This is a genomic window from Candidatus Falkowbacteria bacterium, assembly GCA_026396835.1.
Classification (GTDB): domain Bacteria; phylum Patescibacteriota; class Patescibacteriia; order Patescibacteriales; family Patescibacteriaceae; genus Patescibacterium.
On the sequence record JAPLWA010000004.1, the window covers coordinates 115,344 to 228,851 of the forward strand.

General features: G+C 35.9%; 134 protein-coding genes, 5 tRNA genes and 1 pseudogene (2 of these 140 running past the window's edge). 125 read left to right on the plus strand and 15 right to left on the minus strand.

Going from position 1 to position 113,508, the window contains the following annotated elements:
- From tyrS to NTY12_01595, 5 genes are all read left to right on the plus strand, one after another.
- On the plus strand, positions 1-263 hold the 3' end of the coding sequence (gene tyrS / locus NTY12_01575; GenBank protein ID MCX6792692.1) for a tyrosine--tRNA ligase. Its footprint begins 946 nt before the window's first position; 263 of the gene's 1,209 nt are visible here — the last part of the coding sequence; its start codon lies beyond the left edge, outside the window; its stop codon occupies positions 261-263.
- Between the two features lie 94 nt (positions 264-357).
- A complete protein-coding gene (gene argS / locus NTY12_01580; GenBank protein ID MCX6792693.1) occupies positions 358-2,073 on the plus strand; it encodes an arginine--tRNA ligase in 1,716 nt (571 codons plus the stop codon).
- Between the two features lies 1 nt (position 2,074).
- Positions 2,075-2,521 (plus strand): NUDIX domain-containing protein, encoded by a 447-nt coding sequence (locus tag NTY12_01585; GenBank protein ID MCX6792694.1) that lies wholly within the window; start codon positions 2,075-2,077, stop codon positions 2,519-2,521.
- Positions 2,518-2,961 (plus strand): NUDIX domain-containing protein, encoded by a 444-nt coding sequence (locus tag NTY12_01590; protein MCX6792695.1) that lies wholly within the window; start codon positions 2,518-2,520, stop codon positions 2,959-2,961. Before NTY12_01585 ends, NTY12_01590 begins: the two co-directional genes overlap by 4 nt.
- A gap of 130 nt (positions 2,962-3,091) precedes the next feature.
- Positions 3,092-3,382, plus strand: a complete 291-nt coding sequence (locus NTY12_01595; GenBank protein ID MCX6792696.1) for a hypothetical protein — start codon at positions 3,092-3,094, stop codon at positions 3,380-3,382.
- Between the two features lie 34 nt (positions 3,383-3,416).
- Here NTY12_01595 and NTY12_01600 read toward each other — a convergent pair whose 3' ends face one another.
- The gene (locus tag NTY12_01600) at positions 3,417-4,595 is read right to left on the minus strand and encodes a hypothetical protein (protein MCX6792697.1); all 1,179 of its coding nucleotides are present in this window, start codon (positions 4,593-4,595) and stop codon (positions 3,417-3,419) included.
- A 506-nt stretch (positions 4,596-5,101) separates the two neighbouring features.
- Here NTY12_01600 and NTY12_01605 point away from each other — a divergent pair.
- From NTY12_01605 to NTY12_01660, 12 genes are all read left to right on the plus strand, one after another.
- Positions 5,102-5,710 carry a hypothetical protein gene (locus NTY12_01605; GenBank protein MCX6792698.1) on the plus strand — a complete coding sequence of 203 codons (609 nt, stop codon included), beginning with the start codon at positions 5,102-5,104 and terminating at the stop codon, positions 5,708-5,710.
- A 225-nt stretch (positions 5,711-5,935) separates the two neighbouring features.
- A complete protein-coding gene (locus NTY12_01610) occupies positions 5,936-6,688 on the plus strand; it encodes a hypothetical protein (GenBank protein ID MCX6792699.1) in 753 nt (250 codons plus the stop codon).
- A gap of 248 nt (positions 6,689-6,936) precedes the next feature.
- On the plus strand, positions 6,937-7,596 hold the full coding sequence (locus NTY12_01615) for a hypothetical protein (GenBank protein ID MCX6792700.1): 660 nt from the start codon (positions 6,937-6,939) through the stop codon (positions 7,594-7,596).
- 213 nt (positions 7,597-7,809) lie between these two features.
- A complete protein-coding gene (locus NTY12_01620; GenBank protein ID MCX6792701.1) occupies positions 7,810-8,613 on the plus strand; it encodes a hypothetical protein in 804 nt (267 codons plus the stop codon).
- Between the two features lie 48 nt (positions 8,614-8,661).
- On the plus strand, positions 8,662-9,468 hold the full coding sequence (locus NTY12_01625) for a hypothetical protein (protein ID MCX6792702.1): 807 nt from the start codon (positions 8,662-8,664) through the stop codon (positions 9,466-9,468).
- Positions 9,469-9,483: 15 nt separating this feature from the next.
- Complete coding sequence (locus NTY12_01630; protein MCX6792703.1) at positions 9,484-9,792, plus strand: hypothetical protein; 309 nt, start codon at positions 9,484-9,486, stop codon at positions 9,790-9,792.
- Between the two features lie 64 nt (positions 9,793-9,856).
- Positions 9,857-11,131: an excinuclease ABC subunit UvrC gene (locus NTY12_01635; GenBank protein MCX6792704.1), complete on the plus strand. Its 1,275-nt coding sequence runs from the start codon at positions 9,857-9,859 to the stop codon at positions 11,129-11,131.
- Positions 11,132-11,236: 105 nt separating this feature from the next.
- Positions 11,237-11,599, plus strand: a complete 363-nt coding sequence (locus NTY12_01640) for a four helix bundle protein (protein MCX6792705.1) — start codon at positions 11,237-11,239, stop codon at positions 11,597-11,599.
- Positions 11,600-11,638: 39 nt separating this feature from the next.
- Positions 11,639-11,956, plus strand: coding sequence for a thioredoxin (trxA, locus tag NTY12_01645; protein MCX6792706.1), 318 nt, complete (start codon positions 11,639-11,641; stop codon positions 11,954-11,956).
- 15 nt (positions 11,957-11,971) lie between these two features.
- Positions 11,972-12,862, plus strand: a complete 891-nt coding sequence (locus NTY12_01650) for a ComEC/Rec2 family competence protein (protein MCX6792707.1) — start codon at positions 11,972-11,974, stop codon at positions 12,860-12,862.
- A gap of 29 nt (positions 12,863-12,891) precedes the next feature.
- Positions 12,892-13,500 (plus strand): nucleoside-diphosphate kinase, encoded by a 609-nt coding sequence (locus NTY12_01655; GenBank protein ID MCX6792708.1) that lies wholly within the window; start codon positions 12,892-12,894, stop codon positions 13,498-13,500.
- 426 nt (positions 13,501-13,926) lie between these two features.
- The gene (locus NTY12_01660; protein MCX6792709.1) at positions 13,927-14,343 is read left to right on the plus strand and encodes a septum formation initiator family protein; all 417 of its coding nucleotides are present in this window, start codon (positions 13,927-13,929) and stop codon (positions 14,341-14,343) included.
- Positions 14,344-14,385: 42 nt separating this feature from the next.
- Here the strand turns inward: NTY12_01660 and NTY12_01665 are convergent, their stop codons facing one another.
- The 3 genes from NTY12_01665 to NTY12_01675 all read right to left on the minus strand — a co-directional run bounded on the left by NTY12_01665 (position 14,386) and on the right by NTY12_01675 (position 14,997).
- Positions 14,386-14,811 carry a hypothetical protein gene (locus tag NTY12_01665; protein MCX6792710.1) on the minus strand — a complete coding sequence of 142 codons (426 nt, stop codon included), beginning with the start codon at positions 14,809-14,811 and terminating at the stop codon, positions 14,386-14,388.
- Between the two features lie 33 nt (positions 14,812-14,844).
- Positions 14,845-14,917 (minus strand) — tRNA-Thr (locus NTY12_01670).
- A 9-nt stretch (positions 14,918-14,926) separates the two neighbouring features.
- Positions 14,927-14,997: transfer RNA gene (locus NTY12_01675), tRNA-Gly, on the minus strand.
- A 116-nt stretch (positions 14,998-15,113) separates the two neighbouring features.
- Between NTY12_01675 and NTY12_01680 the strand changes: the two genes are divergently transcribed.
- The 6 genes from NTY12_01680 to NTY12_01705 all read left to right on the plus strand — a co-directional run bounded on the left by NTY12_01680 (position 15,114) and on the right by NTY12_01705 (position 20,443).
- Entirely contained in the window at positions 15,114-16,676 is a 1,563-nt protein-coding gene (locus tag NTY12_01680; protein ID MCX6792711.1) for a serine hydrolase, read from the plus strand.
- Position 16,677: 1 nt separating this feature from the next.
- Positions 16,678-17,358, plus strand: a complete 681-nt coding sequence (gene ftsE / locus NTY12_01685; GenBank protein MCX6792712.1) for a cell division ATP-binding protein FtsE — start codon at positions 16,678-16,680, stop codon at positions 17,356-17,358.
- 1 nt (position 17,359) lies between these two features.
- Complete coding sequence (locus tag NTY12_01690) at positions 17,360-18,271, plus strand: permease-like cell division protein FtsX (protein ID MCX6792713.1); 912 nt, start codon at positions 17,360-17,362, stop codon at positions 18,269-18,271.
- A gap of 3 nt (positions 18,272-18,274) precedes the next feature.
- Positions 18,275-18,961 carry an RNA methyltransferase gene (locus NTY12_01695; GenBank protein ID MCX6792714.1) on the plus strand — a complete coding sequence of 229 codons (687 nt, stop codon included), beginning with the start codon at positions 18,275-18,277 and terminating at the stop codon, positions 18,959-18,961.
- Positions 18,962-19,259: 298 nt separating this feature from the next.
- Positions 19,260-19,637: a hypothetical protein gene (locus NTY12_01700; GenBank protein MCX6792715.1), complete on the plus strand. Its 378-nt coding sequence runs from the start codon at positions 19,260-19,262 to the stop codon at positions 19,635-19,637.
- A 344-nt stretch (positions 19,638-19,981) separates the two neighbouring features.
- Positions 19,982-20,443, plus strand: a complete 462-nt coding sequence (locus NTY12_01705; GenBank protein ID MCX6792716.1) for a hypothetical protein — start codon at positions 19,982-19,984, stop codon at positions 20,441-20,443.
- Positions 20,444-20,559: 116 nt separating this feature from the next.
- Here the strand turns inward: NTY12_01705 and NTY12_01710 are convergent, their stop codons facing one another.
- Complete coding sequence (locus tag NTY12_01710; protein MCX6792717.1) at positions 20,560-20,847, minus strand: RNA-binding protein; 288 nt, start codon at positions 20,845-20,847, stop codon at positions 20,560-20,562.
- 148 nt (positions 20,848-20,995) lie between these two features.
- Positions 20,996-21,616 carry a superoxide dismutase gene (locus tag NTY12_01715; protein ID MCX6792718.1) on the minus strand — a complete coding sequence of 207 codons (621 nt, stop codon included), beginning with the start codon at positions 21,614-21,616 and terminating at the stop codon, positions 20,996-20,998.
- A gap of 189 nt (positions 21,617-21,805) precedes the next feature.
- On the opposite strand from NTY12_01715, the gene mnmA reads away from it, so the two are divergent.
- From mnmA to NTY12_01740, 5 genes are all read left to right on the plus strand, one after another.
- On the plus strand, positions 21,806-22,936 hold the full coding sequence (mnmA, locus tag NTY12_01720) for a tRNA 2-thiouridine(34) synthase MnmA (protein ID MCX6792719.1): 1,131 nt from the start codon (positions 21,806-21,808) through the stop codon (positions 22,934-22,936).
- Positions 22,933-23,481 carry a class IV adenylate cyclase gene (cyaB, locus tag NTY12_01725; protein MCX6792720.1) on the plus strand — a complete coding sequence of 183 codons (549 nt, stop codon included), beginning with the start codon at positions 22,933-22,935 and terminating at the stop codon, positions 23,479-23,481. Before mnmA ends, cyaB begins: the two co-directional genes overlap by 4 nt.
- A gap of 96 nt (positions 23,482-23,577) precedes the next feature.
- Positions 23,578-24,126, plus strand: a complete 549-nt coding sequence (locus tag NTY12_01730) for a hypothetical protein (protein MCX6792721.1) — start codon at positions 23,578-23,580, stop codon at positions 24,124-24,126.
- A gap of 152 nt (positions 24,127-24,278) precedes the next feature.
- Positions 24,279-26,720 carry a hypothetical protein gene (locus NTY12_01735; GenBank protein ID MCX6792722.1) on the plus strand — a complete coding sequence of 814 codons (2,442 nt, stop codon included), beginning with the start codon at positions 24,279-24,281 and terminating at the stop codon, positions 26,718-26,720.
- A gap of 188 nt (positions 26,721-26,908) precedes the next feature.
- Complete coding sequence (locus tag NTY12_01740; GenBank protein MCX6792723.1) at positions 26,909-27,535, plus strand: hypothetical protein; 627 nt, start codon at positions 26,909-26,911, stop codon at positions 27,533-27,535.
- Positions 27,536-27,688: 153 nt separating this feature from the next.
- Here NTY12_01740 and NTY12_01745 read toward each other — a convergent pair whose 3' ends face one another.
- The 3 genes from NTY12_01745 to NTY12_01755 all read right to left on the minus strand — a co-directional run bounded on the left by NTY12_01745 (position 27,689) and on the right by NTY12_01755 (position 29,650).
- On the minus strand, positions 27,689-28,102 hold the full coding sequence (locus NTY12_01745; protein ID MCX6792724.1) for a hypothetical protein: 414 nt from the start codon (positions 28,100-28,102) through the stop codon (positions 27,689-27,691).
- Positions 28,103-28,192: 90 nt separating this feature from the next.
- A complete protein-coding gene (locus tag NTY12_01750) occupies positions 28,193-28,597 on the minus strand; it encodes an HIT family protein (protein MCX6792725.1) in 405 nt (134 codons plus the stop codon).
- Between the two features lie 108 nt (positions 28,598-28,705).
- Positions 28,706-29,650: a tRNA-dihydrouridine synthase gene (locus NTY12_01755; GenBank protein ID MCX6792726.1), complete on the minus strand. Its 945-nt coding sequence runs from the start codon at positions 29,648-29,650 to the stop codon at positions 28,706-28,708.
- 684 nt (positions 29,651-30,334) lie between these two features.
- Between NTY12_01755 and NTY12_01760 the strand changes: the two genes are divergently transcribed.
- From NTY12_01760 to NTY12_01830, 15 genes are all read left to right on the plus strand, one after another.
- Positions 30,335-30,757, plus strand: coding sequence for a disulfide bond formation protein B (locus NTY12_01760; GenBank protein ID MCX6792727.1), 423 nt, complete (start codon positions 30,335-30,337; stop codon positions 30,755-30,757).
- On the plus strand, positions 30,754-31,401 hold the full coding sequence (locus tag NTY12_01765; protein ID MCX6792728.1) for a thioredoxin domain-containing protein: 648 nt from the start codon (positions 30,754-30,756) through the stop codon (positions 31,399-31,401). Before NTY12_01760 ends, NTY12_01765 begins: the two co-directional genes overlap by 4 nt.
- A 119-nt stretch (positions 31,402-31,520) precedes the next feature.
- Entirely contained in the window at positions 31,521-31,790 is a 270-nt protein-coding gene (locus NTY12_01770) for a hypothetical protein (GenBank protein ID MCX6792729.1), read from the plus strand.
- A 366-nt stretch (positions 31,791-32,156) separates the two neighbouring features.
- Positions 32,157-38,180, plus strand: coding sequence for an FG-GAP-like repeat-containing protein (locus tag NTY12_01775; protein ID MCX6792730.1), 6,024 nt, complete (start codon positions 32,157-32,159; stop codon positions 38,178-38,180).
- A gap of 4 nt (positions 38,181-38,184) precedes the next feature.
- Entirely contained in the window at positions 38,185-38,442 is a 258-nt protein-coding gene (locus NTY12_01780) for a hypothetical protein (GenBank protein ID MCX6792731.1), read from the plus strand.
- A 136-nt stretch (positions 38,443-38,578) separates the two neighbouring features.
- Positions 38,579-39,187, plus strand: a complete 609-nt coding sequence (locus NTY12_01785; GenBank protein ID MCX6792732.1) for a hypothetical protein — start codon at positions 38,579-38,581, stop codon at positions 39,185-39,187.
- A gap of 35 nt (positions 39,188-39,222) precedes the next feature.
- Positions 39,223-39,666, plus strand: coding sequence for a hypothetical protein (locus tag NTY12_01790; protein MCX6792733.1), 444 nt, complete (start codon positions 39,223-39,225; stop codon positions 39,664-39,666).
- Between the two features lie 12 nt (positions 39,667-39,678).
- Positions 39,679-40,047 (plus strand): hypothetical protein, encoded by a 369-nt coding sequence (locus NTY12_01795; protein MCX6792734.1) that lies wholly within the window; start codon positions 39,679-39,681, stop codon positions 40,045-40,047.
- Between the two features lie 42 nt (positions 40,048-40,089).
- Positions 40,090-40,329, plus strand: a complete 240-nt coding sequence (locus NTY12_01800) for a hypothetical protein (protein MCX6792735.1) — start codon at positions 40,090-40,092, stop codon at positions 40,327-40,329.
- Between the two features lie 53 nt (positions 40,330-40,382).
- The gene (locus NTY12_01805) at positions 40,383-40,679 is read left to right on the plus strand and encodes a hypothetical protein (GenBank protein ID MCX6792736.1); all 297 of its coding nucleotides are present in this window, start codon (positions 40,383-40,385) and stop codon (positions 40,677-40,679) included.
- A gap of 38 nt (positions 40,680-40,717) precedes the next feature.
- Positions 40,718-40,951 (plus strand): hypothetical protein, encoded by a 234-nt coding sequence (locus tag NTY12_01810; GenBank protein MCX6792737.1) that lies wholly within the window; start codon positions 40,718-40,720, stop codon positions 40,949-40,951.
- On the plus strand, positions 40,891-41,154 hold the full coding sequence (locus NTY12_01815; GenBank protein ID MCX6792738.1) for a hypothetical protein: 264 nt from the start codon (positions 40,891-40,893) through the stop codon (positions 41,152-41,154). The genes NTY12_01810 and NTY12_01815 overlap by 61 nt, the downstream gene beginning before the upstream one ends.
- Before the next feature lie 131 nt (positions 41,155-41,285).
- Positions 41,286-43,643, plus strand: a complete 2,358-nt coding sequence (locus NTY12_01820) for a DUF3160 domain-containing protein (protein MCX6792739.1) — start codon at positions 41,286-41,288, stop codon at positions 43,641-43,643.
- Positions 43,616-45,412, plus strand: a complete 1,797-nt coding sequence (gene amrB / locus NTY12_01825) for an AmmeMemoRadiSam system protein B (protein ID MCX6792740.1) — start codon at positions 43,616-43,618, stop codon at positions 45,410-45,412. Before NTY12_01820 ends, amrB begins: the two co-directional genes overlap by 28 nt.
- A gap of 258 nt (positions 45,413-45,670) precedes the next feature.
- On the plus strand, positions 45,671-46,216 hold the full coding sequence (locus tag NTY12_01830; protein ID MCX6792741.1) for a hypothetical protein: 546 nt from the start codon (positions 45,671-45,673) through the stop codon (positions 46,214-46,216).
- An 80-nt stretch (positions 46,217-46,296) separates the two neighbouring features.
- On the opposite strand, the gene NTY12_01835 is transcribed toward NTY12_01830, so the two are convergent.
- The gene (locus tag NTY12_01835) at positions 46,297-46,623 is read right to left on the minus strand and encodes a helix-turn-helix domain-containing protein (protein MCX6792742.1); all 327 of its coding nucleotides are present in this window, start codon (positions 46,621-46,623) and stop codon (positions 46,297-46,299) included.
- Positions 46,624-47,080: 457 nt separating this feature from the next.
- On the opposite strand from NTY12_01835, the gene NTY12_01840 reads away from it, so the two are divergent.
- From NTY12_01840 to NTY12_01905, 14 genes are all read left to right on the plus strand, one after another.
- Positions 47,081-47,680 (plus strand): RNA polymerase sigma factor, encoded by a 600-nt coding sequence (locus tag NTY12_01840; protein MCX6792743.1) that lies wholly within the window; start codon positions 47,081-47,083, stop codon positions 47,678-47,680.
- Complete coding sequence (locus tag NTY12_01845; GenBank protein MCX6792744.1) at positions 47,673-48,383, plus strand: DUF5667 domain-containing protein; 711 nt, start codon at positions 47,673-47,675, stop codon at positions 48,381-48,383. Before NTY12_01840 ends, NTY12_01845 begins: the two co-directional genes overlap by 8 nt.
- 76 nt (positions 48,384-48,459) lie before the next feature.
- A complete protein-coding gene (locus NTY12_01850) occupies positions 48,460-49,218 on the plus strand; it encodes a class I SAM-dependent methyltransferase (GenBank protein ID MCX6792745.1) in 759 nt (252 codons plus the stop codon).
- Positions 49,219-49,695: 477 nt separating this feature from the next.
- Positions 49,696-53,499: a hypothetical protein gene (locus tag NTY12_01855; protein ID MCX6792746.1), complete on the plus strand. Its 3,804-nt coding sequence runs from the start codon at positions 49,696-49,698 to the stop codon at positions 53,497-53,499.
- 213 nt (positions 53,500-53,712) lie between these two features.
- Positions 53,713-54,003 carry a GxxExxY protein gene (locus NTY12_01860; protein ID MCX6792747.1) on the plus strand — a complete coding sequence of 97 codons (291 nt, stop codon included), beginning with the start codon at positions 53,713-53,715 and terminating at the stop codon, positions 54,001-54,003.
- Positions 54,004-54,058: 55 nt separating this feature from the next.
- The gene (locus NTY12_01865; GenBank protein MCX6792748.1) at positions 54,059-54,511 is read left to right on the plus strand and encodes a hypothetical protein; all 453 of its coding nucleotides are present in this window, start codon (positions 54,059-54,061) and stop codon (positions 54,509-54,511) included.
- A gap of 178 nt (positions 54,512-54,689) precedes the next feature.
- Positions 54,690-55,274, plus strand: coding sequence for an RNA methyltransferase (locus NTY12_01870; GenBank protein ID MCX6792749.1), 585 nt, complete (start codon positions 54,690-54,692; stop codon positions 55,272-55,274).
- A 115-nt stretch (positions 55,275-55,389) separates the two neighbouring features.
- On the plus strand, positions 55,390-56,601 hold the full coding sequence (locus NTY12_01875) for a hypothetical protein (protein ID MCX6792750.1): 1,212 nt from the start codon (positions 55,390-55,392) through the stop codon (positions 56,599-56,601).
- 438 nt (positions 56,602-57,039) lie between these two features.
- Positions 57,040-58,710 carry a hypothetical protein gene (locus NTY12_01880; GenBank protein MCX6792751.1) on the plus strand — a complete coding sequence of 557 codons (1,671 nt, stop codon included), beginning with the start codon at positions 57,040-57,042 and terminating at the stop codon, positions 58,708-58,710.
- Positions 58,711-58,789: 79 nt separating this feature from the next.
- Positions 58,790-60,571, plus strand: coding sequence for a type IV secretion system DNA-binding domain-containing protein (locus NTY12_01885; GenBank protein MCX6792752.1), 1,782 nt, complete (start codon positions 58,790-58,792; stop codon positions 60,569-60,571).
- Between the two features lie 9 nt (positions 60,572-60,580).
- Positions 60,581-61,231 carry a DUF1361 domain-containing protein gene (locus NTY12_01890; GenBank protein MCX6792753.1) on the plus strand — a complete coding sequence of 217 codons (651 nt, stop codon included), beginning with the start codon at positions 60,581-60,583 and terminating at the stop codon, positions 61,229-61,231.
- A gap of 1 nt (position 61,232) precedes the next feature.
- A complete protein-coding gene (locus NTY12_01895; GenBank protein ID MCX6792754.1) occupies positions 61,233-62,801 on the plus strand; it encodes a glycosyltransferase family 2 protein in 1,569 nt (522 codons plus the stop codon).
- A gap of 50 nt (positions 62,802-62,851) precedes the next feature.
- A complete protein-coding gene (locus tag NTY12_01900; GenBank protein MCX6792755.1) occupies positions 62,852-63,562 on the plus strand; it encodes a hypothetical protein in 711 nt (236 codons plus the stop codon).
- Positions 63,563-63,587: 25 nt separating this feature from the next.
- Positions 63,588-64,274: a site-2 protease family protein gene (locus NTY12_01905; protein MCX6792756.1), complete on the plus strand. Its 687-nt coding sequence runs from the start codon at positions 63,588-63,590 to the stop codon at positions 64,272-64,274.
- 52 nt (positions 64,275-64,326) lie between these two features.
- Here NTY12_01905 and NTY12_01910 read toward each other — a convergent pair whose 3' ends face one another.
- Positions 64,327-64,917, minus strand: a complete 591-nt coding sequence (locus NTY12_01910; GenBank protein ID MCX6792757.1) for a hypothetical protein — start codon at positions 64,915-64,917, stop codon at positions 64,327-64,329.
- A gap of 622 nt (positions 64,918-65,539) precedes the next feature.
- Here NTY12_01910 and rpsL point away from each other — a divergent pair.
- The 48 genes and pseudogenes from rpsL to NTY12_02150 all read left to right on the plus strand — a co-directional run bounded on the left by rpsL (position 65,540) and on the right by NTY12_02150 (position 98,754).
- On the plus strand, positions 65,540-65,968 hold the full coding sequence (gene rpsL / locus NTY12_01915) for a 30S ribosomal protein S12 (protein MCX6792758.1): 429 nt from the start codon (positions 65,540-65,542) through the stop codon (positions 65,966-65,968).
- An 11-nt stretch (positions 65,969-65,979) separates the two neighbouring features.
- On the plus strand, positions 65,980-66,447 hold the full coding sequence (gene rpsG / locus NTY12_01920) for a 30S ribosomal protein S7 (GenBank protein MCX6792759.1): 468 nt from the start codon (positions 65,980-65,982) through the stop codon (positions 66,445-66,447).
- Between the two features lie 86 nt (positions 66,448-66,533).
- Positions 66,534-68,615, plus strand: coding sequence for an elongation factor G (gene fusA / locus NTY12_01925; GenBank protein MCX6792760.1), 2,082 nt, complete (start codon positions 66,534-66,536; stop codon positions 68,613-68,615).
- A 93-nt stretch (positions 68,616-68,708) separates the two neighbouring features.
- Positions 68,709-69,119 (plus strand): hypothetical protein, encoded by a 411-nt coding sequence (locus NTY12_01930; GenBank protein ID MCX6792761.1) that lies wholly within the window; start codon positions 68,709-68,711, stop codon positions 69,117-69,119.
- 65 nt (positions 69,120-69,184) lie between these two features.
- On the plus strand, positions 69,185-70,375 hold the full coding sequence (gene tuf, locus NTY12_01935) for an elongation factor Tu (GenBank protein ID MCX6792762.1): 1,191 nt from the start codon (positions 69,185-69,187) through the stop codon (positions 70,373-70,375).
- 84 nt (positions 70,376-70,459) lie between these two features.
- Positions 70,460-70,816 carry a 30S ribosomal protein S10 gene (gene rpsJ / locus NTY12_01940; GenBank protein ID MCX6792763.1) on the plus strand — a complete coding sequence of 119 codons (357 nt, stop codon included), beginning with the start codon at positions 70,460-70,462 and terminating at the stop codon, positions 70,814-70,816.
- A 214-nt stretch (positions 70,817-71,030) separates the two neighbouring features.
- Positions 71,031-71,942 (plus strand): 50S ribosomal protein L3, encoded by a 912-nt coding sequence (gene rplC, locus NTY12_01945; protein MCX6792764.1) that lies wholly within the window; start codon positions 71,031-71,033, stop codon positions 71,940-71,942.
- Positions 71,943-71,946: 4 nt separating this feature from the next.
- On the plus strand, positions 71,947-72,597 hold the full coding sequence (gene rplD / locus NTY12_01950) for a 50S ribosomal protein L4 (protein ID MCX6792765.1): 651 nt from the start codon (positions 71,947-71,949) through the stop codon (positions 72,595-72,597).
- Between the two features lie 5 nt (positions 72,598-72,602).
- The gene (rplW, locus tag NTY12_01955; protein ID MCX6792766.1) at positions 72,603-73,034 is read left to right on the plus strand and encodes a 50S ribosomal protein L23; all 432 of its coding nucleotides are present in this window, start codon (positions 72,603-72,605) and stop codon (positions 73,032-73,034) included.
- 11 nt (positions 73,035-73,045) lie between these two features.
- Positions 73,046-73,888, plus strand: a complete 843-nt coding sequence (rplB, locus tag NTY12_01960; protein MCX6792767.1) for a 50S ribosomal protein L2 — start codon at positions 73,046-73,048, stop codon at positions 73,886-73,888.
- 9 nt (positions 73,889-73,897) lie between these two features.
- Positions 73,898-74,185 (plus strand): 30S ribosomal protein S19, encoded by a 288-nt coding sequence (gene rpsS / locus NTY12_01965; GenBank protein ID MCX6792768.1) that lies wholly within the window; start codon positions 73,898-73,900, stop codon positions 74,183-74,185.
- 5 nt (positions 74,186-74,190) lie between these two features.
- Positions 74,191-74,526, plus strand: a pseudogene (gene rplV, locus NTY12_01970) (50S ribosomal protein L22).
- Positions 74,527-74,811: 285 nt separating this feature from the next.
- Positions 74,812-75,513 carry a 30S ribosomal protein S3 gene (gene rpsC, locus NTY12_01975; protein ID MCX6792769.1) on the plus strand — a complete coding sequence of 234 codons (702 nt, stop codon included), beginning with the start codon at positions 74,812-74,814 and terminating at the stop codon, positions 75,511-75,513.
- A 9-nt stretch (positions 75,514-75,522) separates the two neighbouring features.
- Positions 75,523-75,930, plus strand: a complete 408-nt coding sequence (rplP, locus tag NTY12_01980; GenBank protein MCX6792770.1) for a 50S ribosomal protein L16 — start codon at positions 75,523-75,525, stop codon at positions 75,928-75,930.
- Positions 75,931-75,939: 9 nt separating this feature from the next.
- Complete coding sequence (gene rpmC, locus NTY12_01985) at positions 75,940-76,131, plus strand: 50S ribosomal protein L29 (GenBank protein ID MCX6792771.1); 192 nt, start codon at positions 75,940-75,942, stop codon at positions 76,129-76,131.
- Between the two features lie 3 nt (positions 76,132-76,134).
- Positions 76,135-76,422: a 30S ribosomal protein S17 gene (gene rpsQ, locus NTY12_01990; protein ID MCX6792772.1), complete on the plus strand. Its 288-nt coding sequence runs from the start codon at positions 76,135-76,137 to the stop codon at positions 76,420-76,422.
- A 12-nt stretch (positions 76,423-76,434) separates the two neighbouring features.
- Complete coding sequence (gene rplN, locus NTY12_01995) at positions 76,435-76,806, plus strand: 50S ribosomal protein L14 (protein ID MCX6792773.1); 372 nt, start codon at positions 76,435-76,437, stop codon at positions 76,804-76,806.
- Between the two features lie 9 nt (positions 76,807-76,815).
- Positions 76,816-77,142 (plus strand): 50S ribosomal protein L24, encoded by a 327-nt coding sequence (rplX, locus tag NTY12_02000; protein MCX6792774.1) that lies wholly within the window; start codon positions 76,816-76,818, stop codon positions 77,140-77,142.
- 4 nt (positions 77,143-77,146) lie between these two features.
- Entirely contained in the window at positions 77,147-77,689 is a 543-nt protein-coding gene (rplE, locus tag NTY12_02005; protein ID MCX6792775.1) for a 50S ribosomal protein L5, read from the plus strand.
- Positions 77,690-77,698: 9 nt separating this feature from the next.
- A complete protein-coding gene (locus NTY12_02010) occupies positions 77,699-77,884 on the plus strand; it encodes a type Z 30S ribosomal protein S14 (protein MCX6792776.1) in 186 nt (61 codons plus the stop codon).
- An 18-nt stretch (positions 77,885-77,902) separates the two neighbouring features.
- On the plus strand, positions 77,903-78,316 hold the full coding sequence (gene rpsH, locus NTY12_02015) for a 30S ribosomal protein S8 (protein MCX6792777.1): 414 nt from the start codon (positions 77,903-77,905) through the stop codon (positions 78,314-78,316).
- Between the two features lies 1 nt (position 78,317).
- Positions 78,318-78,863, plus strand: a complete 546-nt coding sequence (rplF, locus tag NTY12_02020) for a 50S ribosomal protein L6 (protein ID MCX6792778.1) — start codon at positions 78,318-78,320, stop codon at positions 78,861-78,863.
- A 12-nt stretch (positions 78,864-78,875) separates the two neighbouring features.
- Positions 78,876-79,229, plus strand: a complete 354-nt coding sequence (gene rplR / locus NTY12_02025) for a 50S ribosomal protein L18 (GenBank protein ID MCX6792779.1) — start codon at positions 78,876-78,878, stop codon at positions 79,227-79,229.
- 6 nt (positions 79,230-79,235) lie between these two features.
- Positions 79,236-79,880 carry a 30S ribosomal protein S5 gene (locus NTY12_02030; GenBank protein ID MCX6792780.1) on the plus strand — a complete coding sequence of 215 codons (645 nt, stop codon included), beginning with the start codon at positions 79,236-79,238 and terminating at the stop codon, positions 79,878-79,880.
- A 9-nt stretch (positions 79,881-79,889) separates the two neighbouring features.
- Positions 79,890-80,330: a 50S ribosomal protein L15 gene (rplO, locus tag NTY12_02035; protein MCX6792781.1), complete on the plus strand. Its 441-nt coding sequence runs from the start codon at positions 79,890-79,892 to the stop codon at positions 80,328-80,330.
- A 12-nt stretch (positions 80,331-80,342) separates the two neighbouring features.
- A complete protein-coding gene (secY, locus tag NTY12_02040) occupies positions 80,343-81,611 on the plus strand; it encodes a preprotein translocase subunit SecY (protein MCX6792782.1) in 1,269 nt (422 codons plus the stop codon).
- A gap of 237 nt (positions 81,612-81,848) precedes the next feature.
- Positions 81,849-82,532, plus strand: a complete 684-nt coding sequence (locus NTY12_02045) for a nucleoside monophosphate kinase (protein MCX6792783.1) — start codon at positions 81,849-81,851, stop codon at positions 82,530-82,532.
- A 122-nt stretch (positions 82,533-82,654) separates the two neighbouring features.
- Entirely contained in the window at positions 82,655-83,446 is a 792-nt protein-coding gene (map, locus tag NTY12_02050; protein MCX6792784.1) for a type I methionyl aminopeptidase, read from the plus strand.
- Positions 83,447-83,513: 67 nt separating this feature from the next.
- A complete protein-coding gene (locus NTY12_02055; GenBank protein ID MCX6792785.1) occupies positions 83,514-83,912 on the plus strand; it encodes a type II toxin-antitoxin system PemK/MazF family toxin in 399 nt (132 codons plus the stop codon).
- Between the two features lie 149 nt (positions 83,913-84,061).
- The gene (ruvX, locus tag NTY12_02060; GenBank protein ID MCX6792786.1) at positions 84,062-84,430 is read left to right on the plus strand and encodes a Holliday junction resolvase RuvX; all 369 of its coding nucleotides are present in this window, start codon (positions 84,062-84,064) and stop codon (positions 84,428-84,430) included.
- A gap of 131 nt (positions 84,431-84,561) precedes the next feature.
- On the plus strand, positions 84,562-85,047 hold the full coding sequence (locus NTY12_02065) for a DUF333 domain-containing protein (protein ID MCX6792787.1): 486 nt from the start codon (positions 84,562-84,564) through the stop codon (positions 85,045-85,047).
- Positions 85,048-85,083: 36 nt separating this feature from the next.
- Complete coding sequence (locus NTY12_02070; protein ID MCX6792788.1) at positions 85,084-85,254, plus strand: YHYH domain-containing protein; 171 nt, start codon at positions 85,084-85,086, stop codon at positions 85,252-85,254.
- Positions 85,255-85,268: 14 nt separating this feature from the next.
- A complete protein-coding gene (locus NTY12_02075; protein ID MCX6792789.1) occupies positions 85,269-86,843 on the plus strand; it encodes a S8 family serine peptidase in 1,575 nt (524 codons plus the stop codon).
- Between the two features lie 151 nt (positions 86,844-86,994).
- Positions 86,995-87,807, plus strand: a complete 813-nt coding sequence (locus tag NTY12_02080) for a site-specific DNA-methyltransferase (protein MCX6792790.1) — start codon at positions 86,995-86,997, stop codon at positions 87,805-87,807.
- A 1-nt stretch (position 87,808) separates the two neighbouring features.
- Positions 87,809-88,330: a hypothetical protein gene (locus tag NTY12_02085; GenBank protein ID MCX6792791.1), complete on the plus strand. Its 522-nt coding sequence runs from the start codon at positions 87,809-87,811 to the stop codon at positions 88,328-88,330.
- Positions 88,331-88,544: 214 nt separating this feature from the next.
- Complete coding sequence (locus tag NTY12_02090) at positions 88,545-88,688, plus strand: hypothetical protein (protein MCX6792792.1); 144 nt, start codon at positions 88,545-88,547, stop codon at positions 88,686-88,688.
- A gap of 115 nt (positions 88,689-88,803) precedes the next feature.
- Entirely contained in the window at positions 88,804-89,433 is a 630-nt protein-coding gene (locus tag NTY12_02095; GenBank protein MCX6792793.1) for a DUF3800 domain-containing protein, read from the plus strand.
- Positions 89,434-89,623: 190 nt separating this feature from the next.
- Entirely contained in the window at positions 89,624-90,217 is a 594-nt protein-coding gene (gene recO, locus NTY12_02100) for a DNA repair protein RecO (GenBank protein MCX6792794.1), read from the plus strand.
- Entirely contained in the window at positions 90,214-92,001 is a 1,788-nt protein-coding gene (gene aspS / locus NTY12_02105; GenBank protein ID MCX6792795.1) for an aspartate--tRNA ligase, read from the plus strand. The genes recO and aspS overlap by 4 nt, the downstream gene beginning before the upstream one ends.
- Before the next feature lie 136 nt (positions 92,002-92,137).
- Positions 92,138-93,097, plus strand: coding sequence for a DUF5671 domain-containing protein (locus tag NTY12_02110; GenBank protein MCX6792796.1), 960 nt, complete (start codon positions 92,138-92,140; stop codon positions 93,095-93,097).
- A 4-nt stretch (positions 93,098-93,101) separates the two neighbouring features.
- Positions 93,102-93,728 carry a hypothetical protein gene (locus NTY12_02115; protein ID MCX6792797.1) on the plus strand — a complete coding sequence of 209 codons (627 nt, stop codon included), beginning with the start codon at positions 93,102-93,104 and terminating at the stop codon, positions 93,726-93,728.
- Between the two features lie 6 nt (positions 93,729-93,734).
- Positions 93,735-94,463, plus strand: a complete 729-nt coding sequence (locus tag NTY12_02120) for a segregation/condensation protein A (GenBank protein ID MCX6792798.1) — start codon at positions 93,735-93,737, stop codon at positions 94,461-94,463.
- A gap of 12 nt (positions 94,464-94,475) precedes the next feature.
- Entirely contained in the window at positions 94,476-95,021 is a 546-nt protein-coding gene (gene scpB, locus NTY12_02125) for an SMC-Scp complex subunit ScpB (GenBank protein ID MCX6792799.1), read from the plus strand.
- Positions 95,022-95,039: 18 nt separating this feature from the next.
- A complete protein-coding gene (locus NTY12_02130) occupies positions 95,040-96,038 on the plus strand; it encodes a serine hydrolase (GenBank protein MCX6792800.1) in 999 nt (332 codons plus the stop codon).
- Positions 96,039-96,054: 16 nt separating this feature from the next.
- Positions 96,055-96,801: a triose-phosphate isomerase gene (tpiA, locus tag NTY12_02135; GenBank protein ID MCX6792801.1), complete on the plus strand. Its 747-nt coding sequence runs from the start codon at positions 96,055-96,057 to the stop codon at positions 96,799-96,801.
- A 6-nt stretch (positions 96,802-96,807) separates the two neighbouring features.
- Positions 96,808-97,725 (plus strand): aldolase, encoded by a 918-nt coding sequence (locus tag NTY12_02140; protein MCX6792802.1) that lies wholly within the window; start codon positions 96,808-96,810, stop codon positions 97,723-97,725.
- Between the two features lie 5 nt (positions 97,726-97,730).
- The gene (locus NTY12_02145) at positions 97,731-98,552 is read left to right on the plus strand and encodes a tetratricopeptide repeat protein (protein MCX6792803.1); all 822 of its coding nucleotides are present in this window, start codon (positions 97,731-97,733) and stop codon (positions 98,550-98,552) included.
- A gap of 129 nt (positions 98,553-98,681) precedes the next feature.
- Positions 98,682-98,754: transfer RNA gene (locus tag NTY12_02150), tRNA-Thr, on the plus strand.
- Between the two features lie 68 nt (positions 98,755-98,822).
- Here the strand turns inward: NTY12_02150 and NTY12_02155 are convergent.
- Positions 98,823-98,978 carry a hypothetical protein gene (locus NTY12_02155; GenBank protein ID MCX6792804.1) on the minus strand — a complete coding sequence of 52 codons (156 nt, stop codon included), beginning with the start codon at positions 98,976-98,978 and terminating at the stop codon, positions 98,823-98,825.
- A 122-nt stretch (positions 98,979-99,100) separates the two neighbouring features.
- Here NTY12_02155 and galE point away from each other — a divergent pair, with 122 nt between their 5' ends.
- The 11 genes from galE (at position 99,101) to NTY12_02210 (ending at position 104,315) form a co-directional block, all read left to right on the plus strand.
- Positions 99,101-100,105: a UDP-glucose 4-epimerase GalE gene (galE, locus tag NTY12_02160; GenBank protein ID MCX6792805.1), complete on the plus strand. Its 1,005-nt coding sequence runs from the start codon at positions 99,101-99,103 to the stop codon at positions 100,103-100,105.
- A 72-nt stretch (positions 100,106-100,177) separates the two neighbouring features.
- Positions 100,178-100,260: transfer RNA gene (locus NTY12_02165), tRNA-Tyr, on the plus strand.
- A 137-nt stretch (positions 100,261-100,397) separates the two neighbouring features.
- Positions 100,398-100,535 (plus strand): 50S ribosomal protein L33, encoded by a 138-nt coding sequence (gene rpmG / locus NTY12_02170; GenBank protein ID MCX6792806.1) that lies wholly within the window; start codon positions 100,398-100,400, stop codon positions 100,533-100,535.
- A gap of 12 nt (positions 100,536-100,547) precedes the next feature.
- A tRNA-Trp gene (locus NTY12_02175) sits at positions 100,548-100,618 on the plus strand.
- A gap of 249 nt (positions 100,619-100,867) precedes the next feature.
- Complete coding sequence (locus NTY12_02180; GenBank protein MCX6792807.1) at positions 100,868-101,230, plus strand: hypothetical protein; 363 nt, start codon at positions 100,868-100,870, stop codon at positions 101,228-101,230.
- Between the two features lie 20 nt (positions 101,231-101,250).
- The gene (locus NTY12_02185; protein MCX6792808.1) at positions 101,251-102,234 is read left to right on the plus strand and encodes a D-alanine--D-alanine ligase; all 984 of its coding nucleotides are present in this window, start codon (positions 101,251-101,253) and stop codon (positions 102,232-102,234) included.
- Between the two features lie 4 nt (positions 102,235-102,238).
- A complete protein-coding gene (locus NTY12_02190; protein MCX6792809.1) occupies positions 102,239-102,529 on the plus strand; it encodes a GIY-YIG nuclease family protein in 291 nt (96 codons plus the stop codon).
- On the plus strand, positions 102,486-102,842 hold the full coding sequence (locus NTY12_02195) for a methionine-R-sulfoxide reductase (GenBank protein MCX6792810.1): 357 nt from the start codon (positions 102,486-102,488) through the stop codon (positions 102,840-102,842). Before NTY12_02190 ends, NTY12_02195 begins: the two co-directional genes overlap by 44 nt.
- A gap of 5 nt (positions 102,843-102,847) precedes the next feature.
- On the plus strand, positions 102,848-103,333 hold the full coding sequence (msrA, locus tag NTY12_02200) for a peptide-methionine (S)-S-oxide reductase MsrA (GenBank protein ID MCX6792811.1): 486 nt from the start codon (positions 102,848-102,850) through the stop codon (positions 103,331-103,333).
- Positions 103,334-103,442: 109 nt separating this feature from the next.
- Positions 103,443-103,736, plus strand: a complete 294-nt coding sequence (locus NTY12_02205) for a hypothetical protein (GenBank protein ID MCX6792812.1) — start codon at positions 103,443-103,445, stop codon at positions 103,734-103,736.
- Between the two features lie 15 nt (positions 103,737-103,751).
- Entirely contained in the window at positions 103,752-104,315 is a 564-nt protein-coding gene (locus NTY12_02210) for a redoxin domain-containing protein (GenBank protein ID MCX6792813.1), read from the plus strand.
- A 40-nt stretch (positions 104,316-104,355) separates the two neighbouring features.
- Here the strand turns inward: NTY12_02210 and NTY12_02215 are convergent, their stop codons facing one another.
- Genes NTY12_02215 through NTY12_02225 form a run of 3 tightly spaced genes read right to left on the minus strand, consistent with a single transcriptional unit; the run spans position 104,356 to position 106,519 of the window.
- The gene (locus NTY12_02215; GenBank protein ID MCX6792814.1) at positions 104,356-104,832 is read right to left on the minus strand and encodes a prepilin-type N-terminal cleavage/methylation domain-containing protein; all 477 of its coding nucleotides are present in this window, start codon (positions 104,830-104,832) and stop codon (positions 104,356-104,358) included.
- The gene (locus NTY12_02220; GenBank protein MCX6792815.1) at positions 104,825-106,090 is read right to left on the minus strand and encodes an NAD(P)/FAD-dependent oxidoreductase; all 1,266 of its coding nucleotides are present in this window, start codon (positions 106,088-106,090) and stop codon (positions 104,825-104,827) included. Before NTY12_02220 ends, NTY12_02215 begins: the two co-directional genes overlap by 8 nt.
- 3 nt (positions 106,091-106,093) lie before the next feature.
- Positions 106,094-106,519, minus strand: coding sequence for a MarR family winged helix-turn-helix transcriptional regulator (locus NTY12_02225; GenBank protein MCX6792816.1), 426 nt, complete (start codon positions 106,517-106,519; stop codon positions 106,094-106,096).
- Between the two features lie 128 nt (positions 106,520-106,647).
- On the opposite strand from NTY12_02225, the gene NTY12_02230 reads away from it, so the two are divergent.
- The 9 genes from NTY12_02230 to NTY12_02270 form a co-directional block, all read left to right on the plus strand.
- On the plus strand, positions 106,648-107,295 hold the full coding sequence (locus NTY12_02230) for a hypothetical protein (protein ID MCX6792817.1): 648 nt from the start codon (positions 106,648-106,650) through the stop codon (positions 107,293-107,295).
- 85 nt (positions 107,296-107,380) lie between these two features.
- A complete protein-coding gene (locus NTY12_02235) occupies positions 107,381-107,878 on the plus strand; it encodes a GreA/GreB family elongation factor (GenBank protein ID MCX6792818.1) in 498 nt (165 codons plus the stop codon).
- A 166-nt stretch (positions 107,879-108,044) separates the two neighbouring features.
- Complete coding sequence (locus NTY12_02240) at positions 108,045-109,298, plus strand: FAD-binding oxidoreductase (GenBank protein MCX6792819.1); 1,254 nt, start codon at positions 108,045-108,047, stop codon at positions 109,296-109,298.
- Between the two features lie 14 nt (positions 109,299-109,312).
- Complete coding sequence (locus NTY12_02245) at positions 109,313-110,245, plus strand: FAD:protein FMN transferase (protein MCX6792820.1); 933 nt, start codon at positions 109,313-109,315, stop codon at positions 110,243-110,245.
- 3 nt (positions 110,246-110,248) lie between these two features.
- Positions 110,249-110,887 carry a ferric reductase-like transmembrane domain-containing protein gene (locus NTY12_02250; GenBank protein ID MCX6792821.1) on the plus strand — a complete coding sequence of 213 codons (639 nt, stop codon included), beginning with the start codon at positions 110,249-110,251 and terminating at the stop codon, positions 110,885-110,887.
- A 78-nt stretch (positions 110,888-110,965) separates the two neighbouring features.
- Entirely contained in the window at positions 110,966-111,316 is a 351-nt protein-coding gene (locus tag NTY12_02255; protein MCX6792822.1) for a potassium channel family protein, read from the plus strand.
- Positions 111,317-111,383: 67 nt separating this feature from the next.
- A complete protein-coding gene (locus tag NTY12_02260; protein MCX6792823.1) occupies positions 111,384-112,088 on the plus strand; it encodes a glycerol-3-phosphate acyltransferase in 705 nt (234 codons plus the stop codon).
- Between the two features lie 112 nt (positions 112,089-112,200).
- A complete protein-coding gene (locus NTY12_02265; GenBank protein MCX6792824.1) occupies positions 112,201-113,178 on the plus strand; it encodes an AI-2E family transporter in 978 nt (325 codons plus the stop codon).
- A 23-nt stretch (positions 113,179-113,201) separates the two neighbouring features.
- Positions 113,202-113,508, plus strand: partial view of a GtrA family protein gene (locus NTY12_02270; GenBank protein ID MCX6792825.1) — the 5' portion only. It continues 83 nt past the right edge of the window; the window shows 307 of its 390 coding nt (coding positions 1-307); it begins with the start codon at positions 113,202-113,204; the stop codon falls past the right edge of the window.

The following is a 113,508-nucleotide window of genomic DNA, read 5'->3' on the forward strand; positions in this document are numbered from 1 at the left end:
AGAATTTTGTTAAAACTGTACAGAATAAAGAAGCTCCAGCTGAAATGGAAGTGATTAAAGCTAGTGACATGAATATTATTGATTTATTAATTCACGCTAAATTAACTGAATCTAAGAGTGAAGCTCGTCGTTTACTTGAGCAAGGCGGAATTAAAATTAATAATGAAGCGATTAAAGATGTAAATTATAAAGTAACTATTCCAGCTGAGGGTTTAACTATTCAAAAAGGCAAAAGAGAATATAGGAAGATTATAAAATTATAATTTTTTGTGTCAGCGTGCTAGGTATTTAAATAGGATTATTTATTGACTTCCGCTGGGTCCCCGCTTTCGCGGGGATGACATATAATAATGAAACATGTACGCGCTAGATAGAATAAAACATGAGCTAGCGTCCGAGCTCGGACACTTATTAAAAGCTAATATAAAAGCCGTTGATTTTGTGGCGCCACCACAAGAAGATTTAGGTGATTTAAGTTTGCCTTGTTTTGTTTTAGCTAAAGAGCTTAAGCAAAACCCGACGGAAGTTGCTAAAGACATAGCCAAAAATTTTAAACATAAATTTATTAAAGATTGTTCAGCGGCTGGCCCTTATTTGAATATTTCTTTGAGCGATGTTGCTTTTAATATTATTTTAGCTAACTTAGTTAAGTTTGATGCTAATTTTGGTTTTAACAAGAACGGCGCTGCCAAACGCGTCATGATTGAATATGCCAACCAAAACACTCATAAAGAATTGCATGTTGGTCACCTACGTAATTTAGCTTATGGTAATGCAATTAATCGAATTTTAACAGCCAATGGTTATAAAGTAATTCCCGTGTCTTATATAAATGATTTTGGAATTAACGTTGCTAAAACAATTTGGTGGCTTTATCACAAAGAAAATATTGAAGCCAGAAAGATATTAGCTATGGGGCCTGAGAATAAAGGTTATTTCTTGGGTCAGCAATATGCTCAATCAGTTGAACAGATTGAAAAAAATCCTGAGCAAAAAGGTGAAGTAGCGGAAGTTATGAAGCAACTTGAAAGTCGCCGGGGTGAGATTTATAAATTATGGAAGAAAACTAGACAGTGGAATATCAATCAGTTCGCTTTAGCCTATAAAGAGCTAGACATTAAATTCAAAACCATTTTTTATGAAAGTGATTTTATTAAAGAAGGTTTGAAAATGGTTAATGATCTAAAAAATAAGAAATTCTTAATTGATAGCGAAGGAGCTGTAATAGCTGATTTAGAACAGTACAAATTGGGTGTTTTAGTAGTTTTACGCTCTGATGGCACGGCTTTATACCCTGTAGCTGACCTAGCTTTGGCTGTAGAAAAGATAAAACGCTATAAGCTAGATGAATCGCTTTACATTGTTGATATGCGTCAGGAGCTATATTTTGACCAATTATTTAAGTTATTAGAACTATTAGGCTATGCTACTAAATTTGAACATTTGTCATATGACTATGTAAAATTGCCTTCTGGCATGATATCTTCGCGCAGTGGAAATATTATTCCTTATGAAGACTTGAAAGACATGGCTTTAGAAAAAGCTAAAGCTGAAATTGCGAAACGTCATGAAACTTGGACTAAAAAACAAATTAATGAAACTGCGCGCGTGATTGCTTTTGGTGCTTTGAAATTTGAGATGGTTAAAGTCGGATCATTAAAACAAATTACTTTTGATATTGATACAGCTTTACGCTTTGATGGTTTTACGGCCGCTTATTTACAATATACTTATGCTCGTATTCAAAGTATTAATCACAAAGCTGATAAAAAATTAAAACAGACTAAAGTTGATTGGAGTAAATTGATTGATAAGAAAGAAAAAGTTTTAATCATGCATTTAAGCAATTTCCCTGATACTATAGTTTTAGCTGGTGATAAAAAAGATCCAGCAGAAATTGCTAAATATTTATTTGATCTTGCACAGAAGACAAATGATTATTATCATGCCGTTTCGGTTTTGAAAGCTGATACCGTGACCGGCGCCGCACGTTTAGCTCTGTTAAATTCTGTTGCTTCAATTATTAAACAAGGACTTAAGTTGTTAGGCATTGAAACAATTAATGAAATGTAATATGCCAGAGAAAGATTTATATCAAGTTTCATTAAAGTTGATATTAAAAAATGATCAGGGCGAAATCCTTATTTTAAAATCTTTGGATGATAATGGTGTATTTTCAGGGTTTTACGATCTACCTGGCGGAAGGATTGACGACAATGAGTTTAATATTGATTTTACAGATATATTAAAAAGGGAAGTAGCCGAAGAAATTGGTGAAGTGAAAGTTTCGATTGTTAACAAACCAGTTGCTTTGGGTAGAGCACAATCGCACCGACTAAATAGTAGAGGAACCTATTCTCGTGTGTTGTATGTTTTTTTTGAAGCAGACTATCACGCTGGAGATATTACAATAAGTGAGGAGCATCTTGCCTATAAATGGATTAAGTTAGACGATGTAAAAATAGAAGATTATTTTGTTTCAGGAATTTTAGAAGGCATTAAAATGTACTTAGATTTATGATTAAGGAAAAAGATTTATATTTTTTAGCAGTTAAAGTTTTTCTTGAGAATAAGGGGAAGCTTTTTATTTCCAAAGATCGTTTTGGAGATTGGGACTTACCCGGCGGACGATTGTTGCCAGCTGAGTTTAATACATCTTTTGAAAAAGTTTTAGCTAGAAAAATTAAAGAAGAATTAGGAAAAAATGTAAAATATAAGTTAGGTCAGCCAATTGTTTTCATGCGCCATGAGCGTACTGAAATATTGCTTGACGGCAAAAAATCTAAACGTCGCATTTTTGCCATTGGTTATCAAGCAAAATATTTAGGCGGAGCAATTCAATTAGGTAAAAATCATGAACAAAGTAAGTGGTTGGAGATAAATAAATTAAAGCCCGAGATTTATTTTAAGGGCGGGTGGCTTAAAGGAATCAAGGACTATCTTAAAAAGACAAAAAAATAACCCTGTTAATAAAGTCGTTTTTTATTTTAGATTAGATATAATTCTAGTCGTTGTCGTAGTAAAATATTTTTGTTATACTGCTTCTAACCCCTCTTTTATATTATAAAAGAGTATGAAAGATGAAATATCTATGCCAGAACTCCTTCCGCTAATTCTCGAATCAGTGCAGGGTCTCCAGAATCAATTTAATGAATTCAGGAGTGATTTTTCTGATTTTAAAAATGAAGTAAATCAACGTTTTGATAAAATTGATCAAACTCTTAACTATCATGAAACTAGGTTAAGCAATATTGATAATCGTTTAGATGGCATGGTAGATAAAAACGATTTTAGAAGTTTAGTTAAAATTTTAGAAAGAAAAGAAATAATTTCTAAATACGAATCAGCTCATGTATTAAATACTATAAAAACAACCCCATAATCTGGGGTTGTTTTAAAATTTAAAATTTAATTGTTTAACGAACCACCGCGCCAAATCTTTCAATTGTTACTTCTTCTAGTTTCTTGTGTTTGGCATCAACCTCTTCATTAGTTAGAGTTCGATCAAGATGGCGATAAGTTGTACGGAAAGTATAGCTTTTTTTGTCTTTACCAAACTTTTCTTCGTTTTCATATTCATCAAGTAGTTTTACTTCTTCGACCATATCGCTACCAGCGATTTCGCGAACTAATTCATAATAGCCATTAAGATCAAAGCTTTTATCAACGATAAAGGAAATATCACGTACAACTGGCGGATATTTGCTAACAGCTTGGAAAACATGATCAATGTCAGCTAATTGCTTGGTCACGCGTTCATCAGTTGAGTAGAGTAGGCGAATATCAGGCAACTTTAATTTAATCATAGCTAAGCGGTCGGAGCCGAAACCAAAAGCCCAGGCATTATACTTTTCAGGATTAATGCCGAGATTTTTTATGACATTTGGGTGAGCGATACCGGCACCGAGAATTTCAATTAATTGTCCGTCCCATTCAATATTCATTTCTACGCTGGGGTCAGTGTAAGGGAAGTGGTCGACAATGAATTTATATTTAACGTCTTTGCCGTATAAGGCTTCACAAACTTCAATTAAAATTGCTTCAAGATCTGCCTGTTCTAAAACTTTAATGTCTTTTCTAATTACAAAGAAACCGTCAATCTGGTGCAAAATATTGGAATGTTGCCAATCGATTTCGTCGCGACGGTAACATTTACCAAAACTTAAAACTCCGATTGAGCCATTAGTCTCTAAGCGCTCTCTGATTTCAGGAATATCTAAATAGTATTTCCACATCAAGCTAGTGTGTGGGCGTAATACGTGATTTTCATCTAGGAAGTAGCTATCGCTAGCCGATCTGGCTGGATGATCTTTAGGAAAGTTAAACAAATCAAACACAACTTCGGGTGTAATTACCTCTGGTGTTTCAATTACATCTAGGTTTTTTAGACTAGGTAAGTTGAGCACGCGTTCAGTAACAATCTTTACTGGACTGCCATCTTGTTTACTTAAATCAGGCATGGCGATATAACGCTTTAAGCGCTGGCTCTCAGCGTCAGTTTTTTTATCTAATTCAGCGAACATTCTTTCTTGTTCGCTCATATCAGTTTTATAGTAGTGGCGTTGTAAGTGCGGAGCGTCGTACATTGATGACATAAATTTGAAATTGATAAGTAAAATAAAAGACCCTTTCTTTGGGTCTAGTGGTTTCTTATATAAAATATATTACCATAGACCCCTCTGTCTAAAGGGAAAGCTAAAGAAATTTAGAGTAAAGCTATGATTTATCATATACGATTAGTTTAGCTTATTGCTATTATATTTTCAAGTAATCATATTTTTTTAAATAAATGTTTAATATTAGGTATATTTTAATTACATATATTGACAAAATTAAGATAATATGATATATTTTAAAATCTTTTTATTGTTAGTTTTTTGAAAAATACTTGTCATTAAGTTAATCATTGAGTCTATTCTTTAGCTAAAGTAGGTTTGATAATTAACTTAATAACAACAAAAATAATTGAAAGGAAAATTCAATGTTAATAGCAATTTGGACATTGTCCGTGCTACTTTTAGTAGCTACTGTAACTCTTTACGGGCTTAATCGTAAAAGGAGTCTTTATAAAACTAAGTATGAGTGTTGTCTTGATAAGACAATGGAAGATCAAAATCGCTATGATGAGTTAAAAAATCGATACTATGCAATATCTAACTTAATACAGGCTTCGGAGGTTACTATTTTAGCAGTTTTTTCTCGTCTTGCTGATGTTGTAAAAACTAAAGAGAACAACAGCGATATAATGTTTATTCGTGCTTTAACTTATAAATATTTTGTAGGTCTTATAAACAGTAAATCAAAAGGCGGTAATTACAAATTTAAGGGTTTAGTTAATATGCTTATAATACATAAAGACGACGCAATGCCCTTTGACTTAATAACTATCTTCAATGATGTATTAGCAAAAGAATTTTCTCTATCTGATCTGGCCATTATTTACGCAGGGCTTATAATAGCGCACCCTGATAAATTTGTTCGCGGAGAAGAATCAAAGTTTTTTATCAATACATTTAGACATTCCATTTTGTCGGATCAGCTTTCTGAGAAACAACATTTTAATCAGCTTGTATCAAATATTCTTTCCGAGCACATTAATAATCCTGAAATTAAACTCGGCGAAGCAAGAAAAGCTATGCTTGCGTCTGATAAAGTTATGGTTTCAGAACTCCTAGGCCTTGAGACTGATAAATATGATGCAGAAATATAAAATAGCGAAGTAATTCTAAAGTTTAAAGCGTCACAATCATAACTGGTTGTGACGCGTTTTTTTATTATTTTAGTTAGCTTTTTTAGATATTTTTACTTATTGACAATCTGACCGCATGCTCCTAAGATATCCTCATGATCTTTGAAAACAATTAGTTAGGTTAAATACTAAAGGTCTTTATCTTAAGGACTTTGAGTTTTTAATCTAACTAAAAAAGGAGTAGAAATGTTTAATGAGTTTAAACATATTCTTCGAGCCTCTATCTTACCGCTCGTTGATAAAATAGACAAAACACCTTGGTATGTTCCACTCATACTTGGTATTTTGCTGCTAGTATTTATTTTTGCGTACTTAAAAATGAGAAGAGAAGTGGACAATTCGTCTTTGAGAGTCAGCTACTTTATCCTAAGAAATAGTTTGACTGAAAGCTTATTGCATTATAAAGATCTTGTTTTAGTACTCGCTAATTTAAACAAAGTCGTTAGTGTAGGCAATCGTCTATTTGCAAGAAAAATTCATGATTTAGATGTCTTTAATCTGGCAAGCAATTTAAAGCTATATTACAGACGACTTATAGCAGATAGAAATGTCGTCATCTCAAGCGTTATTTACGAATCATGTAAAGCAAGTTATTTGAACGATAAAGACATTTCGCCAAAAGAAGTGCTGGCTTCCACTATTTGCGACTTGCCGAAAACAAAAGATGTTGTGTTTCTTTATTATATAATTATAAATGAAATTACAACTCCTTTGGTGTTTAATGTTCAAAACTCGTCTTTGGTTGTTACTTTTATGAGAGATGATGTTTTCGAGAAGTTTTATAAGCCAGCTGATATTAGTTTATTCATAGCTTCTTTGGAAGCTGTTTTGAAAGAAGATTTGTATAAACTTGAATATCAAGACATAGCAGAAATAGTTGAAAGTAGTATAGAAAATTTAAAACTTAAATTATTAAAGCTTAACGAAAGCTTCGAGTAGTTCATTTTTAACGCCGCATAGTTCAACAAAATATAGTTATTCTATGCGGCTTTTTTATTAGTATTGACAAATAAGTAATAATATGATTTAATATTTGATTGCGATCTTTAACATAATGTTGCTTGAATTAGTAGCCGAGTTCGTCATAGAGGTGAATTTAGCTATTAATTCAAATAACAAAATATTCAATAAACCTAAACAAGGAGAAAAAATTGGGAATTTCATTTCATGTAATTTGTTATAGTCTTTTGGCTATCGCTCTAACAGTTGTTAGTGGTTTTCTTTTGAGAGTGAGCTGGCAGAAAAAATGCTTAGAAAATCAAAAAAATCTTACAAAGAAAATTTCAGATTTAAGGTGTAACGAAATCAACCTTATTAAAAAATTAATATTCTGGGAAGATGTTTCTGATGTGTTTAGTGCTGGAGCGCATATAATAGGTAGCCTCAAAAAGTTAAACACTGATCTACCGCCAGAAGAATCACATTTATTCAAGGTGCTGGCTAGAAGTTATTTTTTAGGTGTTTTTAATCAAATAGATAATCTTTTAGGTCAAGGATTATTCTTTGTTAAATTCTTTGCAGCTGCTAATTCAGGTTCAGGTATTGTTTGTGATAATATCTTTTTATCAAAATCAACACTCCTTGAGATACTGCAAAAGCTTAGTCCTGAAGATAAGGCAGGTATCTTATTGCAGTTAATAATAAATTGTCCTTCTAGCTTTGCAGAAAATAAAGACTATAAAACTTTTCTAATGTATATAGGGGAGGACCGTGACAATAATGCGATCATACATAGTCTTGAAGGTTTATATAAAACGCATTCTCTTCATGAAGGAGTTAATGAACTTGAAGTGGTTTATGCTAAACTATTACTTCTTTCATTAAAGCAGTCCATGCAAGCTAAGTAATTTTGTTCTTTCAAACGAGTCGAATCTAATAAAGATTCGACTTTTTTGATACTTTGTATATTATTGACAAAACCGTAAAAATTTAATATAGTATTTGATTACGATCTTTGACAAGAACCTAATTAAGTTAATTATTAAGCTCGTTTTTTAGCGGGTTTAATAATTAACTTAATTAAATAATAATAAAAATTAAATTTATTGAAAGGATAGAAAATGGGACAAGTAGATTTGTCAAATTATTGGCCAGTAATAGTCGTTGTTACTATTTATATAATAGCTCTATTTGCTGTCATATTCTCTTTTAGTTTTTTATTAGGGAGAAAGAATGAACAAAATACGTGGCTTGAACGTGAAGTTAAGTCGTTGAAAGCCGAAATAAAATCAGACGAAGAAAAAGCCAAAGAAAATGTCAAAAAATTGGTTAAGATTTTTTCTTCAATATTCCTTTTTAAGGAAAACTTAGAGAAATGCAAAAGTATTGAAGATGCTTATGAAGTCACTCGTAATTTATGTCTGACTTATCAAGTTAGCGAATTTTCATTCAATAAAAATCCTAACATTAAGCTGCATGGGCAGGTTAAGGCATTTTTAGAGGAAGCGCTAGTTTCATATTTCAAGACGAACCTATTGAGCCTTGATAATTCAGAGCTTAAGATATCTGTATTAACCAAAGCGATCAACTTCGCATGTAACAATTCATCAGACCCTATCTGCTTAATGATTAATGTAAAAAGGGTTATCGGAAATGTATTTATGTTATTAGAGTACAAAGAAAAGCTTGATGTTTATATAGCCGTCATCAAGAACCAGATAGTCGACAAAAATCTCCATTATATAATGGATTTAGAATTGTTTGTTGGTTATATAAAGAGTGATGATGTCTTTAAGAATAAAAAGTTTCATGATGATGCTAAGGTCATGATAGATGAACTCACAAAGGAAGTTAAAGATCCAGGGGTTATAAGATTCTTAGAAATGGTGGCCGGATTAACTGGCGTAAAACTTGGAGTTAAATAACAATAATTAATTAACAAAAAACATAAAATTTTTCGAAAGGGTAGTAAAATGGGACAAAATAACCCATATGTATGCTGGACAATAATTACCACTATCATTGGCCCTGCAGTCGCATTACTGGTCGCTGTTTTCTTTCTAATATTAGACTCCAGAAATAAGTATGAAAAGAATAAAAGGCTGGAGGCTGATAATCAGGTCTTGAAAACAGAAATAAAGTTAAACGAAACAAAAGCACAAGAAAAGATTGAAGAATATAGTAAAACTTCTTCATCAGTGTTTCTGTTTCACACTGAGTTAATGAATAGTACTAAAGTTGAAGAGGTTTTTATTATTACTCGCAATCTTTGTGTAAATCTTATAAAGAGCGATTATTATTACAAATGTAAAGCAAATCTTGATTGGTTTTTGAAGGTTTCTGATTATTTAGAGAACACTCTATATTTATTCTATGTTAAGATTGCGTTAAAAAGTGTAAATTCGGTGATTCAATCACATAACTTGGCAGAGATGGCTAAACTAGTTTGCAGTAAATATAAAGATGATTACATGCTGCTTAACGTAGTGAAAGTTGTTGCTAAAGTTTTCGCTTCACTGACTCATGAAGAAAAAGTAAATGCATATATCGAAATTGTTAAAAGACATATAACTGAATTGCATATTGTAAATAATGACGATATGATTTTCTTTCTTGTCTCAATAAAAAGTGACGCTTCCGCTAACAAGAAATTTTGCGATAGCTTTAAGAAAATGATGGATAATATCACTGACAGAGAGAAAGACCTTGCACTTAACAACTTTCTTGAGCTGGCTTATTCTTTAGCCTGTGGAAATTTAGAGGTTGAACAAAAAACATAAAGAAAGGAGCTTGATATGACTCAGAAGAAAAAGAGATCTCAAGAAAAAGATCTCGGCTTCGAAATGTTTTTTCAGGTTCTCGGTTACGCGTTTGTGTCCTTAGTAATTTCTGCTCTCGTTTACTTATCGAGTAGTTGGACACTGGGTAAATGCGCTTGGTTGGCCCTTGGAATTTTTGTTTGTGCATGCATATTTATTGATGTTGAAATTGAAGTAATACATGAAGCGCAGCCTGGCGGTAAGACAAAAAAGACAATTAAACGTACGTACTACTTGCTTGGTCACGCGTATGAAGAGAACGAAGAAGAATTAGAAGAAGAATAATTTTAGTCATATTTGGGGTTTTGCTTTATTAGCAAAACCCCTCTTTTTTTACTATACTACTTAAATGACATTAGATAATGTAAAAAAACTTAATATTCCTACAAATCCTGGCTGTTATCAGTATTATAATAAAGCAGGGGATTTGATTTATATTGGCAAGGCAGTTAATTTGCGTAGCCGTGTTTTGTCGTATTGGCGTGAAGGCACAGCCCATACGCCGGCCAAAGCTAAAATGGTTAAAGACATCGCTAAGATTATGTGGATTGAAGTTGATAGTGAAATTGAAGCTCTGTTGTTAGAGGCGAATTTAATTAAAAAACATCAGCCGTTTTATAATGTTGATTTACGCGACGATAAAAGATTTTTTTATGTAAATATTTCTTTAGAAGATGAAATTCCCGGCGTCTTTCTCAGTCGAAAAATCAACAAGTCTGGTCGCTATTTTGGACCTTTTGTTAGCTCACAAGCTTTAAAAGAAACCTTAAAAGCGGTTAGAAAAATTTGGCCATATTGCACGATGAGAAAAATTCAGAAAAAACCATGTTTCTATTATCAGATCGGTCGCTGCCTTGGACCTTGCGGAAATAAAGTTACAATCAAGGAATATAATGAAAAAGTTATTAAGCCTTTGATTTTATTTTTTGAAAATAAGAAAACCAAAGTTGTTAAGGATTTGGAGAAAGAAAAGAAACAACTTGAAAAATTGGGCAAGCTTGAAGAAGCCGGAGTTATTGCTTATCGTTTAGAGCAAATGAAACGCGTATTAGAAAACACACGAGTTTTAGGTGTTAGTGAAAAATACGCCAACGACGTAATTGAGTTAGCAAAAATTTTAGATTTACCAAAAATTCCAAAAAGAATTGAAGGTTATGATATTTCTAATACTTTTGGTAAGAGTGCGGTTGGCTCAATGGTAGTATTTGATAATGGCGAAGCTGATAAAAATGAATATCGTAAATTTAAAATCACTGGTAAGTATTCAGTTGATCGTAAAAAAGGGGACGTGCAAATGCTGAGTGAAATTATGGAACGTCGACTTAATAATGATTGGCCATTGCCTGATTTGATAATTATTGATGGTGGCAAACAGCAACTTAATGCTGCTGGTAAAATTTTAAAAAAAGCCAAAGTAAATATAACTTACATTGGCATAACTAAAGGTGAAGGTTTAAGAAGTTCTGGAGCGCCAGATAAGATTTTTTTTCCAGGGGAAGCTAAACCATTACAGCTACCGTTGGCGTCGCCGGCCTTACATTTAATTAAAAGAGTGCGCGACGAATCTCACCGTTTTGCGATTACATATCATCGAAAATTAAGGTCTAAAAAGTTCTTGGCCTAGATTAAGTCATTGTGCTATAATCGTATAACGCTAGAAATTTTATAATTTTTAAATTTTATAGTTTTTAGTTAATTTTCAAATTATTAATTTTTAATTAGGAGGGTTATGAATTATAATTTAGAGTCCAGAACATCACGTTTTGGCGAAATTGTCATTGATTTTTGCAAATCAATAAAACCGGGATTAATTAGTGATCCTATTGTTAGACAACTTGTCAGGTCAAGTACTAGTGTGGGCGCTAACTATATGGAGGCTAATCAAGCGAGCTCACGACGAGATTTTTCTAATAAAATACGAATTTGTCAGAAAGAAGCCAACGAAACAAAACATTGGCTAAAAATGGTTTCAGTAATCAATGATGATTATAAAAACACTTGTTTGTATTTATATAAAGAGGCTCATGAATTGACTTTAATATTTGCAGCTATCTCAAGAAGTCTAAATAAAAAATTTAATATTAAAAATTAATTATAAAATTAAAAACTATAAAATTATAAAATTAAACATATGTCTAAACATTTCACAAAAGATACATTTGCTACTGAAGTCATTGAAGCTTCAAAAACACAGCCAGTTTTAGTTGATTTCTTTGCGCCTTGGTGTGGGCCTTGTCAGGCTCAAGGCCCAATTGTTGATGAATTAGCAACTGACATGGAAGGCAAGGCCGTAGTTGGAAAAGTTAATACTGATGAAGAAATGGATATTGCTCGTCAATTTGGTATTATGAGTATTCCAACAATTATTGTGTTCCGTAATGGTGAGCCAGCTGAGCGTTTTGTTGGTGTGCAAGAGAAGAAAGATTTAGCTGACATTTTGAGCAAGTAATAGTTTTTAAAATCTATGAATAAAGAGGAGGGGAGACGCTACTTAGTAGCAGCTACATTAATTATTATTGTAGCTGCCTTGGTAGCGTTTTGGTTTTTGTATAAACCAAGAAATTATTTAGAACTTAGTACTTTGGACGTTGGTCAAGGTGATGCTATTTTAATTGAAACAGTTAATGATAAAACAATTTTGGTTGACGGCGGAGCTGGTAAAAAAGTAGTACGTCGTATAAGCGAAGAATTGCCTTTTTGGCAAAGAAAGCTTGATCTAGTTGTTTTAACTCATCCGCATGACGATCATTTTGGTGGCTTGATTGAAGTTTTTAAACGTTATCAAGTTAGTAATTTATTAATCACTGGCATTGAAACTTCAGACTCTGGCTATAAAGAATTTATGTCAGTTGTTGAGAATTCTGACGCAAAGGTTTCGATTTATAATGGTATAGATAAATTTACGATTGATAATTTAGATATTGCATCGCTTTATCCGCGTAGTAATGTTGCTAATAAAAAATATTCTAATGCGAATAACTCTTCAATTGTTTTAAAATTGTCTTACGCTGACATGGACTTTTTATTAATGGGTGATGCGGAAAAGCCAGTAGAAGAGGAGTTACTCGTCAATGAGAAAAACAATTTGAACGCCGAGGTTATAAAATTAGGTCATCACGGCGCCGATACCAGTTCTACCGAAGAATTTCTTAAAAGTGTTAAACCAACTTTAGCGTTAATTTCGGTTGGTAAAGATAATTCTTATGGTCATCCTTCGCCCTTGATTATGAAAAGATTAGAACGTTTAGGAATTAAAAGTTATTTAACCGAAGATTCAGGAACGATTCATCTTGAAACAGATGGCCATTGGCTTAAAAGTGATCAGGCTTGCCTAATTGGTGATTGCCCGCTATAATCTTCGTATTAACAATTTTATTATATTTTATGTCCTATCCTCACCCAAAAACAGAAAAAACTTTTGTCATTGTAAAGCCAGACGGCGTGCAACGTTCTTTGATTGGCGAAGTTATAAAGCGCTTAGAAAGAACTGGTTTAAAGATTGTGGCCTTGAAGATGACTGTGCCAACTGAAGAACAGTGCTGGGCGCATTATGACAAAGATGAAGCTTGGTATTTGAAAAAAGGTGAAGGTATGGTTAAGGAATTAGAAAGCCGCGGTATTAAAGCTGATAAGGAAGCAATTGAATACGGCAAAGACATTGTTCGCCAATTGGTTTATTTCATGACTTCTGGTCCAGTCGTTGCTATGGTACTTGAAGGCAATCAGGCAGCCAGTATTGTTAAAAAAATCGTTGGCTTGACTGAACCAATGACTTCAGATATCGGTACAATTCGCGGCGACTTAACCGTTGACTCTTATGCCTTAGCTGGGATTGACCAGCGCGCTGTGCGTAACTTGGTCCATTGCTCTGATAAGCCAGAAGAGGCTATGCGCGAGATTGCTATTTGGTTCTCAGAGTCAGAAATCATCAAATATCGCTTGGTTCAGGAGGCTATTTTATACGATGTTAACCTTGACGGAACAAAAGAATAGCTTGCCCAGTTTTTAATTTATGATATAATTAGTAGGTGAGCGTTCTTGATCTGATGCTCACACGGGAAAACATAAAACCATCCTGACATCTTGTCAGGGTGGTTTTTGTTTAGCTAAATATTTTGCTATACTATAGTTGCTTGGCAGTTCTTTTTCTTTTCCTAGCCTCATTAATCCTGCTATAAGTTTTGGATCAAACTATCTAACGTTGGCCAGCTTTTTCTGATAACGGTGTTCCGTTATCAGAGAGCGCTAAGGATTAAATGAACTTGAGGTTGGCTAGCTGGTCTTTTCTGGCCTCGTCGACTTTAAGTTCTTTTCCATGATTAAGTTCATGGCAAAATCCTACTGTTTTTTATGCCAATGCTTAGAGCGGGCGCTTGATGGGGCTAGGAAGAGAGAAAGCTTATTGTTTGATGTTTATTTATGTCTTTTTTTAAAACTATTTTTAGTCGTCAGTTTTTATTAACGCTAGTACTAATTTTTTTATTAGTTTTGTTTGCTGTGCCACTGACTAAAAATTGGCGCCAAAAAAGATCAATTGATAAAGAAGTTAAAGACATGCAACAACAAGTCGCTGACCTTGAACATAAAAACAGTAGCTTAAAACAAGTTTTAGATTATATGCAATCAGATCAGTTTGTTGAAAAGGAAGCTAGAACAAAACTTAACTATAAAAAAACAGGGGAGGAAGTAGCTATAATTGAAAGTCGTGATGGAACAAGCCCGACGGTTTCGCCAAGTGATTCAGTGTTTGATTTACCAGAAGAACCAAAAGCACCAGGCTCGCCTAAGCTGCTGGGTAACTTTTCTAAATGGCTAGATTATTTTTTTAAAAAGTAATTTTTTTGTATGATAAAAGCCATCCTTTGATGGCTTTTATTTTTAATTAATAGTTTTATGACTATTATCTTTTTTGAAAATGCTTTCTTCGAATAAGAGATTGAGCAACTCAAGCGGGTATTTAGGAAAATTTTCCCTTGCGTTGGCAATTACATAGTCTCTTGTGTAATTGCTTTCTAAATCGTTAATGTGGTTTCTGACAACGCTAATGCCTTCATTCACTTCAGCTATTGGCTCTTCGGTTAACCCAGAGTTATAAATTTCGAAACATAGATAATCATATTCTTCTTCGCAAATTAGATTTTGCTCTCTGTATTCGTTGATTATTTCTATGCCCTCGCACATATTATAGAATATCTTGCCAGGGTAACCTTCTGCTGAAATTACCGTACCTACTACAGCGTCATTTTCGTCGTTTCTGATGAGTTTTAGAAAAGCGGCCGAACTAATTAATTTTGAATGTTCCACTCTGTCCTCCGTTTTTTTGTTTTAAATTCTTTGAGCCGACCACGGGAATTGAACCCATAACCTATGGTTTACGATACCATTGCTCTACCAGTTGAGCTAGGTCGGCAAATACTTGAGCGGGTAACGGGAATCGAACTCGTGCCTCAACCTTGGGAAGGTCGTGTACTGCCACTATACTATGCCCGCATTATTGAAGATTTATCTAATCTTAGCTAGGAATTAAGAATTATCCTTATTTGTGCTATAATTATATTGTCATATAATCATTTTCGTCAACTTTAGTTGACTTTTATTTTGCCAAGATGAAAAAAATATTAGTTAGTTTAATATTAGTATCTCTTACAGCGGCGACTTCGCCGATTATTTGGGCACAAGATGTAATTTCCAGCGGTGACATAAGCTATAGCTTTGAAGCCAGTATTGGTTCCAGCAGCTTAAGTCAGGACTTATCATTTTCAGCTTTTGAAAATCATTTACAAATTGGTATACCTGCCGGCCGCTTAACGGCGCCGACGATTGTTAGTTTAAGAACTGTCAATGAAGTGGCGGTTCCGCCAAGCGGCTTAAATCAAGCTGGCTATATTTATCAAGTCGATATACCAGCGGCTAATTTTAGTCAGGGTTCTTATTATCTTAGTTTAAGAAGTTCTGGTTCTAATTTTTCCAAGCAGGTTTATTTTTTTGATACTAATAAAAACGCCTGGCAGAAATTGCCAAGCAATGAGAATTTTATAAAAGGTACAGTCAATACTACTTTGACTATGCCTTTTGCTCGTTTAGCTATTTTTGAAAATCCTAAAATTTTAGTTAAAGGTTCGGCAAGTTGGTATCGTTTTAAGAATGGTTTGTTTGCGGCGTCGCCCGACTTTCCTAAAGGCACCAAGTTAAGAGTTATTAACTTGGATAATAAAAAATCAGTTGATGTCATTATTAATGATTACGGACCAGATAGAAGTAAGCTACCAAATCGCGTAGTGGATTTAGACGCTGTAGCTTTTGCAAAATTAGCGCCAACTTCTCAGGGCATGATGAATAATATTGCGGTAGAAGAATTGCCGGCTAATACAGTCATTACTCCAGTCAAAGAAAAAACAGATGATACAGTGTCAGCTGTTTCGGCTCTAGCTTTTAATAGCGCTGATAAAAAGATTTTATGGAGTAAAGAACCAAATAAAGTTGTTTCCATGGCTAGTTTAACCAAGCTGATCGCTGTTAAGGTTTTTCTAGATACAAAGCCAGATTTAAAGAAAGTCGTGGCTTATTCCGTGAAAGATGAGCAGCTAAATAATCTTTATGTGCCAGCTAGTCAATCGGCTCGTCTTAAATTAAAGGATGGGGATAAAGTCACAATTAAAGATTTGGTAGCTTCATCACTTATTGGTTCAACTAATAATACTGTTGAATCTTTAGTTAGAGTTTCTGGTGTAAAACGTGAAACTTTTATTGCACGTATGAATGCGAAGCTCAAAGCTTGGGGTGCTACTAAAACTTCGGTTGTAGAACCAACTGGTTTGTCACAAAAAAATGTTACGACCGCACGCGATTATGCTATAATAGCAAGAGAGGCTTTTAGTGATGCAACTATTTCTTCACTAACTGTTAAACAGTCTTATACCGTGACGACGTTTAATAGTAAAATTAAGCACAGTTTTAAAAATACTAATCTTTTGGCGCGCGAAGCTGACTCAGATTTATTAGGTTCAAAGACTGGATATTTAGATGAAGCGGGCTATTGTTTAGCAACTAAGTGGCCAAGTGATAAAAATAAAAATATTATTGTTGTCGTGTTTGGTGCTCCAACACGCCAGGCCAGTGTTGACGATACTAAAACCTTGTTAGCCCTAGCCAATAAAACTTTGAAATAAGATGATAACTCTAGAGAATGTTTCAAAAATTTATAATCCGAATATTAAGGCGCTTGATCGCGTTTCGCTTGATATAAAACCAGGCGAATTTGTTTCGCTCGTGGGTCAGTCTGGTACTGGTAAAACAACTTTAGTACGTTGTCTGATTGGCGAAGAAAAACCAACCGAAGGAAAAATAAAAATAGGTGATTGGGAAATTACTAAGATTGGTAAATCAGAAGTGCCATATTTACGCCGTCAGGTAGCAGTTATTTTTCAGGATTTCAAATTGTTACCAAAAAGAACTTTGTTTGAAAATGTTGCTTTTGCACTTGAGGTAGCTGGTAAGTCAAACAAAAAAATTAAGTCCATTGTGCCGCAAGTGATGAAGATTGTTGGCTTAGGCGGTAAAATGCATCGCTATCCTAACGAAGTTTCAGGCGGAGAACAGCAACGCGCAGCCATTGCTCGTGCTTTAGTGTATCAGCCTAAAGTTTTGTTAGCTGATGAGCCAACTGGAAACCTTGATTCTATTAATGCTCAAGAAATTATTGAATTACTACGTAAGATTAATGAATTTGGTACTACGGTCGTTTTGGTCACGCACAATAAAGATGTAGTTAATCGTTTAAAACGCCGCGTTATTACATTGCATGATGGCCGAGTCATTTCTGATCAGGCTGTTGGTAAATACGTTATCTAATATGTTTATTTCTTTATATCGTTCACTAAAGTTCAGCGTTACAGATATTTTCCGAAATATTTGGTTATCAGTTGTAACTATTATCATTTTGATTTTGGCGCTTTTCTCAGTGAACTTGTTATTAGTGGTACAGGTAATTAGTCGCGCCGCGATTGATACTGTGCGCGATAGAATAGACGTAAGCCTATACTTAAAGCCAGACGCAGCTGAAAGCGATATCTTATCTTTACGCGCCAATATTAGTGGATTAGATAATGTTCGTGAAGTAGTTTATGTTTCTAAGCAGCAAGCTTTGGAAGATTTTCAAGCTAAGCAAAAAAACAATCCTGACATTTTAGAAGCGCTTCGTGAGTTAGATGCTAACCCTTTGTCGCCAAGTTTAATTATTCGACCAAAAGATGTTGGACACTATGATAGCTTGATTGCGGGTTTAAATAAGATTTCTAGCCCAATCATTGAAAGCCGAAATTTTGACGATCATAAATTGATGCTTGATAAAATAAACCTTATTACTGACAAAGTTAGTCAGGCTGGTTTTTTTGTTACAATATTATTTGTCTTTATTACTTTGTTAGTGCTGTATAATACTATTAGAGTGGCGATTTATACTCACCGCGCTGAGATCGGTATTATGCGCCTTGTCGGTGGTTCAGATTGGTTTATTAGATCACCATTTATTATTTCCAGCGTCATTTATAGTTTAGTCGGTATGATTCTGACTACGGTAATATTTTACTTCTTCTTGTCATTATTGCAGCCATATTTAGAGACTTTCTTCATGAACTATAATTTTAATATTATCAATTATTTCAAAGACAACTTCTGGCAGTTTTTCTTGCTTGAATTAATTGGTGCTTCGTTAGTAAACATTGTAGCTAGTTTGGTGGCCGTAAGGAAATATTCTAATATTTAGTTTATGTTGACTTTGCGTCAGGAAAAATTAATTCGAACACTCGCAACAACTAAGGGCCGCTCTGAATCGGGCCTTTGTTTAGTTGAAGGAGAAAAGAATTTGGCGGAAGCTAAAGATTTTTTGGAATATACTTTTACGCCCAAAGATACAATTAAGTTTAATCAGTTGGTAAGTACGGTCACGCCACAGTCAATTGCTGGCGTGGCACGTATTCCAAAATGGGAGAAGGAAGATATTTTAAGTCGCCCAACGATTGTAGTTTTAGATGGTGTGCAAGATCCCGGGAATATTGGAACTATATTAAGACTCGCTTTAGGTTTTAATGCTTCATTAGTTTTAGTTGAATCAGCTGATCCGGCAAACCAAAAGGTGGTTCGTGCTTCGGCAGGCGCTTTTTTCAAAACGCCTTGGTTAGAGATTGAGCGTGACCAGGCTTTAGCTTTTATTAAATCATTGAAGCGTGAAGTCTATTTATTAGAAAATAATAAAAAGACGACTATTGTTTGTTCGGAAAAGAATCTAAAGAAATTGCCAAAGGAAATCATTATCGTGGCTGGCTCAGAAGGTCAGGGGATTAAGTTACCGCTTAAGGGCAGCTCTTTAGAGATTGCGCATGATAAAAACTTGGAGTCTTTGAACGTTGCCGCGGCCTTAGCAATTATTCTGGGCCTCAGATACTCCATTCTTTAGGGCTAGCCACGGTAATTAAAGACAACAAAATATCGATTTAATGAGACGAGCTATATAATAGCTTGTCTTTTATAATTGACAAAAATGTTACAAAATATTTTGATATTTTCTTAATTTTAGCCAAAATAGTGCGTTCATAACTTCTGCCTCTTGACAAGATAATATATATGTGCTATACTATAATCATAGTGAAAGTTCTTTACATCTCCTTTAAGACTTACGGATAAAGACTTATATAAGCTTTATCTAAAGACATATAGATCTTTATCCGTAAATCAATAAAATAAAGGAAAACACAATGAAGAACTCAAAAACAATCGTAATTCTTTCAGTAATTTTTGCAGTAGTAACCTCTTTAACAATCGTGAGTTGTTCGAATATCTTCTCAGAAGAAAGCAAAAAAGATCAGGTTACAACAACTAAGTCAATCCTTGACTACGTAAAATCTTCAAAAGTAACTGCTTACGATCAAAAAGAAGTTAAATTCACTGATAATGTTAGCAAAGTAACTGTTATTGACGGTTCCACGGTTCCTCCAATAGTAATAAAAAACGTTACTCTGGACGAAAACAGAACAATCTCAATGAGAGTTATAAATCAGTCTGTTATACTTTATGACGCTTCTGGAAATGAAATAATTTCTTCGGAAGTACCATTATACATAGCAGCAAAATAAGCAATAAAAGCAAAACAATCCGTTTCATACAGGCAACTTGAATAAATAAGTTGCCTGTCTTTCGTTTTATGGGGTATTTTCTACTTCAATTATCGAGCAGAAGAGAAGAAAATAGATTGATAATATTGACAAAATTTAGCTAAAATAGTTTAATATTTTATTTAATATTAGCCTAAATATAGCATTTATGGCTTTTGCCTCTTGACAAGATAATACATATGTGCTATACTATAGACATAGTAAAAGTTCTTTGAAAGACAAAAGTTTATATTAAGAACCTACCAGTCTCGGCTTAGAGCAGGAGGCAGCTAGATTCTTAATATAAACTTAAATTTAATTGAAGAATGAAAAACTTAATCTTAACATTAGCAGTAGTAGCAGTATTATTTACCAGTTTCACAAGCACATTCGCACAGCCAATTGCTTCAAATTATGAAATTGAACCAATAGGTAAAAGCGTAGCAGTTGTAGAAAAATATACTATCTGCAATGAAATGTTCAAAGATCAATCGGTTGAAGTAAAAATTTTAGTGGTAGACGGACAAACGGTATACTCACTTGAAATTTCTACAAGCAATCCGAAATATTCTAAGGTAATAAAGAGTGTTGAATTTTCTTTCTACAAAAATGACAAGAAAATAACCAAAACTTTTAATTCAAATACCTTCTCTCAAAAAGATCTTAACAACTTCCGTGAATATAACGGAATGAAGAATTCACTTAAACTTTCAATCAATGTCACAACAGACAATAACTGGAAAGTTTTCGGATTTGAATTCGGAAGACCTTTTGATGAGTTAAAATAAAGAAACAAGATTGTCGAAGCTAGGTGTTTATATCAAATGATATGAACACCTTTTTTCTTTTTTAAAACAAAAACCCCGCACCATAATGGCGCGGGGTTTTAATTGTCTTGGTAAAATTACCAGCGACGATCGCGAGATTCGCGTTGTGGCCTTTCAGCCATTGGACGAGCTTCTGAAACATTGATAGCACGACCTTCCATGTCAGTGCCATTCAACATTGAGATAGCCTTTTGGGCTTCCTCTTCAGTTGCCATCTCGACGAAACCAAATCCTTTTGAGCGACCTGTAGCCCGATCCATAATAATGGTAGCAGACTCAACGGTACCAGCTTGTTCAAAATGAGCCTTTAGAGCTTCATTTGTGCAAGAGAAAGGAACTCCGCCGACAAATAATTTCTTAGCCATAGCTTTGAATTATTCTTAATGATAAAGGTTGTAAGGCGACCTTCGTCATGTTTATTCTCAAGAAAGCCTATGGCCTGATGGGAACGCGCAAGAACGCTTGAACTTGAACGAGACACTTACAAACGTTAGTAAACGTACATTATTTTATTTAGCTTGTCAAATTGTTTTCCAGGTTTTTTGCGACCTGTTCCCAGTTGATAATATTCCAAAAAGCGGCAATATAATCAGCCCGTTTATTCTGATAATTAAGGTAATAAGCATGCTCCCAAACATCTAGATTCATAATTGGCCATAGACCCTGACTCAAAGGACTGTCTTGGTTGGGCAAGCTTATAATACTTAGTTTGTTGCTAGAGTCAGCTACTAGCCAGGTCCAGCCAGAGCCAAAGTGATTTAGAGCGCTAGCTGAGAATTGCTCCTTAAAAGCATCAAACGAAATAAAGCTTTTTTCTATTGCTTCCATTAATGAGCCTTCTGGTAGAGCGCCATTGTTTACTCTTAGAATCTGCCAGAAGAAAGCATGGTTTAGGAAGCCGCCGCCGTTATTACGTACAGCAGTTCTAATGTCTTCAGGCACGGCAGAAAGATCTTTTAATAAATCCTCAGCTGTCTTATCGAAAAGTTCCTCGTGCTTTTCTAAAGCAGCGTTAAACTTATCAGTGTAAGCCTGGTGATGCTTAGTATGGTGTATTTCCATAGTACGAGCATCAATGAACGGTTCAAGAGCATTATAGGCATAGCCTAGCTCTGGTAGTGTATGTTTTGTCATATAGTTAAATTTTATAATTTTTAATTTTGTAATTTTATAATTAATGCTTAAATTTTGAATTTTTAAAATTAAGACATTAAAAATTAACTAAAAATTAAAAACTACAAAATTATAAAATTCTTAAGGTTATAAGATTATATCATGAATAAGTGATTTGACCAAGGGTAATAAATCGTTTATTCTCAAGTTATGAATAAGTTAGTAAAAGCGACAAAAAAATCAAACAGTAAACGCGTTATCGTTGGTTTATCTGGCGGCGTTGATTCATCTGTGGCGGCAGCTTTGTTGATTAAACAAGGCTATGAAGTCATTGGAGTTTTTATGCGTAATTGGAGCGAGGACGTGGGCGATTTCTCCTGCTCTTGGACTGAAGACTTAGAAGATGCGCGTCGCGTCGCCCAACTTTTAGGTATTAGATTTTATGTCTGGAATTTTGAAAAAGAATATAAGCAAGAGGTGATTGGGTATTTTTTCAAAGAGTACCAGGCTGGTAGAACGCCTAATCCTGACGTGATGTGTAATCGTGAAATTAAATTCAAATTATTTTTAGAAAAAGCTTTGCGTTTCGGCGCCGATTACGTTGCCACAGGACACTACGCCCGTATTATTGAAAAAAATAAACACTATGAATTGCATCGCGGCAAAGATCCGAATAAAGATCAAAGTTATTTTTTGTGCACTCTAGGTCAGGATCAATTAAAGCATGCGCTTTTTCCGATTGGAGATTATCTTAAGCCAGCCATTAGAAAACTAGCTAAGCAATATGGTTTATTAACTTTTGATAAACCAGATTCTCAAGGCATTTGTTTTATTGGTGAAATTGATGTTAAAGATTTACTAAAAAGAAATGTGAAAATGAAACCAGGTAAAGTTTTCGATGAATCAGGTAAGTTGTTAGGTACTCACGACGGTTTACCTTTATATACGATTGGGCAGCGCGGCGGTTTAGAAATTGGTGGCAATGGACCTTATTATGTTATTTCTAAAGACGAAAAGAAAAATTCAATTTTAGTAAGTAATAATCCAAACGATCCATTGTTATGGCGCAAAGAATGCCTTGTTAATGAATTAACTTGGACCAGGCCTGATATAAATATTGGAGCTGACTCCACCTACGCTAAAGCTTCGGTGGACAAGAAATTAGAAGTCGCGATTCGCTATCGTCATCCGGCAGAGCTAGCTAAAGTTAAAATTATTAACAAGGATAAACTTAGTTTAGATTTTATTAAAGCCCAGCGCGCTATAACTCCAGGCCAGTTAGCCGTATTTTACAAGGGGACTGAGTTATTGGGTTCAGGGGTAATAGACAAAGTTTTATGAGACAAGAAATTGAAGTAAAAGCTAAAGTTAATGATTTAGAAATCTTAAAGCAGAAATTGGTTGCTTTAGGCTGTGTTTTGTCAGAGCCATTAATTCAAAATGATATTACTTTTGTAAATCATGATGAATCTTATGATAAACTTTTACCTGGCGAAAATATTTTACGAATCAGAAAAAGTAATGACAAAATATTATTTACTGTTAAGCAGTCATTGAGCAATGAGCTAGCTTGTTTTGAGAGAGAAGTAGAAATTAATAGTGCAGAAGAAATGAAGGAAGCTATATTATTAATGGGTTATCATGAAGTCGTGAGGATTAATAAGCAGCGCATTAGAACCGATTACAATGGTTATGAGATTTGTTTAGATGAAGTTGAGAATCTTGGATCATTTATTGAAATTGAAAAACTAACTGAAGGTGAAGATGAAAGTTTGGTGCAAGCGGAATTGAATAAGCTTTTACTAGTCTGGGGCGTAAATGAATCAGATTTTGTGACTCATGGTTATGATACTTTGATATATTTGGCGCAAAATAGTAATAATTAAGTATTGACAATATAGGTAAATGGTGATATTGTATGCCATTAAGGTCTTTAATAAATAGAGTTTTTCAAAAAACATAAAAAATATAAGGAGCAGATAATGATCCGGTATTACAAATTTTCAGAGCTGCTAGCAGCGCTACAAGAAAATGGTTTGCTAACCATAAAAAATGCATTTTTAAAAGGTTCTAATCTTAGAAAAGGCGCCAAGCCCTTTGAAGGAAACTTTTTGATTGTAAGTGACACAAAAAAATCCAAGAAATATTTTCTTAGTTTGAATGTAACAAATGATGAGCTTGAAAAAAGCAACAACTACGCTAACATCCTAGGAGAATCTAATTATGCTTGGGCAATCTCGTTGGTTAATTTAATAACGCTGAAAAAGACAAAATTATTTGTCTGGTGTGAAGGAGTCGTAGAATATGAAGATTATTCAGTCAAATTTACTCAAGGTCCTGGAGAAATAAATTTAGCAATGCCTGAGCAAATTATCCCTGTAATAAAAAGTAATATCAGTAAGAGAGAATCAGATCAACCCGCTCGTTATACGTTTGATGAATTTGATTTTATTTTTAACTCAAGCGGAGAAGAAGGAGATTGTATGATCTTTGACTTAGAAATGTTAAAGAAATTTTATCATTTAATCTGATTATAACAAGTCGCAACAAAGCCCACTATGATTTATTCATGAGTGGGTTTTATATTTGACAAAACCCTAATAATCATGTATAGTGCGCATAACTCCAAAACCGAAGCGGGAGTATAAAAATAGGCGTAGGTCGAACTTTTACATATTAATAAATGGATATAAGAAAACCAAATCAACTCACAAATTTAAGAGTTGCGGTGATGCCTTGGAATGGAATCACTGTAGGGAATGCAGCTATTGTTAATCAAACAGTGGCTGAATCGGAAGATTTTACTTCAATTGTAATAAGAAAAATGGAAGTAGAAATAGGCGATAAAGAGATTTTAACACGTGAGATTCCAGGAATATCTGAAGACAAAGTAAATTCTTTAGATGAAGACGGGGTCGTGCGTGTTGGTCAAGAAGTTAATTACGGAGATGTTATTGTTGGCAAGGTTGTAGAGCAAACAGCGAATACTCCGGATGAAATATTGTTGCGACAAATTTTTGGTAGCAAATCAAAAAATACTTCAGAGTACATGACTCTACGTGATAAAGGAATTGTTGTCGACGTAAAAAAGATTGACAATTTGATATTAGTATTTATTGCAATCAAGCGTCGGTTAAAAATCGGTGATATTTTAGAAGATAATAAAGGCAATGAAGTTGTTGTTGCCGGTATTGTCCCTAATGGTGAATTACCGAAGGAAAAGTTTAGTGATAATAGGGTTGATATGGTAATTACTCCATCAGCAACTACACCGTTGTTAAATCAAGCGAGCGATCAAACTACTGTACTTTCTGTTGTATATTCTCTGGAGAATCCAGGTTTTATTTTATTGGCGCCGCCAAAGAAAACTAGGAAGTCAAAAAGATGGGAGTATAAAGGCGAAGAGGCTTTGGTCGGAAATCTTCCGTTTGTAAAAATAGACAATTTGTCTGAGGATAAATTTGCTGCCGTTGGGATGGTTGATTGTCGCTTTTTAAGGAATAGACAATTAACTGATGGCGTTAGCATTTCCGAGGATTTATTAACAACTTTAATTGATAATAATTGTTCAGCGATTGCTAATGAACTTTTAACAGTTAAAGCTGACTCTATCAAAGCTTATCCAAAAATGTATGCAAGTATAATTGAGGATAAGCCACAGGGAATAGTTGATGTACCTAGCTCTCTTAAAGCTTTTGAGGCGGTATATAATGCTCTTGGTTTTACTCTTTCTATTGTTTCTGCATCTGGTAGTAAAACAGAATTAGCATTTTTCGATAACAGCAAACAAGACCCTTGGAAAAGGATTGAGCTTAATTATGTTGGTATGGATAAAATTGCAGAAAGATCCCGTGCAGAAGTAGTTAACCATGAAACTATTAGTGCTCAAACTCTTGAGCCAATCAAAAATGGTATATTCTCTGAAAATATTTTCGGACCAAGGGTAAACCATAAGTGCGCTTGCGGTAAATATTCAGGTAAACGCTATGAAGGCAAAATCTGTAACAGATGCGGTGTTGAAGTTACAGTTTCATCCGTTAGGTATGAACGTTTTGGACATATTACTTTGGCGGTGCCTTTAATACATCCTTTGTTCGAAGAAGAATGTGAGGCATATAATGAGTTATTAGACTTTCGTAACGATGGCATGGACAATATATTCTTAACACCAAAAACGACAGGCAGAGAGCTTCTGAAAAAAATTAGTGAATATGGTCTTAATCAGACAGCGATCACCTATGCCGTTCCTATTTTACCAGCAGGCCTGCGTCCAATCGTCAGATATAGTAATGGTAATTTCGCAAGTAGTGATTTAAATGATTTGTATAGAAGTCTGATTATTAGAAACAATAGAATTAAAAGGCTGCAAGAAATAGGCGCTCCGACGATGATTCTGCAGAATGAAATAATGATGCTGCAATCTGCTTTGAATGCATTAGTAAAAAATTTCACTGTAAAGTCTAAAAATGGGGAAAGGCTTAAAAGTCTGATATCTCATCTTTACTTATTTAGTAAAGACATCTTCAATAAACGGACAGCATATTCAGGAAGAGCTATTGCTGTGCCCGATCCAAGTCTTAAAGAAGATGTTTGTTCTATGCCGGCTACTATGGCAAGCAAACTATTTGAGCCGCAAATTATTCATGCTTTGACTTCAGCTAAATCAGACTTAGAAACTTATGAACAAAGTGATGATGATCCGGATATAATAAAAACGGTTCATAGAGCTAGGAAAGAAATTTCTCAGCAAACTCCATTGGCTGTTAAGAGAACTTCTGAGGCTTTGACCGAGGCACTGGTTGTAATATATTCAGCTAGTCAGAAAAAAGTCGCTGCTTTAAAGGTAGTACTCAATAAAGATGAGGTTATTCGTTTACATCCTTCTCTTATGGAAAGATTAGGCATTAACTTAGACAAGAAAAACCGAAAAGTATCGGTTTTTGCTCCGTTTCTGCCCGCCTCAATTGAAAACGCTAAAAAGCTTATGAAAAGCAAAGTGTCGGTTGAGAAAAAATGTAAATTCAGTTCCTCATTTTACATATCAGAAATAGATCTGACTTACATTGCTCGAGTCCGCAAGTGTGGTGTCAGTCTTATGTCTAACTTTGACAAGCTTGTTCTTTAGAAATAGTTTATAAAACTAAACCCATCTTTGAAATTTCAAAGATGGGTTTTTTAATATATTTATAGATATTTAGCCTATCTCAAACTTGTTTTGCAGCAGCTGGTAAGCAAATTCTGGCCATTTGACAGTGAATGTTTGTGAGGGGTATTATTTAATAGCTATATATCTATATTAATAAGAATAACCATATGTTTGAGTTTTTAAAAACAAAGAGCCACGAGGAGAAAATATCAGATAAGAGTAAAAACTTCGAAGAAAAGGAATTAGAGGGACAGAAGAAGAAATATGCTGATCATTTAGATAAGGATAGGAAGGAGTATGCTCAACACGTTGCCGAGAGAGAAAAAAACCCACTTTTTGACGTTGTGACTGCTGATGATATAGTTCAAAATGATGCCGAAGTAGAAGATAGAGCCAGAGATTTGCTTAATGCGGGCGAAATGAGTGAAAAAGATTTTGATGCATTAATAAATAACTCAATGGCCTTAACTACAGAAAGGGCTGATGGGAAACCTTTAGATGGAGGATTTGTTGGGGCACCACAAGGATACCCTATGTACATAGACAAGATAGAGGGCGAGATAGAAGGGAAACAAGTGCTTGCTAAAAGATTGCGAGTGAAAATGGAGCCTTCTGAATATAAAGCTATTGTTAATGGCGAAAAATTATCTGATAGAGATGCCGAGATTATTTTTAATAGATATAATAAAATACTTGAGTTGAGAGATGATAACTTATACAAGTTAGAAGACGAAGCGATTGAAGGAGAGCGTGATGCTTTATTGGAGAAAGAGAAGCGCGAAAGAAATAATTAAAAATTTTAAAGCCCACTCTGATTTATTCATAAGCGGGCTTCTAAGATATATTTATAGTTCAAGCTTTTTTTCTCTAATTTTTTCCGCCATCTTCGCTAATTTTTCATTATGAAAAAACCTGCGTCATAATTAACGCAGGTTTTTATTCCAACTTTAGTTTTTAAATACGGGAACAAATTGATGTCCCTGTATTTCGTAATCTTTCATAAAGTATATTGTGCAATGTCCTAAATCTCCACCAAGGAAGTTGAGGCCATGCGGCACTATGATTCTAATAGCACTAGATCCACGCAGAGGTTTGAGCAGGCTAAAATCCTTAATGGCTACGTAGAAATAGTCAGTTTGAAGAATTGAATAATTATAATAATGAGTTTGTTTGCCGCCTTTTTTAAAAAAGCCATCAAGCCACGCATCATAGTCTTTTGCTGTTGCTTTTCTTAGATAATAAAAGACGCCTTTGCCGCTCTCTATTTCTCTTTTTATGCCTCTTATTTTTCTTCGTTCTTTTCTTAAACGATCTAGCTGTTGGGCTTTCCCCTTGTAATATGATTGATCTTTTTTATCCATGACTAAGTTATTTTGATTTTATAAAAAGAACATATTAATAAAAGAACATACCATTACAGCATGCTCTTGTCAATGAGTTTGTTAGTTATCCTATAAAGCAGAGGATTCTATTTCCTTTATAATTTTTTCCGCCATTTCAGCTAATTCTTCTTCAGATGCGCCTTTTTCTCGGTTAGGATCCATTTCATTCATTTCATTGATTGGAATTAAGTGAACATGAACATGGTCGACACCAAAACCTTCAACCGACAAACCTATTCGCTTTGCGTTGGTGGCTATTTGCAAAGGCTTAGCTAGCCATTTGGCAATCATTAAAACTTCTTTATAATCTTCATCAGACATGTCAAAAATATAGCCGGTTTCTTTTTTTGGTACAACTAGAAGGTGACCTGGGTTAATGGGCTTGATATTAAGAAAGGCTATGTGTGTTTCATTTTCCCAGACAATGTGCGCTGGTACTTCACGGTTAATAATTTTAGTAAAGATTGAGGACATATGATTATTTTTATTTACCCCTTCCCGCCTCAGCCCGTCTTAACGGCGGACTTCGGCACCCTTCCCCTTTTTTCTTTAAAGAAAAAAGGGGAAGGGACGGGGTAGGGGTTATTTGTAATTTTTTACTATCTTTTCCACGTCTTTAACATTCTCTGTCTGCATTAATTTGATTCGTAATTCTTTTGAACCATCAAAACCACTGGCATAAGCTTTGTAATGTTTGCGCATGATATGAAATGGCTTGTCTTCTCCTAAGAGTTTATCAAATAGTTTGGTATGCTCTAACATGACTTTTAATTTTTTCTTAACCGTAATTTTGTTCAAATTAGTTTTAGTGTTAAATAGCCAGGGATTACCAAAAATAGCACGACCAACCATTATGCCGTCGCAACCAGTTAAGTCAGCTTTATTTTGTGCATCTTCCAAATCTTTTACATCACCATTGCCAATAATTAGAACACCAGTACCTTTGGCTATATCAACGGCTTGTTTAATCGCTTGCCAGTTGGCTGGAACTTTTGACATTTCTTTTCTGGTGCGGCAATGAATAATTATTGCGGCTGGTCTTTCTTCTAATAAAATTGGTAACCAATTTATTAAATCATTTTTAGTGTCACCTAATCTTGTCTTAACTGAGATTGGAAGTTTAGGCGCGCCTTTCTTAGCGGCTCTGATTAATTCTTGAGCTAAGATAGGTTGTTTCATTAAAGCTGCGCCCGCGCCTTGTTTAACGACATTTTTATCAGGGCAGCCCATGTTTATATCAAGACCGTCAAAACCAAGCTTCTGAATTAGCTTGGCAGCTTCAAACATTTTTTCAGGATCAGCCGTAAAAATTTGAGCTACGATCGGATGTTCGGTTGTACTATATTTTAAATCAATTAAAAGATTATCTCGTCCTTTAGAGCTTAAACCATTAGCCGAGACAAACTCAGTATAAATAACGTCAGGTTTGCCATATTTGGCGATTAGACGGCGAAAAGCTGCGTCAGTGACATTAGCCATTGGTGCAAGCACAAAGAATGGTTTTGGCAGCTTATTCCAGAAATTCATATGCCTAAAGTATAAGGGTAATGTCTGATATTTTCAAGATTGACATAAGTTGCTCATTTGCTTAAGATTTATACGAATCAAGGTAGCTCTTTCCATAATAGTCATATTATCCTTTCGAGCTATAACGACTTTCTGCGCAATTGCTGTGATAAAATTTCTGTGTATATTTTGCCGGAGAAAATACTTTACATGATTAACAAATTGCGTCTAAGATAGTCTTGATCATATCTCCTGGCGGGTTGTATGCTCTCAACCCGCTAATTATTTCTAAGATTGACAAATTTATCTCATCTGATAAGCTGGAGTCTTAGTAAATGGTTCTTTACATTTCTCACACAACTAGATGGTAGGAAAGTTACATTTGTTTCTTCGGGAGCAATATAATGTAATCAGTAGACTTCGTTGGCCCCAATTTGGGATAAGATATCATTAATTTAGTTGTTAATGATTATCTGTGCACTAGAGACGGTTGCGGATGGCTGATTAATTTAAGCCGTTTAGTAGGCATACTCCTAAGATTAAGCACTGTTGCGGTTTCAGGATGATTTGAGCCTACTAGGAAGGTAAACGTTACATGTCTTTATTGTGTGCTTTCTTGGGTTGTCTGTTTCTTGTAAACAGATGACCCATTTTTTATTTCCAAAAAAATAAGATATACTTAGATAAGCTATAATAATTATGTTTATGATGAATAAAATCCGTGAGAATCTAATGTATTTTGCCCTAAGTATTGCCTTAGTTGGTTCTATTGGTAGTCTTTATTTTAGTGAAATCATGGGCCTGGTGCCTTGTTCGCTTTGTTGGTATCAGAGAATAGCCCTTTATCCGATGATATTTATTTTTGCGATTGGCATCGTTAAACGCCGCGCTGACGCCTGGCTTTACGCCGCACCGCTAATATTTTTGGGTTGGTTAGTTTCAATTTATAATACGCTTTTGGTTTACGGTGTTATTCCAGAAGCAAAATTTGTCTGTTCGGCTGGCGTGTCTTGCGCCAAGGTGACCTGGTCAATGTATGGTTTTATAAATATTCCATTTTTGGCTTTCCTGGCTTTTACTACTTTGGTCGCCATGTACTTTATTAGTCGTAAAAAAATTAACTTATGAAAATTCCTAAAGAATATAAAATATTGGGTGGCATTGCTTTAGCAGCAATCATTTTAGGCTACTTGCTATTTCGTTTTGGCTCATCAAGCCCGAAGGCAACTTCGCCTTTTTCGCAAAGAGCTGATGCTTATGCCTTAGGCGACGCACAAGCCAAAGTAACTTTAACTGAGTTTTCTGATTTTCAATGTCCAGCTTGTCGCGTTGCACAAACTACGGTTAAAAAAATAACCGGCGAGTATCAAGGCAAAGTTAAACTTGTTTTCCGTCATTTTCCACTTGATATTCATCCATCTGCAAAGTTAGCGGCTGAAGCAGCCGAAGCAGCCGGTAAGCAAGGTAAGTTTTGGCAGATGCATGATCTACTATATGATCGCCAAAGCGACTGGGGTGATTTAACAAAAAATTTAACCGAAGGTTCTATTAGAGAGGTTTTTAAAAATTATGCTAAGGAGCTTGGTTTAGATATGACTAAGTTTACTGATGATATTTCAAAGAGTGCTTATGACAGCATTATTATGAAAGACTATAATGACGGTATATCTTTTGGTGTAAACGCCACACCAACCTTTTTCGTAAATGATAAAGTCATAAAATCTCCGAGCTATAACGATATAAAACAGGGGATTGAGGAGGCGTTGAAGTAAATATTTTAAAGTTGCTGCTCGCTTTACTTTTTGTTATATTAGGTTCAGTTTCCCCTCCATTTAATTAGCTGTCTTTTTGCCATGTCTTTGGTAAAAAGGCTTAATAATATGGAGCTTATATGAAGAAAGATTTTACTACTATGGAAATAATGGAATATTTAAAAGATTTTTCCGACAGAATGGATCAACGCTTCTATGAGGTTGATGAATTTTTTAATAAAATTAATCAGCGTTTTGATTATCAAGATGAAAGAATAAACATGATAGAGACTAGTATAGTTACTAAAAATCAGTTTAATAGTTTAGTTGGTGTACTGCAGAGAAACAAAGTTATTTCTGAATTTGAGGCTGCCCATGCTAAATACGAGGGGTTTGGTAGTATGAATTAAAAGAGAAATAGTGGTAGCTTGATTTTTAAAGATGGATAATATAAAATCACAAATTACTTACATTTTGATCTAGCTGTGGATATCTCTCTTTAGTTGTAACAGTTTAAAATAAAATATTAAAAAATAAATACAAAAATATAATATAAAAAGTACTAATATTAAATAAAAATAAATACATTGATATATAGCATTGTTATTTATATTGACAGGCATCATACTAAGGCATAAAATAAAGGTGTTTGATTAGACCTTTATCATAAACCGCCTCCTCACCTTGGTATTGTGCAAGTTTGGAGGGGGCCTGCCAATACCAAGGTAATGAAGCGGTTTATCTAGAGAAATATTTTATTATTTAGTCTTAATTATATGTTTTTATCTTATTCAGATAAATTCCATCAAGGTGATGTTTTAAGATTTCTTTGTAAGCTAACAGCTGGCCTGTTAGTTTTTTTGTTTTTAGTGGCTCCTTTACGATTCGTGCTTGCTGAGGAACTCATTCCTCTGGAGAACATTGATAAAGAAATATTAGATAGCAGCAAGGCTCACGTTGACGATTCAACAAGTAGTGCTGTTATTGGTAGTGACAAGTTAGAAGAAACCACAGAAGGTCTTGACCCTAAAAAAAGTGACGCAGAAAGTAAGCAGAATGAAGTTCAGACAACGGTTTCAGATCCTAAAATGCCCGCAGAGAATAATCTAAAGAAAAAACCAGCTACGCCTGATGAAGCAAGCGGAGCGTTGATTTATAGTTATCCTATTAACATTCCTCCTGGACGTAATGGACTGCAACCTGACCTTAGCCTAGTTTATAATAGTCAGTCACGTGATTTAAGTTCCTTATTTGGCCAAGGCTGGTCCTTGAATATTCCATATATTGAACGCACTAATAAAAAAGGCGTTGAAAAGTTATATTCTGATCCAACTTTTTCTTCATCGTTAAGTGATGAGTTGGTTTTATTGGGCAATAATAATTATGGTTCCAAAGTTGATAATGGAGAATTTTTACAATATTCATTCGCTGATTCAAAGTGGACAGCGACGGATAAACAAGGAACGAAATATACTTTTGGTAATACAGTTGCAGCTAGGCAAGACGACCCAGCCGATGCGAATAAGGTTTACAAGTGGATGTTAGAGGAGGTTAGAGATGTTAATAATAACTTTGTTCGCTACGAATATTTCAAGGATCAAGGACAAATTTATCCTTCAAAAATATTCTATTCAGGTAATGGGTCAACTGACGGTATTTTTGAAATAGATTTTTTAAGGGAGAACCGTGCTGATCAAATGCTATCGAGTAGAACTGGTTTTTCTGTAAAGACAAATTATAGAATTAACAATATCACTACTAAAGTCAGTAGTAGTTGGGTTAAAAAATATAATTTATCATATATAACTAGCGGAAATTCCACTACGTCTTTATTGTCGTCTGTTACTGAGCAAGGAAATGACGGAAACAATAATATAATTTCTTTGCCGCCAACTAGTTTTGAATATCAGGCCGCCGGAACCGTACACTGGGAGGTTGATACAAGCACCTGGTCCTCTTCTAGCGCAATAGGAGAGATTAGTGGCATGGTTTCTGATATTAATGGAGACGGCCTAGATGATATTATTCAGTCGTACCATACCATAAGTCCCAATGGAGGAAATAACACTATAGTAAGAAATGCCTATATAAATAATGGTCAAGGCCAATTTATAGTGAATCAAAATTATGAGCCACCTTTTGACTTCACATTTACTTCTGGCTCGCAGTTTGAAGATTATGGAGCAAGATTAGCTGATTTAAATGGTGATGGTTTATTGGACCTTGTTGCTTCGGGTAGGAGTGGAACAAGTAAAGCTTATTTAAATACTGGTAGTGGCTGGCAAGAAGCAACTCAATGGATACCGCCAATTTGGTTTGTCTATTATCAAAATGATATTGGTGGGCAAATTGCTAATTTAAATGGAGACAATTTACCAGACATAATCGGTAGTAGGTGGGAGTGGAATGGGCAGATTGATGTTTTAATAACTTACGCCTATATAAACAATGGAAATGGTTGGGCCAGAGATAATATTTGGTCTTTGCCAATTGATATGCGCCATGGTTCAGGAGCGTTTTTTGTTGATGTAAACGGTGATAGTTTGGATGATATTGTTCAGTCTGCTTGGATGGGCAACGGCACTATGATTAATAGAACATTTTTAAATAGTGGCAAAGGGGGCTGGGTTGAGACCTCAGGTTTTATCCCGCCTACTTACTTTTTTTCAATGAGCTACTATGGTGACGTCACTGATAGAGGCTATAGATTATTTGATGTTAACGGGGATGGTTTGGTAGATATTTTAAAAAGTGGAATCGGCGCTTATCTTAATAATGGAAATGGCTGGAATACTCGTGATGATAGCTGGAATCAGCCATTTGAACTAGGTGGACGCTGGTGGGGTTATTCAGATCCATATACCGCCTATATAAGCAATATCAATGGTGATGGCATGCCAGATATTTTCCGTAATAAAAACATAAATAATCAAACAATTGAAACGACGGTTGTAAAAAATCTTGATTCTAAGGTTAATGTGCTTAAAAAAATTACTTATGATACCGGGGGAAGTACAGATATAAGCTATAAATCAACTCCTTTATATAGGCAGAATGGAAATTTGCTGAATCCAAGCTTATCAATGATTATTGACACTGTGTCTAGTGTTGTAACGAATGATGGTTCTGGTAACAGCTCAACAGCAAATTATTCTTATGAGGGAGGATATTACTATTACAACTCAAATAGTATTTATGACTACAAGTTCGCTGGTTTCAGTAAGGTCACAAAAACAGATAGTTTAAGTAAGGTTATTAGTTTTTATCATCAAGGTAATGACTCAAATTCTAGCCAAGGAGAATATCAAGATTATATTTCAAAAATAGGTAAAATGTATCGTCAAGAAGTTTATGATCTTAATAATAATCTATTTTCTAAGATGATTAATAAATGGGATAGATTTGACCTTGGTAGTAATAGAAATTTTGTGAAACTCGTTAGAGCTGTTCAGTCTACATACAATGGTAACTCAAGTCATAAAGACAGTGCCGAAATATATGATTACAATAATACTAATGGTAATAAAACAAGTGTAATTCAGTGGGGAGAAGTTAGCTCTTCTGATAATGGTGATTTTACTGATGTTGGAAATGATAAATACGTAACAGACATTAGCTATGCTGCTGGTTCGGCTAATAATGTAGCTGCTTTACCGTCTACGCAAATAGTTTATGATCAAAATTCAAATAAAGTTACAGAAGCTCGTTCATATTATGATAATTTACCATTAGGGCAAGTAAGTCTTGGTAACCAAACTAAGCAAGAACAATGGGTTGGTGCCTCAAAGTATATTAGTACACAGAAGAGTTATAATAGTTACGGCTTAGTGATGACAGAAATAGATTCATTGGGCAGGCAAACCAATTATACTTATGATATTTACAATCTATATCCTGTAACAGTTATTAATCCTGCTAATCAGATTAGTAGTTTTAATTATGATTATTCTTCGGGTAAAGTTGTTTTGTCAGTTGATCCTAATGGGAAAGTTTTTAGCACAAGCTACGACGCCTTAGATAGGCCAACGGCTGAATTGCAGCCAGACCAAAATATTGCCAACCTGTCAGTTACCAAAGCAGCTTATGAATATACTGATCTGGCCAATGCTAATCGAATCAAAAAAAGTGATTACCTTGATGCTAATAATGCAGTTGATGTTTATACGTATTTTGATGGGCTTGGTAGAAAAGTTCAAGAACGCCGGGAAGTAGAAACTTCAGGCCAATTTAGTGTTAGAGATTTTATTTATGGACCAAATGATCTTTTATTAAAAGAATCTTTGCCTTATTTTTCTAATAACGTTGCCCGTACTCCAGCTACTACAAACCAGGCACTTTATACAACTTATACTTATGATGCAATGAAGCGCGTTTTAAGTGCTCAGACTGCCGTAGGAACAACTAGTAATATTTACGATGATTGGAAAACAACTGTAGTAGACGCTAAGGGTAAAATTAAAGACTTATATAAAGATGCTTATGATAACTTGGTTCAAGTTAATGAGCATAATGGATCAGAGATTTATTCAACTTATTATCAATGGAATGGCTTGAAAAAATTAGTAAAGATTACTGATGCCTTGGGAAACGTTAGAAATTTTAGCTATGACGCTTTGGGAAGAGTTTTAGAGGCTCAAGATCTTCATGCCAGCAATGATTCAACTTTTGGCGTTTGGAGTTATCATTATGATGACGCTGGGAATTTAATTTCTAAAGTTGCACCTAATACGAAACAAATTGATTATAGTTATGATGATTTAAATCGTGTAATAAGCGAGGACGCAGTTGGTACTGTTGGCGTTGAAGTAACATATATTTATGATAATTGTCAGTCAGGTGTCGGTCGTTTGTGCTCAGTTATAAATTCAACAGTTAAATCGTCATTGACTTATAATCCACTAGGACAACTAATTCAAGAATCCAAGAGAATTGGTAAAGTTAACTATGCAACCCAATATAATTATGATCGACAAAATAATCAGACTTTGATCATAAACCCGGATGATTCACGCGTGGTTTATAATTACAATGCAGCTGGCTTAGTAGATAGTGTGCAGCGCAAGGAATCAGTTGATCTTGGTTTAACGAATGTTGTAACTAACATTGATTATAATCCAGTTGGTTTAGCTACTAGCATGTTTTATGCAAATGGCGCTGTGACAACCAATACTTATGATGCTAATGAGCTCTATCGTTTACGTCACAAGGTAACGGTCGCTAATAATCAAAATGTTCAAGATTTAACTTATACTTATGATCCAGTTGGAAATATTACGCAAATAGTCGATGCTTCAAGTACTCAGACCGCTAAGACAACTGATTATACTTATGATGATTTGCATCGTTTATTGTCAGCGACGATTAGTAATTCAGCAGCAGAAAACGTTGACGGACCAGATAATCAGAACCAAGTACAAACATTTACTTATGATGCAATTGGAAACATTACTTATAAGTCAGACGTTGGAACTTATCTATATAATGGTAATATAGGAAATAATTACGCTAACCCGCATGCTGTGACCAGTGCTGGCAATAAATATTATTCTTATGATGAGAATGGTAATGTGACTGATATAACTTCGATGACTGTCGTTGAATCAACTTCTTATCTTTGGGATTACGCGAATAGACTAAACACAGTGATTATTAATGGTAAATCATCGTCATATAGTTATGATGCTTCGGGGCAAAGAATAAAAGAAATTACGCCAAAAAGCACTACACTTTATGTAACTAAAGATTTTTCAACTGGTTCGGTTGGTAATGAAAAACATATTTTCTTAGGTGATACAGCGATTGCTAGCATAAAAGGATCTGACAATTCAGCTGTTGCTTATAATATTCACGCTGATCATTTAACTGGTTCAAACGTTATTACTGATTCAGCTCAGAGCGTTGATGAATTGACTGATTATTATTCTTTTGGGACAATTAGATTAGATCAACAGAATAGCGCACATAGTGAGAAGAGAAAGTTCACGGGGCATGAGTATGACGTGGATACAGGGCTGACTTATGCGAATGCGAGATATTATGATGCCAGGTTAGGGAGATGGACTAGCCAAGACGCCGTTTCTCTTGCCGTGATGGACAGCAAAAAGATTGAGCAGATGACAAGTAAGTCATATCTTGCCTATTTGGCAGATGTCCAAGGATTAAATGGTTATAGCTATGTTAAGAATAACCCATTAAAATATATTGACACTACAGGGGATGATTGGGTTGACATGGTTAATACCATAGATCGCTATAATCCCTTCACTATATTGTTTAAGTCCGCTTATGATCAGATGTACTACGGATGGGTAAATAAGGATATAAAACAGTTTGCACAGGGACTAGGAACCGTAGTGGTAAACGGAACGATGTTGGCTGCTGGAGCTTTAGAAATCGGAATGGCGGCAGGAGAAGCAGCCCTTTTGTATCAAAGGTTTAGTCAACTTAAGGGCATAATAGACAGTGAGGGGTTTGTGGTGTCAGCAAGGAAAATAAATTTTGCTCCAGCTGGCGGCAGAAGTCCGATTAACAACTTGAATGAACACTGGGATAAACACAGAAATGAGTTTCCGGAACTTGGAAACGCTTTAGAGTATGATCAAGCCGCCGGAAGTTGTGTGAACAACCCGGGCAAAAATGTACTTACTCGTCAATTAAGAGATGGAAGGTCGTCATATTATGATCAAGAAACTAATACCTTAGGTATTAAGCAAAACGGAGGACCAACAACTTTCATGAGGCCAGATCCAGGTCAACATAAGCAAAAAACTAATTTAGATTATTTTTACTCCTTAAGATAAATTTATGAATAATATTTGTAAAGTTTGTGGTTTAATATATAGTGATATTTATCCATGGGGAGAGAATGGAGATATTCCCAGCCATGCTATTTGTTATTGCTGTGGAACGGAATTTGGGTATGAAGACAACTCAATTGAAAGCTCAAAAGCAAATAGAGAAAAATGGATTAGTGAAGGTGCTAAATGGTTTCATTCAGAAAAAAAACCTGAAAATTGGTCGCTCGACGAGCAACTTAAGAATTTGCCTTCAGAATATAAATAGTTTCCGCTCCTGCAGAATCTCCCTGATAAAGAAAGAGGAATCTGCCGATTAATTAACCGTATTGATTTTGATTAATTTATAAACTGCAGAATCACTTGTAGGAGATTCTGTCGCATCGAAAATTAAGATTTTTAAAATGCCAATTAATCCAAATGTAAAAAAGAATTTAGAGGGCTCTGAGAATGAAGAGTTTAAGAGTATTATATTAAATATCTTTCGATATGATTCGCCTTCGGGCAGACAAATTGCTGATGCAGTGACATATGAAAAAGAAACAGGGGATGCAATAGGTAAGAATATTGAGGCTTTTGCAGGTGGCATAGGCGACACTCAAATAGTCGAATATATTTGTGATCTATGTCCTGAGTTTGCAGAAATTTTAATGAATTATTCAATAAATATTCCCGAAGAGGACAGAACGTTTGGCTTGCTGTTAGATAAATTTTCTGAATATATTGTCAATCAGTACAAGGTAAATAAAATAGAAAAATTTAATGAAATTTTTGAGATGGTTGAGCTAGGCTTAACACATGGCAATGGAAATGTTAATAATATGTTTAGAACAAACATATTGGAGAACATTCAAAATGTTGCCGGAAATCAAGACATTGATCCCTCTGTGTTTATTAAGTATTTGGGCAAAAATTCATTGATGTGGTGGAATGAAATTAATAGATTTTGGGGTGACTTAGAAAAATATTATAAATTGAAATACCCTAATCAGCTAGCTAATGAGAAGTTGTGATGCAGTCATATATTTTTCGTTAGAAAAAGTAATTTATGAAAATCCATAAACTAGGATTCACCATTGCAAACTCTGAAGATTCGGAAGGTTTTCCGCAATTTTTGCCTACTGTAGATGGTCATAAAGAGCCCGCTTCTTTGCTTTTACTCCCTTTAGAATTAAGTGCTACTAAAGATGCTATCTATCCAATTTTGAATTGTGGTTGCGGCGAATGGGATTGTGGCGGCTATTTTATTGAAGTTAAAAATACAGAAGAATATGTTATTTGGAATGCTATTTATGGCTTAGGTAATCTAAGAAAAAAAATTGAAATTGTGCACGCCTTAACTCCAATTCACTTTCTAAGGAAAGAATATGAAGCTTTAATAAATGAGCTATTGATTTTAAAAGATAATTATAAATACGAAGCTATAGTTTATAAAATTGATAAAGAGCAGTACGAGAAAAGCGGATTAGGGTCATTGGCATATTTTCTCTAATATGTAACGTATATGGAACACAATTATGAAGCTTTTTTAGAGCTAAAAGAATTATATAGATATATGTGGAATGATATGAAAAGGCCAAAAATGTCTTCTCCTAACAGGAATGATACTTTAGATGACATAAGGATTGAATTAGAGATGGACGAAGATTTAATAGTTGGTAATTTAAGTTATCTTGTTGGTGGTTCTATGCCACCAAATATTCAGGTTGAAAATGCACTAAAATTACCGGAGATTTTTTTTGGTTATATTAAAAAAATTAAAAGTTCAAAGATAGAAGATGGCAATAAAGAATATTCTAAACAGCTAATTAATTTCATTGAAGACTTAAAAAGGATTAACGATAAGATTATTATTCTAAAGTTTCAGATTTAATAAAAGCTCCAGTATTATTAAGTAGCATCAGCAAGTAATCATATGCCTAATAAACAGAAAAAAATTGCAGAGGATTCCGATGCAATGATTGTAATGATTGATGATATTAAAATTGAAGGATGGATATTAAATACAAAATGTGATTGTGGCGCATTTCAGGTTTATTGTGAAAAGTACGATGCTGAGTTTTGTCCACAAGAAAATACATGGCTAAATGTTGGTTGTGGTGATGCAAATTGCGAATATTGTAAGGTTCGGCCAAGAAAACCGCTAAACCTCTAATTTTAGTTTAAAAATATTCCAGATTCATTAAGTAGTCTCAGTAAATAAAATTTATGTCAAAATTTGTCATTGAAGACGAAATGCACTCTGATTGGTTAGGCGAATTTTCTACGTTGAAAGAAGTGATTGAAAAGCTTCAAGAGTTGTCTGCAACTCCATGGGATGAAGATCCCAATCGAGCACCGTGCATGAGTTGGAAAACATGTGGACGTGAATATTATATTATCAAGTTTGATGATTCACCCACACCTTGGACCGAGATTAATAATAAGCATATAATGAGAGTGGATTCACGAGGAGCTACTTGGCATAAGACCCCTGAGGAGATTCATCAAATATTTGATGAATAAGTTCCAACATCATTAAGTAGTCTCAGTAAATAAAATTTATGTCTTCACTTCAAAAACTTTTCCAGGAAAAGTTTGTGGGTATAAATAAATCAGTTTTTATTAAAGATAATCTAACCACAAATCAAGATATTATTAAGTTTCATTACTCACCAAAAAAAGAAAGTGAATTTGAAGTTATTGTGGAGGTATATCAGAATGGGTATAGTATATTTTGTGGAGGCTGGCACGACCAGCAGAGAAAGATGAGTCTGAATCCGATGAAGAATTTGTAGAACAGATTATTAAAAAGTTGGAAATCATCTTTAGCGGTAGCGTAAAGTTAAAAATTTATTTTGCAGGTATGAAGCCATATAGGTGGGAAATGATCTCTAATAAGCCAGAAAATAAAATCTCGTCTTTTAATATTACCGGGTTAATGTTTTATAATTATTTTGCTAGAAAGGCGATTGTTGAAAAGAAAAATATCTTAATTTAGGGTGATAGATAAGTTCGCTCCGTCAGAATCTATATAAAACAAACCCCTGCGCCGGTCATGGCGTAGGGGTTTTGTCTTGCTGATACGAAGTAACAAACTATGCTATAATATAGTTAAATTAACTAAAAAATATGAATAAATTTAACCGTAAGTACTTATTGTTAATAGCGGCTGTTTTAATCTTAGCCGTCTTAGCGTTTCTTATTTATAAAAAATATTATACGCCGAAAGAAATGCGCAGCGACGATGCCGTACAAACTGTTTTAGATGAGTCTACTGTTGCAAGTAATGAACCAAATATTGGTTTTACGCCGTCTTATCAGGAACAAATTGTGCCTTTGGCTTCAGTCGCTAACTATCAGGCTATTAAAAATAAATACGGTTTAAATTTATCTGAAGCACAGGAAAAATACCTAGAAGCTAATCATTTTTTGCTAATTAACAGTGAAGAAGTTCCATTTTTTAGTGCTGGTAACAATTTTGATCAATGGTTAGTTGACGCTGATGCAATGGGAGGCGGCGCCATTTATGAACGTAAACCCGAAGACGCTGTTTTGGTCACACCAGATACCGTGTTACATGCTTATCATAAATATTTTGAACTTACGCTTGAACAATTAGAGCAGCATGAACTTAGCCAAGAACTAGGAAACTTTTTGTCTGGTTTACATGCTAATTTAGCTTTGGCTTCAAAAAATAGTAAGGCTGAATCTAAAACTCGATATCAGAACCTAGAAGCTCAGATTGTTTTAGCTCGTATATTGTTTGAAAATAAAAACGTAGCCAAGCCTAGTTACTTTGCTGCTCCCGAAGAAGAACAGAAATATACTGATCAAGACAAGACAGTTGATTCACTAGCCAATGCTAAGAAACTTTTAACTAAGTATTCTAAAGATTTAACGCCACAGTTAACAGCTGCGATAAGTTCTGATTTAACGGAAATATATTCGGCCAGCAAGGTTGGAGCTTCGCCATTATTTAAGCAATACGATGATCAAATAAAGACTGATTATACGCAGTTTACTCCACGAAGTCATTATAACAAGAACTCAACTTTGCGCGCCTTCTTTAGAACCATGATGTATTTAGGTAGAAGTAGCTATTTATTAAACAGCCCATTAGGCATTGCGGATACTAATTTGTTAGTTAAGCAAATGTCTTTGAAGAATGGTTCTAGCGCAGCTCCACTTGAAGCGTGGACAAGAATTTCTAACGTGACTAGTTTTTATGCTGGTCAAAGTGATGACATTTCTTACAATGAATATAAAACTTTTGAAACTAGTATACTTGGAAATAATCTTAATTCAGATGAGGAGCTGATTTCAAAGGATAATGTTAACAAGTTAGCAACTAATTTAGATAAGCTTAGAAAACCAAAGATACTGTCAGACGTTATTATTGATGAAAACATTGCCTCTTTGACTAAAGAAGATTTATTAAAGCAATCATTAGCTTTTAGAGTTTTTGGTCAGAAATTTACTTTTGACGCTTGGATTTTAAATGATTTAACTGCTGGTCAAGAGAAAACAGAAGTTAGATTGCCTTCAATGCCATCAGCTTTATTTGTTCCAGCTGCTTTTGGCGATCAACAAGCTAAGCAGTATACTGGTGAATTTTTGCAGCAGTCAGCTAATTTTAGTCAAACTGATTTAGATGGTTTTTTCACTAAACTTGATAAAAAGAAAGCTGATATTAATAAAGTTACACATAAAGAATGGTTTGACTCTCTTGGTAGTTCATGGCTATATATTTTAGGCTCTTTAACTCATGACTATGGCAAGCATTATCCTAGCTACATGCAAGTTAAACCTTTCTTAAGCAAACAAATTCAATCATTCCTCGGTTCTTATGCTGAACTTAAGCACGACACATTGCTTTATGCCAAGCAAAGTTATGCCGAACTTGGAGCCGGAGGCGAAGACAAGCCACTTCCTCCGATTGTAAAAGGATTTGTTGAACCAAACTTAGAATTTTGGAACCGTTTTAGCGCTTTACTAGACCGAACAGATAAACTCTTCAAAGACAATGGTGTATTTAAGGAAGGGGACGCAATTGATCGTTTAGGTCAATTTAAGGAATCTGTGGCGCTATATACAGGCATTGCTGAGAAAGAATTACGCTCACAAGCCATCAGCGATGATGATTATGAAAAACTTAGAACGACTAAGTTGTCATTTATGGCTCAGCCATTTGAAACAATCGATCCAACTCCAACCTCTGGCCAAACTGCCTTGATTGCTGATATTCACACTGATATGGTTCAAAATAAAATACTCTATGAAGCAACCGCAAAGCCATACTTTATGTTAGCCATCGTTGCTAATGATAATCTGCCACGCGTAACAGCTGGCTTGGTATATAACCATTATGAACTGACCGACCAATTAAGTCAGCGCTTAAGTGATGAAACTTGGAAAGATAGAGTTTATAACAACAATTCTCTTCTACCAACAAAAAACTTTTGGTATCAATCCCTATTAGTAAAATAATATTTAGCAAAAAAATATTAGCCATATTTTTAGGCCTGTTAGTTTTATCAGGCGTTTTATGGCTGAGCTTAAGACCGATTGCTGATCAAAAAATAGATAAAAATAAGATTGAAGATAATGAAATAGAAATAAGGCCTGTCGGCTCACTATACACTGACAGTAACTTGTTCCTTTCGGCTATTAAACAAAATCCGGCCACTGCAATAAATAAACCAGCCACGGGTTTAATAGTTCCGCATCACCTTTTAGCAATTGATTTAATTGCTAAGGCCTTTGCTGGCGTTTCTGCCCGTAAGTTTAGTCAGGTTGTTTTACTAAGCCCAGACCATTTCAATGCCGGAGAAACCAATATTTCTGTAAGTGAAAATAATTTCTCGACTGTTTTTGGAGAACTAAAATCAGATACAAAAGTAATAGAACAGCTAAAAAAATTGCCTTTTGTTAAAGAGGGTGATTTTTTTTATCGTGAACATGGTTTGCAAGCTATTTTCCCTTTCATTAAATACTATTTTCCAGAAACAAAAGTTATAGCAGTTACTTTTAAGCCGAGCGTCACCAAAGCTGAATTAGACCAGCTAATCAAAGCTCTTGAACAGACTCTAACATCGGACTCGTTGATTGTTCAAAGTACCGATTTTTCGCACTATCTTAGTCCAGACAAAGCATCTGAGCTTGACGATATTTCTATAAAAACCCTGAGCTCTAATAACGCAGAAGATATTTTAAGCCTGAATCAGCCTGAGAATATTGATTCAGTGGCGGCTTTTTACGTTCAGGCTAGTTTGCAAAAAGATTTTTATCATTCATCAGCCACAATTAAAGATCATAAAAATTCTCAAGAATATACAAAAGAGAAGGTCCTATCTTCAACTAGCTACCTATCAGCAATTTACTCTGAGCCAAATAAAAAGGCGGGGGACGCCGAATTTATATTTGTCGGAGATGTTATGTTGTCGCGCTATATCGGTCAGTTAATGGACAAGCGCAACGATTATAATTTTCCTTTTGAAAAAATTAAACCGTTTTTGAGTAAAGCTGATCTTGTTTTTGGTAATCTAGAAAGTCCGATTTCAAGTTCTGGTAAATCAACCGGTAATCTCTATCCATTTAAAGCTGACCCAAGAGTTGTTTTAGGCTTAAAGAACGCTGGCTTTAATGTTATGTCAGTGGCTAATAACCATGCTTTTGATTATGGCTTAGAAGCTTTTTCTAGCACCTTGAATAACCTGAAAGGTGCTGGCATTGCCTATGCCGGTGGTGGTGAAAACTTAACGCAGGCCAGCCAGGGAGCATTTTTAGAGCTAAACGGTACTAAGGTTACCGTGTTGGCATATACGGATTTATTGGCAAAAAAATTGGCAGCGACCAACAGTCATGGTGGTTTTAGTTATTTAGACAAAGATCAGATGGTTAAAGATATTATCCAAGCTAAGAGAAAGTCTGACCTAGTCATCGTCTCTTTTCACTGGGGTAGAGAATATGAGGCCATCGCTAATGAAAGACAAAAAGACATTGCACGGGTAGCTGTTGAGGCCGGAGCTTCTTTAATAATTGGTCATCATCCACACATTGCTCAGGAACTTAGCAAGATTAACAACGTTTCAGTAGCTTATAGCTTGGGAAATTTTATCTTTGATCAGAACTTTTCGCCAGAAACAAAGACTGGCATTCTTCTAGAAGTCATTATTAAAGGAAAGAGGATTGCGAGCGTCAATCCGCTTACTGTTAGCTTTACTAGTAATTTCCAGCCCTACTTGGCTACTAAATAGTGAGCTCATAGAAGTGCGGGTTACAGGGAAAATTTAGCTCTATTTTAAAAAATATTTTTATCACACGAGTCGTCAACTAAGACGACTCTTATTTTTTATCCTTGACATAATTCAATTTTTAATTCATATTATTAGTAACTAAATATTGTAAAACGAAAGGGGGATTGCAGATTGAAAAAATATAAAACAGCATCAGTTGTAAGATACACTATTATTGCTATAGGGCTTGCTGTATTACTTGGAATTTACGTCTACTCTATGGCTGACAAAATAGCTACGAGTGCTGCGCAAAAAAAGCAGAGGAGCATGCCTACCATTTCAGAGTTGACTAAGCCGATTATCGATACAATCTATATAGATTTTTCCGCGATAAATTTTAAGAATGATTTTGGCGGTGACACTAACTTAATTCGAAGCATGGTAATAGAAAGGCTTGGACAACGTTACGATACGCTTAACGGTACAAGCTCAATTGAAGTTTACTTTGATTCAATTAGTAGCACTTCAGACAAATCTCACAAAATAACCGGAAAATATTCTGGTGCTGTAGCAGATTATAAAATAAAACCCAACTTTAATCCGTCTGATAAAAAATATAGATATCAGAAACCAAAAGAAGGTTTTACTTTTAATATCACTATTAAGTGTTTAAGAATTAACGAAGAGGAGATTGCGGCGATGATAAGCGGATTGGCTAAAAGCTACTCATATAAAATATATGACCGTTCCTACTATTTTAAAGCTGATAATCCTTCTGTCTTTCTTCAGCCAAGTGAATTAATGAAGCACCTTATAAGACCATGAGAAGAGTCGAACGCATTATAAAATGCGAAATTTTAAAAAGCCTGACTTAAATAATAAGCCAGGCTTTTTTCTAATCTATTTTATTGTTTCCACTTATCCACATACTGACCAATGCCGTGACTAAGAAATTTATTGCGCAGTTTAGTAGTTTTAAAAAGATAAGTAATTAAAGATGTTAAGTTAACCAAGTAACGATTGCCAAGCACTTTAAACTTAACGCTGTGGGCTTCAATCGCTCGTCTAACAGTCTTTGATCCAATACCTGATATCTTAGCTGTTTCAGAAACAGATAACCAGAGAGGTTCTTTTACTTCTGCTGGAGGAATATTGATTTCCTTAGGCATTGGTTTGCGACCTCTTTTTTTAGGAGTAGTAATTGGGCTTTGCTCTTTTTGTTCAATTTCCATAGTTTAAGTCTAGGTTAATATAGACTAAAATACTACTAATCAATTAACAAAAATATCATGCTGAGTTATTATCTATATTTAAGTCTACAATTGTTTAGACTTATCTACTAGTGTATATTAAGCACTTTTTTGATAAGTCTATGAATATTTGGACTTAAGATTTTTACACGGCTATTTTTGCACATGTTAATAAATAAATCAAGAAGACTGTTAATAACTAACTTAATGCTTAATGATAGTTCATAATTTTATTGTCTATCTATGTATCAAAGCTTGCTTGGTGATTTATGCACAATTATTTTAAAGTCCTTAATTTAGTTATAAAATCCTTGGTTTTTTGTCTTGCTTTATTGTTTATAATATGGTATTTTATAGGAACGAAATCGGCCGATTGGCCACGAGATATATAGTATAAAGGGGTTAGTGTAACGCTTTTATTTTTTTTACGTAATACTACATGAAGAATAAAAAGGCCTCCATTTTTGGCGGCGAACAAGTTCTATTCTTACGGCTTAAAAGGCACAAAGATAAACAGGCTTTCATTGAGGCCTATGATCTTTATATTGATCAGATCCAACGCTTTGTTTATTTCAAACTAGGCAATAAAGATGAAGCCGAAGATATTACTTCAATGGTCTTCTTGAAATGTTGGAATTATGTTTACGAAGGCAATCTAGAAAGTTACGACACTTTGAAACCGTTACTTTATAAAATTGCTCGTAACACAATCATCGATCATTATCGTCAGACAAAAAATCAGGATACAGTTTCCTTAGAAGCCGCAGAAGAAACAGTCGACGAAAAACAAAATGTTCATGACAAGGTAGTGACTGACATTGATTTCAAATCTTTGGTCCAAGAAAAATTACCTTTATTAAAAGATGAATATCGCGACATAATTATTTTACGCTTTATCAACGAACTATCAGTTTCTGAAATTGCAAAAGTTCTTGGTAAGACCAGCGGCAACGTTCGCGTCTTAGCTCATAGAGCTTTGCAATCGTTACAAGAAATTATTAATAACGAAGAGACTGAAAAAAATAATTCAAATGACTGAACGAGAATTGATAAAAAATCTATCAGCACTTAAGAATATAGAAGCTGATTCAAACTGGGTTAAAAGTAACCGAGAGGTTTTGTTATATCAAATCTTCAACGGCGCAGAATATGTTGATATGCCTTTAGGATTCTTTGAGAAGTTCTCTCTTATTTCTAAGCGCATACTACAACCAACTCCAATCGCCGCTGTTATCGCTTTATTCTTTGTTATGAGCGGTGTCGTCAGTGTTCGTATGTCTCGTAACGCAACTCCTGGTGAACCTCTTTATGTTGCTAAATCAATTAGTGAGAAAGCTCAGCTACTTGCTACTTTTAATGAAACTGCTAAAGCAAAGTTGAATGTAGAATTTGCTACTCAACGTGTTGCTGAAATTGAAAAGGTTGTTAGTGAGGACAAGCAGGATAATAATGATGCTCGCGTTCAAGAACTAGCTACTAGCTTTAAGAATGAAATAAATACTGTTCGCGATCGTTTAACTAAGATTAAAACAGCTAAAAAACCAATTAATCCGCAAACTGCTTCTAAAGATACTAAAGACAACGATGTGGTCAGTGCTGAATTATCGAAAGATAATAATGGTATTGATATTGCTTCACCAGACAATCAGAAAACATTGTCTGAGGCTGAGAAGTTGTTTAATGATAAAAACTATAATGGTGCTGCCGCTAAGCTAGATGAGCTTGGTAAGCAGTTAAAATAATTCAGTTTGCAGTGCTTATTTTTTGAGTCGGATTTATTCAAAAATTAATCAATGTAAATTGAAAATAGGTAACCAAATGACTTACGTAGAGAGACTGGTAATAAATAATGAATCAAAATCAACCATTCTCTACGACGAACATATTATTCGTTATCAGTTTGTCGCCCCTTTAACAGCGGGCAAGCAAGTTTTAGATATTGCTTGCGGTTCTGGTTATGGCGCAGCCTTCCTAGCGAATAACGGAGCAAAAAGTGTTTTAGGCATGGATATTGATGAAGCGGCTATTGCTGAAGATAAGAAAAACTATTCTCAAGAAAATTTAGAATTTAGAGTGGGCGATGCTACAAAAATTGATTTAACAACTGAAAGCTTTGATGTTGTTACTTCTTTTGAAACCATCGAACATTTGCCTGAAATCGAAGCTTATTTAGCAGAAATTAAAAGAGCTGTTAAGCATGACGGCTTAGTTTTCATTTCTACCCCTAATAAAACTATTTTTAAGCAGACTAATCCTTGGCACTTAAAAGAGTTTACTAGAGAAGAATTTGAGACTTTGTTAAAAAAGTTTTTTCCTTTTGTGAAAATCATTGAGCAGAAAAATGCTTTAAGCTCAGTTATTAAAGTTAATGATAAGGCAGAGGGGACAGTATTGTTTAATGATCAGACAAAAGAAGCTTTATATTTTATTGCTGTTTGTTCACAAAGAGAGATAACAGAGACATTTACTAATGTAAGTTCAGCTAACACGATTGCCTACGAGCGATGGGAAAATAATCCGGGTTGGAAAATGGTAAATGCAATTTACAGAGTTTTGCAAAAATTGAAAATTAAATAGCAACATACTGTTGATATGTGAGCTTACTATATATAGTAGTCTCGCATATCCACAGTAAAACTTATTTGGACTTAGAGTTTGAATAAGAAATGTGGAGAGACCTGGCTAGCCGGTGGCTACGTTGGGCAGTAATGCAAAAAAGGTCGATTGTCTTTGCGACAAGCATTACTCATTCTGTTTTTATAACAGAGTGATTATAAACCTAAGAGTTTTTTAAAAAGCTTCCCTACGCTGAAGCTTCGGAAAGTAAACTTTCTGAGTTTCATTTATAGGGTTTGATGATACATCGATTTAGCTTTTTTCCGCATCAACTAGAACGTAATAAGATTACGAATCAAGTTATGTGGAGTAGTGAACACCCTATGCTTTACTCTCCGGCCATTAATTAAAACTTATGTTTTGGTTGATGCGGGGAAGCGGGATTCCGATTGATGTATTATTTGCGATTTAAAAGATGAAAAGGAAATTATTGAAATTATGAATACTGTACGAAAGATTTTTGCTTCAGCCCTAGTATTGGCTACTATCGTATCTGTCAGCGGCATTAACTTTGCCAAAGCTGCAGCTATGGATGGTGACCTAATCAAAATGAATGGTCTATCGACTGTTTATTACTACAAGGGTGGTAAGCGCTATGTTTTCCCACAACAGAACACATACATGTCTTGGTTCACAGACTTTAACAACGTTAAGACTGTTGCTCAATCCGAATTGGAGAGCTACCCTCTAGGCGCCAACGTTACTGTCCGCCCAGGTACATCTTTGATCAAGATCACAACCAATCCAACTGTTTACGCAGTTGAACCAGGTGGTAAACTACGTTCAATTGTCAGCGAAGCTAACGCTTCCTCATTGTTCGGTTCCAACTGGGCCAAGAAAGTTATCGACGTTTCAGATGCTTTCTTTACTAACTATCAGATTACTTCAGCCTTAACAGCTGGTGTATATCCTGCTGGTTCATTAGTAAAGGGTTCAAGCGCTGACGTTTACTACTTCGATGGTACAAACTTCAGAAAGTTTGCTTCAGAAGCTGCTTTCTATGCTAACAAATTCAACTTCGCCTTTGTCCAAACAGCTCCTGCTGCTATGACAATGACCCCAATGGGAACAGACATTACTGGTAATGAATCAGGTTTGACTGACCTAACAATGGGTGCAAGTGGAACTGTTAGTGGTTCTGGCTTGTCAGTTGCTTTGTCTTCCGACACTCCAGCTTCAGCTAACGTAACTAAAGGTGCTACTCGCGTTACTTACACAAAATTCAATGTTACCGCCGCCAACGATGGTGACGTTCGCTTGGATACAGTTGTTATAACTCGTGGTGGTGTTGGTTCAGCCGCTGACTTTGACAATGTCTATCTATATGATGGCATGACTCGTTTAACAACTGGTCGCTCAGTCAACTCAAGCACCAACCAAGCTACTTTTAGCAATGTTAACTACACCGTAACAAAGGGTACAACCAAAACTTTGAGCATCGTTGCTGACGTTAATGCTTCAGCAACAACAGGTAATGACAATTTCAGTATCTCTCTTGCTTCAGCTATTGCTGCAAACGGAGCTACTGTAAGTGGTTCATTCCCAGTCGCCGGTAATACAATGAGTATTACTAACGTTTCTGGTGGTGCTATTACAATTGCTAAAACCGGTTCTCTAAGTTCTCCAAAGGCTGGTGAACTACAAGCTCAGGTAGCTGCTTTCACTTTGCAAGCTAGCTCAACCGAAGACTTGATGATCAAGAACTTGACCCTATACCAAGTTGGTAATATCCAAAATGGTAATATGACCAACTTCAACTTGAAGCAAGCTGGTACTACTTTAGCTACTGCTGCTTCAATGAATTCAAACGGAACAATCGTCTTGAACTTCTCAACTCCTTATGCTCTTAATAAGGGTATAACTAAGACTTTTGAAGTTTACGCCGACGTCGCTTCCGCTGCTCGTTCAGGCGACACAAGTATTATTTACTTGGACAACTCAGCTGACCTATATGCCACAGGTAATACTTATGGTTATGGTGCTGCTGTTACTCGTACAGGTTATGATAATACTGTTGGTACACCAACATGGACAGATGCTTCATATACAACTATCGAAGCAGGACAGGTAACTCTATCTTTCCAAGGTCCATCCGTTACTGACTACGCCGTACAACAGCAAGATGCTGAAATCTTCCGCTTTACAATGAATGCGAAGTCCAACATCGAAGTTCGTAGCCTAGGTTTGACTCTAGACGCCCCAGCTTCTGCTTCAGGCGGTTTGTCAAACGGTGGCACAACTGCTAACTATACTGACATTAAATTCACTGACGTAACCACTGGTCAGCTATTAGCTGGTCCTAAGGACGTTAGCGGAACAGGTGTAGATACAAGCCAACTTTTGACTTACTCTGATACTTGGACAATTAATGCCAATCAGACTCGTACCATTAAGGTTACAGCTGATATAGCTAACTTTACCCCTGCTGCTAATGAATCAATCAAAGCTACTTTGAGTGCCTTTGGTGTTTCAGCCATCAAGAATCTAGACACCAATCAATATGTTGCTCTAGCCAACATAGTTCCAAGCACAGCCATTGCTGGTAACACCCACCGCGTAAAAGCCGGTACTGTTACTTTGAGCCTAGCTGGTACTCCAGCCACTCATACCTACATCAATGGTTCAGCTGCCGTTGCTATGACAGGTATTAATATCGCTGCCGGTACTGGTAAAGATATTAAGTTAACCTCTCTTATGTTAACTGCTACTGGTGCTAATGGTTGTTCTACACCAGCTAACTGTGTCTTGAATGTTAAATTGTGGGATGGTACAAACCAGGTTGGTGAAACCAAGTCCTTGTCTGGCACAACAGTAACTTTCAGCAACTTGAATGTTCCTGTTCTAAAGGGTGCAACTAAGACTTTGCTAGCCACTGTTGACCTAAACACTCTTTCAACTCCAATCGCTGGTTCAACAACATTGAAACTCGATGTTGCTTCAACCTCTGATGCTACAGTTCAAGATACTGAAGGTAACAGCGTTAACGTTTCTGGTACCGTAACTGGTCCAACTCACACTATCGTTGCTTCAGGTACTTTGTCTGCCGCTCTTGCTCCAGATGACGCCGAGAGTGAATCTCGTTTAGTCATTGCCGGTAGCGACAATGAAGTATTAGGTAAAATTAAGTTTACTGCTACTCGCGAAGATCTACGTATCGCTAAGGTCCGTGTTGAAGTTCCAGCCCCTGCTATTGAAGAAGTTTCTTCTCTAAGCTTGTGGAATGGCTCAACAAAGATTACTAACGACGTATCTTTGACAAGCGGTACTCCTAACTACGCCGACTTCAACTCATTCACAACTGATTTCATTGTTCCAAAAGATGGTAACTTGACATTGACTGTTAAGGGTACTTTGAACACCATTTCAAATGGTGCTACTTCAGGTACTACTATTTCAGCTACTTTGTCTAACGTTGCTGGAACATTTGAAGCTCGTGGTTTGAATGGTAGCAACACCGTTCTATCAGAGAGTGATGTTACTGCATTACCTTTGGCAGCACATGATATGTACCTACGTAAGACAAAGTTGACTGTTTCTCAGTCAACCCTTACTGGCACATTGATTAACGGAACCGCCAACAAACTTTATGAGTTCACAGTTGCTGCTGACTCTAAGGAAGATGTTTCATTGAAACAGATTGTCTTAGACGTCACATTAAGCGACAACGTTGGTACTAACGACACATTAACTGCTGGTACATTCAAGATTTATCGTGGTTCTACAGATATTAGCTCAAACGTTGATATCCACCAGATCGACGGTACTACTATTGAATCAATCAACTCTTTGGCTGAAGGTACTTCACAGGCCTTCATTACTTGGGCAAGTGAAGAAGTTATTGCTAAGGGAACATCAAACACATATTCTGTTTGGGCAACCCCAAGTGGTTTCTCTCACCCAGCCGACAAGGATGGTATTACAGTTAATATGCGTAATGACTCAGCAGCTCAAGGTGCAACATATACATATTTGAACGATGTTGACGCCACTGCTGGTCAAACAACAGTATCTTTGGGTATTTTGGCTAATCCATATACTACTCTAGATACTGCAGGTGCTGCTCCAACACTAGGAACAAGCCCAACTAACAATGTTATTTGGTCTGACAACTCTGTAGTTGCGCACTCCGCTGCTGTAACTGCAAACACTGGTGCTCTAGCAGCTCCTACTTCATCTGCTGATTGGTACAATACTTATTTGATTAAGAATTTCCCATTCGGTGGTACTACACTTACTCAATAATATTGCTTGAGTGCTAGTAGTTCTGATTATCTTCGGATAGTCTAGAATGAGAAACACCCCCTCCTTGAAAGAGTTGGGGGTGTTTTTTTGTCTGAACCACAGATAACACAGATGAACTGATTAGCACAGATAATAAAAACCCTCTTGAAAGAGGGTTTTTATTTTAACTTATGAATTATTATAAATCAGAAATTACTCAGCGAATTATTAAGTGTGCTTTCAAGGTACAATCAACGTGCTTTGGCTTATGAATTTGCTAAAGAAAATTTAATATTTGAAAGAGAGAAAGACATGGATATTTATTACGATGGTATAAAAATTAGTAATCGGCGTGTAGATTTTTTAGTTGATAATGATATTATGGTCGAGCTAAAGGCTTTGATTGCGCTAGAGGATGTTCATACGACTCAAGCCATAAATTATATTGAGGCTTATCGTGTTAAGGTTGGCCTGTTAATCAATTTTGGAGCAAAACGGGTTGATGTTAAGAGATATGTAAAATAATCATCTGTGCGCATCATATAATCTGTGATATCTGTGGTTCAGACATTTTATTGTTATGCCGAATCACGTGCATGGAATTATTGTGATTAATAAAAATAATACATTGGGGTCGCATAAACGTGAGGTAGAGACGCGCCATGGCAATGATAATGTGAATAAAAACAACAATGTTTGGGTAGAGACGCGCCATGGCGCGTCTCTACTGGGTAATCACCCACCAAGGAGAAACAACGAATTGGTAGAGACGCATAATTATGCGTCTCTACAGAATGCACGACCATTATATAATGGTAATGTTTTTGGTCCGCAATCAAAAAATTTGGCATCAATAATTCGATCATATAAAATTGCCGTTAAAACATATGCCAATAAAAACAATGTTCCATTTGTTTGGCAAACGCGTTATTACGACCATGTTATCTGGAATGAAAGGGAATTAAATAATATCAGGGAATATATTTTAAATAATCCATATAATTGGGAGAGGGATAGAAATAATTTATCGTAAAAACATATTTAACGTCTGTAGAGACAGGTTTCAAACCTGTCTCTACCATGGGGAATGTTATAAAAACGTTTATATGAAAACAGAACCTGTCTCTACCACGGGTAGGGTACGGAAAATTGATTTAAATATAATATGTTCAAAATCTGTATATATTATAAATTTTTGTTATAATAAAATCATGACACCAGAACGAGAACAAAAATTAAAACAGGTTATTCAGAACCGACAGCAGGGGGTCGTGGTGCTGGAAGATATTCATGATCCACATAATGCGGCAGCGATTTTACGTAGCTGTGATGCCTTTGGTATCCAAAAGATTTGCTTTATCTTTGAAAAAGAAAAAAGATTTAATCCGAGAAGAATTGGTCATCTTAGTTCAGCTTCGGCAAGCAAGTGGCTTGATATGGAATTCTTTACTTCTACAATTAAATGCCTAAGTACTCTAAAGCGTCGCGGCTACTATATTATTGCCACCGCCCTAGATGAAAAAGCTAAAGATTTTAGGAAAGCAGATTTGACTCGACCTAAGACTGTTTTAATGTTCGGCAACGAGTACCGCGGTTTGTCAATCAAGGCACAAAAATTAGCCCACGAAACTGTGTATATTGCAATGAAGGGCCTGGTCCAAAGCCTAAATTTGTCAGTTACAGCCGCTGTCTGTTTAGCTGAATTAGACAGGCAAAGAGCTCAAAAAAAGGCTAAAAATAGGTATTTTTTGACAAAATTGGAGCAGGGGAGATTGCTAAAAAAGTGGTCAGCTTGACATTGTTGACTTTTTTAATGCTTTATGCTATACTTGAGCCATACATTTATTACAACACTTTATTGAACTGGTGTCGTAGCCCATATGCGCTACCGGTTTTATAACTAAAAAACATATGGCAGGAGAATCAATTCTAGAAAAAATCATCAACCAAAAGCAAGCCGAGACAATCGGTCATCTTCACGTTGCTGATATCATCGAAACTTTATTAGAGCGCTTGGGCGAGCGAGAACGCGATATTTTAAAGCGTCGTTTTGGGCTTAATCGCGCTACTAAAGCTACCTTAGAAGAAATCGGTAAGTCACATAATTTGACCCGCGAACGCGTCCGTCAGATTGAAACTGGCAGTATTTCTAAACTTAAGAAACTTGAGGACCTAGTTGCTGTTATGTCTGATTTGAAGATGTTGGTAACTCGTTTGCTTGAGGACCATGGTGGATTAATGGATAGAGAATATCTGTTTGACATTTTGTCTTCTTTAGCTTTAGATCAAAGTAAGATCAAGGATGAAGATCCATTGATTTATCGAAATCATTTTAATTTCCTTTTGTCTAAGATAATGGATGCTGAAATTGCGGCTGTTGAAGGCTCTGCTAATTTTAATCCTGCTTTTAAACTTCGCTATCAAGAACTTGATCATCTAGAAGAAATGACCAAGGAACTTTTGACTAAGGTTAAAGCTGCTAAGCGCTTGTTCATTACTGAAGAATTATTGTCTTTAGTTCGTGGCTTAGATAGCTATAATAAGAACGAAGGTAAACTACAGAGCAAGGAAGGCCTTAATTTAGTTGAAGCTTTACGCGGAATTATTCCTGATGAAGAGCTTGAATTAGCTAATGATCAAAAGCCTTTATATTCACTTTTGAAAGCAATTGCTGATATTGAACAGAATAAATTCGGTCACTGGGGCCATGGTGGTTCACGTGAAATTAATCCTAAAACAATTAATGATAAGATTTATTTGGTGTTAAAGAACAATGCCAAACCAATGCACTACGAAGAAATCTCTAAGAAAATTAACGAGACAGGTTTTGATGGTAAAAAGGTTAACACCGCAACTGTTCACAATGAATTAATCCTTGACGGTAAGTATGTTTTAGTTGGACGTGGTCTATATGCTCTAAAAGAATGGGGCTATACTAAGGGCACCGTCGCCGATGTTATTATCGATATTCTCAGTAAGTCTAAACAACCATTAAGCAAAAAAGAAATCACTGAAGAAGTAATGAAACAGCGCATGGTTAAGAAGACTACAATTGATTTAGCGCTTATGAATAAGAAGCGTTTTGAAAGAGTTACTGGTAATAAATACATTGCGGTTAAATAAAATTTACAATTAAAACCTCAGGTCTTGGACCTGGGGTTTTTTGTTTTGTTTTATTCCTTACGCAGATCGTAGGAGGATTGGCTGTTATTCTCTAAGTACCATTGTGTTTAGCTTGTTAATAATGAAAACATTCTATCTATAACGCTGCCGCGGGGCTTGCTTTTGTAACCAAAAGCAACAAAAGTTTTGGGGGCTTCAATTCGCTATTACATTGTTCACTTTTTATATCGCCAATCACGGCGCTCAATTCAGCCCCCAAACCCCTTGACTCTTTTAATACCGAAATAGTTTTTAGCCTGTACGACATATTCATACCAGTGTTTACGTGAAGATAAGACACCCCTCCCTACGCTCTGCGTGGGGAGGGGCTGGGGGCAGGGTAGAAAGAATAAGATATTTTAGAAAAAGCAATTTTTGTGCTAAAATTAAAAGACTAATATGGTAGTTAATATTGATATAAGCGGTTTTGAACAATTGCTTTATTTGCCTACCGGCACAATTTTGTGGCGACTGTTTTTTTGGTACTTCGGTTGGATGCCGGTGGCTTTTGTTACACTCTGGGGAATTATTCAGCTTTGGCTAGAACATCGTGAAGGTTTGTGGTTTGCACAACAGAAATTTATTTTGTTAGCGATTGATATTCCGCGTAATAATGCTCAATCTTTGATGGCGGTTGAGAATATGTTTGTCTATTTCGCCGGTGCTCATGGAACCCTATCTTTAATTGAAACATGGTGGGAAGGAAAATTCCAACTCGGTTTTAGTTTTGAAATTGTTTCAATTGGAGGCTATATTCAATTTTTAGTTAGAGCGCCTGAAAAATTTCGTAATTTAGTCGAGACGGCTGTTTACTCTCAGTATCCTGACGCGGAAATTTATGAAGTCGAAGATTATACAACGGCTGCGCCTAATATTTATCCTGATGAAGAGTATGATATTTGGGGGTCTGAATTTGTTCAAGTAAAGGATCAGCTGTTGCCAATTAGAACCTACCCTGAATTTGAGCATCAATTTGGTGCACCTGAAACTACATATCGGGATACCATGGCTTCATTAATGGATTTAATGAGCAGCCTGCAGCGTGGCGAGCAGCTTTGGTATCAAATAGTCTTAGTCCCGACTGATGAAGCTTGGAAGGATGCTAAAAAAGGTTTTATCGGTAAGATTCTAGGCGAGAAAAAGGCTGCTAGTGGCGCTAATAACGCTGTTGATAAGATTGTAGATTGGATGGGTGATGCCAGTGAACAAGTTTATAGTATTTGGGGCGATATTGATGCAACTAAAAAGAAAGACGCTGACCCTCTTAAGATGATGAATCTTAAGCCGGCTGAAAAAGCTCAAATTGAAGCGGTTGAAGCAAAAGTTGCAAAACTTGGTTTTGAAGTTTGTATTCGCGTGATTTATTTTGCTCGTAAAGAAGTAAAGAATGTTCCTAAGGCTGTTAACGGTTTTGTAGGATATATCAAACAATTTAATACTGGTGGTTTAAATTCATTAAAACCAGATACAAAGATTACGATGACTTCGGCAAATTACTTTTTTACTAAACAAAGAGTAATTACTAAGAAAAATAATATTATGCGCGGCTATAAGAGCCGCAGTAAAATGCGTGGCCGCAAGCCGTGGATTTTGAACGTTGAGGAACTGGCGACTTTATGGCATTTCCCAATCGACGCCGTGGTTAAGGCGCCTTTGGTGCAACGTGCCAGTGCTCGCCGTGTTGAGCCGCCAATGTCTTTGCCTTTTGGTTCAGATCTTAAAAAATCTTCAGTTAATCGTGAGCCAATTTTTGATCAAGATTTTGAAGTTGAAGATGATAATGCAGTAGCTGAAGAAGAAGATTTTAAACCTGAAACTAAAAAAACTTCGACTAAGCCTGCTTTTATGGATGATGACGAAGCGCTTAATGAAGAAGCTATTGTTGAGCCAGAAGTTATTGAGCCTGAAATGCCGGCAGCCGATCCTGTAAATGAAAAGTCATCCTACACTGATGCTTCGAATGATAAACCGGCTTATACACCTCATGAAATTAGCGTTGCGCTTGAAACTCATGATGAGCCGAAAGCTCGTCGTGGCCAGCCACCGCCTAATTTGCCATTTGTCGACTAGTTCTTTCTTGCCTCGCCGAAGTTAACTGTAAGTTAACGAAGGCGGGTTTGATTCATTCTCGTTCATTCTAAAACAACCTATGGATAACAAGCTAACACTTTTTGCGGAAACAACTTTCCGCAATCAATATAGAAAATTTGGTATTAAAGATGACGATCGCCGTCGTCATATGTATTTGATTGGAAAAACTGGTATGGGTAAGTCTACAATTTTAGAAAATATGATTGTAGAAGACATTAGAGAAGGCAAGGGCGTAGCAGTAGTTGACCCACACGGCGACTTGGCAGAAAAAATAATTCAATACATTCCGAACGAACGTATTAAAGACATAATTTATTTTAATCCTTGTGATACTAATTATCCGATCGCTTTTAACGTTGTCGAACAAGTTGAACCACATTTGCGTCACTTAGTGGCCTCTGGTTTGATTGGCGTGTTCGAAAAACTTTGGGCCGATTCTTGGGGACCAAGATTAGAATACATTTTAAGAAACTCTATTTTGGCTATTTTAGATTATCCAAACTCAACTTTGTTGGCCGTTACTAGAATGCTATCTGATAAAACTTACCGCAAGAGAGTTATTGAGCAAATTCAAGATCCAGTGGTTAAAGCTTTTTGGGTTAAAGAATTTGCTGGTTATGCTGATAAATTTGCGTCTGAAGCAGTTTCTCCTATTCAAAACAAAGTCGGTCAGTTCTTATCCAGTTCATTGATTAGAAATATCGTTGGTCAAACAAAATCATCAATTGATTTAAGAAAGATCATGGATGAAGGTAAAATTTTAATCATGAACTTAAGTAAGGGAAGAATTGGTGAAGATAACTCAGAATTACTGGGTGCTATGATGATTACTAAGATTCAGTTAGCAGCCATGAGCCGAGTTGATATTAATGAAAGAGATCGTCGCGACTTTTATCTTTACGTCGACGAATTCCAAAACTTCGCGACGGACAGCTTTGCTAACATTTTGTCAGAAGCTCGTAAATACCGCCTAAACCTAATCATGGGTCACCAGTATATTGAACAGCTTTCTGAAAAAGTTAAATTTGCCGTTTTCGGTAACGTTGGTACTTTAGTTGTTTTCCGTGTTGGCGCGACCGACGCCGAAGAATTAGTTAAAGAATTTACCCCAGTCTTTACTGAAGAAGATTTAGTTAACTTGCCAAAATATAATATTGTTTTGAAATTAATGATTGACGGTGTAGCGAGCGATCCTTTTTCAGCTCGTGGTTTAGCGCCTTTAACCGAAGAAGAAAGAACTGGTAATGAGCAAAAGGTGATTGATTTTACTAGACAAACATACGCTGGTGCGCGTGAAGAAGTTGAAAGTGTTATTATGCGCTGGCATCAAGCCGACGAAGATCTTCCTAAGGTCAACCCTGCGCCGGCTCCAGCCGCCAAGATTACCGTTGCGCCAAGAATTGAAAATCTAAGCCAAAGCGTGGCGAACGCCGTGGCAAATATTCCACGTCAGGCTCCAGTCGCTCCGCCTGCGCCACGACCTAAAGCTGATCCTTCTATTTATACCAATGAAGCCACTTGCTCTCGTTGTGGCAAAGAAACAAAAGTTGCTTTTAAACCAGATGGAATAAGACCAGTCTATTGTAAGGATTGTTTAACTATTTTGCGTGAAGAAAAAGCACGCGAAACAGCGGAAAGAAAAAATTTGAAACAAGCTGAACTATCGACTTTAAAACAAGCGCCTGTCAGAAATACCGAAGCAGCACCAATGCTTTCTTTGCGTGATATTCCTCGTCGAGTTGAAGAAGCTCGACCAGCGCCAGTCGTTTCAACTCCGCCTGTAAATAATGATTATCCATCGGGCGGTACTATAAATCCAGGTCAACGAGTGAATCTTTAATTTATATTTATGATGACTAATTCGGCTTATCCAGCAGATGTTTTTATTGGTAGTACTCTAAACTTTTTTGATTTGAATGTTAATGGCTACCCTGCGTCATTTATTTTTTGGAATATATTTTTAGCAATCTTAGCTATTTTAGCAGCTCAGTGGGCGGCTAAGCTTTTGTTGTCAAATAAGAAATGGTATATAAAATTAGGTTCATTTTTTGTTTGGCTTGCAATTTTCCCAAATGCGGCGTATCTTATGACCGATGCGAGGCATGTCATTGGTTATTGCCCTTGGTACTCTTATGGCAAGGTTTGTGCTAATAATGCCTGGATGACACTGTTCTTTTTTGCTTTTGGTGCCATTGGCTGGCCAGCTTTTGTTTTGTCACTTAGGCCAATGAAAAAAGCTGTAACAAAATATTTTAGCAAGCTATACGGCTTTATCTTTATGGTCTTAATGTGTTTTTTGGCCGCGCTTGGTTTATTACTTGGATTAGTTAATAGGTTTAATTCTTGGAATATCATTAATGATCTACCAAAGATTTTAAAAACTGCGCTGACGTATTTTTATGAACCGGTTTTAATGTTTAACCTATTTATGTCTTTTGTTCTTTTGCTTGGATTATATATTGTTGGTGAGAAAATATTTATTAAACCAAAATTAGAATAAGATGGTTGATTATCTAAAAATTAGTAAAGCCACAGATTTAAGCGGCAAAGATCGCTTGCTTTATCGCGCTCTAGAAATTTTACCTGGCGCACTGTCTTGGGGTACGATTGTCGGTTTAATTTTATTGTCATCTCTAGCGCCAATCGGCACAGCAGTTTTTGTTATTTTATTTGATATTTATTGGCTCTTATTAGTCATGTTTTTAGCCACACATCTTTTAATCTCTTATCGCATGATGAAGAAGCGATTAAAAATTGATTGGGTAAAAAAATGCGAAGAACTAGGGGAGAGAACTATTGCGATTGATGAAGCTGGACAAACAGTTAATTTAGCATGGCGTGATTTATGGCAAGTTGTAATTTTGCCAACTTATAATGAGGGCGTTGAAGTTATACGGTCTTGTTTTGATGGTATTGTTGCCGCTGGCTATCCACTAGATCGTTTCATTGTTGTCTTGGCTATTGAAGAACGCGCTGGCGAGGACGCAGTTAAACGAGCAGAAATTATAAAAGCCGAATACGCTAGTAAATTTGCTCGCTTTATAATTACAACTCATCCAGCTAATACTGAAGGCGAGTTAAAAGGTAAGGGTGCAAACCAATCTTTTGCTGCTAAAGAATTAAAACGCTTAGTGATTGATCCAGAAAAAATTGATTACAATAAAATTTTAGTAAATATTTTTGATATTGATACTGTTGTTCATCAAGGTTATTTCCATTGTTTAACTTATAGTTTTTTAACTGTTGAGCGACCATATCGTGCTAGCTATCAGCCAGTCCCGGTTTATCATAATAACATTTGGCAGGCGCCATTTTTTGCGCGTGTGGCTGCTTTTTCAAATACTTTCTGGCAAATGATGCAACAGATTAAACCAGAGAAATTAGCAACTTATTCTTCTCACTCCATGACTTGGCGCGCCTTAACTGATATTGGTTTTTGGTCAACTAATATGGTAAGTGAAGACTCAAGAATTTTTTGGCATTGTTTCTGTTTTTATAAAGGTGATTATCGTGTTGAGCCATTATACTTTCCAGTTTCAATGGACATTTGCATGGACTCTAATCATTGGACAACAGCTGGTAGTTTGTACAGACAGCAACGCCGCTGGGGTTGGGGAGCAGAAAATATTCCATATTTAATTTTTAATACCATTAAAGCTTGGCCGACCATAAAAAAGAAAGATCGTTTTGTAAATCACATCGCGGTTCAACTTTATGGTTTTCATTCTTGGGCAACTAACGCTTTAATTACTTCAGTTATCGGTTGGTTACCTTTGTTCTTAGGTGGTGATAAATTTAATTCAACTGTGTTGTCTAGTAATTTGCCTGGCGTCACAAAGTGGCTGATGACCTTAGCTATGGTTGGAATGGTAATTTCGGCATCAATTTCTATTATGATTTTGCCTAAAACTAAGAAATTAGGACCATTAAAATATATTATTACCATTATCCAGTGGGCATTTTTACCGGTTGTTATTGTATTTTTTGGCGCCATTCCTGGGTTGGAGGCACAAACTCGTTTAATGTTTGGTAAGTATATGGGTTTTTGGGTAACGCCTAAGCATAGGTAAAATTTTGAATTATTGCTATAATAAAAAAATTATTAAATTAATAAAAAATTATGGAGAATGAAATAATCGAGCATAAGGAGGAACATGCTCAGGAAGAAGTAAAGACAGAAGAAGCTCACCACGAACACGTAGTTGATGAAGTAAAACCCGCAGCAACAAATAAATTAGTTTGGTTAAAAAAAGTGCTTACACTTAAAAGAATTATTATTGCCGTGATTGTAATCGTTGTGCTTGGTCTAGGTTATTATTTTAAGAGTCTTGTTATTGCCGCAACTGTTAACGGAACTGTTATTAGTCGTTTAGAGCTTGTTCAAAATTTAGAAAAAGCATCTGGCAAGGCTGCTCTAGACGCAATGATTAGTGAACGACTTATTAATCAAGAAGCTGCCAATAGGAAAGTTTCAGTTACCGCAGAAGATATTAAAGCCGAATTTGATAAAATTGAAGCTCAACTAAAAGATCAGGGCACAACTTTAGATGCTGCTTTAGTTGAAAATAAAATCACTAGAGAAGATCTTACAAAGAGGATTACTACTCAAAAACAGTTAGAAAAAATGTTATCCGACAAAGTTAGCGTTAGCGACGCCGATGTTGAAAAATATATAAAAGACAGTGGAACTACTATACAGAAAGGCCAAGAAGCAACCGCTAAGGCTAGTATTAAGGAAAATTTGCGTAACACAAAGCTTGGAGAAGAGTCCAAGAAGTTGGTTGATGAATTAACTGTTAAGGCTAAAATTAATTATTTTGTTAAATATTAATCTTAGTAAATCTAAATAGCCTAAAATGATTGTTACAATTCTTTTAATCATAATATTGATTGGCTCGGCTATTTTACATGAATATGCTCACGGGTGGATGGCGCATAGACTCGGCGACGATACAGCTTTAAGAGAGGGGAGATTAACTCTTAATCCATTGAAACATCTTGATCCAGTCGGTTCGGTTATTTTCCCTTTGTTTTTAGTTATAATTAAGGCGCCGTTCTTCTTAGCTTGGGCCAAACCAGTACCCTACAATCCTTATAATTTACGAGATCAAAAATATGGTGAGTTGAAAGTCGCTGCCGCTGGACCTATTACAAACTTTAGTTTAGCTATTGTTTTTGGTTTAATTGCTCGATTCTTAACTTTACCAGTGGCAGATAAAACTCAGTTAGCAGTGAGTTTATTATCAGGTGCTAATGATAGTGCTTTAGCTCTTACTTCTGGCTCCCTTGTTGCTAGTTTAACTTTAGTTGCATTGCTCGCTTGTTTAATCAACTTGGTTTTAGGCATATTTAATTTAGTGCCGATTCCTCCGCTTGATGGATCAAAAGTTTTAATGGCTTTCTTGCCCAGCAGAGCAAAGATGTTTATTTATCAGATAGAGCGATATAGTATTGTCATCTTGTTACTATTTATTATGTCTGGTTTTTTTGGATTCATTTTTAACGCCGCGGTTTGGTTATTTGCTTTGTTGACTGGTCTGTAAAAATATATATTGTGTATGAAAAAAGGGAGCATAATGTTCCCTTTTTATTGTGCTAAAGAAGATTTTCTTTTAGCTTCAAAATACGTTTTTTGTTGATTAAATCATCCCTCTGTTTTTGAAGAAGCTCTGTGTTTTTATTATAATTTTTGTAATATTTGTCCTCGATTGTTTCGATTTGATTTTCCGCCTCCTGGATTTGATTTTCAGCTTCTTCGATTTGTTTCTGCGGAATGATTAGCTCTTCGTTTAGTGCTTTTTCGTTGTCTTCATCTATGGTATTTAATTGAGAGTCAATTATATCTAGCTCAGTGTTTATATTTTCCAAATTAATGTTGCCGCTAATCTGTTCTAAAGATTTTACGTTCTCTGCTAAATATTCCCTAAATTTTTTCCTAAATAAAACACGGTAGATGCACTTTTTTGAGATTGCCTTCTCGATAGCAGTGGTCTCTAGTTGAAGACCCATCGTTATTCTCGTGATAAAAAAGACAAATATTGCCATGAAAGTGCCTAAATCCACCCCGCAAGTTCCTAGTTTATTAGTCTCCAGGATTGAGGGCGTGAAATATATTCTAAGTATCACTACTATAGAGGCAATAAATATTGTCCTTATGAAAAACACCATAGTGTCTTCTAATTTCATAGCTTTTATTGACAAGTTGATAATTTTTGTCTCTAGCTTGTCTAACGTTTTATCGATTGATTCTTCCAATTTTTCTCCTTCTGAGTTTTTAATTATTAAATAATTTATTTAACTCCTGAATATATTCGGAAGCTTAATAAATTATTTAATGTTTTTAAAAGTTCGTAATTTCATATTTAATCAGATTATTGACATGTTGTCAATATCGTTATATTTATTTTAATATTAGCTAATTTAAAAGGGAGATCATTGAATATCTCCCTTTTTCGCTATAATATCGTTAATGCGTCAGAGCCAAGAAACCGTACGGCCAGAAGTGTATAAAAACTGCAAATAAGTCTATAATTACTCCGCCGATTATGAAAAATGGGAGACACATAACAACCCCTAAACCAGCCCATTCTTTGCGACCAAAGATGAGCAATATAACTATCCAAAGAGCAACTACAAAAATGGTATACATTATTCTTTTCTCCACTTTATTTTGAAATATTTTCTATACTTTTTCATATTTTTAAGTTTTTGTCAATAACTAGCAAAAATCCCTTGACGTCTTATTGATCTTTTGTTATTCTTATTTTTGTCCCCATTTAGGGGTTTTTATTGTACGAGAGTTTACATTATGCCTACAATCAATCAGTTATTAAAAAAGGGCCGTCAACGAATTGTTACTAAAAGCAAGTCGCCAGCTCTTAAGTTAACTTTAGACACTCTTCATCGTAAAAAGAAGATCCGTATTCAAGGTTCTCCTTTTAAGCGCGGCGTCTGTCTTAAGGTAACCACAACAACACCTAAGAAACCAAACTCAGCTTTGCGTAAGATCGCTCGTGTCCGCTTATCTAATGGTATGGAAGTAACAGCTTATATTCCAGGTATCGGTCATAACCTACAAGAACACTCTATCGTTTTAATTAAAGGTGGTCGTACAAAAGACTTACCAGGTGTACGTTATAAGATTATCCGCGGCGTTTACGACGCTCAGGGAGTTGAAGCACGTCGCCAAAGCCGTTCGCTTTATGGTAATAAACGACCTAAAGCCACTAAGAGTTAATTTTATAAAATATGAGAGGAAAAGCAGCACCCAAAAGAATAATTTATCCAGACGCTCGTTATAACGATCAGGAAGTTTCTAAATTAATCAATTATATAATGACACAGGGCAAAAAGGCTGTGGCACAGAAGATTGTTTATGATTCTTTTGAGATTGTTAAGACCAAAACCGCTCAGGATCCACGCCATATTTTTAATAAAGCCCTAAAAATGGTTTCTCCATTATTAGAAGTTCGTAGTCGCCGTGTTGGTGGTGCTAACTATCAAATTCCTTACCAGGTTCGTGGGGAACGCCGTTTCATGTTGGCTTGTCGTTGGATGATTGAAGCTGCTCGCGCTCGTAAGGGTAAGCCAATGGCTGAAAAGTTGGCTTTAGAAATCATGGATACAGCCAACGGTGAAAGCGCTTCTGTTAAGAAGAAATTGGATGTTCAGCGTATGGCTGAAGCTAACAAAGCTTTCGCTCACTTTGCGCGCTAACGCGAAGTTTAAAGATCAAAGATCAAAAATCAAATTTATTTTTTTATTCTTTGTTCTTTGATCTTTATTTTTTTATAAATTAAATTATGCCCCGAGAATATACATTAGATCACACAAGAAATATTGGTATCATGGCTCACATTGATGCTGGAAAAACTACGTTTACTGAACGTGTGCTTTTTTATACTGGTAAGAAACATAAAATTGGTGAAGTTCATGAAGGTGCCGCTGAAATGGACTGGATGGAACAAGAAAAAGAACGTGGTATTACTATTACCTCAGCTGCCACAACCTGCTTCTGGCATGACAATCGTATTAACATTATTGATACTCCCGGTCACGTTGACTTTACTGTCGAAGTAGAACGCTCTCTACGCGTCCTAGACGGCGCTATCGCGGTCTTTGACGGCGCAGCTGGTGTTGAACCGCAATCAGAAACAGTTTGGCGTCAGGCTGACAAATACGGCGTCCCTCGCCTTTGTTTTATTAACAAAATGGATAAAATGGGAGCTGATTTTTACATGAGTCTTGAGTCAATCAGAACTCGTTTAAACCCACGCGCTGTTCCAGTTCAATTACCAATCGGAGCTGAAGAAAATATCATTGGTGTTATCGATTTGTTTGAACGTAAAGCTTATGAATTTAAAGGCATGAACGGTGAACAAATTACTGACGTTGAAATTCCTGCTGACATGAAAGATAAGGTTGAACAATATCGTCATGAGATGATTGAAAAAATTGCTGAAACAGATGAAGCTTTAACTGAACGTTATTTAGGTGGTGAAGAAATTAGCGTTGATGATTTAAAGAAAGCTTTGCGTGTCGCTGTTATTAAAAATGAAATTTATCCTGTTTTCTGTGGTACGGCTTTAAAAAATATTGGTGTTCAATTAGTTTTGGACGGTGTCAATAATTATTTGCCATCTCCGCTAGATGCACCGGCTATTGAAGCAACTGATCCAGATGATCATGACGTAAAAATGGAAGTTAAGGTTGATGACAATGCTCCATTTGCAGCTCTAGCTTTTAAAATTGCAACCGATCCTTTTGTCGGTAAACTTTGTTTCGTTCGTGTTTACACCGGAGTTTTGAAATCTGGTTCTTACGTCTTGAATACTAAGACTGGTAAGAAAGAACGCGTTGGAAGACTTGTACGTATGCACGCTAACCACCGTGAAGAAATTGAAGCTATTTACTCGGGTGATATCGCCGCTGTCGTTGGATTAAAAGATACTTATACTGGTAATACTTTGTGTGACGTTGATCACCCAGTACTTCTAGAAAATATTACCTTCCCAGAACCAGTTATTAAAATTGCTGTCGAACCTAAGACAAAAGCTGACCAAGAAAAGATGGGCGTGGCTTTGTCTCGTTTAGCTGAAGAAGATCCAACCTTCCGTGTTGAATCTGATGAAGAAACTAACCAAACTTTGATTTCCGGTATGGGTGAACTTCACCTTGATATTATCGTTGATCGTATGAAGCGCGAATTTGGTGTTGAAGCTAATATTGGTCAACCACAAGTTTCCTACCGTGAAACAATTCGTAAACCGGCTGAAGCTGAGGGTAAATATATTAAACAGTCTGGTGGTCGCGGTCAGTACGGTCATTGTTGGATTAAGATTGAACCACAAGAACAAGGTAAAGGTTCTGAATTCGTTGATGAAGTTAAAGGTGGTGTTATTCCACGTGAATATATTCCAGCGATTGAAAAAGGATTTAAGGAAGCTTTGGATAAAGGTGTTTTGGCCGGCTACCCAATGGTTGATATTAAGGCCGCTGTCTATGATGGTAGTTTCCATGAAGTTGACTCTTCTGAAGCTGCTTTCAAAATGGCAGGTATCATGGCTTTTAAAGACGCCGTTCGTAAGGCTAGCCCAATTTTATTAGAACCAGTTATGAAAGTTGAAGTTACCACTCCGGAAGAATATATGGGAAACGTTATTGGTGACTTGAACTCAAAGCGCGGACAGATTGATCAGATGACAGACCGCGGAAATCTTAAGGTAATTGACGCCAAAGTGCCGTTGGCGGAAATGTTCGGCTATGCGACTCAGCTCCGCTCAATGAGCCAAGGTCGCGCCAATTACAGCATGGAATTCTTACATTATAATGAGGTTCCACGCCACGTCGCAGAAGAGATTATTGGGCAAAACGCTAAGAAATAGTTGTTTTATAGATATTAACATAAAAAAGGTTGACGTGTTGTCTTTTATTCGCTAGAATAAGCAATACCCTGCTTGTTTTATAATGACACAACTATGGCTGATCGCCTGGAGCGTTTCATTAATTTAATAGCCAAGACAGGGGACAAGCTCCTTGTTTACGATCGACATAACCCAGATGATTCCTTTGTGGTCGTTGGATTAGGTCAGTATGAGAGCTTAGTTTCCGAAGCCAATGGTGTCAGAGGCTTGACAGAAGACCAGCTTATCGATAAAATAAACTCCGATATTGCTCTATGGAAATCTAGTCAAGTAACTGAACCGCCCCAAGAGGCGGTTTCTATGCCTTCTAACTTTTCTGTCGCACAGGAAATCAGACCAGTAAAAGCTAATCCTTTTGGCAAAAAACCAAAAACTAGCCCCTGGACTATCCCTGAATCTAGACGAAGAGAAGCTGAAGAGGTTATTGATGAAGGTCGACAGTATATTGAAGAAACTCCTTTTTAAACAAATATTTAATTAATTTTTAATAATTATTAACGAATCTAAAACTCGTTAACATAATAAAAAGTATGGCAGTAGAAAAATTTGAGCGAACAAAGCCCCACGTTAACGTGGGAACCATTGGTCACGTTGACCACGGTAAGACTACTTTAACAGCAGCTATGCTTAGCGTTTTAACCGCTAAGGGTTTCATGGCATCTAAGAAAGGCGTTGGTGAAATCGACGCTGCTCCTGAAGAAAAAGCTCGTGGTATTACCATTGCTACTGCTCACGTTGAATACGAGTCTGAAAAGCGTCACTACGCTCACGTTGACTGTCCTGGTCACGCTGACTACGTAAAAAACATGATTACTGGTGCTGCTCAAATGGACGGCGCTATCTTGGTTGTATCAGCTACTGATGGTCCTATGCCACAGACCCGCGAACACATTTTGTTAGCTCGTCAGGTTGGTGTTCCTTACATTGTTGTATTCTTGAACAAGTGCGATATGGTTGAAGATAAGGAACTTATTGACTTAGTTGAAGAAGAAATCAAAGATTTATTGAAGAAATATGAATTCCCAGGTGACACCACTCCAATTATCCGTGGTAGCGCTTTGAAAGCTCTAGAAAATCCAACAGGTGAGTACGCTCAACCTATTATGGATCTTGTTAAAGCTTTGGATGACTATATTCCAGATCCAGTTCGTCAAACTGATTTACCTTTCTTAATGCCAATTGAAGACATCTTCTCAATTGAAGGTCGTGGTACTGTTGTTACTGGTCGTATCGAACGTGGTGAAATTAAGATTAACGAAGAAGTTGAATTAGTTGGTCTTGGTGATACTCGTAAGGTTGTTGTTACCGGAATCGAAATGTTTAATAAGCAACTTGATTCAGGTAAGGCTGGTGATAACGCCGGTTTACTTCTACGTGGTATTAAGAAGGATGAAGTTCAACGTGGACAAGTTCTTGTTAAACCAGGTTCAGTTACTCCTCACTCAGAATTCGAAGGTGAAGTTTATATCTTAAACAAAGATGAAGGTGGTCGCCATAAGCCATTTTTCAAAGGTTACAAGCCACAATTCTACATCAGAACAACTGACGTTACTGGTGAAGTAGAATTACCAGCTGGTACCGAAATGGTTATGCCTGGTGATACTGTTAATCTTGTTATTAAGTTAATTGCTCCAGTCGCTTTGGAAGAAAAGATGCGCTTCGCTATCCGCGAAGGTGGTCGTACAGTTGGTGCCGGAGTTGTTACTAAGATTATCAAGTAAAGATATACTCCCGCCCAGCCATTTGGTTGGACGGGATTAATCTGTACTTAATAAAAGTCAGAATTATATAAATTCAATCAAGCTATGACTGAAATAGACAGCAAGAAAGTGGCAGCAGCTAAGGAAGCCCAAGGCTTTAAACAGCGCGTCCGCATCAAGATCCGATCATTTGATCACAAGATTATTGATCAGTCCACGAAAATTATCGTGCAAACTGTTAAGCGAACCGGCGCTCAGGTTTACGGTCCAATTCCTTTGCCAACTGAAAAAAGAAAGTATACTGTTAACTCATCAACTTTCGTCCACAAGAATGCCCGAGATCAATTTGAAATGAGAACTCACAAACGTCTCATGGATATTATTGAACCATCTGCGGCAACTATCGAAGCCTTAAGCAATTTGAATTTGCCAACAGGTGTTGATATCGAGATCAAAATGTAAATTTTGTTTTCACAGTAAGATTAAAATGTAAATTATTGAAATTTTTGTTTGTTTAACCCCTTCCGATTCGGCGGGGAAGTGGATAAATCGAGATTTTGATTAATAAGGAAAAAACCAATATTGCAAAACTTTTATTTTTATCACATTTGTTTGTGTATAAAGATTTATGATTGTAAGCTGGTTTTACCTTTAAACCAGTTTTTGTTTTTAAATTATGAAATTCATTATCGGAAAAAAAGTTGCAATGACCCAGCTTTGGCAGGGTGACAATGTTATCCCAGTAACTGAAGTTACTGCTGGACCATGCACTGTTATTCAGCTAAAGACAGTCGAAAAGGATGGCTATCGTGCTGTTCAGATTGGCTATGGTTCAAAGCGCTCTAGTTTAATTACCAAAGCTTTGAAGGGACACTTTAAGGGTTTTGGTGATTTTCGCTATGTTAGAGAATTCCGTCTTGATAACGATGAAAACATTGGTGAATTAAAAGCTGGTGATCAAATCAGTTTAGCTACTTTTGCGAAGGATGATGTTTTGACTGCTACTGGTACTTCTAAAGGTAAAGGTTTCCAAGGTGTAGTTAAGCGCCATGGTTTTCATGGACAAGATGCTACTCACGGTAACAAAGATCAATTGCGTGCTTCAGGTTCTGTCGGTGCTGGTGGTGTACAACACGTTTTTAAAGGTGTTCGTATGGCCGGTCGCATGGGTGGTGATCGCGTAACATTACATGATGTTAAGATTGTTGCGATTGATGAAACTAACAATTCATTTTTTGTTAAAGGTGCTTTGCCTGGTGCTCGTAACGGTTTAGTATTATTCTTTGGTGAAGGTGAATTAAAAACAGGTTTACCAGTTGCCAAAGTTGAAGAACCAGTTGTTGAAGAAGTAACAGAAGCTCCAGTTGTAGTTGCTACAGAAGAAACTCCAGAAGAAGTTAAAACAGAAGTTGTTGCCGAACCGGTTGTAGTAGCTGAAGAAAAAGTTGAAACAACTCCAGAGGCTGAAGTCGCCGAAGTTAAAGAAACTCCAGTAGTTGAAGAAACAGTTGCTGAAGTTCCTGCTACTGAAACGCCAGTTGAAGTCGCTGAAGAAAAAGTTGACGAAGAAGTAAAGACACAAGCTTAAAGATATGATTTCTTACAAAGTTTACAACCAAAAAGGTGAAACAGTTTCTGACATTGAATTGTCAGATAAGGTTTTTGGTCAGAAAAAAAACGAAGCTTTAGTTCATCAAGCTGTTGTAGCTCAGATGTCTAACGAAAGAAAAGTTTTGGCTCATACTAAAGATCGTTCTGAGGTACGTGGTGGTGGTAAAAAGCCATGGCGTCAAAAGGGAACTGGTCGCGCTCGTGCTGGTTCAAGCCGCAGTCCTATTTGGATTGGTGGTGGTGTAACCTTTGGTCCAACTAAGAATAGAAATTTCTCCAAGGATTTGAATGTTAAAATGAAACAGAAAGCTATGTGCGTTGTTCTGTCAGACAAGGTTGCTTGCAATAATTTGGCTGTACTTGATAACCTAGCTATTACTGAATACAAAACAAAAGATTTTAAAAAGATTGTTGATGTTATTGATTCCAAGATTTTACCAAATGAAGGTAAAAAGGGTAGCCTCTTAATGATTGACGCTAAGCCTGAGGCTGTTACAAAATCAAGTGCTCGTAATTTAACTAACGTTAAATTGATTACTGTTGAAAACGTTAACTTACTTGATATTATTAAATATAAGAATATTGTTGTAACGCAAGAAGCTCTTAAAGTTTTAGAAGAGCGTTATAAATAAATTGTATGGCATTGTTTACAAAAGACAAACCAAATAAAACCAAGACTGTTGCTATGGATGCTAAACCAGCAACCATGAAGGATATGTATGCTGATAAGGCAGAGAAGACTTCCGTAAAAGCAACTGGCACTGACAAGAAGGTTTCTTTGTCACATGCTTACCGTATTCTATTACGTCCGATTATTTCTGAAAAAGCTAGCCGCCAACAGACTTCCTTTAATCATTATTTTTTCGAAGTAGCTATCAAGGCCAATAAGATTGAAATTGCAAAAGCTGTTAAAGCTGCTTATGGTATTACTCCTTTGGAAGTTAATGTTATTCGTATGGAAGGAAAAGCCAGTCGTCGCGGTCGTACGCTTGGTAAGAGAAAAGATTGGAAAAAAGCTATTGTTACTTTACCAAAAGGTAAGACAATTGCTTTATATGAAGGTGTTTAATTTAAATCTGTATGGGAATTAGAAAAGCCAAACCAACAACTAACGGTCTAAGAGGCGCAAGCTTCCAAGATTTTTCAGATATCACTTCAAAGACACCTGAAAAGTCTCTCTTAGTCATCAGAAAGCAACATGCCGGCCGTAACTCAGCTGGTAAGATTACTATGCGTCACCAAGGTGGCGGTGCTAAGCGTTACGTTCGTTTGGTAGATTTTAAGCGCGATAAGTTTGATATTCCAGGGACAGTTAAAACTATTGAATACGATCCAAGCCGTGGTCCAAGAATCGCTTTAGTCTTTTATAAGGATGGTGAAAAGCGTTATATCATTGCTCCAGTTGGTTTGACTGTTGGTATGACAATTTTAAGTTCAAAGAAATCAATTGAACCAAGTGTTGGTAATGCTATGCCTTTGGAATTTATTCCAGCTGGTTTGCCAGTTCACAACGTTGAATTAGAACCAGGCGAAGGTGGTCGTTTAGCTCGCGGCGCCGGTAACGCTTTGTTTGTAATGTCAGTTGAAAAGAAGTATGCTCAAGTTAAATTACCATCAGGTGAAATTCGTTTAATTAAAAAAGATTGTCTTTCCACTATCGGTCAGGTTGGTAACATTGACAAGCGTCATGTTAGCATTGGTAAAGCTGGTCGTAGTCGACATATGGGTATTCGTCCAACTGTCCGCGGTACAGCTATGAACCCAAATGATCACCCGCACGGTGGTGGTGAAGGTAATCAGCCAATCGGTTTGAAGCATCCAAAAACCAAATGGGGTAAGAACGCCTATGGGGTTAAGACTCGTTTGCAGAAGAAGCGTTCAAACAAAATGATTATCCAACGCCGTAATGGCAAGAAACTTTAAAGTAAGCTTATGTCACGAAGTCTTAAAAAAGGTCCATACATTAACGAACGTCTTCTTAAGAAGATTCTTAATGCTAAGCCTGGCGACAAAACAATTATCAAGCTCTGGGATCGCGCCTGTACTATTACTCCAGAAATGGTTGGTTTTACTATTGGTGTTCACAATGGTCGCGTTCACACACCAGTGCTAGTTAATGAAAACATGGTTGGTCATAAGTTTGGTGAATTTTCTCCTACCAGAAAGTTTGTTAATCACGGTGGTAAGATGGCTAAAGACCAAGCTAAAGCTAAAAAATAATTGATATGGAAGTAAAAGCAAAAGCAAAATATATCAGAATGTCTCCACGTAAGGTTCGCCTTTTAACTAATTTAGTTAAGGGTAAGCCTGTCGCGGCTGCCTTAGACCAGCTACAATTTGCTGGTAAGATTGCTGCTATGCCAGTGAAGAAAGTTATTGACTCAGCGATTGCTAATGCTAAGCATAATTTTGATATTGAAATGAGCAATTTGTTTGTTAAAGAAATCAGAGTTGATCAAGGTACAACTTTAAAGCGTTGGTTGCCTCGTGCTCATGGCCGCGCTACTCCTATTATGAAAAGAATGAGTCACATCAATGTTACTTTGGGAGAAATTAAGGATAGTGGTATTCGTGAAGGTAAAAAGCAAGATGTCGATTCTCCTGTTAAAGTTGGTTCAGCTCCGGTTAAGAAAGAAGGCATTAAGGTTGAAGAAAATCCTATTACAAAGCCCGTTGATTCTGCTAATGAAAAAGATAAGGAAATCATTGATCCACGTCGCGAAGGTCGCGGTGGTCATGGTAGAGTTGAGGGTGCTAAGAAAGGCTTTACCTCTAAGATCTTTAATCGTAAAGCTGGCTAAAAGCCAGTCCTCGCGCAGGCGGGGACCCAATCAATAAATAATTCTATGGGACAGAAAGTAAATCCAAAAGCAATGCGCGTAGGCATCACCCGCCAGTGGCCATCAAAATGGTTCGCTCGTGGTGATAACTACATTCAACAAGTCAAACAAGACTTAAGTGTTAGTCGTTATCTTATCAAGCAATTTAGAGAAGCCGGGACTGATAAAGTTGAAATTGAACGTCCATCAGGTAAAAAAATTGTCGTTAATCTTTTCACCGCCAAGCCAGGTTTGATTATTGGTCGTGGTGGCGTGGGGATTGAGGAATTGAAAAAGAAATTACATACTAAATTCTTAAAGAACTTTAAGATGGGTGAAATCAGCATCAATATTACTGAAGTTGATCGTCCAAACTTAAGCGCTATGATTTTAGTACAGTCAATGATTCTTGAAATTGAAAAGCGTTTGCCTTTCAAAAGAGTTATGAAGCAAGCTATTGGTCGCTCAGAAAGATCCGGTGCTTTGGGTGTTAAGGTTATGTTATCTGGTCGCTTGAACGGCGCCGAAATTGCTCGTCAAGAAATGCTTATTTCCGGTAAATTACCATTACAAACTTTGCGTGCTGATATTGACTATGCTCGAGGTGCTGCTCATACCACTTTTGGTTTGATCGGTATCAAGGCTTGGGTCTATCGCGGTGAAGTTTTTGAACGCCAAGAAAATGCTGGCGAAGTGGTAAAAGAGAAGGTTAATAATAAAAGAAAATAATATACTGATATGTTAGCTCCGAAAAAGACAAAATATCGAAAAGGACACAAATTAAACCGCGGCGGTAAAGCAACGCGTAAGATTGCGCTAAGCTTTGGTAGCTATGGTTTGAAGAGTTTGCAAGGCTGCTGGGTTACTGCCCGTCAGATTGAAGCTGCTCGTCGTGTTATCTCTCGTTATGTCCAAAGAAGCGGAAAGATATGGATTAGAATTTTCCCTGATAAGCCAGTTACAGCCAAAGGCGGTGAAATGCCTATGGGTAAAGGAAAAGGAAGCGTTGATCACTACGTAGCTATCGTTAAGCCTGGTATGGTCTTATTTGAGATCGAAGGTGTTACTGAACAACAGGCCCGCGAAGCTATGATTTTATCAGCTCACAAGTTGCCAATTAAATGCAGCTTTATCAAAAAACATTAATCTCGAGATATGGAATTTAAAGAATTACAAACTAAAACCTTGAAGGAATGGCACGCTATGCTAGCGGAGTCTCGAGAAAAGTTGCGTCAGCTTCGTTTTAAGGATGCCAATAAACAATTAGGCAACGTTCGTTCAATTAGAAAAGAACGTGAGCTGATTTCCCATTTATTGACCTTAATTAATAAGTCTAAAAAATCTTAAGATATGTCAGCTACAAAAACAGCCGCTGTTAAGAAAACAGCGCCCGAGACAATCAAAGTAAATGCTAAGCGCGTCCTAGAAGGCGTAGTCTTAAGCGATAAGATGGATAAGACCATTGTAGTTAATGTTGAAAAGATTAAGATTCACCCAAAATACAATAAGCGTTATAAATCATCTACTCATTATCAGGTTCATGATGAAAAGAATTCATGCAAAGTAGGGGATAAAGTAAAGTTTATTGAATGCCGACCTTTGAGTAAGAATAAGCGTTGGCGCGTTTTAAGCAAATAATTAGTTTCCAATATGATTCAGGTTCAAACAATGCTAAAAGTTGCAGATAATACAGGCGCTAAAAGAGTGCAATGTATTCGCGTGCTCGGCGGTTACCGCAAGCGCTACGCTCATATTGGTGAACGTATTATTATTACTGTTAAACAAGCAACTCCACACTCAATGGTTAAAAAGAGCGATGTGCTATTAGCTGTTGTAGTTCGTGTTAAGAAAGAAATTCGTCGTCCCGATGGAAGTTATATCCGCTTTGATGACAATGCTTGTGTAATTATTGATAAAAAGAATGGTGAACCAAAAGGTACTCGTATCTTTGGACCAATCCCACGCGAAGTGCGTAAGGCTGGCTATGTGAAGATTGCCTCCTTAGCTCCTGAGGTGCTCTAAATTATATTTATGAATATTAAACGAAACGACAACGTATTAGTTCTAGCCGGTAAGGACAAAGGAAAGTCCGGTAAAGTTCTTCAGGTCTTTGCAGATTTGAATCGAGCTAGCGTTGAAGGCGTCAATCTTTTAATTAAGCACATGCGTCCTCGTAATAAGAATGAAAAGGGACAACGTATTGAATTCGCAGCTCCGCTTAATATTTCAAATTTAGCTTTAATTTGTCCAAAGTGTGGCAAACCAACTCGCATTGCCCATAAAGTTTTAATCAGTGAAGATAAGAAAAAGCATAATAAAGTAAGAGTCTGCAAGAAGTGCCAGGCTAACATAGACTAAGCATATGAGATTTAATGAATTATACCAAAAGCAAGTACGTCCAGCTCTAAAGAAAGAATTTTCTTACAAGAGTGACTTAGCTATTCCTAGAATAACTAAAGTTTCACTCAACGTTGGTGTTGGTCGTTTCACAAAAGACAAAGCTTATGTTGATGGCGTTGTTAATACCTTAACTCGTATTTCCGGTCAGAAGCCAGTCCTTACTAAATCTCGTAAATCAATTTCCGCTTTCAAGGTTCGTGAAGGTCAGATTGTTGGTGTGGCCGTTAATTTGCGCGGCGCACGTATGTTCGATTTCCTTGAGAAGTTGATTAATATTACTTTCCCTCGCGTTCGCGACTTTCGTGGTATTGATGCCAAGATTATTGATCGCACCGGTAATATGTCTATTGGTTTCCGTGAACACATTGCTTTCCCAGAAGTTAAAGCTGATGAGATCGACAATGTTCATGGTTTACAAATAACCATTAGTACAACAGCCAAGACCCGAGAAGAAGGTTTCGAGTTATTTAAATTACTTGGCTTTCCTTTTAAGAAAACCACTTAAATAATACCTATGGCACGAAAAGCACTAGTCGAAAAAGCAAAACGCACCCCAAAGTTTTCGAGTCGAAAGATTCGTCGCTGTTGGCGCTGTGGCCGCAATCACGGTTTTATGCGTGATTTTGGTTTGTGTCGTATTTGTTTTAGAGAATTAGCCAACAATACTGATTTACCGGGTATTAAAAAATCAAGCTGGTAATCCTAAGTAAAAAAGATTATGAATGACCCAATCGCAGACATGCTATCTCGTATAAGAAACGCTGCCGCCGTCGGAAGACCGGAGCTTGTCTTACCTATGAGCAAACTCAAATTTAATATTGCCAAACTTCTTCAAGAAACTGGTTGGATTGGTGCTGTTGAAGTTATTAAGCATGAAACTACTAAGGTTAAGGGTAGTATGTTTGATGAACTCAGAATCGTTTTGAAATATAAACCAGATGGTACACCTGCTTTTGCCTCAATTAAGCGCGTTAGTAAATCAAGCCGCCGCATTTATGTTGGCAAAGCTGAATTACCAAAGGTGCTTAATGGATTTGGTATGGCGATTGTTTCCACATCACAGGGAATCATGACTAATAAAGAAGCCCGTCGCCGCAACTTAGGTGGCGAAGTTATTTGCGAAGTCTACTAATATGTCTAGATTAGGAAAATTACCAATTAAGCTTGTTAAAGGATCAACTGCTGTTTTGAACAACGGTATCTTAACCGTGAAAGGACCAAAAGGCGAGTTGACTCAAGCTATCAATGGTTTAGCCAATGTTGAAATTACAGCCGAAGAAATTAAAGTTTCAGTTAATGATTCTATTAGTAAAAAGCAAAGAGCCATGTGGGGTTTGTTCTACAGTTTGATAAACAACATGGTGATTGGTGTTACTGAGGGTTATGAAAAGAAATTAGAAATCCAAGGTGTCGGTTATAAGGTAGCTAACGGCAGCCGTGCACTTACTTTCAGCTTAGGTTTTTCACACACTATAAATTTCCCATTACCAGATGGTATTGAAGCTAATGCCGAAGGTAACATTATTACTGTCAAAGGAATTGATAAGCAAATGGTTGGTGAAATCACAGCTCAAATGCGTCGCTTAAAGAAACCAGAACCTTATAAGGGCAAAGGTATTCGTTATGTTGGCGAAATTGTTCGTCGTAAAGCTGGTAAAACAGCTGCTAAGGGCGCTTAATAAGATACTTTTATGAATATTCAGCAAGCTAAAAACATCAGTCACGATCGCCGTAAGGGTAGAGTTCGTGCTAAAATATCGGGTACAGCCAAGCGTCCACGTTTGAATGTTTTTCGTTCAAACACAGGTATGTATTTGCAATTGATTGATGATGATAACAGCGTCACTTTAGTTAGCGCTCACAGTAAAGAAATTAAAGGTATTGTTAAAAAGACTTTAATTGCTGAAGCTTTGGGTAAGTTAATTGCTGAAAAAGCAATAGCTAAAAATATTAAAGCTGTCGTGTTTGATCGCGGTGGTAATTTATATACTGGTCGCATTAAAGCAGCTGCTGATGGTGCTCGCGCCGGAGGCCTTGATTTCTAAAATTATATGACTGAAGAGATTAAAAAAACTGAAGAAGTAAAAGCTGAAGCCAAGAGTGATGAACGCCGTGGCAACAATGCCGGTGGTCGTCGCTATGGCGCCGGAGCTGGTGCTGGCCGTGGTAATCGCCGTGGTCCAAGACAGGAAGAACGCGTGCCAGATGAATTTGAACAAAAGATTGTTGATATTGCTCGTGTTACTCGTGTTATGGCCGGTGGTAAGCGTATGCGTTTCCGCGCTTGCGTTGCTATTGGTAACCGTAAAGGTAAAGTTGCTATTGGTTTAGCCAAAGGAGCAGACGTTACTTTAGCGGTCGCTAAGGCTGTTAACCAAGCTAAGAAAGATTTGGTCATGGTACCGATTGTAAAACAAACTATTCCTCACGCTATTGAACAGAAGTTCGGCGCCGCCCGCGTTTTGCTTAAGCCAGCGGCTGCTGGTCGCGGTATTATTGCCGGAGGTATTGTCCGTACAATTTTGGAATTAAGCGGTATTAACAACATTTCCAGTAAAGTATTAGGTACCAACAATAAAGTTAATAATGCCAAGTGCGTTATTGCGGCATTGAAAAATTTAAGAACTGGTAAACCAAATAGTACTGGTAACTCTTCCGCTCCTTCCAAGAAAAAGGAAGAAGAGACTGAAAAATAATTTACGTTTATGGCATTTTCATTATCCACTCTAAAAGCATCCGTTGGTGCAAGTAAAAAAAGAAAGCGTGTCGGTCGCGGTAACGCTTCTGGTCACGGTACTTATAGTACTCGCGGTCTAAAAGGACAAAAGTCACGTTCTGGTGTTTCTGGTTTGAAGCGCTTGGGTATGAAAAAGCAGTTATTGGCTGTCCCAAAGAAAAGAGGTTTTGCTTCTTATAAGCCAAAAGATCAGGTTGTTTATTTCAAAAATATTAATGCGTCTTTTGTTGATGGCGCTCATGTAAATCCAAAAACTCTCTACGCTGCTGGCATTGTTGCTAGCGCTACTCGCCGTGTTAAGATTTTGTCTCAAGGTGAGTTGAAAATCAAGAATCTTAAATTCAACAATATCTACGTTAGCGCAGTTGCTAAAGAAAAGATTGAAGCCGCTAGCGGTTTAATAAAATAATAATTTAAAACTATGGATCGCTTGTTGGCAATTTGGAGGTCAAAAGATCTTAGACAGAGCATAATTTTTGTTTTAATCATGCTTGTCTTTTTTCGTTTAGCGGCTCATATTCCAGTTCCAGGCGTTGACCCGGTTGCTTTACGTAACTTTTTTAACTCTAACGAAGTCTTTGGTTTAATGAATATTTTCTCTGGTGGCGGAATGCAGAACTTTTCTGTCGTCATGATGGGTATTGGACCATTTATTACTTCTTCAATTATTTTCCAGCTTTTAGGTATGATTATTCCTAAGCTTGAGGAAATGAATAAGGAAGAAGCTAGCCGTCAAAAAATTAACATGTGGACACGTTGGGCCACTGTTCCTTTGTCAGTCATTCAGGCTTACGCCATGATTAACTTACTCCGCAGTTCATCAGCTGGTATTTTGCGCAATGTTTCTAGCTTTGACTTTATTGTCATGTTAGTCACAATCAGTGCTGGTACAATGTTCTTGATGTGGATTGGTGAATTGATCTCCGAAAAGAAAATCGGTAATGGTATTTCACTTTTGATTTTTGCAGGTATTATTGCTTCATTACCAGCTAACATAAATAAGATTTTAGTTAACTATGATGCTTCAATGCTATTCATGGTAATTGGCTTCTTAATTATTGCTGTTATCACTGTAGTTGGTGTTGTTATCATTAACGAAGGTCAACGCAATATTCCAGTGCAATATGCTCGTCAGGTCAGAGGCCAAAGAGCTTTTGGTGGAACCACAACTCATTTACCATTGCGCGTTAACATGGCCGGTGTTATTCCAATCATCTTTGCTATTTCAGTTATTCTTTTCCCAACTATGTTGGCTCAGTTTTTCATTCATGCGCAAAGTCCATTAGTAGCCAGTTTAGCTACAAAAACAATTGCTGTTTTTCAGAATCAATTAATTTACGGAATTGTTTACTTTGTTCTAGTTTTTGCTTTTACCTATTTTTATACAGAAATTGTTTTCCATCCTTCTCAGATTGCTGAAAACTTGCAAAAGCAAGGTGGCTTTATTCCTGGTATTAGACCAGGTCGTCATACCACCGAATACTTGTCTTACACAACTCATCGCATAATCTTTATTGGTGCTTTATTCTTAGCTACCATTGCTATTTTACCTTTGATCATGCGTTACTTTACTGGTGTTCAATCTCTAGCCATTGGTGGTACTAGTTTGTTGATCGTTGTTTCAGTTGTTATTGAAACTGTTAAACAGATTGAATCACAATTAACGATGAGAGAATATACTTTGGATTAAGATTTACTTGTTATTAAACCCCTGAGCCCAACGTGGTTCAGGGGTTTTTTGTTTAACCCCATCCCCAGCCCTTCCCCATCCTGTAAAAGCTTACGCTCTACGGCACAGGGAAGGGTGACCTGTATTCACGTGAAAATTAGCTTTCCCTCCTTGTCCGCCGACTTGGCGGATGAGGAGGGGCTAGGGGTGGAGTAGGTGAATATATGCTATACTTTTAATATAATAAACACATAAATTATGCCTAAAAAAATCATTGTTTTCTTTGGCCCGCCTGGCTCAGGTAAGGGGACTCAGTCTGAAATGTTAGCCGAAACTCTAGGTTTGCCAGCGATTTCAACTGGTGAGCTTTTACGCCGTGAACAAAAAACCGGTAGTGTTTTAGGTAAGCATGTTAAAACATTGATGGCATCTGGTAAGATGTTAGGTGTAACTTTAATGGATCATATTTTACGTCATCGCTTAGCCAAGAGTGATACACGCCGCGGCTTCTTGCTCGATGGCTATCCAAGAAAGATTGAACAATTGCGCCACTTTTTGTCAATTCTAAAAGCAACTGATAGTTTATATTTCATCGTGATTGAAGTATCTGATAAAGAAGTTTTGCGACGTTTGTCTGGTAGACGCGTTTGTGATTGCGGCGCCTCCTACCATTTGTTGTATAACAAACCTCGCCGGGCTAACAAGTGCGATCTCTGCGGACAGACTTTGTTAACGCGCGCTGATGATACACCAAAAGTTATTAAACAACGCTTGAAATATTATCATGCTTTAACTCAACCGATGTTAGAAAAAGCTTCAGGCCGTGGCTCATTAATTTTTGTAAATGGTGAACAGAGCATCACAGGAATTAAGAAAGAACTGGAAGGAAAGTTAAAAGAGTTTGGAGTTATTAAAAAAGCTAAGAAGAAGAGGAAGAAGTAATTTTATAATTTTGTAGTTTTTAATTTTTATTTAATTTTTAATGTTCTAGTTTTTAATTTAAAATTTAAAATTTAATCATTAACTATAAAATTACAAAATTAAAAATTATAAAATTTAAGACAATGACCAGATTAATTAAGACAAGTGAAGAAATAGATTTAATCCGTGAAGGCGGAAAAAAACTTGGCAAGATTTTAGCTGAGTTAGCTAGCGTTGTTAAGCCAGGCTACACTTCGGCTGAACTAGAAGCTTTAGCTTTGAAATTAATTGCTAAGGCCGGCGGCAAGCCAGCTTTTAAAGATTATCGTCCTTCACCACAATCAGAACCTTTTCCAAGTGCTCTTTGTATTTCAATTGATGATGAAATTGTTCATGGTCCAGCTTTGCCTGATCGGACTTTTAAGGAAGGACAACTCGTTGGGATTGATATTGGTATGGAATATCCGGTAATAAAAGGCAAAAAAGGCTATTTCACAGACACAGCGGTGACCGTTGCCGTAGGCACAATCAGTGTCGAGGCGCAAAGATTGCTTAATGCCACTCAGGAGGGCTTATACGCCGGTATTGAGGCGGTTAAGCCTGGAAATACCTTAGACCATATTGGTACGGCTGTAGAGGCTGTAGCTAAGAAAAATAAGCTTGGTGTCATTAGAGACTTAGTTGGACACGGCGTTGGTTTAGAAGTACACGAAGATCCACAAGTGCCAAACTATCATATCAAAGGTAATGAGTTTCCGAATGTAACTTTGAAAGAAGGTATGGTCATTGCCATTGAACCAATGTTTACATTGGGTGGCTGGCAGATTGCCGTGGCTCCGGATGATTTTACTTTTATTACGGCTGATCACAGTTTGTCAGCGCATTTTGAACATACAGTTTTAGTCACTAAGACCGGTTATGAAATCATTACATAAATTTTAATTTTTAATTTATAATATTTAGAAAATAGAGATTAGAATTTATTATTAACTTATCAAATATATGGAGGAATATTTGGTTAGATTTGTTCTTTGGACAAAATTAAAAATTAGGTTACATCTTAAACCCGAGAGAGAAGTTGTTTATTTTAAGGAAAGAGATATTTGGTGGACGAGTATCGGTGTAAATATTAGTCATGAAGAGTATGGTAAGAAAAAATATTTTGAACGTCCAGTTCTAATTTTAAGAAAAATTAATCGTAATATATTTTGGGGAGTGCCAATGACAAGCAAGGATAAGATTGGAAAATATTATGTAAAAACAAAATTTGAAAATAAGAACTATTATTTTATTTTGTCACAATTAAGGGCTTTTAGCTCAAAAAGATTGTCGAGAAAAATTAGAAGAATACCAGAAAAAGAATTTACAGAAATTAAAAATAGCATAAAAAATCTTCTATAAAAAACGATCCTCGTAATCCTTAAAGAATTACGAGGTCTCGGAGCCCGAAGGCCATTGTATTGCTATTATATCGTAATAAAATAAAAATGTAAAGTAAGCAAATACCTTTGATTTTTAGCCATTTTTTGATAAGATTAACAGTAAATTATATGAACGAACTTTGCCTCGGCATTGACTGGGGAGAAAAAAGAATAGGTTTAGCACTTGGAAATAGCGAAGTCAAAATCGCTTCACCTTTTGGTGTGGTAAAAAATATGGCTGAACTAAAAGCATTTATTGAAAAAGAAAAAGTTGAACGATTAGTAATTGGGGAACCGGTTAATGAAAAAATGAATGATAACTTTTTAAAGTTTATTAAAGATTTGAAAGCTAGTGTTAATTTACCGCTAGATTTAGTTGATGAAAGATTTTCTTCTCAAGCCGCTGATAGTTTAGACCCAAATGCGCGCAAAGAGGGGAATAGGGATGCGATGGCGGCCATGATTATTTTACAAAGTTATTTTGATAAATTAAATTAAACATCCATCCTTGTGTCATTGCCCGGCTTGACCGGGCAATCTAAGGTCAATCGGTACAAAAAAAGATCCCCCGGTCAAGCCGGGGGATGACACAGAGAAGAGTTATGAAAATAGAATAGTAATAAATCACAATGAAAACTAAACATCTTAAATTAATTGTTATCGGCGCTATTGTTCTTTTGGCTTTGGGCGCTCGTTTAGTTTTAGTATTAGTTAATCGGATAAATAGTAATAAAGTAGAAACGCCGATTGTTAGCCAGCCGTCAACGACGCCGCAAGATTCGCCCGCTACTACGATAGCTAATCCAGCGAGCACTAATTGTGTGGCAAAAGGCGGGCAAACAATTATTCAAAAAAGGCCTGACGGAGCCGAATACGGACTTTGTATGTTTGAAGATAACCGCGCTTGCGAAGAATGGGCCTTATTAAGAGGTTATTGTCCAGCCGGCGGAATGAGAACAACCGGCTACGATACAATTGCGCAAAAATTCTGTGCTTGGTCTGGCGGACAAACCATAGCGGCTGATAATGCGGTTTGTACTTTTAAGGATGGCTCAACTTGCGATGATCAGGCGTTTTATGAGGGAAATTGTCAGCTAAAGGGAAAAACAAATTAAAATTAATTTTATAGAAAATAACTTAATACCTCTCCTATGAAAAAAATTATTATTGTATTTTTGTTTGTAGTTTTTTCTTTTGTTTTAATTCAACCAGTTTTAGCTCATCCCGGAAGAACCAATAAATATGGTTGCCATACCTGTTATACGAATTGTAAGAGATACGGCTTAAGATATGGGCAGTACCATTGTCATAGAGCTAAGTAAATATTTATTTTTATATGAAAAGAATAATTTATTATTTCGTGATCGCACTCTTGATTGCAGTTGTTGTTCCATATAAGGTTTTTGCGACAAGTTATTATGATAAGCAAAACTATTTATATGATATAAAATACTATAATATTAATTATTCTTCTACTAAAAAAGGGGATGGAATAGTCGTTGCTGTGATAGATACCGGTGTTTGGCTTAGCCACCCCAATTTAGTTGGTCGCAATTGGGTAAATACGAAAGAAATAGCAAACAATGGGATTGATGATGATGGCAATGGTTATATTGATGATTACTACGGTTGGAATTTTTTAGATAATAATAGTGACTTAACTGTTAAAGCTAACCACGGCACAGCCGTAGCGGGCATAATAGCCGCTAACGACACAGGAGATGGTATAAGAGGCATTGCTTCTCAGGCTAAGATAATGCCATTAATAGTTTGTAGTGATTATGGTTGCCCAACACAATCAATCGTTTCAGCAATAAGATATGCAGCAGACAATGGGGCAAATGTTATAAATTTAAGTTTAGGCTCATCAAATGGCTACGTCGGTTATAGTTCGGATTATGACGCTGCAATATCGTATGCATATATTAAAGGTTTAGTAATAGTCGCTTCGGCGGGCAATGGTGATGTGGAAAGTTCAGCTCAGTTAGGGTTAAATCTTGATATGTTCAAAGTGTCACCAGTCTGCAACAAACCAAATGGAAATAAAATGGTTCTAGCGATTGGTGCATCGAATGTAAATAAATTAACTTCATGGACTAACTTCGGATCAATTATTGATGTTTATGCTCCCGGAGAAAATATGATCGGACTTACTGTTCCAGCTCTTTCTCAAGGATATGGCTACAAATTAAGTTGGTCTGGTACATCATTTTCCGCACCAATAGTCTCCGGATTAGTGGCAATTTTAGAATCAAACTATCCCAGGTTAAATAATACAGACATCATGAAGGCCTTCAGCTTAACGTCTAAGTTTTTAGATACGGGCGACTTATATTACACCGCAGTCGGCAAGGTAATGAATGAGAAGGGCGCTGTTAGTAATCCGCCAATAAAAAATGATACTAAAGACACACAGGCCCCGAATGGAGCTGTTGTTAAAATTAATAATGGAGAAACTGAGACTGATAAACAAATAGTTACTTTAAATTTGTCAGCGTCTGATACTAATCCCATCTCAATGATTATCTCTAATGATCCTAATTTTATCGGTGCTTCTTGGGAAAATTTGTCAACGAATAAAAGTTGGTCCTTGACTAATGGGTATGGTATTAAAACTATTTTTGTTAAGTTTAAAGATTCTGTAGGCAATGAATCACCAATTGTTTCTTCTTCAATAAATTATGTTCAAATTAGTAGGGTGAAAAAGCCAACCGTTTCAGTAGATAAGTTTGTTGTTGTAAATACAAATATTAATGTTCGTCAAAAACCATCAACTACTGCAAAGATTCTTGGACTAGCAAAAACGAAGTCTAAATATAAGGTGTTAGATAACGCGAATAAGCTTTGGGTTAAGATAAAATATAACAATAAAGAAGGATGGGTGATACGAAAGTCAGTTAGTATTCTATAGTTTGCAAAGTTTGAGTATTATATTATATAATAAAATCATCTAAAATAACCCTCTCCAATCCACGGATAGGGTTATTTTTTTATTTTGATTTAACCCAAAATCAATGCTAATATATAGTAAAATACTAACCCCTGTTTTAATTACCCTCCCAATGAAAACCCTCTATTTTAAGAAGCCTGGCTTTATTCTCCAGCATGGAGATTGCTTAACTATTTTAGCTAAAATGAAGCCTGAATCAGTTGATATGATTTTTGCTGATCCGCCATATAATCTCTCTAATGGAGGGTTCACTGTTCATGCTGGAAAGAGAGTAAGCGTCAATAAGGGGAATTGGGACAAGAGCAAGGGCTTTAAAGATGATTACGATTTCCACTATAAATGGCTTGAAGCATGCAAAAGAGTTTTGAAACCAAACGGGACACTTTGGCTTAGCGGGACATATCATTCTATCTATCAATGCGGTCATGCCTTACAGTCCCTTGGCTACCATATCTTAAATGACGTGGCTTGGTTTAAGCCAAATGCCTCTCCGAACTTGAGTTGTAGATTTTTTACAGCTAGCCATGAAACTTTAATCTGGGTTAAAAAAGACAAGAAGGCAAAACATGTATTCAATTATCAGGCTATGAAAAATGGCGAATGGCCCGAAGATCAATTAAAGAAGCCAGGGCTTCAAATGAGGTCAGTTTGGTCTATAAATACACCAAGACCATCCGAAAAAACTTTTGGTAAGCATCCAACGCAAAAATCCTTAGATTTATTAAGAAGAATAGTCCTTGCTAGCACTAAGGAGGGTGATATTATTCTAGATCCTTTTACGGGTAGCTCAACAACCGGTATAGCAGCTTATATTCATGGAAGAAAGTTTGTTGGAATTGATACAGAAAAAAAATATTTAGATTTATCTATCAAGAGGTTAAGCGAGCTTGATAAAAAACTAAATAATATTATTAATAAAAAATAATATGAAAGATAAAGGTATTGGAGGCGGCAACACAATAACTGGATTAAATTTTGAAAAAGAAAGAGATATATTAGAAATTCTCAAGAAACAGAATGGTTATACTGTTAAGGGTAATACTATATTTTATAAAGGCGAGGAAGTTGCAAAAAGTTATAGAAAAAATGCTCTTTATGTATATTTGCACTCCAGAGGCATTGATTATAAAAAACATCTTTCCAAAAAGCTACTTCCAGATGAAGCGCTATATGTAATCGTGAATAATACTTTATTTATTATTGAGATGAAATTTCAAAAAGTCGCTGGCTCGGTTGATGAAAAATTGCAGACATGCGATTTTAAAAGAAAACAATATGCTAAATTAATGGCGCCGCTTAATATTGAAGTGGAGTATATTTATATATTAAGTGATTGGTTTAGGCACCAAGCATACAAAGATGTTCTAGATTATATAATATCAGTCGGTTGTCAGCATTATTTTAATTATTTGCCTCTGCAAAAATTAGGTTTACCAGTGCCAAAATAATTAATTAACTTTTTACTTCCGCTCCGGCAGAATCTCCCCGTAGGGGATTCTGCCGTTTTGTCTGACCTCACCCCCAGCCCCTCTCCATCCGCCGAATCGGCGGACAGAGAGGGGTGACTGGTATTCACGTGAAAATTGATAGAGAAAAACGAGTTGTTATCAATTTTGATTTTTGCTATTATATTGTTCTAACTCATCTAATTGTTCTAATTATATGACTGAACAAAAATATAAGTTTATTGATGATAAACTTGTAAAGTTTGCCTTAAATTATGATCAGTTCATTAAGGATAATTTTAAAGAAATATTTGAACGACTAGACAAGATTGAAAAAGAACTAAAATTAAAAGATAAGTAAAAATCATATTATAAATGACCGAATAGACAAATTTTTAATTTTTTTATACAATATAATCTCAACCCAATAAACCCCTCTATATATTTAGGGGGTTTTATTTTTGTATAGATATTTTATGACTTACATATTTATGGACGAGAGCGGCGATATGGGATTTAGTGATAAATCAAGTAAATGGTTTTTATTTACTCTCGCGATTATTGGTAATGATAAGGCAATGGAAAAAGTAATTAAGAAAGTTTGGAAGACTATTCACAAAAAGCACAAGCATCTAGGAGAGTTGCATGCTTCTAATGAAAAAGTCGAAACTATTTTAAAGACACTTCGATTGCTGTCGGAAATAGATGATCTAAAAATAGTTACGATTATTCTAAATAAAAAGAAGGTCTATTTAGATTTGCAGGAACAGAAGAATTATTTATATAACTATACTGCAAACATAGTTCTTGACCGTTTGATAAATACTAATATATTAGATAAAAACGAACACATATCATTAATAGTTGATAGAAAAGATACTAAGAAGAATCTTAGAGAAAACTTCATCTCTTACATAACTAAAGCTATGTATAGACGCGATCATAAAAAATTTAAAATGACTCTCATCTCTTCTCATGATAATAAGTGTTTACAGGCGGTTGATTTTATTTCTTGGGCAATCTTTAGAAAATATGAGAGAGGTGACTTTGAGTTTTATGAAGTTATAAAAAATAAAATAATAGACGAAAAGCTATTATTCCCATAAAAAAAAGAAAGCCCCTTGCTTTAACGGGTTGCCATCCGGTAACCCAACGCAAGTGGTCTTATTTCTTATGTTTGAATAATATCATATAGTATTTTTAAAAGCAATATGCATTTTTTGCACATTGCTTTTAGTGTATATTTATCCCCATATTTCCCTTATATTTTGCTCTAAAATAGGGTATAATAAGACCATGCCGCAAACAATATCTACGCCGGCCATATGTTTAGCTTGCCGGCCATGGAAAGAGCAAGATTTAATGGTGGATGTTTACACACTGGAGCAGGGGAAAGTCCGGCTTTTGGTGCGTGGTGGCAGGCGTTTAGCCTCAAAACTAGCCGCTCATCTTGAACCTCTGACTTTGCTAGAATTAATGGTTATTTCTGGTAAAGGCATGTCTTCGGCAGCCGCGGCCTCGAGCCGTAACTGCTATCCTTCCTTAAAAGGCGATTATGATAAGATTGCGGCCGCTGGTTTTGCGATTTATCACTTTAATCGTTTAACCGAAGAAGGTGTAAAAGATGAAAAGATATTTCATTTATTGTCTGACTTTTTTGCTTTATTAAACGAGGCTAAAGCTGAGGCTGAATGGTATCACTGGTTTGCAAAAATTTTCTTAATGCTAGCTTTGGAAAGATTAGGTTATGGACCCGAGGCGCATAAGGATTTTAAGATTGAGCCATCGCTCTATACCATGGCTAGTCAAAGTTTAGATCGTAAAAAATTTAAAGAAATGAATCGCTGGCTGGATAAATTATTACCAGTCGCTATTGCCAATGCTTTATGATGAGAACACACACATGTGGCGAACTTCGCCGCTCAAACAACGGAGAGAAAGTTAAACTTAGTGGTTGGGTGCATAGTCGCCGTGACTTAGGTGGCGTTATTTTTGTTGACTTGCGTGATCGTTATGGTCTAACGCAATTAGTTTTTAATCCTGACTTTTTTCCTAAAGCTACTAAATTGGCTACCAGTTTAAGGCATGAATTTGTTATTACGATTGATGGCGAAGTTAAAGCTCGTCCTGATGAAATGGTTAATAAAGACTTAGCCACAGGTGAAGTTGAAATTTTAGTTAATGAATTAGAAATTTTAACAACCAGCGAAGTTCTACCTTTTGAAATAAATAACGAGGCCATGGCGGCGGCGACTAACGAGCCATTACGTTTAGAATATCGTTTCCTTGACCTAAGACGCGCCAAGTTGCAAACCATGCTTAAAACTAAGGATGAATTTTTTACATATTTGAGAGAGTATTTCCATAAGCATGATTTTGTTGAAGTCCAAACGCCAATTTTAGCAAACTCCTCACCTGAAGGCGCGCGCGACTTTTTAATTCCGTCTCGACTTTATCCTGGTAAGTTTTATGCTTTGCCACAAGCTCCGCAACAGTTTAAGCAATTGTTAATGGTTGGTGGCATGGATAGATATTTCCAAATCGCGCCTTGCTTTAGAGATGAAGACACTAGACTTGATCGTCACTACGGAGAATTTTATCAACTCGACATGGAAATGAGTTTTGCCGGACAAGAAGATGTTTTTGCTATCATGGAACCTTTAATGAAAGAAGTTACCAAAAAGTTTTCCAACAAAACAATTATGACTTTAGGTCATGACGGAGAATTTGTTCGTCTTGCCTGGCGCGAAGCAATTGAAAAATACGGAACAGATAAACCTGACTTACGTTACGGTTTAGAAATAAAAAATATTTCTGAAGTCTGTAAAGATTCTGGTTTCCCAATTTTTGAAGAAGTTTTAGCTAATGGCGGCATTGTTAGCGCGCTTTGTATTGACGAGGCTGAAGGCTTTAGTCGCAAAGTAACTGACGAATTAAAGGCTCTAGCAGAACGCAAAAAGATAAAAGCCTTTGCAACTTTGAATGTTGAAGCTGATGGTACTGTTAAAAGTTCATTGTCTAAGTTTATTAGTAATGAACATTTGGCTAAAATTGCGGCTAATATTAGAGCAAAAGCCAATAGTTTAGTTATAATGGTGGCAGGGGATTGGCGCGAAGCATCAGAAGCGCTTGGTTTAATTCGCGTTGATATTGCTAATCGTTTGAATTTAGCTGATAAAAGCAAAGCAGCTTTTTGTTGGATTACTGATTTTCCAATGTATGAATATTCAGAAATTAAACCAGGTGTAATTGATTTTGGTCATAATCCATTTTCAATGCCACAGGGTGGAGAAGCCGCTTTGAAAAATAAACATCCTCTAGAAATTTTAGCTTACCAATACGATTTAGTTTTGAATGGTTTTGAAATTTCTTCTGGCGGAGTTAGAAATCATCAACCAGAATTATTGTATAAAGTTTTTGAGATTGCTGGTTATAGAAAAGAAGAAGTTGATCGTCGCTTTGGCGCGATGATCAAGGCTTTTAAGTTTGGTGCTCCACCACATGCCGGAAATGCTCCTGGCGTTGATCGTATCTTAATGGTTTTGAATGATTGGGAATCAATTCGCGATATTTATGCTTTCCCTAAAGATGGACAAGGTAGAGATTTATTAATGAGCAGCCCAAGTGAGGTTGATGAATCACAGTTAAAAGATTTGGGAATTAAATTAAAATAAATAAGTAAAATTTTATAATTTTTAATTTTGTAATTTTATAATTAATGCTCAAATTTTTAATTTCCAAACTAAAAATTAAAGCATTTAAAAATTAACTAAAAAATTAAAAACTAAAAACTATAAAATTAATAATATTATGAAAAACAATAACGCGAAGTACGCTTTTCTCTACATGTTCTCGTTAGTCGCTCTTTTGTTTGTGGCTTTAGGAACTGGTCAAGTTATTTTTCAAGCCATTAACAAGTTTATTACTGATGTAGCTTTGCCATACAACAGTGATTTTAATTCTGATCTTTTGAAAATGGCAATTTCAGCTTTGATAATTTCGATTCCAGTTTATTATTTAGTCATGCGCTATTTGAGTAAGAGTTTAGTTAAAGGCGAACTAGATAAAGAATCAGCTATTCGACGTTGGTTAATTTATTTTATTTTATTTGTTTCCTCAGTCGTAATGATAATTTGGTTGATTACAGTTATTAGTAGTTTCTTAAATGGTGAATTAACAACTAAGTCAATTTTGAAAGCTGTTACTGCTATGTTGATTTCTGGTATAATTTTTGCCTATTATTTTTACGATGTTAAGCGCGATGAAATTAAGGCTAAAGATGTCGTAGTCAGAATTTTCTTGATTGCAACTTTAGTTTTAACCATCGGCAGTTTAATTGGTAGCTTCTTCTTTGTGGAAACACCAAATCAAGCTCGGGCTCGTAAACACGATGAACAAGTTTTAAGTCAGTTCACTGAATTAGATGGCGCTTTTAATACTTACTACACTAAGTACAATAAGTTGCCTGATAATTTAGCCGCTGGTTTATCTGAAACTCCATATTTGAGCGCTGATAAATATAAAGACCCAAGCAGCAACAAGCCTTATGAATATAAGAAAACAGGCAATGATTCTTATGAATTATGTGCTGATTTCCAAACTGACAATAAGGACGTTAAGGATCAAGCGACTTATGTTTACGCTGATCGTTGGCCACACGGCACTGGTTACCAATGTATTAAACAAAAGGCTTTAAACTTTGATAAACAAGGCAACGGAACTGTCCCAATTGGTAATTTACCAGCTGACAGAGTTCAAACTACTAACTAAATATATGAAAAAGAATCAACCTCAATCAATTCCTGCTAAGTTATTAAACTTACTTGATACCTCAGATTTTAATTATAAAGTTTTGACTCATCGTACAGTTTTTACAGCTTTTGACATGGCTTCTACTTTAAAGCGTAAATTAGAACATATTGCCAAAGCTTTACTTGTCATGGGCGGTAATTTTCCAGTCATTGTTATTATGCCAGCTCATGCTCGACTTGATGAGAAAAAAATTAGTAAAATTTTGAAAGATAATTTTGACGTTAAAGCAAATGCCAAAATTCCTAAAGAAAAAGTTGCGCAAAGCGTAATTAAAGAAAGCAAACGCCCTGTTAGCGCTTTTGGTTCTTTGTATAAATTACCAGTTATTATTGACAAGGGTTTAATCACAAATCATTTAATTGTTTTTCCAGCTGCTAGTTTTAATAATTCCGTCGAGATGATGGTTAAAGATTTTGTTAAGTTGGAAAAAGCTGTCGTAGCTTCTTTTGCACAAGCTAATAAAATTAAACCACAAAAGCCACAAAAGAAAGTCCTTAAGAAAGTTAAGAAGTCGGTAAAAAAAGTAGCTAAGAAGAAAGTAGTAAAGAAAGTTACAAAGAAAAAAGTCGTCGGCAAAAAGAAGCGCTAAAATTTCATGCTTGATTTTAAACTAGAACAATTTGAAGGCCCCTTAGCTTTATTAGTTAAACTGATTGATAAAGCCGAGCTTGATATTACGCAATTAAGTTTAGCCACGGTGGCTGATCAATATATTGCTTATCTTCGTACCATGACTGATTTAGATCCAGAAGAAATGGCTGACTTTTTAGTCGTGGCTTCACGTTTGTTATTGATTAAATCAAAAGCCTTATTACCATACTTATTGCCTGAAGAAGAACAAGCGATTGATGAATTTGAACATCAGCTACGCATGTATAAAGAATTTTTAGAAGCTTCCAAAGGAATCGAAAAAATGGTGGCTGGTAAAAAGTTTATGTTTGTTCGCGAATTCAATCGCAAAGCCATGATTGCTAATTTACAAATTTTTGCTCCACCATCTAACTTAGATGGCGCGATTATGTTTAGCATCATGAGTGAAGTGCTTAAACGAGTTGAAGAAGTCATTGTAGAGCCTTTAGAAGAGGCGACCTTGGTTGCAAAGATCAATATTGAAGATAAGATTAAGTTTATTGAAAGTACAATTTTTGGCAAAATTCGCTCACGTTTTAGCGAGTTAATTAGCAAAGCAACTTCTAAAGTAGAAGTTATTGTTAGCTTCTTGGCTATGTTAGAATTGATGAAACAGCGCAGTATTAGCGCTGATCAAAGTGAGTTGTTTGCTGAAATTGATATTTTCCGTTTGGAATTAGAAAAAGAAATTTAATTGTTAATATTTATGAAATCATCTTTAGAATCATTATTGTTCGTTGCTGCTAAACCGCTTAAGGTAAAAGATTTAGCTGACCTAGTAAAAAAATCAGTTGAAGAGGTTACTAAAGCTTTGGATGAGTTAGCTTTAGAATATGAAACTACTAAGCGCGGTATGGAAATCATTAAACAAGGTTCGACTTATCAAATGGTAACAGCGCCGTCTGAAGCGGCTTTGATAAAGGAATTTGTTAAAGACGAAACCATGGGTGAATTAAGTAAGCCGAGCGTAGAAGCGCTAACTATTATTGCTTATCGTGGACCAATTTCTAAAACTGATTTAGATCGTATTCGCGGCGTCAATTGCGCTTTGATTTTAAGAAATCTTTTATTGCATGGCTTAATCGAAGCTAAAGTTGATAAGAAAAAAGATGAAACTTATTATACTGTTACCCTAGATTTTGTTCGTTTCTTAGGCATAAAAGATATTGCTGATTTACCTGACTATGCTCGTTTATCAGTCGATGATTCTTTAGACAGAATGTTAGCTACGCCTGAAGTAATTGCTAACTAAACAAAATAATTATTTTCAATGATCAAGTCATTAGTTAATTTGTATAAAACTGCAAAAGCAAAAGTTGAATCTCTGTTTGATGAAGCAGATTCAGAAGCTTGGGATTTCGCTGGCTTTATACCAGCTATAGTGGTTGGCATTATTGTGTTAAGCACTTTTTATATTTGCTTTGGTTTAGCTTCTAAAGAAACTATTATTAAACATAGTCCGTGGACTAATTTAGCGCGCGATATTCCGACTTTAATTTCAGGCACAACTCAAGTTAAGGTTAAGGCGATCAGCGCCGTGGCTTTTGATGCTGACAGTAAAACTAGAATTTTTAATCAAAACGGCGATGAAGTTCGCTCGATTGCTAGTTTAACTAAATTAATGACAGCGATTACTTTTCTTGATACTAAACCAGATTGGAATAAAGAAGTTGCTATACAGCAAAGTGATTTGCAAACCGGAGCAAAGGCTAATGTTTTTGTAGGCGATAGAATTAAACTTAAAGATTTATTTACTTTTGCTTTGATTGCCTCTGATAATACAGCTGTCACGGCTTTAATAAGATCAACTGGTATTAGTGAAAAAGATTTTGTAGCTTTAATGAATAAGAAGGCCAAAGAACTTCGTTTAGCTAGCATGCAATTTAGTGACCCAACTGGTTTAGATGTTAATAATCGTGGTAGCGCGGCTAATGTTAGTAAATTAGCTGAAGAAGCTTTTTCTCATAAAGAGATCACTGACGCTTTGAAATTATCAACTTATAGTTTTAGTGTAAGTCCAGAATTAACTCGCAAAGTTTTTTCAACCAATCAGTTACTTGGTCGCTCTTTACCAATGGGCGCTAAAATGTTGATTGGTAAGACTGGCCACCTTAATGAAGCTGGTTATTGCTTCACTGGTATTTTTACTTATAAAGGTAAAATGATTATGACAACAGTCTTGGGCGCTCCGCTTGATGAAAATCGTTTCTCAGAAACTGTTAAGATTCTTGATTGGACATTAAGGTCTTATTTGTGGAATAATAAATAGTAACCACGCATTTTATATGTATTTAATTGCTAACTGGAAAATGAATTTGTCGGTTAAAGACAGCATTGCTTTAGCCAATGAATATGTGCGCTTATTTAAGAAGACGAACGCCGAAATTGTGGCTTGTCCGTCTTTTACTAGTTTGCCATTTGTTTGTAAAGCATTAGAAAAAACAAATTTAGCAGTTGGCGCACAAGATGTTTTCTGGGAAGCTAAAGGTGCTTTTACTGGTGAGGTTTCACCTGATGATTTAGTTGAACTTGGTGCTAGTTATGTTATTATCGGTCACAGTGAACGTCGCGGCTATTTAGGTGAAGAAGATTGGATGATAAATCAAAAAGTTAAAGCCGCTCTGGCTGCGCGTCATTTAAATCCAATTCTTTGTATTGGTGAGACAAAAGAAGATCATGATAATGGTGATCGTGAAGAAGTTTTGTCACGTCAATTGGATGAAGCCTTGAATGGCGTTAGTCTAGGTTTAAATCAGAATTTGTTAGTAGCTTATGAACCGATTTGGGCAATTGGCACTGGTGAGGTTCCTGAGCCTGAAGAAATTTCTTATGTTAATGATGTCATCAGAGTTTTATTGCGCCGTTATTTTGGTGACCGCTCTGATCGCGCTTGCGCTGTTATATATGGTGGAAGTGTTGATGAAAAAACCGTACAACCAATCATGGAAACAGGGATTGATGGTTTCTTGGTTGGTGGCGCTAGTTTAAAAGCTCGTGAATTTAATCGTTTAGCAGAACATATCTTAAAATAAAAATATATGACAAAAATAAATTATTCAAATTTAACAAATGTTCCGTTAGATGTGCCTAGCACTAAGCGCGCTTTGTTTTTGAAAAACTTAAAATTAATTACTAAAGATACTGGAAGATTATTTGTTTTTGCTGGTGATCAAAGAGTTGAACACTTGAATGATGATTTTTTTGGTCAAGATATTTCAGCCGAAGATGCACAACCTGAACACATGTTTAAAATTGCGGCGTCTTCTCGCATTGGTGCTTTTGCTACCCAGCTTGGTTATATCGCTCGTTTCGGAGCAACTTATCCAAATATTCCATATATTGTAAAATTAAATTCAAAAAGTAATATTGTTAAAGAAACGGATCAAGAACCTTATAGTAGCGCTTGGTATGATGTTCGAGAAGTAATTAATTTTGCTAAAAATTCAGGATTAAAAATAGCAGCCGTTGGTTATACGGTTTATGCTGGTAGTGGTTTTGAAGCTGCTATGTTGCGCGAAGCAGCACAAATCATTTATCAAGCTCATCAAGCTGGTTTAGTGGCAATTATTTGGGTTTATCCACGTGGTAAATCAGTTACAGATAAAATGAATGCTCATACTATTGCTGGCGCTGTAAACATTGGCTCAGCTTTAGGCGCTGATTTTGTTAAAGTAAATCAACCAGAACCAAATACTCCACACGGCTTAAGTGAAATAATGTTAGCTGGACAAAGAACAGGTGTTCTTTTTGCTGGCGGTGAGGCAACTTCTTACGATGAGTTATTACAAAATATTTATGCTAATGTTCATCGTTTTGGATCAGCTGGTGCTGCTTTGGGAAGGAATATTCATCAGCGATCATTTCAAGAAGCGGTTGCCTTGGCGAATGCCGTGGCTAGCGTAGTGTATGATGGACAAGCTCCTGAGGTTGCTAGACGTTTGTTAGTTAAACAATAATTCTTATGGAATATATTATTGCTTGGTCAGTCTTTCTTGTTGCTGTAGTAGTTATTTTTGTAATCATTGCTCGCAAGGCTGGCTTGCTTGCTAATATTGATGTTGATCAAGTAGCCGGTGAACGCGCCAGGATTCTCAAACAACAAATTATTGCCGATCGTTTAAGACGCCGCTTTGGTAAGTGGGGTTTTTGGACCGTTAAGCTAGTTAAACCAATCTCAAAACTTTTGCGCAATGGTTTTGACTATGTTTATGATTCATTAAATGCTTGGCAGCGATCGCAAGTTAATCGTCAGGCTGTTCTTAATCAAGAAATTGATAAGCGTATCGAAACGCTTTTGGTTGAGGCTGAAGAATTAACTAAGTCCGAACGTTTTGATGCAGCTGAGAAAAAGTATATTGAAATCATTGGATTAGATCCTCGTAATTTTACGGCTTTTAATGAGTTGGGTTATGTCTATTATAAAAAACAAAGTTTTAATGAAGCCAGACAGACATTAGAATATGCTTTGAGTTTACGCCGTAAGAGCAGCTCTTTGGCTAAAAAAGAAGGGGAGCCAACTCCTAAAGATTTAGAAATTGCTCAGGTTAACTATTTGTTAGGCATGGTTTTTGAAGAAATTGGTGATTTAAATAGAGCGATTATTAGCCTAAAAAGAGCTTTGAAAATTGAAAATAATAACCCTCGTTACCTTGACAGGTTGATTGAAGTAAGTATAATTAAGAAAGATAAAATTTCTGCTCTAGATACCTTAAAGCGTCTAGAGATGGTTAATCCGGAAAATCAAAAGCTCGACCAATTCCGACAAAGAATCGCCGAGCTCTAATTATTTCCGATTCGCCGTTGTAGCCTTGCCCCGTCGAATGACGGGGTCAGCTGGCCCGCTTCGACTCGCGGAGCTCGTCGACGCGAGGCGAGTAGAGCAACTCCAGAAATTATTTTAATCTTACAATTCGCCGTTGTAGCTCAGCTGGTAGAGCAACTCCATGGTAAGGAGTAGGTCAGCGGTTCAAATCCGCTCAACGGCTCACGTAAAAATAAAAAAGGCTGTTGAAATTCAGCCTTTTTTTGTTGCTTTGATAAGTTCTATTAGATTCTATTGACCGGCGCCGCAGCTATCATTTGGGTCAGTGTTAGTACTGTCTTCTGCTGTGTCACCCAAATTTTCTGAGCCCCTGCTATTGTAATTATCGAAGCTATCATCTAATGATTCTTTATCCTTTAATCCCTGTTGTTTTAGATAATCTTTCATATTATCTTGGGATTCCTGTTTCTCTTTTTTGTCAGACATAATGCCTTCCTTTTTATTTTTATATATAAGAGCTATAATTAGCCATTATAATCTTTTTTTATAAGTTGTCAACAATAATTTTTATGAAGCAAGCTATTCTCATCACCGGCGCCGCAGGTTATATTGGCAGTCATGTTGCTAAGCATCTTTTAGCTAATGATTTTAAAGTTATTGTACTTGATAATTTATCACGCGGTTACCGAGAAGCTATTGAAATTTTACAAAAAGATAGTGATTTAGAGTTTGTTGAAGGTGATATCCTTGATCCAAATGTTTTAAATGATATTTTTAAGCAAAATAAAATTAGCGCCGTAATTCATTGCGCAGCTTTATGTATGCCCGATGAATCAGTGGCTAAACCTTTTGAATATTATCAAACCAATCTTTTGGGTACAGTAAATATTTTAGAATCCATGGCGAGGGCTAAAGTAAGTAATATTATTTTCTCTTCAACTGCGGCTGTGTATGGTGAAGCTCAGGAATTGCCAATTAATGAAACGCATCAAACTAAACCGATTAGTCCTTATGGCGTTTCAAAGTTATTAGCTGAACAAGCCATTGCTTTGTATAAAGATTTGCATAACATTAATTATGTGATTTTTAGATTTTTTAATGTTTGTGGTGCTTCAAGTGATGGCTTAATTGGTGATAGTAAAAAACCTTCACAGTTATTAATGCAAAATGCAGTCCGCGGAGCTCTGGGTATAGAACCATTCTCTTATACTTGTCCAAAAGTTGATACTCCTGACGGTACGCCAATTCGTGATTACATTGACGTTGAAGACTTAGCTTTGGCGCATCAATCAGCTTTAGAGTATTTAGCTACTAACAACGAAAGTCAGTTAATCAATTTGGGCAGTGGCCAGGGATTTTCGGTTAAGCAAATAATTACACAGGTTGAAAGAACTATGGGTGTTTTATTAGAAAAGAATCAAGCACGACCAAGGCCAGCTGAATATTCAGCGGTTTATGCTAATATTTCTAAGGCTCTAGAAATCATAAAATGGCAGCCTAAGAAAAGCTTAGAAAAGAGTGTTATTAGTTTAGTAAATTGGTATAATAAGAGGCCTCGCGGCTATAGATATTAGCTCTTGATAAATATAATTTATTCTGTTATAATCGGCTTAAGCCTTAAAAGGCTGTTTTTATAATCATTTTTTGGGTCGGTACCGAAGCGGTCAACCGGGGCAGACTGTAAATCTGTTGGCTTTCGCCTTCGTAGGTTCGAATCCTACCCGGCCCACCCATGTTAATTAAAAATTTTAAGTTCTAAATTTTAAAACAATTTTTAATGATTTAATTTCTAAACATTTAAAATTTTACCTTTGTTTTGAAATTTGAAATTTATAATTTGAAATTGCCTATATGTCTCAAGATAACATGATCAAGATGCAGTGCACTGAAACCGGAGAAATCCGCCGAACACATAAGAACAAGAAGACTTTGAAAGGTCGCCTTGAGCTCATGATGTTTTCTAAAAAGGCACGTAAGCATACTCTTCACCGCGAAACTAAGTAAGTTCCGCGTGATGCGGGTGTAGTATAATGGTAGTACAGGGGTCTCCAAAACCTCTAGCGTGGGTTCGATTCCTACCACCCGTGCTAGAATATAAAAAGGCAAGCCATCGGCTTGTCTTTTTATATTGTAATTCGGAAAGGAATCGAAGGGGCAGAAGCGAAGACGAGGCGGAATTCCTACCACCCGTGCTAGAATAAAAAATAGTAGAGAAGCGCCATGGCGCGTCTCTACTATTTTTTATATGTTTCCGTTATAAAGTGTTATACTTTCTATATTGCGAATAACTTGTCTTTAATAGACAAAATTTAATAATAAATGATTATTTTTAATTGATGAAGTATCTAAAAAGTGATTTTGGTCTAATTTTTATTCTCCATTGTGTCTTAATTTTACTGGTTTATTTTTCACCAGCTCTTTTTCCGTGGCCAATAATATCAATCATTTTAATCTATCTATTTTTGCAGGAAATTGTACTGGGCGGCTGTATTTTATCTCATATGCAATTTGGACCAAAAAATAAAGAAAGAGTTAGATTTTTTTCATATTACTTTAAGAAGCTTGGTTCAAGATTTGATAGCTATAAGATTGATTTATTTTTTGTTTGGTTTATTCCTAGTCTAGTATTTATTTTAGCTATTATCTTGCAAAATATTTTTTCAATTAAACCATTTTTTGATTTTTTGAAAATTAATTAAACGATAAAAAATTTCAATCTATGAAAACCGTTGCTTTATTTTTTGGCGGGCCTAGTAATGAGCATCAAATTTCAATTAAGTCAGCTAAAAACATAGTGAATAATTTCCCTTATGAAAAATATAAGTTAGTTCTAATTTATTGGGATAAACAAGGTGTTTTTTATATAGTTAAAAACGTTAATAAATTAAAAGAGTTTCGAAGGAAGATACAATTGGAAAATTTTGCCAAAATTTTTGACCTTGCATTTCTAATCACGCACGGGCGCTTTGGCGAAGATGGAGTTTTGCAAAGCTTGCTTGAATCACAAAAAATCAAATATTGTGGTTGTCGAGCGTTAAGTTCAGCGCTTTGTATGGACAAAGCTCTGTTTAAAACATTTTTGGAAAAGCGTAATATAAATCAGGTAAAATTTTCAGTCCTTGATTATTCGTTAGATTCAAAAAAAGATATAAATATTAAAGTATCCAAGCTTAAAAATAATTTTAAGTTACCGGTCTACGTTAAATCAGCTAATTCAGGTTCTTCGGTTGGTATTACTAAGCTAAACGCTTTTTCTAAGCTCAATCTAGCTCTTAAAGAGGCTTTAAAATATGACAATAAAGTCATCATTGAAGAAGGCTTGGTTGGTCCCAGAGAGATTGAGGTCGGTGTTTTAGGAAATAAGGATCTATTAATCTCTGAGCCAGGGGAATTGCAGCTAGCAAAGGATTTCTATAGCTATGACGATAAATATAAGTTAGGTCAGGCTAAAATAATCATTCCAGCAAAAATTACAAAAAACCAAGCTAAGACAATTAAATCTTTGGCAGCACAAGTTTATAAGTTATGTGGCTGCTCAGGATTTGCTAGGGTTGATTTTTTTGTTTATAAAAATAAAGTTTTTCTAAATGAAATAAATAGCTTGCCTGGATTTGCGGATATTTCTATGTATCCTGTTTCTATGATGAACTGTGGTTTAAGCTATAAAGAGCTGCTTACTAAAATAATTGAATTAGCATATTAGAATTGTGACTAAGTATTATCTTTACATTGTTAAGTGCTTTGACGATACGCTCTACACCGGGATTACGACTGACTTAGAGCGCAGAGTTAAAGAGCATAACTCTTCAAAACTTGGAGCAAGCTATACGCGTGCGCGGCGTCCTGTCAGTTTAGTATTTTCGAAAAGATTTAATAATCGATCAACTGTTTCTAAAGAAGAAGCCAGAATAAAAAAATTATCTCGACTTGAAAAGTTAAAACTAATAAAATCTTATGAACCAGCTAACAGCCGAAGAAAAAAGAATAATAATCGATAAGGGAACCGAAGCGCCTTTTAGTGGTGAATATGTAAATACTCAAGATAGAGGAATATATATTTGTCGACAATGCGACGCGCCACTCTATGATTCTAAGGATAAGTTTGATGGACATTGTGGTTGGCCAAGTTTTGATGATGAAATAGCTGGCGCCATTATTAAGAGCACTGATGCTGACGGAATTAGAACTGAAATAACTTGCGCTAAATGCGGCGCTCATCTCGGTCATCTGTTTTTAGGTGAAGCTATGACCGAAAAGAACACTAGACATTGTGTTAATTCATTATCAATGAAGTTTATTCCGAACCAATAAAGCATATGATTAAAAAAATAGTTTTAGGCGGAGGATGTTTTTGGGGCATGCAGGAATTGATTAGGCAACAAACTGGAGTCATTAACACTCAAGTTGGTTATGCTGGTGGTGAGAATGATATGCCGACTTATGAAAATCATCCCGGTCATGCTGAAGTAGTTGAAATAGAATATGATGATTCTAAAACATCTTTTCTTAAGTTGCTTGATTTTTTCTTTACAGTTCATGATCCCACAACTTTGAATCAGCAAGGTAATGATCGCGGCACGGCTTATCGTTCGGTAATATTTTATGCTACCAGCGAAGAAGAACTTGAGGCAACAAAGATGATAAAGCTAGTAAACGAATCAGGCCGTTGGCCAGAGGCAGTTGTAACAACACTTGAGCCGCTAAAAAAGTTTTATTTAGCTGAAGATTACCATCAGGATTATTTACAAAAACATCCTCAAGGCTACACTTGTCACTTTGTTAGATTTGCTAGTTATTTGTAAATCCTACAAAAGCCGTTATTTTAATCAAAAACCTTAACTTTCTAACTCAATCGTTATATAATTATTGATGAAGTTGATTTTAACTCTACTTTATTATTTCAATAAACATATGTTTTTCGATAAACCAGGAAAACCAACAAAACTAAAAAAAGTTGTCTATTTAACTGCTTCCGTAGTCTTGGGACTTTTATTAAGTTTAATTTTACATGCCTTAATTGAAATTAATTATTTACATTGGGCTTTAAGTCAAAATCATGATGTAAGATATTACGGTGGCTGCGCTCTGCCGCCTTTACTTCAGGGAATACTTTGGATTTTAGGAGCTGTGGGCGGATTTTTTATGGGCAAGTCTTGGTGGAGAATAGTTTATGTTGATAGAAAATGGGCTAAGAAACGTTGGTAATAAATAAAATAATTTATGATAAAAATTAATTCAATCGTGCCTGACTTTGAGCTTGATGCTTATCAGACAAATACAATTAAAAAAATTAAACTTTCAGATTATAAAGGTAAATGGGTAGTTCTAATTTTCTATCCAGCTGACTTTACTTTTGTTTGTCCAACAGAGTTGGAGGATGCTGCTTCGTTTTATGAAGAAGTAAAAAAATTAGATGGTGAAATCATGAGTATCAGCACTGATACAGCTTTTGTTCACAAAGCCTGGCATGACAATTCCCCAGCTATTAGTAAAATACAATATCCAATGTTAGCTGATCCGACTGGTAATGTTGCTAGAACTTTTGGCACATATATTGAAGAAGAAGGTTTAGCTTTAAGAGGAACTTTTATTATTGATCCAGATGGAGTTCTTAAAACTATTGAAATTCATGACAACAATATCGGTCGTAGTGCTGAAGAAATGTTTAGAAAATTACAAGCTGCAAAATTTGTTCGTGAACATAAAGGTAATGTCTGCCCAGCTAAATGGAAGCCAGGTGAAGCTGTTTTAACTCCCGGCGTTGATCTCATTGGGAAAATATAATTTGTTTATAAAAAAGAGTCGCGTATTTGCGCGGCTCTTTTTAGTTTGAAACTTGAAAATAAATATTTGTTCCATTTATGCCAGGCGAACCAGAAAAAACTCCAGTTCCACCACCAGGAGTCGGGGAGGAAATATTGAGCGTGGTTTTTTCATCCTTGTTTTCTAGATTGGCGTACAAGGCGCATTTTTTATCAGCCGAATAAATGTATAGATAATTTGATTGTGTGTCGGTGCCGCTTTTTGGATCTTTGATGTCAGGTAAGTAACTTGTATACTGAGGATTCTTAGATTTTACTTCAGCGATAACAGTTGTTAAATCATAAGTTCCTTCACCAGCGTCGGGCAGGAAACAATTGATAGAAAAAAATTTTCCGATTTGCGTTAAATCATTTTTTCTTTTCGCATCGCGAGCCTTATCGCGGACACTAAAAAGAGGAATTGAAATTATAGTTGTTATTATGGCGATGATACCAATCACAACTAATACCTCAACTAAAGTAAAACCCTTCTTATTCATATTTTTTAGTAGCAGCGGTACCAGCTACATGAGCCGTTGTCCAGCAAAGCTGTAAACTATAACCGCCTGATGGTCGATCAATATTCAAAACATCACCAATTAAGAAAAGGTTGTTATGTAATCTTGAACGCATGGTTTTTGAATCGATTTCTTTTAAGTCAACGCCACCGCTTGTAACAATGGCTTTTTCAACTCCCATTAAGCCACTGACAGACATTGGTAGATTCTTTAGTAGTTTTACCAGGCTTAAGCGCTCTTTGCGCTCAAGGCCATTAACGGCCTTATCAGGGTTTATATTGGCTAAATCCATAAGAATAGGCGATAAAGCTGAAGGCACGGCGTTGTTCAAGCTATTAGCTAATTTCTTGTTTAATCTAGTCTTAAGCAGCTCCTGTAATTCTTTGTCGACATTAGCTTCATCAATGCCGGGTCGTAAGTCGAGTGCTATTTCAACTGAGGCATATTTTAATAATTCTCCAATTTGTTGGCTCATGTTCAGAACTAGAGGCCCGCTCAAACCAAAATGAGTAAATAATAATTTACCGACAGCCTCGGCTTGTTTTTTATTATTCTGAAAAACTTTTAATTTAACATCAGCTAAACTTATACCAGCTAAATTCTTTACCCAAGTTTCTTTTGTCTTAATCGGTACAAGCGCGGCGTCGGACTCCGGAATATTATAACCAATGTTTTTTAACCACTCAAAAGCTTCACCAGTTGAACCAGTATCGGGTCGAGATTTTCCGCCAGTCGCTAAAATAAATGATTTAGCTTTAATCGTTTCTTTAGAACCTTTGATTCTTAGGCTAGTAATTTTTTCCTTAGTGCTAGTAAAACCATTAACCTCTATTCCGGTTAAAATTTTTACTTTATTTTCTTTCATGTAATCAACTAATGTGTCTAAAACAGACTTAGCGGAGTTACTCGTCGGGAAAACTCTATTCTCAACCTCAACTTTAGTTTTCATACCATTAGCATTAAACCATTCAACAGTTTCTTTAACGCCAAACTGAGCAAAAGGGGAGAATAAGAATTTTTGACGATTTCTAAATTTAGCCAGAAAGCGACGAGTATCTAGTTCGTAGTTAGTTAAATTGCAGCGTCCGCCGCCAGTAATCAAAAGTTTTTTTCCTAAGCTAGGATTTTTTTCGATTAAAACGACTTTAGCGCCGCATTCTGCTGCTCGCCCAGCCGCCATCATACCGGCAGGACCACCGCCGATAACAGCTACATCATAAATAGTTTCTTTTTTCTCCATAGCTTAGATGTTCTTACTTAGACTAGTTAATAGTTCTGAAAAGTCTTCAATCTTTTTAGTTTTATTTTCTGGAATTAGTTCTTCGCAAAATATTTCCATACGTTCAAGACCTTCGCTGAGTTTTGTTTTACCACCTGGTGCTAGAACCACAAAGCTGACACGAGCATCATGCTCATTAGCTTCTTTACTTATTAAGCCAATCTTTTCCATAGGTAAGAGTAGGCGAGTGATACCAGAAGCCGTTAATCCTATTTTATCAGCTAAATCAATCCGGCGCATCTTATTTTCGCTGGCTTGATCTAAGTGATAGAGAATAATGAATTCACTAAAACCAATACCGCCCAAACAAGCATCCAAGCGTCTGTTTAATTGGGTTTGAAATTTTGCCATATCAAGGCAAAACTTGATTGAAGAGTTGAGTTTTATCATATTTTGATTTATTTGATTAATACTTGATATATCAAGTATATCGTATTTGACTTTTTGCGTCAAACTAGCTTAAATACAGGCAACGTGTTAGGATGTAATTAATTAAATAAGAACTAATATACATAAATATGGGTAATTTTAATCGCGGAGGCGGAGGTGGTTTTGGTGGCAACAAGAGGTTTGATAATGATCGCGGTGGTTTTAGAGGTGGCGATAGGTCAGAAAGACCAGCTATGCACCAGGCTATTTGTGCTGAATGCGGCAAAGAATGCAGTGTCCCTTTTAAACCAACTGGCAATAAACCTGTTTTTTGCAGTAACTGTTTTGGTAAAAAAGAAGGTGGCAGCAACAGCAATAGTGGTCGTTTTGATCGCAGAGATTCTCGTCCTAGTTTTGCTGATAAACAGATGTTTAAAGTTAATTGTGATAAGTGTCATAAAGAATGTGAAGTCCCATTTAAGCCAAGTGGAGATAAACCAGTCTTTTGTAATGATTGTTTTGTTAAGGGCGACAAAGGTGCTGGCCGATCAGGCGGCTCTTCAGTTGATTATACAAAGCAATTTGAAATGCTTAGCTCTAAGCTAGATAGTCTTTTGAAAATTTTAGATCCTAATTTCAAGGCTGAAAAAGTTGTTAAAGAAGTAAAAGCTGTCGCGAAGTTAGATAAAAAAATTGTTGCAAAGCCTGCCTCCGCTAAAGCTTCGGTAGGTAAAAAAGTTGTTGCTAAGAAAAAAGTAGCAGCTCCTAAGAAAATTGTAGCTAAGAAAAAGAAATAATTTTTGTGATTTAAAAATATAACAACCGGCGCAAGTCGGTTGTTTTATTTAATGCATAAAGTTTATCTGTGCTATTATAATATATATGCAAGTACCAAGAAGAAGAGGCGACTATAGAAAGCCTAAAGAAGATCCATATCTTACAGAAGATAAGATCAATGAACTTAAAGAAAAATTAGAGCGACTTAAAAAAGTTACTCGTTTTAAGCTAATGAAAGAAGTCTCAACTCATGCCGAGAATGGAGATTTTTCTGAAAACGCATCTTATCAAATTGCCAAAGGTAAATTGCGCGGCGTTAATCAAGCGATCATAGAAATTGAAGAGCATCTTAAACAAGCCATCTTAATAAAACCAAATATGCAAAACTCTTGCGTGAAACTAGGTTCAAAAGTCACAGTTGAAATGGAAGGTAAAGTTAAGACTTGGTTAATTTTAGGATCTTCGGAAGTTAATTTAGCGCAAAATATTATTTCTCATAACTCACCAATTGGCGACGCTTTAATGGACAAAAAAGTAGGCGACACTGTTAAAATTCCATTAAAGAATAAGCTTTTGATTTGTAAGATTCTTAAGATAGAATAGCCATTATTTAGAGCAGGGCCAATCGCTTTGGTCCTGTTTTTATGTTATAATCTAGTCAAAATGATAGAAATGCAACAATTTATAGCTTAATCTCGTAATAGTATTATAGGCCTAAACAGCTTAGAAAAATCTTTCGCACATTGTTCCTAATGTTAGCAATAATTTCATGAGTAATTACAAATATCTAATTAAAAACATAAGTAAGCACAACTCCGAGGTTGTAGCTTTAGAGCTGGCCGATATTAAGGGCCAGCCGGTTTTTAATTATAAACCAGGGCAATATGTTATGATTGCCTATTTTAATGATAATGGAAAACTAGAACAACGCCACGCTTTTTCTATTGCTAGCTCACCGGCGCAGAATAATTCTCTTATCTTAGGTATAAAACTTGGTGGTAATTTTACTAAAGGTTTATTGAATCTTAAGGTTGGCGATCCAGTCTCAGTGGCTGGGCCTTATGGAAAATTTGTTTTTAATCCTAAAAAACATAAAGATTTAGTTATGTTAGCTGGCGGTATTGGTATTACACCTTTTTTAAGCGCCATTAGCTATGCAAGTGATAATAATTTGGATAATAAACTCTCATTACTTTACAGCGTAAGAAATCTTGAGAATGCAAGTTTTTTAAATAAAATAAAACAGCTAGAAACGAAAAATCCAAATCTTAGAACTTTGTTGTCCGTAACTGAAGAAAAAATTTCTGATAATACTCCAGGGATAATTAATTCAAGAATTAATGGGCAGGTCATCCAAGACTTTGTTGGTGACCTTTCTAATAAAACTTTTTTTCTCTGTGGACCGGCTGCTTTTATGGATGCGATAAAAAATGATTTGCTTTCACTTGGTGTTTATAAATCACAAATTGAAATGGAGGCATTTTCAATGTTGGATGATAAGAAGTTATGGCCAGAATTTAAAAATTTATCATATGCGACTGGTTTTTCAGCTGTGGCCGTGGCTTTAATTTTTTATTCAATAGTTAATGCGAGTGCTTTATCAAAAACAATAAAATCAGCCAGCGATAAACTTAATCCAACTGGAATTGTTAATTCAACAAATCCGAATGTTAATTCACAAAATCAAACCGTACCAAGTCCGGTAACTAGCGTTTCTGGCGTACCAATATCAAATCCGTCGACTAATAGTAGCCCTACTATTAACAACGGCGGAACAAATAATCCGACGCCAAGTAGTGATAATTGGTCAACGACGCCGCAGCCAACAACCTCAAGTTCAATTCCAGTTCAAACTCAAAGACAAACCACTACTCAGACTACTCCAAGTTCTAGAACAACAGCCACTACAAATAATAGAACCGTAGCACCAGCTCCAACAACCGCTTCGTCAGTTCCGATTAATCAAGGTGTTATTAATAACGGTGGTTATAGAGGCGATGATTCGGGTGAAATTGATGATTAAGTTTAAATGATTGTATGAGTATAACTTGGAGAAAATTTAATGCGCTTGGAACCGAAATAATATTAAGTGCAGCTTTATCTAGTGATCAAGCTGTGCTTTTAGATACGGCCGAAGAAAAAATTAAAATCTTTGAAAATAGTTTTAGTCGTTTTATTAAAGGTAATGAACTAGATAATTTTAATCGATCAACTGATAAAGAAATTGAAGTTAGTGAGGATATGTTTGTTATGTTAGTTGAGGCTAAGAAATGGTACGACTTTAGTCAGGGTATTTTTGATCCAACAATTATTGATAATTTAGAAAAACTTGGCTATGATCGCAGTTTTACTGAGTTAACTAATAATGATTCAAAGATCGATTTAGAAAAAATTAAGCAAGATTTTTTACAAAGACCAAAGCTAGATCAATTAATTATTTCTGGCAATAAAGTCAGTAAACCAGCTGCTTTGAGGCTTGATTTTGGTGGTTTTGGCAAAGGTTATATTGTTGATTTGATTGCCAAAGATATATTTTCGAATGTAGCCAATTATTGGATTTCAGCTGGTGGTGATCTATTAGCGGCCGGTAATCAAGATAATCAAGTTGGCTGGAGAATTGGTGTGCAAAATCCTTATGAACCGAATAAAGAAATTTTTAGTTTAAACACCAAAGGCATAAAATTAGGCGTGGCAACTTCAGGTGTTTGGCAAAGACAGGGGATTAAAGACAATAAATCATGGAATCATATAATTGATCCGCGCAGCGGAATATCGGTTGAGAATGATATTTTAGCAGTAACAGCGCTGGCTGATAGTGCAACTAAGGCTGATATCTTAGCTAAGATAGTTTTGATATTAGGTGAAACAGCTGGTTTGGAATTTATTAGCAAACAAGCGAATACTGCGGCTTTGATTTTCCTTAAGAACGGTGCTATAGTTTTTTCTAGCGAGGCCAAAAAGTATTTATAAATCATGAAAAATTTTTCCAAGTCACTAATATTGTTTTTGTCATCGATTATTTTTTTAGCGGTGTTAGTTTTTGTTTTGCTTAGTTTGATGCCAGCTGATCAAATGATAAGTTTACCCTGGTACATTACTAGAGCTTCGGCTTTGACGTCTTTTGTTTTAATGTTTTTTGTTGTTTTTTTAGGTACTGGTATGACGACCAGTTTTATTTATGGTCTAATTAATCCGGTTAGAGCTTGGGTAATTCATAAATATTTGAGTCTAGCTATGACATTGATGATTTTTTTGCATGCTGGTTCTTTATTGTTTGATAAATTTATTAAACTTAGTTTGGCTGATGTGCTAATCCCTTTCTCTTCTAGCTATCGACCACTTTATTTAAGTTTAGGTATTTTAGGTTTCTATATTTTATTGGGAATTATTTTGACTTCTATCTTCCTCAGGTTACGAATGCCGCGTTTCTGGCGTTCAACTCATTACTGGGTTTATCCTTTGTTCGGACTTGGTATAATTCATGGTTTATTTATGGGAACCGATAGTTCAGCTGCAATTATGCAGTTTGTTTATTGGACCACGGGAATAATTTTTGTAATGTTATTAGCTTACCGCTTTTTGTATTATCGTTCGAAAATAAAATTTAATTAATTTTTCAATAGGCTTAATTTAATTTTAAGCACGGCACCATTTTTTTGAAATGGTTTTTATTTTTCTAAAAATATTTTTATGTTAAAGACGAGTATTAAAATCAGAGATTATTTTCATAAATTATCACGCGGTTTTCGTAATCATGAGTTTCAAGTTTTATTGTCTTTAACAATTTTCATTCTTAGCTTGGGCACATTTGTTTATCATCGAGTTGAGAACTGGCGCTGGCTTGATTCACTTTATTTTAGCGTCACAACTTTAACCACTGTGGGCTTAGGTGATTTCGCGCCGAAAACTGATTTTGGGAAAACTTTTACTATTTTTTATATATTTGTTGGTATCGGTGTTATCTTATCTTTCATTAATGCAGTTGGTCATGCCAATCAAGCTATGCATCCTAGAAATAATGTTAAAAACTCTAAAGCGTAATTTGACAGAAATAGCGAATAATGTTAGTGTGCTGTTAATCGTTAAAATTCATTAAAAAGGAGGAATATTGAATTTAGTTCTTTTAATAGTAATAAGCTATTTAGTCGGCTCCATTCCAACTGGTTGGATTTTTACTAAGCTTAGTACTGGAAGGTTACGCGACAAAGATAAGGCAAAAAATTACGGGCCACTTAAGAATTTTTTTATTAAATTCAAGAATGGTCATGACATCAGGCATCATGGATCAAAGAATCCTGGCGCAACCAATGTTTGGCGTGTGCTAGGCAGATTTGCTGGTTCAACTGTTGGAGTAATTGATATTGCTAAAGCTTTTGTTTTAGTTCTAGTAATAGCCCCGGCCTTTAGTAGTGGTATTAACTCAAGTATTTGTCAGATTAGCTCAGGTATTGTTTGTATCTTAGGTAATACTTTTCCTGTCTGGTTTAGAAATTTTAAAGGCGGGAAAGCTGTGGCCGCTGCTACAGGCGTCTTTGCTGGTTTAATGCCGCTGCCGTTAATTTTTGCATTTTTAGTTTGGCTAATTATGTTGTGGTGGAAGGGGATAGTTTCCTTGGCCTCAATTTCAGCTTCATTAGCTCTTTTAGCGGGTTATCTAATCTATTTAGCAATCTATGGCATGCCGGTGTTTGGCGCTGAAGATTGGCCTAAAACTATTTTTGCGATGTTGCTGGTCGTGTTTATCTTTATCACTCACCGCAGTAATATTAAGCGCTTACTGAATGGTGAGGAAAATAGCTTTAAAGTTAAATAAGCTCGTTAGTGTAATGATATTAAGTAATTATCATTATGCTAGCGGGCTGTTTTTTTATTTAAGAATTTACTAGATTATGCTATAATTAGCTTAACAAATTTAGAAACAAAATATGCTTAATAAAAACGTTAATAATTCCGCGACCAAGATAGTCGGCTTACTTCTATTAGCCGCCATTGGTCTGTTTTTAGTTTGGAAATTATCAATGATTATTATTTTAGTTATAACCGCCATGGTTTTGGCGGCAACCTTAAAACCTTTAGTTAATTGGTTTACTAAACATTTTTCTTTAAAAATTTCAGCCGCCTTAGTTATGGTTATGTTGGTTATACCAGTTATTTTTACTCTTGTTGTTATGGTACCAACTTTTATTGGTCAAGTTGATAATATCGCCAATGCTATTACGGGCGTAATTCGTAGCTATCCACTTTTGCCAAAAATTTATCATAACATTGATATTACTTATTACACGCAACAGATTGGTCAATACGCAATTGATTCCACGGCCGCTTTTACAAGTTTTATTGTTCAATTAATCATTCTAATGTTCCTAACTTATTATCTTTTAATTGATTCGGATAAAATTTATAATTTGTTTTCTTTGTTTATACCAAAAGAAAGACGCAAAAAAACTGATCAGGCATTTGAAGAACTGGCTACTATTAGTGGTCAATATATTCGTAGTAATATCTTTATTTCTTGTATTTGCGCGACACTTATTTTTATTGGCTTATCTTTATTGCATGTGCCTGGCGCTGCTGCGCTTGCCGTTTTCGCCGGTTTAGCTGATTTATTACCCTTAGTCGGCGCTACCTTAGGCGCTACACCAGCGGTTATTTTAGCTTTTTCAGTTTCGCCTTTAGCTGGAGTTTTAACTATTATTTTGTTTGTAATCTATCAACAGGTTGAAAATGATATAATTATTCCTCGTGTTTATCATAAATCATTAAAATTAATTCCATTTTTAAGTATGGTGTCAGTTATAATTGGTGGTAGTTTATTTGGTGTACCGGGTGCCTTCTTGGCTTTGCCGATAGCTGCAAGTCTTCCAACTATTATTCATTATTTCCAAGATTCTAAAAAAGCCTAGTTTTAAATCTCATAATTATTCGCATGAATAAGTTTTTATTGTTTGTAAAATATGCTATTGGCGGAGCCATTGCCACTCTAATTGAGCTGGTAATTTTATATATTTTAACTGACCAACTTGGAATCTGGTATGTTTATTCATCTTTAGTGGCCTATGCCTTTGGTTTTATTTCCAGCTTTTTTATTCGAAAGATTTGGGCTTTCGAAGACTATGATTTTAAAAAAGTCGGACGCCAATTTTTAATATATGCCTCTGTCCTCGGTATTAGCATGCTACTGTTTAATACCGCAGCTTTAATATTTATGGTGGAGAGACTTCATATACCTTATT

Excerpts from the sequence above, each read along its gene's own strand:
- rplD (MCX6792765.1), top strand. The coding sequence starts at position 71,947 with ATGATTTCTTACAAAGTTTACAACCAAAAAGGTGAAACAGTTTCTGAC.
- NTY12_01745 (MCX6792724.1), bottom strand. The coding sequence starts at position 28,102 with ATGGATAAAAAAGATCAATCATATTACAAGGGGAAAGCCCAACAGCTA.
- NTY12_02075 (MCX6792789.1), top strand. The coding sequence starts at position 85,269 with ATGAAAAGAATAATTTATTATTTCGTGATCGCACTCTTGATTGCAGTT.
- rplO (MCX6792781.1), top strand. The coding sequence starts at position 79,890 with ATGGCATTTTCATTATCCACTCTAAAAGCATCCGTTGGTGCAAGTAAA.
- NTY12_02045 (MCX6792783.1), top strand. The coding sequence starts at position 81,849 with ATGCCTAAAAAAATCATTGTTTTCTTTGGCCCGCCTGGCTCAGGTAAG.
- NTY12_02085 (MCX6792791.1), top strand. The coding sequence starts at position 87,809 with ATGAAAGATAAAGGTATTGGAGGCGGCAACACAATAACTGGATTAAAT.
- NTY12_01770 (MCX6792729.1), top strand. The coding sequence starts at position 31,521 with ATGAAGAAAGATTTTACTACTATGGAAATAATGGAATATTTAAAAGAT.
- NTY12_01630 (MCX6792703.1), top strand. The coding sequence starts at position 9,484 with ATGACTCAGAAGAAAAAGAGATCTCAAGAAAAAGATCTCGGCTTCGAA.
- NTY12_01660 (MCX6792709.1), top strand. The coding sequence starts at position 13,927 with ATGTCTTTTTTTAAAACTATTTTTAGTCGTCAGTTTTTATTAACGCTA.
- cyaB (MCX6792720.1), top strand. The coding sequence starts at position 22,933 with ATGAGACAAGAAATTGAAGTAAAAGCTAAAGTTAATGATTTAGAAATC.
- NTY12_02080 (MCX6792790.1), top strand. The coding sequence starts at position 86,995 with ATGAAAACCCTCTATTTTAAGAAGCCTGGCTTTATTCTCCAGCATGGA.
- NTY12_01700 (MCX6792715.1), top strand. The coding sequence starts at position 19,260 with ATGAAGAACTCAAAAACAATCGTAATTCTTTCAGTAATTTTTGCAGTA.
- NTY12_01760 (MCX6792727.1), top strand. The coding sequence starts at position 30,335 with ATGATGAATAAAATCCGTGAGAATCTAATGTATTTTGCCCTAAGTATT.
- NTY12_02055 (MCX6792785.1), top strand. The coding sequence starts at position 83,514 with ATGGAGGAATATTTGGTTAGATTTGTTCTTTGGACAAAATTAAAAATT.
- NTY12_02130 (MCX6792800.1), top strand. The coding sequence starts at position 95,040 with ATGATCAAGTCATTAGTTAATTTGTATAAAACTGCAAAAGCAAAAGTT.
- NTY12_01835 (MCX6792742.1), bottom strand. The coding sequence starts at position 46,623 with ATGGAAATTGAACAAAAAGAGCAAAGCCCAATTACTACTCCTAAAAAA.
- NTY12_01850 (MCX6792745.1), top strand. The coding sequence starts at position 48,460 with ATGACTTACGTAGAGAGACTGGTAATAAATAATGAATCAAAATCAACC.
- rplW (MCX6792766.1), top strand. The coding sequence starts at position 72,603 with ATGGCATTGTTTACAAAAGACAAACCAAATAAAACCAAGACTGTTGCT.
- tuf (MCX6792762.1), top strand. The coding sequence starts at position 69,185 with ATGGCAGTAGAAAAATTTGAGCGAACAAAGCCCCACGTTAACGTGGGA.
- rpsC (MCX6792769.1), top strand. The coding sequence starts at position 74,812 with ATGGGACAGAAAGTAAATCCAAAAGCAATGCGCGTAGGCATCACCCGC.
- NTY12_01695 (MCX6792714.1), top strand. The coding sequence starts at position 18,275 with ATGTTGACTTTGCGTCAGGAAAAATTAATTCGAACACTCGCAACAACT.
- ruvX (MCX6792786.1), top strand. The coding sequence starts at position 84,062 with ATGAACGAACTTTGCCTCGGCATTGACTGGGGAGAAAAAAGAATAGGT.
- NTY12_01620 (MCX6792701.1), top strand. The coding sequence starts at position 7,810 with ATGGGACAAGTAGATTTGTCAAATTATTGGCCAGTAATAGTCGTTGTT.
- NTY12_01800 (MCX6792735.1), top strand. The coding sequence starts at position 40,090 with ATGCCTAATAAACAGAAAAAAATTGCAGAGGATTCCGATGCAATGATT.
- NTY12_02145 (MCX6792803.1), top strand. The coding sequence starts at position 97,731 with ATGGAATATATTATTGCTTGGTCAGTCTTTCTTGTTGCTGTAGTAGTT.
- trxA (MCX6792706.1), top strand. The coding sequence starts at position 11,639 with ATGTCTAAACATTTCACAAAAGATACATTTGCTACTGAAGTCATTGAA.
- mnmA (MCX6792719.1), top strand. The coding sequence starts at position 21,806 with ATGAATAAGTTAGTAAAAGCGACAAAAAAATCAAACAGTAAACGCGTT.
- NTY12_01790 (MCX6792733.1), top strand. The coding sequence starts at position 39,223 with ATGAAAATCCATAAACTAGGATTCACCATTGCAAACTCTGAAGATTCG.
- NTY12_01765 (MCX6792728.1), top strand. The coding sequence starts at position 30,754 with ATGAAAATTCCTAAAGAATATAAAATATTGGGTGGCATTGCTTTAGCA.
- NTY12_01585 (MCX6792694.1), top strand. The coding sequence starts at position 2,075 with ATGCCAGAGAAAGATTTATATCAAGTTTCATTAAAGTTGATATTAAAA.
- NTY12_02070 (MCX6792788.1), top strand. The coding sequence starts at position 85,084 with ATGAAAAAAATTATTATTGTATTTTTGTTTGTAGTTTTTTCTTTTGTT.
- rpsJ (MCX6792763.1), top strand. The coding sequence starts at position 70,460 with ATGACTGAAATAGACAGCAAGAAAGTGGCAGCAGCTAAGGAAGCCCAA.
- NTY12_02095 (MCX6792793.1), top strand. The coding sequence starts at position 88,804 with ATGACTTACATATTTATGGACGAGAGCGGCGATATGGGATTTAGTGAT.
- NTY12_01715 (MCX6792718.1), bottom strand. The coding sequence starts at position 21,616 with ATGACAAAACATACACTACCAGAGCTAGGCTATGCCTATAATGCTCTT.
- NTY12_01880 (MCX6792751.1), top strand. The coding sequence starts at position 57,040 with ATGGTAGTTAATATTGATATAAGCGGTTTTGAACAATTGCTTTATTTG.
- NTY12_01905 (MCX6792756.1), top strand. The coding sequence starts at position 63,588 with ATGATTGTTACAATTCTTTTAATCATAATATTGATTGGCTCGGCTATT.
- NTY12_02185 (MCX6792808.1), top strand. The coding sequence starts at position 101,251 with ATGAAAACCGTTGCTTTATTTTTTGGCGGGCCTAGTAATGAGCATCAA.
- NTY12_01870 (MCX6792749.1), top strand. The coding sequence starts at position 54,690 with ATGACACCAGAACGAGAACAAAAATTAAAACAGGTTATTCAGAACCGA.
- NTY12_01865 (MCX6792748.1), top strand. The coding sequence starts at position 54,059 with ATGCCGAATCACGTGCATGGAATTATTGTGATTAATAAAAATAATACA.
- msrA (MCX6792811.1), top strand. The coding sequence starts at position 102,848 with ATGATTAAAAAAATAGTTTTAGGCGGAGGATGTTTTTGGGGCATGCAG.
- NTY12_02120 (MCX6792798.1), top strand. The coding sequence starts at position 93,735 with ATGCTTGATTTTAAACTAGAACAATTTGAAGGCCCCTTAGCTTTATTA.
- NTY12_02265 (MCX6792824.1), top strand. The coding sequence starts at position 112,201 with ATGCTTAATAAAAACGTTAATAATTCCGCGACCAAGATAGTCGGCTTA.
- rpmG (MCX6792806.1), top strand. The coding sequence starts at position 100,398 with ATGATCAAGATGCAGTGCACTGAAACCGGAGAAATCCGCCGAACACAT.
- NTY12_02225 (MCX6792816.1), bottom strand. The coding sequence starts at position 106,519 with ATGATAAAACTCAACTCTTCAATCAAGTTTTGCCTTGATATGGCAAAA.
- rplF (MCX6792778.1), top strand. The coding sequence starts at position 78,318 with ATGTCTAGATTAGGAAAATTACCAATTAAGCTTGTTAAAGGATCAACT.
- NTY12_01655 (MCX6792708.1), top strand. The coding sequence starts at position 12,892 with ATGTCCTATCCTCACCCAAAAACAGAAAAAACTTTTGTCATTGTAAAG.
- NTY12_01710 (MCX6792717.1), bottom strand. The coding sequence starts at position 20,847 with ATGGCTAAGAAATTATTTGTCGGCGGAGTTCCTTTCTCTTGCACAAAT.
- NTY12_01605 (MCX6792698.1), top strand. The coding sequence starts at position 5,102 with ATGGAAGATCAAAATCGCTATGATGAGTTAAAAAATCGATACTATGCA.
- NTY12_01855 (MCX6792746.1), top strand. The coding sequence starts at position 49,696 with ATGAATACTGTACGAAAGATTTTTGCTTCAGCCCTAGTATTGGCTACT.
- NTY12_01750 (MCX6792725.1), bottom strand. The coding sequence starts at position 28,597 with ATGTCCTCAATCTTTACTAAAATTATTAACCGTGAAGTACCAGCGCAC.
- NTY12_01730 (MCX6792721.1), top strand. The coding sequence starts at position 23,578 with ATGATCCGGTATTACAAATTTTCAGAGCTGCTAGCAGCGCTACAAGAA.
- NTY12_02110 (MCX6792796.1), top strand. The coding sequence starts at position 92,138 with ATGAAAAACAATAACGCGAAGTACGCTTTTCTCTACATGTTCTCGTTA.
- NTY12_01610 (MCX6792699.1), top strand. The coding sequence starts at position 5,936 with ATGTTTAATGAGTTTAAACATATTCTTCGAGCCTCTATCTTACCGCTC.
- NTY12_01875 (MCX6792750.1), top strand. The coding sequence starts at position 55,390 with ATGGCAGGAGAATCAATTCTAGAAAAAATCATCAACCAAAAGCAAGCC.
- argS (MCX6792693.1), top strand. The coding sequence starts at position 358 with ATGTACGCGCTAGATAGAATAAAACATGAGCTAGCGTCCGAGCTCGGA.
- NTY12_01635 (MCX6792704.1), top strand. The coding sequence starts at position 9,857 with ATGACATTAGATAATGTAAAAAAACTTAATATTCCTACAAATCCTGGC.
- NTY12_01840 (MCX6792743.1), top strand. The coding sequence starts at position 47,081 with ATGAAGAATAAAAAGGCCTCCATTTTTGGCGGCGAACAAGTTCTATTC.
- NTY12_01785 (MCX6792732.1), top strand. The coding sequence starts at position 38,579 with ATGCCAATTAATCCAAATGTAAAAAAGAATTTAGAGGGCTCTGAGAAT.
- NTY12_02180 (MCX6792807.1), top strand. The coding sequence starts at position 100,868 with ATGAAGTATCTAAAAAGTGATTTTGGTCTAATTTTTATTCTCCATTGT.
- NTY12_02090 (MCX6792792.1), top strand. The coding sequence starts at position 88,545 with ATGACTGAACAAAAATATAAGTTTATTGATGATAAACTTGTAAAGTTT.
- NTY12_01705 (MCX6792716.1), top strand. The coding sequence starts at position 19,982 with ATGAAAAACTTAATCTTAACATTAGCAGTAGTAGCAGTATTATTTACC.
- aspS (MCX6792795.1), top strand. The coding sequence starts at position 90,214 with ATGATGAGAACACACACATGTGGCGAACTTCGCCGCTCAAACAACGGA.
- secY (MCX6792782.1), top strand. The coding sequence starts at position 80,343 with ATGGATCGCTTGTTGGCAATTTGGAGGTCAAAAGATCTTAGACAGAGC.
- NTY12_01735 (MCX6792722.1), top strand. The coding sequence starts at position 24,279 with ATGGATATAAGAAAACCAAATCAACTCACAAATTTAAGAGTTGCGGTG.
- NTY12_02010 (MCX6792776.1), top strand. The coding sequence starts at position 77,699 with ATGGCACGAAAAGCACTAGTCGAAAAAGCAAAACGCACCCCAAAGTTT.
- fusA (MCX6792760.1), top strand. The coding sequence starts at position 66,534 with ATGCCCCGAGAATATACATTAGATCACACAAGAAATATTGGTATCATG.
- tpiA (MCX6792801.1), top strand. The coding sequence starts at position 96,055 with ATGTATTTAATTGCTAACTGGAAAATGAATTTGTCGGTTAAAGACAGC.
- NTY12_01805 (MCX6792736.1), top strand. The coding sequence starts at position 40,383 with ATGTCAAAATTTGTCATTGAAGACGAAATGCACTCTGATTGGTTAGGC.
- map (MCX6792784.1), top strand. The coding sequence starts at position 82,655 with ATGACCAGATTAATTAAGACAAGTGAAGAAATAGATTTAATCCGTGAA.
- NTY12_02205 (MCX6792812.1), top strand. The coding sequence starts at position 103,443 with ATGTTTTTCGATAAACCAGGAAAACCAACAAAACTAAAAAAAGTTGTC.
- rplC (MCX6792764.1), top strand. The coding sequence starts at position 71,031 with ATGAAATTCATTATCGGAAAAAAAGTTGCAATGACCCAGCTTTGGCAG.
- NTY12_01780 (MCX6792731.1), top strand. The coding sequence starts at position 38,185 with ATGAATAATATTTGTAAAGTTTGTGGTTTAATATATAGTGATATTTAT.
- NTY12_02235 (MCX6792818.1), top strand. The coding sequence starts at position 107,381 with ATGCAAGTACCAAGAAGAAGAGGCGACTATAGAAAGCCTAAAGAAGAT.
- NTY12_01810 (MCX6792737.1), top strand. The coding sequence starts at position 40,718 with ATGTCTTCACTTCAAAAACTTTTCCAGGAAAAGTTTGTGGGTATAAAT.
- NTY12_01690 (MCX6792713.1), top strand. The coding sequence starts at position 17,360 with ATGTTTATTTCTTTATATCGTTCACTAAAGTTCAGCGTTACAGATATT.
- NTY12_02155 (MCX6792804.1), bottom strand. The coding sequence starts at position 98,978 with ATGAAAGATTATCTAAAACAACAGGGATTAAAGGATAAAGAATCATTA.
- NTY12_01820 (MCX6792739.1), top strand. The coding sequence starts at position 41,286 with ATGAATAAATTTAACCGTAAGTACTTATTGTTAATAGCGGCTGTTTTA.
- NTY12_02115 (MCX6792797.1), top strand. The coding sequence starts at position 93,102 with ATGAAAAAGAATCAACCTCAATCAATTCCTGCTAAGTTATTAAACTTA.
- NTY12_01885 (MCX6792752.1), top strand. The coding sequence starts at position 58,790 with ATGGATAACAAGCTAACACTTTTTGCGGAAACAACTTTCCGCAATCAA.
- NTY12_01590 (MCX6792695.1), top strand. The coding sequence starts at position 2,518 with ATGATTAAGGAAAAAGATTTATATTTTTTAGCAGTTAAAGTTTTTCTT.
- rplN (MCX6792773.1), top strand. The coding sequence starts at position 76,435 with ATGATTCAGGTTCAAACAATGCTAAAAGTTGCAGATAATACAGGCGCT.
- NTY12_02255 (MCX6792822.1), top strand. The coding sequence starts at position 110,966 with ATGTTAAAGACGAGTATTAAAATCAGAGATTATTTTCATAAATTATCA.
- NTY12_01740 (MCX6792723.1), top strand. The coding sequence starts at position 26,909 with ATGTTTGAGTTTTTAAAAACAAAGAGCCACGAGGAGAAAATATCAGAT.
- rplX (MCX6792774.1), top strand. The coding sequence starts at position 76,816 with ATGAATATTAAACGAAACGACAACGTATTAGTTCTAGCCGGTAAGGAC.
- rpsS (MCX6792768.1), top strand. The coding sequence starts at position 73,898 with ATGTCACGAAGTCTTAAAAAAGGTCCATACATTAACGAACGTCTTCTT.
- NTY12_01755 (MCX6792726.1), bottom strand. The coding sequence starts at position 29,650 with ATGAATTTCTGGAATAAGCTGCCAAAACCATTCTTTGTGCTTGCACCA.
- NTY12_02065 (MCX6792787.1), top strand. The coding sequence starts at position 84,562 with ATGAAAACTAAACATCTTAAATTAATTGTTATCGGCGCTATTGTTCTT.
- NTY12_02230 (MCX6792817.1), top strand. The coding sequence starts at position 106,648 with ATGGGTAATTTTAATCGCGGAGGCGGAGGTGGTTTTGGTGGCAACAAG.
- NTY12_02210 (MCX6792813.1), top strand. The coding sequence starts at position 103,752 with ATGATAAAAATTAATTCAATCGTGCCTGACTTTGAGCTTGATGCTTAT.
- NTY12_02245 (MCX6792820.1), top strand. The coding sequence starts at position 109,313 with ATGAGTATAACTTGGAGAAAATTTAATGCGCTTGGAACCGAAATAATA.
- rplB (MCX6792767.1), top strand. The coding sequence starts at position 73,046 with ATGGGAATTAGAAAAGCCAAACCAACAACTAACGGTCTAAGAGGCGCA.
- NTY12_02215 (MCX6792814.1), bottom strand. The coding sequence starts at position 104,832 with ATGAATAAGAAGGGTTTTACTTTAGTTGAGGTATTAGTTGTGATTGGT.
- rplE (MCX6792775.1), top strand. The coding sequence starts at position 77,147 with ATGAGATTTAATGAATTATACCAAAAGCAAGTACGTCCAGCTCTAAAG.
- galE (MCX6792805.1), top strand. The coding sequence starts at position 99,101 with ATGAAGCAAGCTATTCTCATCACCGGCGCCGCAGGTTATATTGGCAGT.
- recO (MCX6792794.1), top strand. The coding sequence starts at position 89,624 with ATGCCGCAAACAATATCTACGCCGGCCATATGTTTAGCTTGCCGGCCA.
- rpsH (MCX6792777.1), top strand. The coding sequence starts at position 77,903 with ATGAATGACCCAATCGCAGACATGCTATCTCGTATAAGAAACGCTGCC.
- NTY12_01895 (MCX6792754.1), top strand. The coding sequence starts at position 61,233 with ATGGTTGATTATCTAAAAATTAGTAAAGCCACAGATTTAAGCGGCAAA.
- NTY12_01930 (MCX6792761.1), top strand. The coding sequence starts at position 68,709 with ATGGCTGATCGCCTGGAGCGTTTCATTAATTTAATAGCCAAGACAGGG.
- NTY12_01830 (MCX6792741.1), top strand. The coding sequence starts at position 45,671 with ATGGCTGACAAAATAGCTACGAGTGCTGCGCAAAAAAAGCAGAGGAGC.
- NTY12_02220 (MCX6792815.1), bottom strand. The coding sequence starts at position 106,090 with ATGGAGAAAAAAGAAACTATTTATGATGTAGCTGTTATCGGCGGTGGT.
- ftsE (MCX6792712.1), top strand. The coding sequence starts at position 16,678 with ATGATAACTCTAGAGAATGTTTCAAAAATTTATAATCCGAATATTAAG.
- NTY12_01650 (MCX6792707.1), top strand. The coding sequence starts at position 11,972 with ATGAATAAAGAGGAGGGGAGACGCTACTTAGTAGCAGCTACATTAATT.
- NTY12_01640 (MCX6792705.1), top strand. The coding sequence starts at position 11,237 with ATGAATTATAATTTAGAGTCCAGAACATCACGTTTTGGCGAAATTGTC.
- NTY12_02195 (MCX6792810.1), top strand. The coding sequence starts at position 102,486 with ATGAACCAGCTAACAGCCGAAGAAAAAAGAATAATAATCGATAAGGGA.
- rpsL (MCX6792758.1), top strand. The coding sequence starts at position 65,540 with ATGCCTACAATCAATCAGTTATTAAAAAAGGGCCGTCAACGAATTGTT.
- rplR (MCX6792779.1), top strand. The coding sequence starts at position 78,876 with ATGAATATTCAGCAAGCTAAAAACATCAGTCACGATCGCCGTAAGGGT.
- rpsQ (MCX6792772.1), top strand. The coding sequence starts at position 76,135 with ATGTCAGCTACAAAAACAGCCGCTGTTAAGAAAACAGCGCCCGAGACA.
- NTY12_01890 (MCX6792753.1), top strand. The coding sequence starts at position 60,581 with ATGATGACTAATTCGGCTTATCCAGCAGATGTTTTTATTGGTAGTACT.
- NTY12_01795 (MCX6792734.1), top strand. The coding sequence starts at position 39,679 with ATGGAACACAATTATGAAGCTTTTTTAGAGCTAAAAGAATTATATAGA.
- NTY12_01900 (MCX6792755.1), top strand. The coding sequence starts at position 62,852 with ATGGAGAATGAAATAATCGAGCATAAGGAGGAACATGCTCAGGAAGAA.
- NTY12_01775 (MCX6792730.1), top strand. The coding sequence starts at position 32,157 with ATGTTTTTATCTTATTCAGATAAATTCCATCAAGGTGATGTTTTAAGA.
- scpB (MCX6792799.1), top strand. The coding sequence starts at position 94,476 with ATGAAATCATCTTTAGAATCATTATTGTTCGTTGCTGCTAAACCGCTT.
- rpmC (MCX6792771.1), top strand. The coding sequence starts at position 75,940 with ATGGAATTTAAAGAATTACAAACTAAAACCTTGAAGGAATGGCACGCT.
- NTY12_01680 (MCX6792711.1), top strand. The coding sequence starts at position 15,114 with ATGAAAAAAATATTAGTTAGTTTAATATTAGTATCTCTTACAGCGGCG.
- rplP (MCX6792770.1), top strand. The coding sequence starts at position 75,523 with ATGTTAGCTCCGAAAAAGACAAAATATCGAAAAGGACACAAATTAAAC.
- NTY12_01595 (MCX6792696.1), top strand. The coding sequence starts at position 3,092 with ATGCCAGAACTCCTTCCGCTAATTCTCGAATCAGTGCAGGGTCTCCAG.
- NTY12_01845 (MCX6792744.1), top strand. The coding sequence starts at position 47,673 with ATGACTGAACGAGAATTGATAAAAAATCTATCAGCACTTAAGAATATA.
- NTY12_02030 (MCX6792780.1), top strand. The coding sequence starts at position 79,236 with ATGACTGAAGAGATTAAAAAAACTGAAGAAGTAAAAGCTGAAGCCAAG.
- rpsG (MCX6792759.1), top strand. The coding sequence starts at position 65,980 with ATGAGAGGAAAAGCAGCACCCAAAAGAATAATTTATCCAGACGCTCGT.
- NTY12_01625 (MCX6792702.1), top strand. The coding sequence starts at position 8,662 with ATGGGACAAAATAACCCATATGTATGCTGGACAATAATTACCACTATC.
- NTY12_01600 (MCX6792697.1), bottom strand. The coding sequence starts at position 4,595 with ATGTCATCAATGTACGACGCTCCGCACTTACAACGCCACTACTATAAA.
- NTY12_02140 (MCX6792802.1), top strand. The coding sequence starts at position 96,808 with ATGACAAAAATAAATTATTCAAATTTAACAAATGTTCCGTTAGATGTG.
- NTY12_02240 (MCX6792819.1), top strand. The coding sequence starts at position 108,045 with ATGAGTAATTACAAATATCTAATTAAAAACATAAGTAAGCACAACTCC.
- NTY12_01910 (MCX6792757.1), bottom strand. The coding sequence starts at position 64,917 with ATGAAATTAGAAGACACTATGGTGTTTTTCATAAGGACAATATTTATT.
- NTY12_02250 (MCX6792821.1), top strand. The coding sequence starts at position 110,249 with ATGAAAAATTTTTCCAAGTCACTAATATTGTTTTTGTCATCGATTATT.